Raw genomic sequence first — 113,351 nt, 5'->3', positions numbered from 1 at the left:
CGTCGGCGAACGAGTGGTGCTCGTGCGCCACGACCCAGCGCCCGTCCTCCTTGCGCAGGCCGAGAGTCAGGCGCAGGCGCCGCTCGGGGTGCGCGGCGCGCTCCTCGGGCCGGTCGCACACCATCAGGGCGTGCGCGAAGGCGACGTCGGCGCCCGCGGTGACGTCGAGCTCGAGGATGTCGAAGCAGGCGCCGGCGGCCTGGAACGCGAAGAACGGCGGCCAGGTCTGCTCGTAGGACTCGATCCCGCGCACGCCGTCGTGGGGCGGCGGGACGTCGAACATGACGATGTCGCGGGAGTGATCGGCGAGCACCGCCTCGAGGTCGCCCGTGTGCACCGCGCGCGCCCACCGCTCGATCACCTCGCGGATCTCGCCCTGGTCCTTCGAGTCAGTGCTGGCCATGGTCCCTCCTCGGATGGTCCTGCTCTCACCCGGTGGAACTCCCGCGCGGCCGCGCAGTCATCGGTCGCGAGCGAACGATTCCAGGATGGCCGCCGGTGGGAGGGCGCGCGGGTCGCCGGCGGCCCAGCCCACGGGGTCGTCGCCGAGCGGGGCGAGGGCGCGGACCTGGTCGGCGCACCAGGGCGAGATGCCCGGCCACGTCCCGGCGAGGACGTCGTCGCGGAAGGGCGCCCAGGCGACGGTGCAGACCTCGTCGACCTCGCCCGGGTCCGGGTCGCGGGGCACGGCCGCGGTGCGGGCGACGAACACCGGGCACATCTCGTTCTCGATCACTCCGCCCTGCTCGGCGCGGTAGCGGAACGCGGGCAGCACCAGGCGCAGGCCGTCGAGCTCGATCCCGAGCTCCTGGCGGGCGCGGCGGCGCAGCGCGGCGTCCATCGGCTCGCCCGGGCCCGGGTGGCCGCAGAAGCTGTTGGTCCAGACCCCCGGGAACGTGGCCTTGCCACGGGCCCGGCGTGTGATCACCAGGTCGCCGCGCCCGTCGAAAACGTAGCAGGAGAAGGCGAGGTGCAGCGGCGTGGCGTCGTGGTGCACGTCGGCCTTCGCCGCGGTGCCCGCGGCGACCCCCGCCTCGTCGAGCAGTACGACCCTTTCGGTGACCCCCACGGGACCCCAGCTTCCCCGGACCGGACGCCGGCGGCATCTCGAACCGACGAGGTCACCCCGCGGCGCGGTCCCGGACGTGCAGCAGCGCGGTCTTGTGCGGCAGGTCGACGGCGCCGACCGGTGAGAAGCCCGCCTTGGCGAGCGCACGGTGCATCGGGGCGTTGCCGTGCTCGGGCTCGAGCACGACGCGCTCGCACCGCGGGTCGGCGTCGAACAGCCCCTCGGCGAGCAGGGTCAGCAGCGTGGTGCCGAGCCCGTTGCCGGTGCGCGCCTCCTCCCCGATCGCCACGTGCAGCCCGAGGTCGTGGCGACCGGCGTCGTAGTGGTCGCTCAACGGGTCGCGGACGGCCCGGTAGATCTCGACGTAGGCGACGTCGACGCCCTCGCGCGCCACGAGGCACGGACGGCTGTGCGCGCCGGCGAGCTGCCCGGCGATCTCGGCGTCCCAGCGCTCGCGGTTCCAGGCCTGGTTCCATCGCCGCGCGACGTGCGGGCGGCACATCCAGGCCTGGACGGTGGCGACGTCGTCGGGCCCGGCGACCCGCAGCGACCACGGGGGCGCGAGCACCGGGAGCGGCGGCGGTCCGACCTCGACCGGTGGGACGGGAGCGTCGTCGTGGTCCGGCATCGCCTCCGAGTGAAGCAAGCCTCACCTCATCCCGGCAAATCGGACGCCGCTCACACCCGCACCCGAGGAGGCGGGGGTCGGGAGATCCGGAGCCCGGGCACGTCACCGCAGCTCCCGGGCAGTCGCCCGGCGCGGGCGACCGAAAGGTGGTAAGCAAGAGAGATCGGCGGGCCCGGGCTCATCCCTCGAGCCCGGGCCCGCCTCTCGCCGCTGCCGCTGGGCGCCACCACAACACCCGCGCAGCGATGAGGCAAGCCTAACCTCATCAACGATGATCGCGCCAGCCCCCCGACCGATCGATTCTCACCAGCGTCCGGGCGGGCCCCAGTGATCGCCCGGACCACGCCCGTGCCCCCGTCGCGCGCGGCCGGCGTGCCCGAGGATCACGAACAGCAGGGGCAGGACGAGCAGCCCGGCGGGCGACCCGGTCGTCGCCGCCCCGACCACCATCACCGGCAGCATCATCAGCAGGATCACGATCGCGAGGCCGGCCACCGGTGCGTGCGCCGGCGGGCGCCCGCGGCGCTCCACGGGTACCGCCGGGCGTACCTCGCGACCCTCCCGACGAGGAGCCGGCGCCTCGGGCAACGTCGGGTGCGGCGCCGGAAGGTCGGTGAAGAGCACCTCGAGGTCCGCGCGGTGCACCGCGACGGCGGCACGGGCCGACCGGTCGCCGAACTCGTCGACGTCGAGACGCCCGGCGGCGAGGTGCTCACCCAGCGCGTCGAGGGCAGCGGTGCGGTCGGCGTCGCCGACCCGGAGCCCGGCACGTCCCCGCTTCTCGGGCAGGTGACCGTCCCCGGTGTGCGGATCGTCGGTGTCCACGGCGCCTCCTCACGCCGGTCGGGACGACCCCGGTGCGCCCGGCCGGCACCTCCATCGTGCGCCTCGCGACGAGGGAGCGGTGTGAATCGTCGGCAACGACTGAGGACAGCCTCATCTTTCTGGAACCATTCCAGTCTCCGTGGGACCCTGGGGTATGGCCGGAGACATCTCGGGGGAGATCAGCAACGCCGTCCACCCCGAGCCGCACGGCGGCGAGCTGTCCCAGCGCCTCAACTGGCTGCGCGCGGGCGTGCTCGGCGCCAACGACGGCATCGTCTCGACCGCCGGCATCGTCGTCGGCGTGGCCGGCGCGACGATCGAGCGCGGTCCGATCGCCACGGCCGGGATCGCGGGGCTGGTCGCCGGCGCGGTGTCGATGGCCCTCGGCGAGTACGTGTCGGTGTCCAGCCAGCGCGACTCGGAGCGGGCCCAACTCGCCAAGGAGAAGCGCGAGCTCCGCGAGGCGCCCCGCGAGGAGCTCGAGGAGCTGACCGAGCTCTACGAGGAGAAGGGCCTGAGCCGCGAGACCGCCCGCCAGGTGGCCGTCGAGCTCACCGCCCACGACGCACTGGCCGCGCACGTCGACGTGGAGCTGAACCTCGACCCCGAGGAGCTCACCAGCCCCTGGCGCGCGGCGGCGGCCTCCGCCGTCTCGTTCGTCACCGGGGCGCTGCTCCCGCTGATCGCGATCCTGGTCACGCCGACCTCCTGGCGGGTCCCGGTCACCGTGGCGGTGGTGCTCGCGGCGCTCGGGTTCGCCGGGTGGATCAGCGCCCGCCTCGGCGGCGCCACGGCGCGCCGGGCCGTGCTGCGCGTGGTCGTCGGCGGCGCGTCGGGACTGGCCGTGACCTACGGGATCGGCTGGCTGATCGGTGGCGCGGTGGGCTGAGCAGGCCCGCCCACCGCCTGCGTGAACCGGGTCGCGACACGACGGAACTCCTCGGCCAGTGCGTCCGGCGACTCGACCGTGAAGTCGGCATCCAGGCCGGTCAGGATCAGTGCCGCCGACCGCGCGTCGTCGCTCGACAGCGTCACCCGGCACGCGTCCGGGCCCAGCTCCTCGACCCGGACCTGGTCGGTCCAGATCGTCGCGCGGACCTGCGCGGCCGGGGCCTGCACACGCACGACGCAGCGGAACGGCCGGATGTCGGCGACGCGGTCGGCGACGAACGCCGCCGGGTCCCCGCCGGGGATCTCCCGCGGGGTGAAACGGGGCCCGGTGGGCAGGCCGTCGGGCGCGAGGCGCGGGGTCATCCGGTCGACGCGCAGGGTGCGCCAGTCCTCGCGGTCGCGGTCCCACGCCACGAGGTACCAGCGCCGCCCCCACGCCACGAGGTGGATCGGCTCGAGGCGCCGGCGGGTCGGCGTGCCGTCGCGGTCGGTGTAGTCGATCTCGAGGACCCGCCGGTCGCGGCAGGCGCCGCCCACCGCGGCGAGCACCGCGGGGTCGACCGACGGCGCGACCCGGGGCGCCACGATCGCCACGGGCATCGCCGCGATCCGGTGACGCAGGCGCGCGGGCAGGATGCGCTCGAGCTTGACCAGGGCCGCCAGCGCCGTCTCCCCCGTGCCCGCCACCCCGGATCCGGCCGCCGTCCGCAGGGTCACCGCGACCGCCACGGCCTCGTCGTCGTCGAGCAGCAGCGGCGGGAGAGCGGCCCCGGCACCGAGCCGGTAGCCGCCGCCGGGACCGAGGTCGACCTCGACCGGGTAGTCGAGCCCGCGCAGCTTGTCGACGTCCCGGCGCACGGTGCGGGTGGTGACGCCCAACCGCTCGGCGAGCTCCGGGCCCGTCCACTCCGGGCGGGACTGCAGGAGCGACAACAGCCGCAGCAGGCGGGCGGAGGTCTCGAGCACGCGCTCAGTCTGCCCCGAGAGGCGGACGGGTTCGGTCCGCACCGAGTCGACGGTCGAGCTTGGACCCCGCTCCGTGCCCGCTCAGCCGAAGGCCGCCCGCACCCCGTCCAGCGTCCCGAGGATCGCCGGCACGTCGGACCACACCGTGACCAGCGCGAACCCGTCGGCCGCCCGCGCCGCGGCGTACCCGGGGAGCGTCGCGTGCACCGCCGCCCGGGTGCCCGAGGCCGCACAGGCCGCGAGGACGCGGGCGAACGCGTCGTGGATCGCGGGTTCCTCGCGGTTCTGGGCCGGCCCGATCCCGAGGGCCACGCCGAGGTCGCCGGGGCCGACGAACAGGCCGTCGAGCCCGGGCACCGCCGCGATGTCCGCCACCCGGTCGAGCGCGTCCGCCGTCTCGATCATCGCGAAGGCGAGCACGCCGTCCGCGGCGGCGATCGGGTCGTCGCCGGGGCGCAGGGCCGTGCGGACGGGGCCGAACGAGCGGCGCCCCGCCGGCGGATAGCGGCAGGCGGCGACGAGCTCGCCGGCGGTCGCCGCGTCGGAGACCATCGGCGCGATCACGCCGCGGACCCCCAGGTCGAGGACGAACCCGATGACCGACTCGTCCACGGCGGGCAGCCGCACGAGCGGGGCGAGCCCGTGCGCCGCGATCGCGCGGACGGCGTCGGCGCTGCGGGCGCGGTCGAACAGTCCGTGCTGCAGGTCGAGGGTGAGGGCGTCGAGCAGCCCCTGACCGGCCGCGTGGGCCGCGACGACCTCGACGAGGTGCGGGTCGGGCACCGTCAGCCAGCCGTTGCGGGCGGCGCGTCCGGCGGCCCAGGCCGCGCGCACGGAGTCCTGGTCGGTCACGGGTCGACACCGCCTCCCGGCCGGCGAACCGGCTCTCGACGAACTCCGACCGCGGCGGCGACGCCGGGCACGGCCCCACCGACGTGGGTGGGCACGAACTGCACGGTCGCACCGCGCGCGCACCACCGCCCGGCGAGCTCGCGGTCCTCCGCCGCCGAGATGTCGATCACCTTCTCAGGTACGACGCCGTCGGAGGGGACCGGGTCGATGTTCCGTGCCCGTACAGTCGAGGACGATGGCCGCCCCGACCCGCACTCCCGCGCCCCGGTTCACCTTCGATCGCGACACCGCCTACCGGATCACCGTGCGCGACGAATCCGGCCAGCGCCGCGACTACACGCTCGACGCCTACCAGGGCTGGCTGTCCGGTCCCGACGGCATCCGCCATCGCTTCGGCGCGCACCGGCGTACCCGCACCGAACTGCGTGACGACAGCATCCGCACCGTCGTCGGTCCCTGACTCACCGGGTTACTGGCTGGTATCGCTCGCCGAGCGAGCGATACCAGCCAGTAATCCGATTCTCCGCTCGCGGGGTCCCGCCGCCTCCGACTCGGCGGGACGAGGAGCGGGCGGTGTCCGCTCAGGAGACCAGGCCGCAGCGGAAGCCCTGGGCCACCGCCTGGGCGCGGTCGGCCGCCGACAGCTTGCGGAACAGCCGGCGCGCGTGGGTCTTCACGGTGTCCTCGGACAGGTAGAGCTCGCGGCCGATCTGGCCGTTGCTCTTGCCCTGGCTCATCCCGCGCAGGACCTGCATCTCGCGCTCGGTGAGGTTGACACCCGCGCCCGGCGACGCGCTGCGCTGCATCGGCATCGAGCCGGCCTCGGCACCGACGGCCGAGTGGGCGAGTGCGGCGACCAGCTCGGGGCGCGAGGCGTCCCAGCGCAGGTAGCCACGGGCGCCGCCCGCGATCGCCGCGGCGATGCTGCCGCCGTCGTCCGGGGCGCCGAAGACCATGACGTTGGCCTGCGGGTGCGCGGCCATGAGACGGCGCGTGGCCTCGGCGCCCGAGGCGACGGCGCGCTGGGTGCCGACGAACACGACGTCCGCGCTCTGGCGGGCGTACCGGGTGAGCAGCTCGTCCGCGGTGGACACGCAGTCGATGCGCTGGACACCGGGCACCGCGGACATGACGCGCGTCAGTCCCTCGCGGACACTGCGCCGGTCGTCGCAGATCAGAACCGTCCTCATACAGACTCCAGTCCGAGTGGGGAGACCGCCCGTGCTGGGCGCTGCTCCCCTCATCGGCCGTCCCACCCGTCCGCTTGACCCCCGAATGACAAGAGCGTGGTTATGAACCCCCGATGGAGTGGCGTGTGAACCCCCGCCGCGTACTGCTCGTCAACGGTCCCAACCTGGATCTCCTCGGCCGCCGCGAGCCCGAGATCTACGGCCCCGACACCCTCGCCGACCTGGAGGAGCGTGCCCGCCGCACCGGCGCCGACCTGGGGCTCGAGGTCGACGCGCGCCAGAGCAACCACGAGGGCGTGCTCATCGACACCGTCCACGAGGCGATGACCGGTCACGGCGGGGTGATCATCAATCCGGGCGGTTACACCCACACGTCCGTGGCCCTGCGGGACGCGCTGGCCGCACTGCCCGTCCCGGTGGTCGAGGTGCACCTGTCGAACGTGCACGCCCGTGAGTCGTTCCGGTCGCACTCGTACGTGTCACCGGTGGCCACGGCCGTGATCGCCGGGGCCGGGATCACGGGCTACGACCTCGCGCTGCGTCTGCTCGCCGAGCGGATCGTGCGTCAGGCCTGAAGCCCGGCGCGCCGGGCCAGCGCCGCGAGCTCCCCGGCCAGGGCGTCGGGGAACTGCAGGGGCAGGAAGTGCGAGCCCGGCAGACGGACGAGCCGCGCGTCGGGCAGCACGGTCGCCAGGGCCGCCATGTCCGCGGGCGGGGCGAGGGTGTCGTAGTCGCCGGAGACGACCGTCGCGGGCATCGTCAGCGTGCGCAGGACCGCGTCGTCCGGGGCCTGATCGTCGGCGGGGTGGTCGGCGGCGGCCAGCACCATGCGCGAGAACCAGGTCCAGTCGTGCCGGGCGAACTGCCGGGCCACCTCGGCCAGGGTGATCATCGGGGCGGTCGCGCCGGTCGGGTCCAGCGCGGCCGGATCGACGCCGGCCCGGTCCAGCGCGTCCCGCGAGGCGTCCATGCCGCGCGGCAGCAGGTCGATCACCCCGGAGATCGGCGGACCGACCACCCGCAGCAGCCACCCCCCGAGCCGCGCCGCCCGCCGGTGCACCCCCTCGGGGACCCCGACTCCCGAGATGGCCGCCCCCGGGAACGCGGGCAGCACGCGGAACAGGCCGGTCGCGCCGCCGCCGAGCGCGAGCAGCCCCGCCACCCGCTCCGGGGCCCGCCGGGCCGCCTCGATCGCCACCGCGACGCCCACCGACCAGCCGACCACGACCGCCCGGTCCATGCCGGCGGCGTCCATCACCGCGAGCAGGTCCTCGGCGTGGTCACCGATGCCGATGTGCGTCTCGTCCGCCGGCCGGTCCGACCCGCCCAGACCGCGGTGGTGCCAGCTGGTCGCGTGGTAGCCGCAGTCGTGGCCGTGCAGGAACGGCCACGCCGTCGGGCTCGCGCCCAGGCCGTTGGAGATGACGACCGGCACGCCCGCGGCGTCGTTGTCCCAGCGCCGCAGGCGCGTGCCGTCCCGGGCGATCACGTCCTCGACGTGACCGCTCCCGTCCTCGGGGTCGCTCACGTCCTCAGGATGCCGCCGAGGCCCGCTTCTTCATCTCCTCCTCGGAGAGGTAGTCGCGCGTCTCCTCGAACGAGGAGGTCTCGCTCTTGCGGCCGTGGAGGAAGCCGATGCGGATGAAGTCGTCGCCGCCGAACAGGTGGAGGATCCAGTTGAAGACGACCCGGGCGCGCGTCCGGGCCTGCGGCAGCGCGTAGAGGTGGTAGCCGCGGGTCACCAGTTGGGCGACCATGCCGGTCAGGCGCAGCTTCAGCGGGTGCGCGACGGCCTGGGTGCCGCCGAGGTCGACCACGAGGCCGAGGTCGTGGTGCTTGTACTCGCGCAGCGGTTGGCCGCGCAGCGAGGCGACGACGTTGTCGGCCGCGATGACCGCCTGCCGGGTCGCGTGCTGCGCGGTGGGCGGGCAGAGCGCCGATCCGGGTGGGCTCGCGGTGAGGTCCGGGACCGCCGCGGCGTCGCCGAGCACGAACACGTCGTCGTACCCCTCGAGCCGCAGGTCGGTCGTGGTCTTCACCCGACCGCGGACCAGCTCGACGCCGAGGGTCTTGACCAGCGGGCTCGCGGTGACGCCCGCGGTCCACACCAGCGTCTTGGTCGGGATGACGCTGCCGTCGGTGAGGGTGACGCTGTCGGCGGTGACCTCCTCGACGCCCGTCTGCAGCCGGATGCCGATCCCCCGGCGGCGCAGCAGGTCGAGGGCCTCCTCGCCGAGGCGCTGCCCGAGCTCGGGCATGAGGCGCGGCGCGATGTCGACCAGCGTCCACTTGACGAGCGTCGGGTCGAGACGCGGGAAGCGCTTCATCGCCGCGTCGGTGAGCAGCTCGAGCGACGCCGCCGTCTCCGTGCCGGCGTAGCCGCCGCCGACCACGACGAAGCTGCAGCGCGCCGCGCGCTCCTCGGGGTCGGTGGAGGCGTTGGCCAGCTCGAGCTGGGAGAGCACGTGGTCGCGCAGGTACGCGGCCTCGCCGAGGTTCTTCATGCCCAGGCCGTGCTCCTCGAGTCCGGGGATGTCGAACTGCCGGGTGACACTGCCGGCCGCGATGACGAGCTTGTCGTAGGGCAGGTCGACGACCGCCTCATCGATCTTGCGGACGACCGCCACCTTGCGGTCCAGGTCGAGTCCCACCACCTGGCCCGGCATGCGCTGCGCGCGCCGGATGGCCCGCGGCAGCGGCACGGTGACCGACTGTGCGGTGATCACCCCGGCGGCCACCTGGGGCAGCAGGGGGAGGTAGAGCATGTAGTCGTGGGGGTTGACCACCACGACCTCCACCTCGCCGCGTGCCAGCTCGCCCTTGAGCTCGCGTTCGAGGCGCTGGACGGCCTTGAGACCGGCGAACCCGGCGCCGACCACCACGATGCGCTGCGCGCTCATCTGAGCATGTCCTCCTCGCCCGCTGGACCTTCCGCGAAGTTCTGCCCTGGTCGGGCGTTCAGCACACCTTTCCGTGCCGACACGACCAGGCCCATGACGGTCCTCACAGGGCTACCCGGGACGGGTCGTCGGGCACGACCGTCGCCGTTCATGGTCTCCTCCCCGCACCCGACGGGCATCCCGCTGGCGGGCCCGCGCACCGAGGAGACCGCATGCCGACGACCGTGCTGTTCACCGGCTTCCCCGGTTTCCTCGGCACCGCGCTGCTGCCGCGCACGCTGAGGCGCTCGCCCGACGTCTCCGCCGTGGCCCTCGTGCAGGAGCGCTGGCTCGACCGGGCGCGCGCGACGCTGACGCGGCTCGAGGCCGCCGAGCCGGCGATCGCGGGACGCACGCGCCTCGTCGTCGGCGACATCACGCAGCCGGGTCTGGGTCTCGACGCCGACGAGGCCGCGGTGCTGCACGCGGGGCCGTTGGAGATCTTCCACCTCGCCGCCGTGTACGACCTGTCGGTGCCCGCGGACCTCGCCTGGTCGGTGAACGTCGACGGCACGCGCCACGTCGTCGACGTCGCCCACGGCGCCGACGAGCTCCTGCGGCTGCAGTACGTCAGCACCTGCTACGTCTCGGGGCGCTACGACGGGATCTTCGCCGAGGACGACCTGGCGCTCGGGCAGACGTTCTCCAACCACTACGAGCACACGAAGCACGAGGCCGAGCGCATCGTCGCCAAGGCCCGGGACGCCGGCCTGCCGGTGACGATCTACCGGCCGTCGGTGGTGGTCGGCGACAGCCGCACCGGCGAGACCCCGAAGTACGACGGGCCGTACTACGCGCTGCAGCTCATCGCCCGCCAGGGACGGATCGCGGTGATGCCGCTGCCCGGGCACCCCGAGCGCGTGCAGTTCAACCTCGTGCCCAGCGACTTCGTCGTCGACGCCATCGCCGCACTGGCCCCGCACCCCGCCGCGGAGGGCCGGACGGTCGCGCTCGCCGCCCCGCGGCCGCCCTCGGTGCTGGAGATGTGCCAGGCGTTCGCGGCGCACACCGGCAAGAAGCTGCGCGTGGTGCCGGTGTCGACGTCGCTGTCCCGTTTCGCGATCGACCACCTGCCCGGCGTCGGGAGGCTCTTCGCGCTGCCGTCGTCGACGCTGGACTACCTGACCCACCCGACCGTCTACGACGTCACGGCGAGCACCGCACTGCTCGACGAGGTGGGCGTGCGGTGCCCGCCGTTCGCCGAGCACGTCGGCGCGATGGTGGCCTTCCACCGCGAGCACCCGGACGTCGGCAGCGCGGCGATGGTGTGAGATCGCCGAGGTAATAGGCTGATCGGTGATGGTTCGGTTCCCCTGTCGGCGTGCTCCTCTGACTGCTGCGCGGTCCTAGGCGATGTCCCGTCGCGTGGCGCTCCTCGACTCCGGGTGCGGCCTGCTGCCCACCGCCGGATGGCTGCGGCACCTGCGCCCCGACCTCGCACTGGACCTCTACCTCGATCCCGCGGGCATGCCGTGGGGGTCGAAGCCGTCGGACTGGATCGTCGACCGGGTCGTCGACACGGGGCGGCTCGCGGTCGCCCGGGGCGCCGACGCGATCGTGGTGCCCTGCAACACCGCCTCGGTCACCGCCGTCGTGCCGCTGCGCGCGGCCGTGGAGCCCGACCGCCCGGTGGTGGCGACGGTGCCCGCGGTGAAGCCCGCCGGCGCCACCGGGCTGCCGTTCGCGGTCTGGGCCACCGAGCGCACCACGGTCAGCGACTACCAGGCCGACCTGCTCGAGCAGTTCGCCGCGCCCGGCCAGGCCGAGTCGGTCCCCTGCCCCGGCCTCGCCACGGCCGTCGAGCACGCCGACGCCGCGGCGGTGCGCGACGCGATCGCCCTCGCCGCCGCGCGCACGCCGGCCCGCTGCCGATCGGTGGTGCTGGGCTGCACCCACTACCCGCTGGTGGTCGACGACATCCTCGCCGCCCTCCCGCCGGGAACCGGCCTGCACGACAGCTCGCGGGCCGTCGCCGGCCAGGCCCTGCGCCGTCTGGGCATCCCCGAGGACCCCGCGGCCGAGGCCGCCGAGGTCCGCGTCCACCTCGGCGGCGAGCAGGGAACGTTGCCGGCGCCCGCGCGCGCGTACCCGATCGGCCGTGCGCTGGCCCGTGGCGGGCGCATCGCGCGCGCCGAGCTGCCGGCCACCGACGAGTCCGGGCGCGGGACGGACCCGGACACCGCGGAGCAGCCGGCGCTGCGGGGAGTGTGACCTTCCCGATCCTGCGCGAGCGGCGGGCCGACGCGCGCGTCAGCGCCCCGATCCTCGCCGGGCGTTCGGTGCGCAACGCCCTGGCGGTCCGACCCCCTAGGCTCGCCGGGTGATCCCCGCCGAGAACATCCGCGCCTGGCGCGGCCGCCCCGTCGTCGACGTCGAGGAGTCGAAGATCGGCACCCTCGAGGCCGTCTACGTCGACACCCTCGGCGACGAGGCGGTGTTCGTGACGGTGAAGCTGTCCTCGCTGTTCGGGAAGGCGCGGTTGGTGTTCGCGCCGCTCGAGGGTGCCGTCGTCACCCCGGACCACCTCAAGGTCGCCTTCGCCCGCGAGCTGGTGCGTGAGGCGCCGGGGATCGACCCGGACGGCGAACTGCTCGCGGCCGACGAGCCGGGCGTCTTCTCGCACTACGGGCTCGCGTACCGGACGGGCTCGCTGGGCGAGCGGCGTCTCGCGCGGCGCTGAGCCCTCACCCCGGGACGTCCTCCGGGCGCACCGTGCGCTCCCGTGGCCGGGCTGCGGCTACGGGCTGACCGCCGACGCCGCGCCCACCGCTTCGCGGCGCACGCGGTCGACGTAGGCCTGCGAGCGGTTGTAGGCGAGCACCGCGGCGCGCCAGTCGTCGCCGCGGCGCAGGTCGCGGTCGTCCGCGCAGAGATAGCGGGCGGCGGCGAGGGCGGCGTCGTCGAGGTCGTCGGGGTCGCTGACGCCGTCCCCGTCGCCGTCGGCGCCGTACTGCGCCCACGTGGTGGGGATGAACTGCAGCGGGCCGACGGCGCGGTCGTAGGTGGTGTCGCCGTCGAGGCGCCCGCCGTCGGTGTCCCGGATCTCGCGGTTGCCGTTCGTGCCGTCCAGCTCGGGGCCCCGGACCGGCTCGCCCGGGCGCCCGGCGTCGTCGAGGGCGGTGTTCCCGAAGCGACCGTGGTTCGACTCGACGCGCCCGAGCCCGGCGAGCGTCACCCACGACAGGCCGCAGTCGGCGAGCTCGTCGCGGGCGGCGGCCTCGGCGCCCCCGTAGGCGACGAGCGCCCGCGCCGGCACGCCCGTCCGGTCGGCCGCCTCCCGTGCCCACGTGGTCCGCGCCGCCGCGTCCGCGGACACCGGGGCCGTCGCGGGCTGGGCGTAGGCGGGCAGCGCGTCCGGGCCGCGGCGGCTGACGGCCACGACGCCCGCCACGCCCGCGCCGAGGATCAGGACGAGCACGACGGCCGCGGCGAGCAGGTTCTCGAGGCGCCGGGCCTCGTCGCGCGTCTCGGTCGGCTCGTCGGGCACATCTCGACGCTACGGAATCCCCGACCGGAGCGACCGTCCGCCGGAGGGACACGTCGTGTCGTCGACACGACACGCGCGTCACCCGCTCGTCCCCGTGCCGCGCGGGCCGGTCACCGACAGCCCCCGATCGGTAGTCCATCGGGCGGAGGTCCGGGCCGTGTCGATGGGGCACGCTGTCGTCCTCCGCCGGGCAGGGAGGACCGGTGGATCGGTGTCGCGGGGAGGGGGCGCCATGGACATCGACGTCCGGCTGCGCATGTTCACGTGGTTCGCCGACGTCTCCGGGGCGGTGGCGGTCAGCCGCATGAGCCACGAGGAGATCGCCCGCGCGCGAGCGCGGCGCCTCAGTCACAACGTCGTCACCTCCCGGGTCTTCGGCCCGATGCCGCGCGGCGTGCTCGTCACCGACCGCCTCGCCCACACCGACGTCGGGCCGCGCCCGGTGCGGCTGTACCGGCCCCACACGGCGCGCGCCCTGCCGGTCGTCGTCAACTTCCACGGCGGGGGCGGGACGCTGGGCAACCTCGACCAGTCCGACTGGCTGTGCGCGCACGTCGCGGCGCGGGTCGGGGCGCTGGTGGTGTCGCTCGACTACCGCCTGGCCCCGGAGCACCCCTACCCCGCCGGTCGCGAGGACGGGTACGCCGCGGTGAGCTGGGCGGCGCGCGAGGCGGCGACGCTCGGCGCGCGCCCCGACCGGCTCGCCGTCATGGGTGACAGCGCCGGCGGCAACCTCGCCGCCGTGGTCTGCCTGCTCGCGCGGGAGTCCGGGCCGGTGATCGACTCCCAGGTCCTGCTCTACCCCGCGCTGGACCTGACGTTCGAGCGCCCCTCGGTCGCCCGGTTCGGGAAGGGGCCGGTGCTCACGCGGGCGGACATGGAGGTCTTCCGCGACCACTACCTCGGCGACGACTCCGACCCGACCGACCCGCTGTGCTCGCCGCTGCTCGCCCCCGACGTCGGCGACCTGCCGCCGGCCCTGATCGTCACCGCGGGCGTCGACCCGCTGCACGACGACGGCGTCGACTACGCGCAGCGCCTGGAGGAGGCCGGTGTGCCGGTGCGGCACACCGACCACCCCCGGGCGGTGCACGGCTTCCTGTCCTTCCCCGGCGTCTGCCGGGCGTCGGCGACGGCGCTCGACGACGTGTGCGCCGAGCTCACCGCCAGATTGGCCTGAACCTCCGACGACGGGCCCGCGGCGCGACGGAGGAGCTCGCGGGCGCGGTCGTCTTGGAGGATCTTCCGTCACATGTGCAGGCCGCCGTTGACCGAGTAGACCTGCCCGGTGATGTATTCCGACTCGGGGTCGGCGAGGAACTCCACGACACGCGCGACCTCGTCGGGACGGCCGAGCCGCTTCATCGGGATGCCGGAGACGATCTTCTCGATGGCCTTCTCCGGGACCGCGGCGACCATGTCGGTCTCGATGTAGCCGGGCGCGACGCAGTTGACGGTCACGCCCTTGCGCGAGCCCTCCTGCGCCATCGACATCGTCATCCCGAACAGGCCCGACTTGGTCGCGGCGTAGTTGACCTGGCCGGCGTTGCCCTGCTCGCCGATCACCGAGCTGATGTTGACGATGCGACCGCTGCCCCGCTCCGCCATGTGCAGGTAGGCGAGGTGGGCCATGTAGAAGGTGCCCGAGAGGTTGACCTGGACCACGCGGTCCCAGTCGTCGACCTCCATCTTGGTCAGCATCTTGTCGGCGGTGATGCCGGCGTTGTTGACCAGCACGTCGACGCGTCCGTGGGCGTTGATGACCTCGTCGAACACGCGCTCGCAGTCGCCGCGGGCGCCGATGTTGCCCTGGTGCATCGTGATCTGGTCGCCGTACTGCGACTGGAGGTTCTCCGCCGAGGTCGGGTCCGACGAGTAGCCGACGCCGACCTTCATCCCACGCTTGGCGAGCCGCTCGCTGATCGCGCGCCCGATGCCCCGGGCACCTCCCGTCACCAGCGCGACCTGGCCGGTCATGTCTCCCATGCGTGCTCCCTCGCTCGTCGTCCGCGTCGGCACTACCAGTACCCGGAAGGTGGCCCGCACCACACGACCCGGTGACCCATCGAAGTCCGGTTCTTCGCCGACCGGAAGGCCAGGGCAGTCCCCTACTCGAGGGTAGGTCGCCGTTGCGAAACATCCCAAGCGCCCCGTACGGTCCATGCAGCGCCCAACGCCGGGTGCGATCGAGCGCCCGCCCGGGCGCGAGGAGGTGCGCCATGACGGCCCCCACCGACGAGCACGTCGCCGACACCACCGCCGGCGATCCCGTCGCCGCCCAGACCGAGGCCCCCTCACCCGATCCCGCCGCGTACCTGCGCGGCTACCACGCCACCGCCGCCGTCCGCGGCGCCGCCGAGCTGACCAAGGGCGCGGGCTACGTGCTGCGCCGGGCGCTCGAGCAGTCGGTGCGGCCGGGCACCAACACCCGCGACGCCCAGCGCTGGTGGCGCCACGTGCTCACCCGGCGCCGCCCGCAGTGGCACAACGAGCACGAGATCGTCTTCGAGACGCCGATCGCGCGCCTGCGGGACTTCTCCGGTCCCTCTCCCACCCACCCCGAGACCGACGACGTCGTCCCGACGCTCGTGCTGCCGCCGCAGGCCGGGCACGACTCGTGCATCGTCGACTTCCAGCCGCGCCAGTCCCAGATGATGGTGATCCGCGAGGCGGGGCTGACCAGGGCGTTCACGCTCGACTGGGTCGGCGCGACCCGCGAGACCTCGGGCACGACGATCTCCGACTACATCGCCGTGGTCGACCGGGCCGTCGAGCACTGCCGCCACCAAGGATCCGGGGGTGGCCGGGTCAACCTCATCGGCGACTGCCAGGGCGGCTGGCTCGCGACGATCTACGCGGCGATCCACCCGGACAAGGTCAACACGCTGACCCTGGCCGGCGCGCCCATCGACTTCCACGCCGGCGAGACGCCCATCGGCGCCTCGTCGCGGGTGATGACCCAGCGCTTCGGGCAGCTGCCCTACCGCGCCATGGTCGCCGCGGGGGGCGGGAACATGCCGGGCTCGTTCGTGCTCGGCGGGTTCATCGCCATCCGCCCCGAGGCCGAGATCGCCAAGCACGTCGACCTGTTGCGCAACCTCGACGACCCGGGCGCGATCGCGCGCTACGAGGCGTTCGAGGACTGGTTCAAGCACACGCAGGACGTGCCCGGCACGTTCTACCTGTGGCTGGTCGAGCACCTGTTCGCCGGCAACGAGCTGATCCACGGCGAGCTCGAGGTCGACGGGGAGCGCGTGAACATGCGCAACATCGCGTGCCCGCTGTTCCTGCTGGGCGGCGCGACCGACCACATCACCCCGCCGGTGCAGGTCTTCGCGGCCGCCGACCACGTGTCGACCCCGCCCGAGCAGGTCACCCGGCGCACCGCCCCGGGCGGGCACCTCGGCCTGTTCATGGGCAACCAGGCCCTGCGCCACGAATGGCCGCCGCTCATGACCGCGGTGGCCGAGCACTCTCGCCCGCACGGCGGGCGTCGCAGCGCTTGACCGATCGAGCACGGCGGTGACGGTGCCCGCGCGGGCCTGGGTTTCGCCCGGCCCGCGCGGGTACTTTCCGAACACCCGGCGCTGCGCACCGCAGCCGCCTGCCTGACGGCCACCGGCGCGGTGGCCCACGTCGTCCCGGCCCGTCCTCGGGACATCCCGCGACCAGGAGGACCTCCATGCCCGGTTCCGTCATCGTCTCCGGCGCCCGCACGCCGATCGGCAAGCTGTCCGGCGCCTTCGCCGGGCTGCCGGTCCAGACGCTGGGCACGGTGGCGATCCAGAAGGCCCTCGAGCAGTCCGGCGTGTCGCCCGAGCAGGTCGAATACCTGATCATGGGTCAGGTCATCCAGGCCGGCGCGGGCCAGAACCCGGCGCGCAAGGCCGGCACCGACGCGGGCCTGCCGATGTCGACGCCGTCGTTCACGCTCAACAAGGTCTGCCTGTCGGGCCTCGACGCGATCGCCCTCGCCGACCAGATGATCCAGGCCGGCGAATACGACGTCGTCGTCGCCGGCGGCATGGAGTCGATGACCGAGGGCCCGTACCTGCTGCCGAAGGCCCGCCGCGGCTACAAGTACGGCGCGGGCACCGTCGTCGACGCCACCGAGTACGACGCGCTGACCGACGTCTACGACCACGAGTCGATGGGCGCCTCGACCGAGCGCTTCTCGAAGTCGATCGGGCTCTCCCGCGAGGCGATGGACGAGTTCTCGGCCTCCTCGCACCAGCGCGCGGCCGACGCCGCGAAGAACGGCCGCTTCGACGCCGAGCTCGCGCCGGTGACGATCCCGCAGCGCAAGGGCGACCCGGTCGTGGTCACCGAGGACGAGGGCGTCCGCGGCGACACGACCGCCGAGGGCCTGAGCAAGCTGCGGCCGGCGTTCGACTCCGACGGCGCGATCACGGCGGGCTCCTCGTCGCAGATCTCCGACGGCGCCGCGGCCGCGGTGATCATGTCGGCGCGGAAGGCCGAGGAGCTCGGCCTCGAGGTCCTCGCGACCATCGGGCACCACGGCTGGGTCGCCGGCCCCGACAACTCGCTGCTCTCGCAGCCCTCCAACGCGATCCTCAAGGCCCTCGAGCGCGAGGGCACGAAGGCCAAGGACCTCGAGATGATCGAGATCAACGAGGCGTTCGCGGCCGTTGCGCTGCAGTCGACCACCGAGCTCGGCGTCGACCCGGAGCGCGTGAACCCCGACGGCGGCGCGATCGCGCTGGGCCACCCCGTCGGCGCCAGCGGCGCGCGCATCGCGGTCCACCTCGCCCACGAGCTCCGTCGCCGCGGCGGCGGCATCGGCGCGGCCGGCCTCTGCGGCGGCGGCGGCCAGGGTTCCGCGCTGATCCTGCACGTGTGATCCGGAGGCGCGCCGGGTGTCAGCGGTGCGCCATCGCTGCCACCCAGTGTCCGTCACGCCACACCGATCACCGCGACGCGGCGGTCACCTCGCGAGGTGGCCGCCGCGTCGTCGTGTGCGGGAACCCCGGCGCGCGCGGCTGCGTCGAACCCGGGTGCGGGGCTGCGGCCGGTGGGAGGAGCCGGCCGCGGCCCCGCGCTCCGAAATCGCCTTCCGCGAGCGTCCCGGGACGGTGACCATGCGCGGCCACGCATGCCAGAGTGGTCGTCCGGGCACAGGTGACCGGGAGCACATCGCACAGGAGACGGAGGCACACCCATGCCGCAGGAGGTCCGGGGCGTCGTGTCCCGGGAGAAGGGCAAGCCGGTGACGGTCGAGACGATCGTCATCCCCGACCCGGGTCCGGGCGAGGCCGTGGTCAAGGTCCAGGCCTGCGGGGTCTGCCACACCGACCTGCACTACCGCGAGGGGAACATCAACGACAAGTACCCCTTCCTGCTCGGCCACGAGGCCGCGGGGATCGTCGAGTCGCTCGGCGAGGGTGTCGAGGGCCTCGAGGTCGGCGACTTCGTCATCCTCAACTGGCGTGCGGTCTGCGGTGTCTGTCGCGCCTGTCGCAAGGGCAAGCACTTCCTCTGCTTCGACACCCACAACGCCGCGCAGCCGATGACGCTCAAGGACACCGGCGAGGCCCTCTCGCCGGCCCTGGGCATCGGCGCGTTCGCCGAGAAGACGCTCGTGCACTCCGGGCAGTGCACCAAGGTCAACCCCGACGTCGACCCCGCCGAGGCCGGCCTCATCGGCTGCGGCGTCATGGCCGGCACCGGCGCGGCCATCAACACCGGCCAGGTGCAGCGCGGGGAGACCGTCGCGGTCATCGGCTGCGGCGGCGTCGGCGACGCGGCGATCGCCGGAGCGGCGCTCGCCGGGGCCACGACGATCATCGCGGTCGACACCGAGGACCGGAAGCTCGAGTGGGCCAAGGGCTTCGGCGCCACCCACACGATCAACGCGAAGAACACCGACCCGGTGCAGGGCATCCGGGACCTCACCGGCGGCTTCGGCGCCGACGTCGTCGTCGACGCGGTCGGCATCCCGGCCACCTGGAAGCAGGCCTTCGAGGCCCGCGACCTCGCGGGCCGGCTCGTGCTCGTCGGCGTGCCCTCGCCGGACATGAAGCTCGAGGCCGACTTCCAGCCGTTCTTCTCCCACGGCGGGTCGCTGCGGTCGTCCTGGTACGGCGACTGCCTGCCCAGCCGCGACTTCCCCATGCTGGTCGACCTGGCCCTGCAGGGCCGTTTCCCGCTCGACAAGTTCGTCACCGAGCGGATCTCGCTCGACGACGTCGAGCAGTCCTTCGAGAAGATGCATCACGGCGACGTGCTGCGTTCGGTGGTGATCCTGTGAGCGCCGAGAAGATCGGCGAGGGCGTCGAGCACATCACGACGTCCGGCAAGTTCGAGATCGACGGCAACTCGTTCGACGTCGACAACAACGTCTGGATCATCGGGGACTCGTCGGAGGTCGTCCTCCTCGACGCCCCGCACGACCCCGAGGCGATCAAGTCCGCGATCGGCGACCGCAACGTCGTGGCCATCCTGTGCACGCACTCGCACAACGACCACGTCAACGCGGCGCCGTCGATCGCGGCCGCCTTCGACGCCCCGATCCTGCTCAACCCGGCCGACCGGGTGGTCTGGAACCTGACCTACCCGGACCGCGAGCCGGACGGTGAGATCACCGACGGCGAGACCTTCACGATCGCCGGGATCGACCTGCGGGCGATCCACACGCCGGGGCACTCGCCCGGCTCGACGGTGTTCTACGCGCCCGACATCGGCACGCTGTTCTCGGGGGACACTCTGTTCAACGGGGGCCCCGGTGCCACGGGGCCGTCGTACTCCGACTTCAACGTGCTCATCGAGCAGCTGGCCGACAAGGTGTTCACGCTGCCCGGCGACACCATCGTGCGCACCGGGCACGGCGACACCACGAAGGTCGGTGACGAGGCCGCGCGCCTCGAGGAGTACCGCGAGCGGGGCTACTGAGGCCCTGTCCCCCCACGCCGACGACGAGTACCCGGCCGACCCCTACCCCGGGGTCGCGCCGGGTTTCTCGTTCGTGCACCTCGACGCGGCGAGCCACCGCCTCGAGCCCTCGGACCGCGCCGCCGCCGGCTGGACCGTGGGCGGTGATGACCTCGATCGCTGGCTCGCCGACCGCGGGGCCGCGCCCATGACCGGCCGGGTGCCGGTGCTCGCGTTCGGCTCGAACCGGTGCCCCTCGAAGCTGACGTGGCTGCGTGAGCACCTCGGGCTCACGGGGCCGGTCGTCGTCCTGCGGGCGCGGGTCGAGGACCTCGCGGCCGTCTGGGCCGCCGGCCTGCGGCAACGCGACGGCGCGCGGCCGGCGACGCTCACTCCTGCGCCGGGCGCGGTCGAGACCCATGCGGTGTGGATGGCGACCCCGGACCAGGTCGCGGTGCTCGACCGCTGCGAAGGGCGCGGGGAGCGCTACGACCTGGTGCGCCTGCTTGCGGGGCGGGTCGTCACCGAGGACGGGGCGCGGCTCGAGGGCGTCTGGACGTACTGGCCGGGCGATCCCGTGCGGACGCCGCTGCTCGTCGACGGTGCCCCGGTGCCGATCACCGCGCTCGGCCAGGCCGCGGCGCGGGAACTGACCGGGACACCGGCGCCCCAGGTCCCGGGGGCCGTCAGCGTCGAGCACGGCACCCCCGACCCGGCGGCGTGGCCGGACCGCGTGTTCGTCTACGGGACGCTGCTGCCCGGCCGGAGCGCGTGGCCGCTGATGGCCCCGCACGTCGCAGGCGAACCCCTCGAGGCGTGGCTGCCGGGGCGCGTGCACGACACCGGGCGGGGCTACCCGGCGCTGGTGCGCGGGGGGCCGGGCAGGGCGCGGGGGGCGGTGCTGACCCTCGCCGACCCGCCCGCCGCGCTGCCGATGCTCGACGACTACGAGGGCCCCGACTACGACCGCGGGCGCGCCGTGGCGCACACCGCGGACGGGCTGCTGCCGACGTGGGTCTGGACCTGGCGCGGCACGGTGCACGGGGCGCCGCTGACCGCGGCCTGGCCGCCTACGAGCGGGCCCGGACGCTGACGGAGACCGGGCGCCGGCGGACCGGGGCGACGGGCACGAGGGGGGCGACAGGGGCCTGCTCGGCTCGGCGCTGCACCGACCGACCCAGAGCGAGGAGCGCCAGGCCCATGAGGAGCGCCACCCCCGCCAGGACGAGCACGCCGAACGCGACGAGCTGCGGGATGCCGTGCAGCCGCGGGACGCCCGGCACGGCGAGGGGCACGGCGCCGATCAGCAGGATCGTCGTCACCGCCGACACCACGAGCACGCGCACGTCACGACTCCTCTCGAACGGATCTCCACTGTGCTCCGGTCGTCGCGTCGGCCGCCAGCCCTCGTTACGTCCATCGGGGTCACGATGCGATTCCGGTGCCCGGTGGACGCACCCCGCCGGCTCCGACATCCTTGATCGCCGGCTCGGGGACGGGAGAGCGATGCTCGAGATCGACGGGATCTCCAAACGGTTCGGGTCCACGGTCGCCCTGGACGGCATGACCCTCACCGTCCGCCCCGGGGAGCTCTACGGGTTCGTCGGTGCCAACGGGGCGGGCAAGACCACGACCATGCGCATCGCGCTCGGGGTGCTCGCCGCCGACGCCGGCGAGGTCCGTCTCGGCGGCCGCCCGCTCGACGCGGCGTCGCGACGCCGGATCGGCTACATGCCCGAGGAGCGCGGGCTCTACCCGCGCATGGCCGTCGGCACCCAGCTGCGCTACCTCGCCGAGCTGCGCGGGCGCTCGGCCGCCCAGGCCCGCGAGGCCGCCGACCGCTGGACCGAGCGCCTCGGGCTCGCCGAGCGCCGCGGCGACGAGGTCCAGCGCCTGAGCCTGGGCAACCAGCAGCGCGTCCAGCTCGCCGCCGCGCTCGTCGCCGAGCCGGACGTCCTCGTGCTCGACGAGCCGTTCTCCGGCCTCGACCCGATGGCCGTCGACGTCATGAGCGGGGTCCTGCGCGAGCGCCGCGACGCGGGCGCACCGGTCGTCTTCTCCTCGCACCAGCTCGAGCTGGTCGAGCGCCTCTGCGACCGGGTCGGGATCGCCCGCGCCGGGCGGCTCGTGGCCGAGGGCACGGTCGCCGAGCTGCGCGACGCCTCGGCGGCCGAGGTCGTCGTCGACGCCCCGCACGCCCCACCGGGGTGGGCCGACGGCGTGCCCGGGGTCGCCCGGACCCGGGCTGCCGACGGCGGGACCGTGCTGACCCTCGCCGACGCCTCCGAGACGGTGCTCGGTGCCGTGCTCGACGCGGCCCGCCGCACGGGTCCGGTGCACGAGTTCCGGCGCCGCCGCCCGACGCTCGCCGAGATCTACCGCGACGCCGTCGCCGAGGAGGTCGCGGTGTGAGCCTGCGTCCCGTCCTGCTCATCGCCCGGCGGGAGTTCGCCTCGCGGGTCCGGGGCAAGGCGTTCGTCGTCGGCACGCTCGTGGTGCTGGTGCTGCTCGGCGTGTACGCGGCGGTGCTCGCCACCATCGCCTCGGACGACGACACGGCGCGGATCGGCGTCACCGGACCCGCCACGGCGCTCACCGGCCCGCTCGGACGGGCCGCGCCCGCGCAGGGCCTCACGCTCACCGTCGTGCCGGAACCCGACGTCGCGGCGGGCGAGGCCGCGGTCCGCGCCGGGGATCTCGACGCCCTGGTGGGCGGCGACCCGGCCCGTCCGCGGGTGTTCGTCGAGTCCGAGCCCGACGCGGCGCTGGAGCGGACGATCGCCGCCGCGACGACCGCGGTCGCGCGGGACGGCTTCCTCGCCGGCCGCGGGGTCGACCCGACGGCGCTGGACGCGGCGGTCTCCGAGTCCGGGCCGGTCGTGGTGGCCGCCGAGGCACCGGACCCGCAGGCCGGGCAGCGGCTGGGCCTCGGGCTCGCGGGGGCGTTCCTGCTGTTCTTCTCCATCCAGTCCTACGGCGCCATGGTCGCCCAGGGCGTCGTCGAGGAGAAGGCGAGCCGGGTCGTCGAGATCGTCCTGTCGTCGGTGCGGCCGTGGCAGCTGCTGCTCGGCAAGGTGCTCGGGCTGGGTGCGGTGGGCCTGCTGCAGCTCGTGGTCCTCGGCGGGGCCGGGCTCGCCGTCGCGGGGGCGACGGGCGTGCTCGTGGCCGACGTGGGGCTGGTGACGACGCTGGTGTCGGTACTGGTCTGGTACCTGCTCGGGTTCGCGCTCTACGCGACGGTGTTCGCGGCCGCGGGCTCGCTGGTGTCCCGCCAGGAGGACACCCAGAGCGTGCTGTCCCCTGTGACGATCTTCGTGCTGCTCGGGTTCGTCGTGGGCTTCAACCTGTTGACCTACGACGCGGGCGGCACCGCCGTCACCGTGCTGTCGCTGCTGCCGCCGTTCAGCCCGCTGTTCATGCCCGCCCGCATCGCGCTCGGCGTCGCGCCGGCGGGCCAGGTCGTGCTCGCGTTCGTCCTCACGATCGCCTTCACCGCCGGGGTCCTCGCCCTCGGCGGGCGCATCTACGCGAACTCGGTGCTGCGCACCGGGGCGCGAGTGTCCCTGCACGAGGCGCTGCGGCGTTCCCGGGGCTGACCGTGTGCTCGGGGTCAGACATCTGAGGTCGCGATGGCTGTGCGGCGGGGGTCTGTACCCCGGTCGCCGCATGGTCCGGAGAGCCTTGGGGGACCGCTGGCCATGACCGGCTGAGCGTGCGGTCCCGGTGGCTGCTCCGGGGCCGAAGCTCTCCCCTTTCCCGGGACCGGGCATCGTCGGAACGCGATTGCTCGAGGGCGTGCTTCGTCCTTATCGTCCCGATCATGGCTGTGAGCGGACCTTCAGGGCGTGACCTCGTCGAGGTCAATCGCCAGCACTGGGACGAGCGGGTCCCGATCCACCTGGCGAGCGCGTTCTATGACGTCGAAGGCCTCGTCGCCGGAGATGACGACTTCGATGACTACCAGCTCGAGGAGATCGGCGACGTGACCGGCGCCGACCTGGTCCATCTGCAATGTCACGTCGGGCACGACACCTTGTCCTGGGCCCGGCGCGGGGCTCGGCATGTGACCGGGCTCGACTTCTCGTCGTCCGCTATCGAGGCCGCCACAGATCTCGCTACCCGGATCGGCTTGGCCGAGCGTGCCGACTTCGTGACCGCCGACGTCCTTGACGCGGCCCACGTGTTGGGCACGCACCGCTTCGACGTCGTCTACACCGGTCACGGCGCCCTGATGTGGGTCCCCGACATCCGCGCCTGGGCCGCGACCGTGGCCGCGCTGCTCCGTCCCGGCGGTCGGCTCTACCTCGCCGAGTTCCATCCGCTCACCGACGTCCTCGACGACGAACACGGTACGTCCGCGCAGCGCGACTACTTCACCCGCGGCGCCAGGACCTACGACTCACCCGGCACCTACGCCGACTGGAACGCGGTCACAACCCACAACACAGCTACTGAGTGGCACCACACCCTCGGCGACATTCTTACGGCCATTGCGGCAGCCGGGCTAAGGATCGAGTTCGTCCACGAGCACGACAGCATTCCCTTCCAGCGCTATACCAGCCTGTCCGCTTATCAGGGGCGATTTCGTTACCCCGAGGAGACAGCCCGTCTTCCATTGATGTACTCACTCAGCGCCACTGCCCTCTAGCTGGCTCGGCAATCTCTCATGGGCAGGCTCGTCACACGGTCCCGCCTGAGCGACCAGAACCTGCGCGTGAGAATACCTTCGGTCCAGAGCGAACGCTTTCGCCGCGTCGAACGATTGTCCCGTGTGGAGGCAGTGGTAGAGACAGCCGAGTAGCCGATCGAACAGGTGGCGCAAAGCGGACGTGTGTCGGTCTCCGTCGGCCCGTCGTCGCTTGTAGTGCTCTCGCGGCCCGGGGGTTCGGAGTGTGGCGAAGGCCCACATGTAGCCGGTGCCGGCGAGGCGCTGGTTCTTCACGACGCGCGCGGAGACCGCGCGGCTGCGCCCGGAGGCGCGGGTGACCGGCGCCGAACCGGCGTAGGCCTTGAGCGAGCGGGCCGAGGCGAAGCGGGAGCGGTCGTCGCCGATCTCGGCGAGCACCCGGGCCCCGGAGATCGTGGACAGGCCGGGGAAGCTGGTGATGATCGCCGCGTCGGGGTGCTGGGCGAAGGCATCCTCGACGCCCTCCGAGGAGTCACCCGCCGGGCGAACGCCCGTCATCCGACCGGCCAGTCCGCCGCCGGGCCCGCAGCGACACGCCACGAGCAGCCGGCGACGGAACCGACCCGCGAGACCGACCAGTCTGAGCTCAGGGCTCCCGGCTCGTCGCCGTGGCCCGGAAAGGGGGTAGGCCTCGGTCCCAGCAGGCGCCCCAGGCTGCTGCCCGGGACGCCTGCCGAGAGCTATGAGAAGGGGCGGTCACCCGCGATCGCGACGCGTTCCGCGACCCGGCGGTGCGGGTGGTAGTCGCCGACCGCGTAGTGCTGGGTCGCGCGGTTGTCCCAGAACGCCACCGTGCCCGCCGCCCACCGGTACCGGACCTGGTACTCGGGCACGTGGGCCTGCGCGAACAGGTGCCGCAGCAGCTCGTCCGACTCCTCGCGGTCGAGGCCGTCGATGCGGGTCGTGAACGAGCTGTTCACGAACAGTGTGCGGCGCCCGGTCTCCGGGTGCGTGCGCACCACGGGGTGGCTCACGGGCGGGAAGACGTCCTCGAGGCGCGCGAGCTTCTCCGCGTCCAGGAAGCGGGCGAATCCGGGCACCATGTCGTGCACGGCGTACGCGCCGTCGATCCGGGCGAGGACGTCGGGGGCGAGGTTGTCGTACGCCGCGGCCATGTCGGCCCACATGGTGTCGCCCCCGAACGGCGGGGTGTCGATCATGCGGAGCATCGCGCCCATGGCCGGGCTCGCGCGGAACGAGGTGTCGACGTGCCAGACGTTCTCGTAGGTCTGCGGGCCGTCGCCGCCCTTGGTGAACCGCACCGTGGCGGGGTCGTCACCCTGCTCGAGCAGCGGGTTCGTCTCGAGCTCGCCCCAGTGTCGCGCGAGGTCGCGCTGGTCGGCGGGCGCGATGGCCTGGTCGGGGAAGAACAGGACCTTCCACTCCAGCAGCGCCCGGTGGATCTCCGCGCGGACCTCGGCGTCGGTGGCCGCGAGGTCGACGCCGCGGATCTCCGCCCCGAGGGTGACCCCGACCGGGGTGAGGTCGAACGCGTCGTACGAACAGCGCTCGGGCCAGTCGCCCGGCATCCGGCGCAGGAGACGCCGACCCTCGAGGAGGTCGGTGGCCGGAGTGCTGGTCGGTCGGAGCGTCCGCGATCCGAGCGTGCTGGTCACGATCGACCACGCTCAGACTGGCGCAGGCTCGTCGTCAACGCAATGTGGCCGAGATCGTTTCCCCTCTCGCCTTTACCTCCCGGTAGTGCAACGATCCCGCGATGCTCACACGTTCAGGGCGGGTGGTCGGCGCGACCATCGCCGTGCTCGCGTTCGTTCTCGCCGGCTGCGGTGGCCTCTCCGGCACCGGTCAGCCCCAGGCCCAGGGCGGCAGCCTCGCCGCCAGCGGTATCAACCTCGCCGGCCAGACCTACACGGTCGGTGGCCAGGAGTTCGACGAGCAGCTGCTGCTCTGCAAGATGAGCGTCGCCGCCCTGCAGTCGGTCGGGGCGACCGTGAACGACCGGTGCAACATCACCGGTTCCGCCGCCGCCCGCCAGGCCCTGGTGTCCGGCGAGATCGACATGGGCTGGTCGTACACCGGCACCGGGTGGATCACGAACCTCGGCAACACCACGCCGATCCCCGACTCCCAGCAGCAGTACGTCGCGGTGCGCGACCAGGACCTCCAGCGCAACCAGATCGTCTGGACCAACCCGACGCCGTTCAACAACACGTACGCGATCGCCACGACCCGCGCGTTCGCCGACGCCAACAACCTGCGCACCACCAGCGACTGGGCGAACTTCATCAACAGCGGCAACCCGCAGGCCACCACCTGCGTCGAGGCCGAGTTCGCCAGCCGCAACGACGGTCTGCCGAACCTCCTGCGGGCCTACGGGGTCACCCGGCCCTACGACGCCCCGCCGGCCCTGACGGTGCTCGACACCGGCGCGATCTACCAGGCCACCGCCAACGGCAACCCCTGCCTGTTCGGCGAGGTGTTCACCACCGACGGCCGCATCCCCGCGCTGAACCTCGTGTCGCTCGCCGACGACCGGAACTTCTTCCCGAAGTACAACGCGTCGAACACGATCCGCAAGCAGGTCGTCGACCGGAACCCGGCCATCGTCCAGGTCTTCGACCAGATCTCCCCGCGCCTGACCGACGACGTCATGCTCCAGCTCAACGGGCAGATCTCCTCGCAGGGCCGCGACGCCGGCCAGGTGGCGACCGAGTTCCTGCAGCAGCAGGGCCTGATCGGCTGACACCGACCGGGCCCGGTTCCGAGGCGAAGGGCCCTTTCGCTCGATCTACCCGAGCGAAGGGGCCCTTCGGTCGACGACCACGGGCTCGCTCAGAGCGCGTTGAAGCGTTCCAGCGCCTCCTGGCGTTCGGTCTGGTGGTCGACGATCGGGGCCGGGTAGTCCGACGGTGGCTCGCTGAGCTTCCAGGGCTGGTGGACCGTCCTGCCCTCCACGTCGGCGAGCTCCGGCACCCAGCGGCGCACGTAGTCGCCCCGGGGGTCGAAGCGCTCCCCCTGGGTCACGGGGTTGAAGACCCGGAAGTACGGCGCGGCGTCGGTGCCCGAGCCGGCGGCCCACTGCCAGCCGTGCTGGTTCGACGCGAGGTCGCCGTCGACGAGCAGTTCCATGAAGTGCCGCGCGCCCCACCACCACGGCAGGTGCAGGTCCTTGACCAGGAACGACGCGACGGCCATGCGCATGCGGTTGTGCATCCACGCCTCGCCGCGCAGTTGGCGCATGGCGGCGTCGATGGCCGGGAAGCCGGTGCGTCCCTCCTGCCAGGCGCGGAACTTCTCGTCCGCCGACGTCCCGGAGTCGAGGGTGATCCGGTCGAACTTGGTGTCGAAGTTCTCGCGGGCCGAGCGGGGGAAGAACCACAGCACCGCGGCGTAGAAGTCGCGGAAGCAGAGCTCGTTGCGGTACGAGGTCGGCCCCTTTCCCGAGCCCCCGACGTCCGCGAGCAGCGTGCGCGGGTGCACGACGCCGTACTTGAGGTAGACCGACATCCGGGACGTCGCGGGCCGGTCGGGCCGGTTGCGGAGGTCGTCGTAGTCGGCGAGGTGCTCGTCGACGAACGCCGCCCACTGGTCGAGCGCGGCCCGTTCGCCGGCCGCCGGCAGCTCGGCGTCGGGGGCCTCGTCGCCAGGGATCGTCACGGCGCGGGGCCCGCCGTCCTTCTCCCCGGGGTCCATCCAGTCGACCGTCGAGGCGTCGGTGTCGGCGGGCGCGCGCCAGCCGTGCTGCGCCCAGACGCGGCTGAACGGCGTGTAGACCTTGTACGGCTCGCCGTCGGACTTGGTGATCCGCCCCGGCGCGACGGCGTACGGCGAGCCGGTACGGACGAGCTCCACGCCGTCGAGCGCTTTCTCGACCGCCTCGTCGCGCTCGCGGCCGTAGGGGCCGAAATCGGCGGCCACGTGCACACTGCCGGCTCCCACGGCTCCCGCGAGCTTCGGGATCGCCTCGGCGGGATCTCCCTTCACGACCAGCAGGCGCCCGCCCAGGGACTCGTCGAGGTCGCGCAGGCTCCGGTGCAGGAACGTTCGGCGCGCCTTCCCGGAGGGCCCCAGCAGCCGAGGATCCAGCACGAAGACCGCCAGCGACCGGCGTGCCCGGGCGGCCGCCTCGAGGAAGATCGGCTGGTCGTGCACGCGCAGGTCGCGGCGGAACCAGACGATCGCGGTGTCGTCCCGATCGTCGGTGGAGTCGCTCATGGCTCCCGGCTACCCCCCGCGCGCCCGCCTACGCCCGCACGCCGTCGGCCTGCGGCGAGGAGGTCCAGCCAGGCGCGGACCAGCGCGCCGTCGCCGGTGTCGAGCCCGTGCACGACGGCGTAGCAGGGGCCGACGGTGCGCCAGCCGTCGGCACGCGCGGTCAGGTCCGACCCGGACGCGGCGCAGGGCGGGGTGCTCGGGGCGGTCCGGGGCGCCCTGGACGCGGTGCCACGGCGTCGCCGTCCCACCCGGATCCGAGGGGGACGCGCGTGATCAACGGGCCCTTCCGGCGCTTAGAAGCAGCGAGATACCCGTTCGCTGCGTCACGGGGCCCGCTAGCGCTGGTCCATGCTGACGTACGAGCGCTCGGTCGGACCGGTGTAGACCTGGCGCGGGCGGCCGATGCGGGTGTCCGGGTCGTCGATCATCTCGCGCCAGTGGGCGATCCAGCCCGGGAGGCGCCCGATGGCGAAGAGGACCGTGAACATCTCGGTCGGGAAGCCCATCGCCTGGTAGATCAGGCCGGTGTAGAAGTCGACGTTCGGGTAGAGCTTGCGCTCGACGAAGTAGTCGTCGTTGAGCGCGAACTCCTCGAGGCGCATGGCGATGTCGAGCATCTGGTCGCCGCCGCCCAGCTTCTCGATGATCCCGCGCGCGGTGTCGCGGACGATCGCCGCGCGGGGGTCGTAGTTCTTGTAGACCCGGTGGCCGAAGCCCATGAGCCGGACGCCCGGCTCCTTGTTCTTGACCTTGCGGACGAACTCGTCGGCGTTGCCCTCGTTGTCGCGGATGCCCTCGAGCATCGTCAGGACCGCGGCGTTGGCGCCGCCGTGCAGCGGGCCGAACAGGGCGTTGATGCCGGCCGAGATCGACGCGAAGAGGTTGGCCTGCGACGAGCCGACCATCCGGACCGTCGACGTCGAGCAGTTCTGCTCGTGGTCGGCGTGCAGGATGAACAGCATGTCGAGCGCCTTGGCGACGTCCGGGTCGACCTCGTAGGGCTCGGCGGGCAGGCCGAAGGTCAGGCGCAGGAAGTTCTCGACCAGGCCCAGCGAGTTGTCCGGGTAGAGGAACGGCTGGCCGATCGAGTTCTTGTAGGCGTAGGCCGCGATCGTCGGGACCTTGGCCAGCAGGCGGACGCTGGAGAGGTCGACGTTCGGCTCGTCGAACGGGTCGAGGGCGCGCTGGTAGAAGGTCGACAGGGCCGATACCGCGGACGACAGCACCGGCATCGGGTGCGCGTCGACGGGGAAGCCGTCGAAGAACTTCTTGAGGTCCTCGTGCAGCATCGTGTGCCGCTGGATCTGGTCGGTGAACGTGTCGAGCTGCTGCTTGTTGGGCAGCTCGCCGTACATCAGCAGGTAGCTGGTCTCGACGAAGGTCGAGTTCTTGGCCAGCTCCTCGATGGGGTAGCCGCGGTAGCGCAGGATGCCCGCGTCACCGTCGATGTAGGTGATGTCCGAGCGGCAGGCGCCGGTGTTCACGTAGCCCGGGTCGAGGGTGATCAAGCCCGTCTCGCCGAGCATCTTCCCGAGAGCGACGCCCGAGGAGCCCTCGGTCGCCTCCACGATCTCCATCGTGTGCTCGCCGCCCGGGTACGACAGCGTGGCGGTGCGCTTCTCGGAATCCTCGCTGGCCATCGGCAGTCAGTCCCTCTCGCGCTCGTCGTGAGCGGGAGGGCGGCGGCGCCGGCTCGGCGAGCGAGGTGCCGGGCCGCCCGGCCGCCGGGGGTGTCCCGCGGCGCGCTCCCGCAGCAGTGGGGGTCGTACGAGCGCGAACCGTAGCGCTCGCGAGGTCCGCCACGCAGCACGAGTGGCGGCGCTGCGTGACGTGGCCCCTGTCACTGACGTGACAACCGCGTTACGCAGCGAGCTCGCTGCGCCACGGCGGCTCCGCCCCGGCCCGCGAGACCGTCCACGCGGCGACCCGGGCGGCGAAGTCCAGCGCCGACGCCCAGTCGTCGGCGTCGAGACGGGTGACGGCGTCGCGGTCGAGCGCGTCGTGGTCGGCGAGCCAGCCCAGCAGGGCGCTGTGCACGCTGTCGCCGGCGCCGATCGTGTCGACCAGGGGTCCCACGCTCGTCGCGGGCACCGTGACGACGCCGCCGCCGCGGGTGTGGGCGGCGAGCCCCGAGGACCCGCGCGTCAGGACGACCGCGCCGGCCCCGGCGTCGAGCACGTCCTCGGGCGTGCGGCCCCAGCGCTCGGCGTCCTCGTCGGAGAGCTTGACCAGGCCCGCCACCGTCGCGATGCGGTCGAGGCGGGCGACGACGGCGTCGGGGTCGTCGACGAGCCCGGGTCGCAGGTTGGGGTCGAGGCTGACCAGTCGCCCGCGGTCGGCCTCCCGGACCGCGAGGTCGGCGTAGCGCGACGCGCCGGGCTCGAGGACCAGCGAGAGCGTGCCGACGGCGACCGCCGCCGTGTCCGCGGGCAGCTCGCCGGGGTCGGCGACGAGCCGGTCGGCGCTGCCCGCGACGTGGAACGAGTAGCGCGCGGCGCCGGCCTCGTCGAGCGTGACCACCGCGAGCGTCGTCGGCTCGGGGCCGCGCTGCACCAGGCCGGTGTCGACGGCGTTGGCCTCGAGGCGGCGGATCAGGGCGTCGCCGAAGGGGTCGGTCGACAGTCGCGTGAGCATCGTCGCCGGCACCCCGAGGCGTCCGAGGCCGACGGCGGTGTTGAAGGGGCCGCCGCCGAGACGCGGGGCGAGCGCGGTGAGGGCGGGGTCGTCCGGGCGCCCGTCACCGGTGGGGACCAGGTCGACGAGCGCTTCCCCGCCGACCACGACGCGACCGGTCATCGGTCTCCCCCCGACGGTCCGGCTCCGCCAGGCTCCGCGTCCCGGATCCCCCACGTCACGGTCCACGTCTGCCCGGGCGTGATCACGCGCAGGTCCGTGCCCGAGTTCGCCGCGTCAGCCGGGCAGGTCATCGGCTCGACGGCGACCGCGCGCCCCCGGCCGACGAGGTCGTCGGGCGTGAACACCATGACCCAGCCGAAGCTCGCGTCACCCCACAGCACGGTGGACCGCCCGTCGGGGGCGGTGAGCACGCCGAGGACCCCGTCGGGGCCCGGCGCGGCGCCGAAGCAGGTGTCGAGCGCCAGGTCGCCGACCCGGCGGCCCTCACGCAGATCCTCGTCCGCGGCCACCGGGCGCACGGCGGTCGGGATCCTGCGCTCGTCGGTGTCGACGATCCGGTCCGCCGCGAGCGTCAGGGTGCAGTCGGCGGGCGCGGTGTCCCCGACACGGAGGTAGGGGTGGGTGCCGACACCGGCCGGGACGTCGCCGTCGCCGGTGTTGGTGAGCGCGTGGGTGACGACGATCCCGGCCGGCGAGACGACGTAGGTGGTCTCGGCGTGCAGCGGGCCGGGCCAGCCCCACGAGGCCTCGACGTCGGCGGCGAGCCGCACGGAGTCCCCGGCGCGCTCGACCACCCGCCACGGGCGTCGCCGCAGCAGGCCGTGGATGGCGTGGCCGCGGGCGGCCTCGGTGGCCTCCAGGCGGTACTCCCGCCCGCGCCAGGTGTACGCGGCACCGGCGATGCGGTTGGGCCACGGCACGAGGACGCCGCCCGCGCCCATCGGCGGGGTCGCGTCGACGTCGAAGGTCTCGATGCGGGCCATCCCGTCGACGTCGAGGGCCCGCAGGCCGGCACCGACCTCGGTGACGACGGCGCGGGTCGGTCCGGCGACGAGGTCGATCTGCTCGCCGGTCGGGTGCACGGCGGCACACGCTAGCGGTGTGACGATCGGTTTGCGTCGAGCCACCAGGGGTTTCGTCCCCGGGCCGGAACGGTCACAGGCCGGACATGGGCAGCGACGAGGACACCCCGTCCGGCACGCCGAAGGTCGTCGTCGTCGGCGGCGGGTTCGCCGGCTTCCAGGCGGCGCGGTCGCTCGCGCGGCGCATGGGCAGTGCCGGTGGGGAGGTCGACATCGTGCTCGTCAGCCCCACCAACTACTTCCTCTACCTGCCCCTGCTCCCCGAGGTGGCCGCCGGCATCCTCGAGCCGCGCCGGATCTCCGTCGCGCTCGCCGCGGCCCTGCCGCGCTGCGTGCGCCACGCCCCCGGCGAGGTCGACGAGCTGGACCTCGACGCGCACCGCATCGGCTGGCTCGACCCCGAGGGCGTGCACCACGAGACGACGTTCGACCGGCTCGTCGTCGCGGCGGGCAGCGTGCACAAGGTGCTGCCGGTGCCGGGCGTCACCGAGTACGCGCAGGGCTTCCGCGGCGTGCCCGAGGCCCTGTACCTGCGCGATCACCTCATCCGCCAGGTCGAGCTCGCGGCCATGTGCGACGACCCGGAGGAGCGCGCCGAGCGCCTGACCGTGGTCGTGGTCGGGGGCGGCTACACGGGCACCGAGGTCACCGCCCAGGGCTACCGGTTCACCCGCGAGCTGGCGGCGAGCCGGGGCCTGGGGGAGGTCCCGCGCTGGGTGCTCGTCAGCCGCGGCGAGCTGCTCTCCGGGCTCGACCCGCACCTCGGGCGCACCGCCGACCGGGTGCTGCGCGAGCGCGGGGTCGACGTGCGCACCCACGAGGAGGTCGACGAGGCCACCGGGGACGGCGTCCGGCTCGCCTCGGGCGAGGACGTCCCGACGCGGACGCTGCTGTGGTGCGTCGGCGTGCGGCCGGACCCGCTGATAGACGACCTCGGGGTGGAGGTCGACCAGGGGCGGATGGTCGTCGACGCCCACCTGCGCGTGCCCGGGCACCCGCACGTCTTCGCCTGCGGCGACGCCGCCGCGGTGCCCGACCGCGCGCGTCCCGGCGAGTACACCGCGATGACCGCCCAGCACGCCGAGCGCCAGGGCCGCCTCGCCGGGCGCAACGTCGCGGCGTCGCTGGGCCACGGCCGCAGCAAGGCCTACAAGCACCGTGACCTCGGCTTCGTGGTCGACCTCGGCGGCTACGACGCGGCGGCGAACCCGCTGGGGGTCAGGCTCACCGGGAAGCCCGCGCACGTGGTCGCCCGCGGCTACCACCTGATCGCGATGCCCGGGAACCGTGCGCACCGCCGTCGACTGGCTCCTCGACGCCGCCCTGCCGCGCCAGACCGCGCAGCTCGGGCTCGTGCGCTCCCCCGCGGTGCCTCTCGACTCCGCCTCGCCCGAGGTGCCGCAGCACGGTCTCGGGTTCCCGTCGGATCAGTCCTCGCGCGGGGCCCGTCCCGGCGGGTCGGCGGAGGCGTCGTCGCCGGGGGCGTCCCGCGAGGTCTCGGAGTTCCCCACCGGCGCCCGGTAGCGCCAGAACACCGGGAAGATCGCGACCACCAGGACCGTCAGCACGATCACGCCGAGACCGCCGACGAACGTCGCGGCGCCGGTGCCCCACGCGTCGGCGGCCGGGCCGTGCCACAGGTCCCCGATCCGCGGGCCGCCGGCGACCACGACGGTGAACACGCCCTGCATGCGTCCGCGCATCTGGTCGGTCGCGACGACCTGCAGCATCGTCTGCCGGAACACCGCGCTGACGAGGTCGGCCGCACCCGCCACCGCGAGCAGCGTCACGGCCAGCCACAGCATCGAGGTGAGCCCGGACAGCGCGACGCCGAGGCCCCAGACGCACACGGCGACCGTCACGGCGACGCCCTGGCGGCGGATACCGTGCAGGCGCCCGGAGAACAGCCCGCCGAGTGTCGCCCCGATCGCGATCGAGGCGAACAGCGCGCCGAGGGCGAACCCGCCGCCGGGTGGGTCGCCGAACACCCGCTCGGCCGCCTCCGGGAACACCGCCCTCGGCATGCCGACCGCCATCGCCACGATGTCGACCAGGAACGACACGAGCAGCACCTGGCTGGTCGCGATGTAGCGGAAGCCGGCCAGGACGTCGGCGAACCCGGCGCTGCGGCGCACGGCCCGGAAGGCCCCGCGCACCCCGCCGGGGCCGTCGCCGACCGGTAGGCGCGGCAGGTTGTAGGCCGCCCAGATCGACGCGACCAGGCAGACGGTGTCCACGAGGTAGAGGACACCGACCGACGTGAACGTCAGCGCGACCCCGGCGAGCAGGGGTCCCGCGATCGCGCCGACCTGGTTGACCGTGAACAGCAGCGTGTTCGCCGCCGGCAGCTCGTCGTTCGGCAGGATCCGGGGCAGCACCGCCGCGCGGGTGGGCTGGTTGATCGCCAGGAACGCGGTCTGGACCGCGTAGAGGCTCAGGATCGTCCACGGGCCACCGAGGCCGGTGACGGAGACGACGCCGAGCAGCGCGGACGTCACGGCGATCCCGGTGCCGGTGAACACCAGCAGGCCGCGGCGGTCGACCGCGTCGGCGATCGCGCCGCCCCAGAGCCCGAAGACGATCAGCGGGACGAGTCCGAACAGGCCGGTCAGCCCGACCCACGCCGACGACCCCGTCAGCTGGTAGAGCTGCGTCGGGACCGCGACGACGGTGAGCTGCGCGCCGACGACCGTGACGATCGCGGCGATCCAGAGGCGCTTGAACGCCGGGGTACGCAGGGGCGTGGTGTCGGCGAGGACGCCTCTGCCGGGCTTCCTCGACCGGTTCGGCTCCGCTCCGCTCCGCGTCCCTGCCACCGCGGCATCGTGCGCCTCTACGGCGCGAGGCGCTCCACGACCCACCCCTGGTCGGTGCGCCGGAACCGCAGCCGGTCGTGGAGGCGGTCGCCGCGTCCCTGCCAGAACTCGACGTGCGTCGGGACGATCCGCCAGCCGCCCCAGTGCGGCGGCGGGGGGATCTCCTCCTGGTCGGCGAAGCGCTCGGTCACGGTGGCGAGGAGCTCCTCGAGGGCGGCGCGGTCGCGCAGCACCCCGGACTGCGGCGAGGCCCACGCCCCGAGCTGTGACCCGCGCGGGCGGGTGCGCCAGTAGACCGCCGTGTCCTCGCGCGAGAGCAGCTCGACGGGGCCGATGACCGTGGCCTGGCGCTGCAGCGCGAGCCACGGGAAGGTCGCCGACGCCTGGCGCGTCTGGCGAAGCTGGTGGCTCTTCTCCGAGGTGTAGTTGGTGAAGAACGTGACACCGCTCGGGTCGACGTCCTTTGCCAGCACCGTGCGGGTCGTGAGGCGGTGCTCGTCGTCGCCGGAGGCCAGCACCATCGCGTTCGCGTCGGGCAGGCCGGCGTCCCGGGCCTCGGCGATCCAGGCGAGCAGCTGCTCGTGCCAGGTCGGAGCCAGGTCGGCCGCGTCGAGCGTCGCCGACCGGTAGTTCTCGCGCATCCCCGGCAGGCCCGTGCCCCGTTCCGCCACCCGAACTCCTCGTCCCGTTCATGTCCGATTGCCCGCCGCACGGTAGGCGACGGCCTGGTGAGCGCCACGTGAGCAGGGACACAGACCTCTGCGTTGCCCGCCCGGTGTGCCGCGGAGCAGATTCCAGATGGGCTCGCAGCGCCGCCGTACCCACCGCGGAGCGCGCGCCGAGGTGGGCGACGGGGGCCCGACCGGGACCCCGCGCCGCGTCGCGAGGAGGTCGTCGGAGTGAGCACTGCCGTCCCCGTCGCTGCGCCGGGGTTCTCGCCGGGCCTGGAGGGCGTGGTCGCCTTCCGCACCGAGATCGCCGAGCCCGACCGCGACGGCGGCGCGCTGCGCTACCGGGGCGTCGACATCTCCGACCTGGTGGGCACCGTCGGGTTCGGGGACGTCTTCGGGCTGCTCGTCGACGGTGACCTCGGGCGCCCGCTGCCCCGCGAGGAGCCGGGGCTCGAGCCGCCGTTCAGCGGCGACGTCCGGGTCGACGCCCAGGCGGGGCTCGCCCTGCTCGGGGCGCGGTGGACGCTGCCGCCGCTGCTCGACGCCACCCCGGAGCGCGCCCGCGACGACCTCGCCCGCAGCGCCGCCGCCGCGCTGGCTCTCGTGGCCCGCGCGGCGCGCGGGTCGGAGCTGCCGGCGGTGCCCCGGAGCGTGCTGGACCCGGTCGACGATCCGGTGGAGCGGTTCCTGGTCCGCTGGCGCGGCGAGGCCGACCCGACGCACGTGCGGGCGCTCGACGCCTACTGGGTCTCCGCGGCCGAGCACGGGCTCAACGCCTCGACCTTCACCGCGCGGGTCGTCGCCTCGACCGGTGCCGACGCCGCCGCCTCGCTCTCGGCGGCGGTCGGCGCGATGTCCGGTCCGCTGCACGGCGGCGCACCGGCACGGGTGCTCCCGATGATCACCGAGGTCGAGCGGGGCGGGGACGCCGGCGCCGTCGTGCGCGGGATCCTGGACCGCTCCGAGCGGCTCATGGGCTTCGGGCACCGGGTCTACCGCGCCGAGGACCCCCGGGCCCGCGTGCTGCGGCGGGTGGCGCGCGACCTCGGTGCGCCCCGCTACGAGGCCGCGGCGGCGCTGGAGACCGCGGCACTGGCGGCGCTGCGCGAGCGCCGCCCGGACCGGGCGATCGAGACCAACGTCGAGTTCTGGGCCGCCGTGATGCTCGACCTCGCGGGCGTCCCGGCCCCGATGATGCCGGCGATGTTCACGTGCGCCCGCACGGCCGGCTGGGCCGCGCACGTGCTCGAACAGCGCCGCACCGGCCGCCTCGTGCGCCCGTCGGCGCAGTACGTCGGGCCCGGACCGCGCGGCGTGCACGCCGTCGCCGGCGTGGGGCCGCCGGGCTGAACCACCCGGGCAGTGGCCCACACGACAGCACTCGCCGAGCGACGCTGGGAGGATGACGCGGTGACCACGTCGACCGACACGCTGCAGATTCCCGCCGAGCTCCTGCCCAGTGACGGGCGGTTCGGGTGCGGGCCCTCGAAGGTGCGCCCCGAGCAGCTCGCCCGTCTCGCCGAGGCCGGCGACGTCATGGGGACGTCGCACCGCCAGAAGCCGGTCAAGTCGATCGTGGGGCGCGTGCGCTCCGGGCTGCGCGCCCTGTTCTCCATCCCCGAGGGCTACGAGGTCGTGCTCGGGGTGGGCGGCACCACCGCGTTCTGGGACGCCGCGGCCAGCGGCCTCGTGCGCGAGAAGAGCCTCCACCTGACCTACGGCGAGTTCTCCTCCAAGTTCGCGTCCGTCACCAGGGGCGCACCGTTCCTCGCCGACCCGATCGTCGTCTCCGCCGAGCCGGGCACCGCCCCGGAGCCGACCTCCGACCCGAGCGTCGACCTCATCGGCTGGGCCCACAACGAGACCTCCACCGGCGTCGCGGTCCCCGTCACCCGGCCCAGCGGCTCGGGCGACGCGCTGGTCGCGATCGACGCGACGTCCGGCGCGGGCGGGCTCCCGGTCCGCATCAGCGAGTCCGACGTGTACTACTTCGCCCCGCAGAAGTGCTTCGCCTCCGACGGCGGGCTCTGGGTCGCGATCATGTCCCCGGCGGCGCTCGAGCGTGTCGAGCAGATCGACGCCGACAAGCCGGGCGGGCGCTGGATCCCCGAGTTCCTGTCGCTGTCGACCGCGCTCGACAACTCCCGCAAGGACCAGACCTACAACACACCGGCCGTGGCGACGCTGCTCCTGCTCGCCGACCAGATCGAGTGGATGAACGCCGGGGGCGGGCTGGACTGGGCGACCGGGCGCACCAAGGACTCCTCGGACCGCCTGTACAGCTGGGCCGAGAAGTCGTCGTTCGCGACGCCGTTCGTCGCCGACCCGGCGCACCGCTCGCAGGTCGTGGGCACCGTCGACTTCGACGACGACGTCGACGCCGCGGCCATCGCGGCGACGCTGCGCGCCAACGGCGTGGTCGACACCGAGCCCTACCGCAAGCTCGGGCGCAACCAGCTGCGCATCGGGATGTTCCCGGCGGTCGAGCCGGACGACGTCACCGCGCTGACCCGCTGCATCGACTGGATCGTCGAGCGCCAGTCGTGACGACGCTGCTCTGAACGGGTCACCGGCCGCCGCGCCCGCGGTCATCGTCGGCGTGAACGACGAACACGGGCGCGGCGCGCCTCCCTCGTCCGAGGAGATCCGTGACCTAGCGTCGGTGGGCGAGCACCACGCCCCACCGGACCTGCGGGGCGAGGGCCGCGAGCCGACGGGGAGGCCTGATGCGTCAGCTGCGCGTCGTCGGCCTGGGTGACGACCACGAGACCGTGATCCTCGAGGACCCGATCCGCCACGAGCGCTTCGCGGTCGCCGGGGACGAGCGGCTGCGGGCCGCCGCGCGTGGGGACGTGCGTCGTCTCGGCCAGATGGAGATCGAGGTCTCGAGCCCCCTGCGCCCCCGGGACATCCAGGCGCGGGTGCGCGCCGGCGAGTCCGTCGACGAGGTCGCCTCGGCCGCGGGCGTGAGCTCCTCCCACGTCGAGCGCTTCGCCTACCCCGTCCTCCTGGAGCGTGCGCGGGTCGCGGAGATCGCCCGGCGCGCGCACCCCGTGCTGCCCACCGACCCCACGCGCACCGACGGGCGCACGCTCGGCGAGATCGTCAGCGCGACGTTCGGCGCCCGGGGGCAGGACCTCGACGACGCCCGCTGGGACGCCTACAAGGGAGACGACGCGCAGTGGGTCGTGACGCTGTCGTGGCGGGCGGGGCGCTCGGACAACGTCGCGCGGTGGTCGTTCCGCCCCGGGAGCTCCGGCGGCACCGTCGACCCCCGCGACAACCCGGCCCGCGAGCTGCTGGGCCGCGAGCCGGTCGGCGGCGGTCCGCGACGCGTCGACGCCACGGCCCCCGAACCCACGCCCGAACCCGCGGAGGCCGAGGCCTCCGAGGCCTCCGAGGCGGTCGAGGAGGCACCCGCACTGGCCGTCTCCGGCGACACCGCGCCCGCCCGGCGCGGCGCTCCCTCGGGCAAGCACGGCACGCACGGCACTCATGCCCCGGCCTCGCGCCGGCCCGAGCGCGGGACGACCCGGCGCGGCTCCTCGCGGAACGAGCGCCGGGGCACGCCCACCGTTCCCGCGCCCGCGGCCTCGGACGACCAGGTGCCGACGCCCCGCACGGAGCGCAGCGAGTCCCCGGCCGAGCAGGCCACCGTCGAGACCGCTGCCCCGGAGACCACCGAGGTGGCGCGCCGCGGCAAGCGCTCGCACCCGATCGTCCCGTCGTGGGAGGACGTCCTGCTCGGCACGCGCTCGCCGCGCAGCTGAGCTCAGAACGCCGCGACGGCCAGGAACACCAGCGCGAGCCCGGTGCCCGCGAACGTGCCGTAGACCGCCCAGCGCCAGGTCGGGACGTGGCGGTTGAGCCACAGCGCCGGCACCAGGCCCGCGACCACCGCCGCGTCGACGGCGAGCCCGATCGCGCCGAGCCCGGTGATCAGCGGCGCGGCGAGGGCGAGGTTGGCCAGCAGCACGACCCCGGCGACCAGCACGGACAGCGTCAGCCCCACGCCCCAGGGCGTCGGCTCGCCGGCCGCCGCGACCGCACTGAGCTCGGCTTCCTCGACCAGCGGCCCCGGCGCCGGGACACCGCCGGCGGCCCCGGTGCCGTTCCGGGGCAGCGGCGGCACGGGCGGCGGGTGCGGGGTGCGGGTGACGCCGCGCAGCGCCACGCGGTGGCCGGTGACGGGGTCGCAGTAGTCGACGGGCGCGGCCAGCTCGACCGAGAGGCGCGCGGCGAGCTGCCGGCCCCTGCGGCTGACCGTGTCGGCGGAGGCCCCGCGGCCCGGGCCGAACCCGTGGTCGAGCTCTCCTCGCGGCGTGCTCCCCTGAGGGCGTCGCCTCCCGACCCCGACCGTCGCCGCCACCCGCGCCCACTCCCGCAGCGCGTCGACGAGATCCGGCGGCAGGCCCCAGGTCCGCACCTCGCTGCCGTCGGCGGCCGGCTCCGCGAGCGCGACGCCGGCGACCAGCGCCTGGCCCCGCTCGGCGCGCACCTCCACGACTCTCACCGCCCGCCCCCGACCGGTGGGACAGCAGTGGCGTGGAAGGCGACCGCGGCCGCGGTGGCGACGTTGAGGGAGTCGACGTCGCCGGACATCGGGATGCGGACCCGGACGTCGACGCGCTCCAGCGCCTCGGCGGACAGCCCCGGGCCCTCGGCCCCGAGCAGCAGCGCCACCTTCTCCCGCGCCGCGAGCCCCGCCAGCGCCGCCGGGTCACCGCCGGGGGTCAGGGCCGCGAGCGCGAACCCCGCGTCCCGCAGCGCCGCCACCGCCTCGTCGAGGCCGGCGGTGCCGAACGGCACGCGCAGCACATGGCCCATCGAGACGCGCACGCTGCGCCGGTAGAGGGGGTCGGCGCACTCCGGGCCGACGATCACCGCGTCGACCCCGAGCGCCGCGGCGTTGCGGAAGAGCGCGCCGAGGTTCTCGTGGTCGTTCACGCCCTCGAGCACCGCCACCCGCCGCGCGCCGGCGAGCAGCGCGGCGAGGTCGGGCGCCGGGGCGCGGTCGGCACTCGCGAGCACCCCCCGGTTGAGGTGGAAACCGACCACGTGCGCCATGGTGTCGGCGTCCGTGACGTAGGCGGGCACGTCGATCCCGGCCAGGTCGGGCGCCAGGTCGTCGACCCGGCGGGCCACGCCGAGCAGCGCCCGCGGCGGGTACGGCGAGGCCAGCAGGCGCCGGACCACGACGGTGCCCTCGGCGAGCACGAGTCCCCGGCCGCCCGGGCGATCGGGGCGCCGGTCGGCCCGCGAGAGATCGCGGAAATCGGCGAGGCGCGGGTCCGCCGCGTCGTCGATCTCCACCACACGCGCCACGTGCGTATCGTCCCAGACCGCGATGTCGGGACCGGGACCCGCCGACGGGAGCCGGCCCCGGCGACAGGTGTCGACCGTCCACGGTGGGGCATCCGGTGGCTGGACGCCGAGCCCGGTGGCCGTGGGGGACGAGCGGAACGCAACCCTCCGGCGAGGTCCGGGAACGTGGGAGGCTGGGGCCGTGAGCGAGATGCGGGTGGTCGGTGTACTGGCCGTGGACGACGCGACGCAACAGGGCGGATCGTCGGGCTCGGGCGAGAGCCGACACCCCGTGGTGCTGCTCCAGGAGACCGACGGCAAGCGCTGCCTGCAGATCTGGATCGGCCTGGCCGAGGCCGAGGCGATCGCGCTCGAGCAGCAGGGGCGCCTGCCGGAGCGTCCGCTGACCCACGTGCTGATCTCCGACGTGGTCGTGGCGCTGGGTCGCCGGCTGGAGCGCATCGAGATCACCGAGGTGCGCGGCGGGACGTTCTACGCCGACCTGGTGTTCGACCGGGGACTGCGGGTCTCGGCGCGGCCCAGCGACTCGATCGCGATCGCGCTGCACGCGGACGTGCCGATCCACGCCACCGAGGGCGTCCTGGCCGACGCCGGGGTGGTCGTCGAGGACGACGAGAGCGACGAGACGCCGGGCGCCGGCGGCGGGTCGAGCAGCAGCGACGAGGACGAGGTCGACCGCTTCCGCGCGTTCCTCGACAACATCTCGCCCGAGGACTTCGGACGAAGCGGCTGACGGCCGGACGAAGTCGGCGGATCAGAGGTCACTGAGCATCGGCCAGCGGTCGGTCTTCCCCGTGGCCTACGCTGAACGGACGCTTTCCGCTGGCGGACGGTGCCGGTGGCTGGCGTGATCTCGCGTGCTGTGTCAGCGTGGCCGCTCGTCGGGGTTCGCGTGAGGTGCCGCGCGCCGCCCGCGGGCGGGGCGCGGTGGTTGTCGGATCGTGGACGGGAGCCGGGCGGGTAATGGGCCAGCACCTCACCGCCACCCTCTTCACCGCCTCGGACCAGGCTCGTTACCGGCATCGGATCCACCGGTGCCTCGAGGCCTTCGGGACGATGGTGAGCGAGGGTCGCTTCGCCGGTGCCGAGCCGAGCACCGGCGTCGAGATCGAGCTCGCGCTGGTCGACGAGGACATGCGGCCGGCGATGCTCAACCACGCCGTGCTCGACCGTTCCGCCTCCGACGTCCTGACCTCGGAGCTCGGCCGCTGGAACCTCGAGATCAACCTGCCGCCCCGGCTGCTGCCCGGCGCCACCGCCCGGGATCTCGAGCAGGACATGCTCGACGCGACCTGGTCGGCCGGTGACTGCGCCCGCGACCTGGGCGCCCGGGCGGTCACGATCGGCATCCTGCCGACCCTCGCCGCGGAGCACCTCGCGTCCGACCAGCTCACCGAGGACCCCCGCTACGCACTGCTGAACCGGCAGATGCTCACCGCGCGCGGCGAGCCGTTCCGCCTCGACATCACCGAGCCGCCGGCCTCCCGCCACGGCCCCGGCGACGGCGGGCCCGCCGAGCACCTCGTCCTCGACGTCGACTCGATCGCTCCCGAGGCGGCGTGCACGTCGCTGCAGCTGCACCTCCAGCTCACCCCGGACCTCTTCCCGGCGTACTGGAACGCCGCGCAGGCCATCGCCGGGCTGCAGGTGGCGCTCGCGGCGAACTCGCCGTTCCTGCTGGGCCGCCGGCTCTGGGCCGAGACCCGGATCCCGCTGTTCACCCAGGCCGTCGACACCCGCCCCGTCGAGCTGCGCAACCAGGGCGTCCGGCCGCGGGTGTGGTTCGGCGACCGGTGGGCCCAGTCGGCCTACGACCTGTTCGAGGAGAACGTCCGCTACTTCGGCGCGCTGCTGCCCCTGGCCGAGGACGAGGACCCGTTCGCCGAGCTCGACGCGGGCCGTCCCCCGAGCCTGCAGGAGCTGCGGCTGCACAACGGCACGGTGTGGCGCTGGAACCGCCCGGTGTACGACGTCGCCGGCGGCGTCGCGCACCTGCGCCTGGAGAACCGCGTGCTGCCCGCGGGCCCGACCGCGGTCGACGCGGTGGCCAACGCGATGTTCTTCTACGGCGTGATCCGGGCCCTTGCGGAGTCCGACCGCCCGCCGTGGCAGCTGATGTCGTTCGACGCGGCCGAGGCGAACTTCACCGCCGGCGCACGGCACGGCATCGAGGCCGCCCTGTACTGGCCGGGCATCGGCACCGTGCGCGCCGACGAGCTGGTGCTGCGCCGCATGCTGCCGCTGGCGCAGGAGGGCCTCGCCGCCTGGGGCGTCGACTCCGAGGCGGCGGACCGCTACCTGTCGGTGATCGAGCAGCGCTGCGTGCGCCGCTCGACGGGCGCCACGTGGCAGGTGCGCGCCGTCGCGCAGGCCGAGCGCCGCGGGCTCGACCGGGGCAACGCGGTGATGGAGATGATGAAGCGCTACCTGGAGGGCATGGAGGCCAACGTGCCCGTGCACGACTGGCCGCTGGACTGACCGCGCCGCCGCTGCAGCACCATCCACACCGCGGCGACGACCACCGCGGCGACCACCGATGCCGCCCCGCCGAGCACCAGCGGGGCGCGCCCGCCGAGCTCCTCGGCGAGCCATCCCAGCGCCGGCCCGCCCACCGGGGTGCCGCCGAGCAGGACGACCATCCACAGGCCCATGACGCGCCCGCGCACCTGCTCGTCGACGCCGAGCTGGACGGCGGCGTTCGCGGCGCTGGTGAACAGCAGCTGCGCCGCGCCCGTGGGCACGAGCAGGAGCGCGACCAGCGGGTAGCTGGGCATGAGCCCGGCCGCGACCTCGCAGGCCCCGAACACGACCGCGGCGACGACCACCGTGCGCAGGCGCGGGCGGCCTACCCGGCGAGCGGCGGTGAACGCCCCGAGCAGGCAGCCGACGGCGAGCGCGGAGGTCAGCAGGCCGTAGGACTCGGCGCCGCGCCCGAAGACGTTGCGGGCGACGATGGCCAGCGTCACGAAGAAGTTGATGCCGAGCGTCGAGACGAAGCAGACGAGCACGAGCAGCAGCACCACGTCGGGGCGCCGGCGGACCTCGCGCAGCCCGGCGCGGATCGCACCCGGCTCCCGCGGGGCGCGGGCGTAGGCGAACATCTCGGCCGGCCGCATCCGCGCGAGGCCGACGAGGACCGCGGCGAACGTGACCGCGTTGATGAGGAAGACCCAGCCGGTGCCGACCCCGGCGACGAGCAGGCCCGCGACCGCCGGCCCGAGGACGCGCGCGGTGTTGAACGTCATCGAGTTCAGCGCGACGGCGTTCGCCAGCGCGCCGGAGCCGACCATCTCGCCGGCGAACGACTGGCGCACCGGGCCGTCGAGCGCCGAGAAGCAGCCCAGCAGCACGCACAGGACATAGACCTGGGCGATCGTCACCAGGCCCGTGACGTCGAGCAGGCCGAGCACGAGCGCGCACGCGCCCATGGCGACCTGCAGACCCATGAGCAGGCGGCGCTTGTCGTAGCGGTCGGCGATCGACCCGCCCCAGAGGCTCAGCAGCAGGGTGGGCCCGAACTGCAGCGCCGCGGCGACGCCGAGGGCGACCGGGCTGCCGCCGGAGAGCTCGAGGACGAGCCAGTCCTGGGCGACCCGCTGCATCCATGTCCCGACCAGCGAGACGACCTGACCGGAGGCGAAGAGACGGTAGTTGCGGACCCTGAGGGCCGCGAAGACGCTGCCCCGCGCGCTCTCGGGGTGCGTGCTGTCGACCTCGCTCACCGGAGATCGCCATCGCACGCCATATTGATGAGCTTACCTAACGAGTTGGGGCCTTCCGCGACGTCAGCGACGTGGCGCTGCAGACGTTCAGTGTCCGTAGCGCCACGCCGCTGACATCACCACGCCCACTCAGGGCTTGGTGTCCTCGAGGGCGAAGCCGATGTTCAGGGTCACCTGGAAGTGCCCGACCTCGCCGTTCTCGACGTGCCCGCGAATCTCCGAGACCTCGAACCAGCTGACCTGGCGCAGGCTCTCCGAGGCCCGGCGCACGGCGCCGCGGATGGCCTCGTCGACGCTCTCGCTGGAGGTGCCGACGACCTCGGTCTTCCGGTAGATGTTGTCCGCCACCCGGGGCTCCTTCGCTCGTGGGGGATTCGGTGTTCCGTCGAACCGGTACCCGTTCTCCGGCGGACGACCACGTGCAGCGTTCCAGCCCGAGAAGAGGACCACCCACGGTGACGCGCACGAGCGAGCCCGCCGACGGCGTCCGGCACCCTCCCGTGCCGCCGCCGTTCTCCCCGCGCACGTGGCGCAGCCCGCTGCGCGGTCCGTGGCTGACCTCGGTGTTCGGGCTCGTGCTCCTCGTCGGGCTGCCGATCGTGATCGTCACGGGGCTGCTCTCGTACCTCGCGTACGGCCCGCAGTTCGGCCAGGCGATCCCGGCCGACGTCGGGGTGCTGCGCCTGCCGCTGGGCGACTGGCCCACCTCGCCGTCGTGGCTCTACCGCCTCACCCAGGGGCTCCACGTCGGGCTCGGGCTGGTCCTGGTGCCGGTGGTGCTGGCCAAGCTGTGGTCGGTGGTGCCGAAGCTCTTCGCCTGGCCCCCGGTGCGCTCGGTCGCCCAGCTGCTGGAGCGCGTCTCGCTGCTCGCGCTCGTCGGCGGGATCCTGTTCGAGCTGGTCACCGGCATCATGAACATCCAGTACGACTACTCGTTCGGCTTCGACTTCTACACCGCCCACTACTGGGGGGCGTGGGTGTTCATCGGCGGGTTCGTCTCCCACGTGCTGATCAAGCTGCCGACGATGGTGCGGTCGCTGCGCTCCGGGGGGCCGGGCCGGTGGCTGCACGACCCGGTCGACGACACGGTGCCCGAGCCCCGCGACGAGCACGGCCTCGTCGCCGTCGCACCCAGCCCGCCGACGATGAGCCGGCGCACGCTGCTCGGCACCGTCGCCGGGGGCAGCGCACTGGTCGGGCTGCTGACGATCGGGACGACGGTCGACGCGCTGCGCCCGCTGGCGGTCCTCTCGCCGCGCGGGCGCTCGTACGGCACCGGCCCGAACGACTTCCAGGTCAACCGCACGGCGTTCGCCGCGGGGATCGGGCCGGGGGTCGGCGACGGCTACGCCCTCGTCCTGCGCGGCGGCCCGTCCGGCGAGGTGCGCCTGGGCCGGGAGGCGCTCGCCGCGATGCCCCAGCACACGGCGACCCTGCCGATCGCCTGCGTCGAGGGGTGGTCGGTGACGCGGACGTGGAGCGGGGTGCGGCTGCGCGACCTGGCCTCCCGGGCCGGTGTCGCCGCGCCCGCGAACGCGTTCGTCCAGTCGCTCGAGCGCGCCGGCCCGTTCGCGCGGGTGACGCTGCAGGGCAACCAGGTACTCGACCCGGACTCGCTGCTGGCCCTGCGGGTGGGCGACGACTCGGGCGGCCCGATGGCGGACCTCTCGCTCGACCACGGCTTCCCGGCGCGCGTGATCGTCCCGGCGCTGCCCGGCGTCCACAACACCAAGTGGGTCGGCGCGATCGACTTCCGGGCCGCCTGATGGGGCGCCTGCCGGCCTGGTTCCGGCGCGTCTACGGCGCGAACCCGCTGCACCTGCTCGCCCTGCTCGGCTGCTTCGCGCTCACGGGCGCCGCCGTGCTGGCACTGGTGCCGAACCCGGGCGCGGTGACGATGGCGATCTGGTTCGCCGCCGCGGTGATCGGCCACGATCTCGTCCTCTACCCCCTGTACGCGCTCGCCGACCGCTCCCTCGTGCTCGCCCGGTCGGTGCGCCGGCGGGTGTCGTCGCGACCGGTGACGGTGGCCGCGACCAACCACCTGCGCCTGCCGGTGCTCGGGTCCGCGCTCGTCGGGCTGATCTGGTTCCCGACGATCTCGGGCGGCGGCGCCGAGGTGCTGGCCTTCGCCGCCGGACTGCCGCCGACCGTCGACCACGTGAGCCGATGGCTGCTCGTCACCGCCGTCCTCTTCCTCGCCAGCGCCGTCGTCTACGCGGTCCGCCTGGGCCGGTCGGCCGTTCGGCGTATGTGAGCACTTTCCGGGGCTATAGGCCCGGAAAGTGCTCACATCGGGTCGCAGTAGGGGGCGCGGCGCCCTCGCCTGGGTCGAGGGCCCGCCCGGGATCGGCAAGACGCGGCTCCCCTACTGGTCACGGCCCAGCTCGAGACGGTGCTGGAGTCGGGGGACACCGGGCCCGAGGGGGTGGCCGCGCTCGCGCCCGGCGTCGTCGGGACGTTCGTGGCGCGCGCCGGGTGCGCGACACCGGCGCGGAGGCCGTCGCGGTGGCGGAGGCGGTCGCCGTCCTCGGGGGCGCCGCGGAGCTGCGGCACAGGGTGTCGCGCCGGAAGCGGTCGATGTCGCGGTGGAACGCCCAGCCGTCGATCTCGATCGCGATCCGGTGCTCGGGGAAGGCGATGTCGAGGACCGCGCGACCGAAGCCGGGAAGGTCGATGGGCAGGTTCGCGGTCCCTCCGGTGATCCGGGCACGGGCGAGCCGACGATGCGCCGTCCGTTCCGCCTCCGACCGGGCTCCGCCTTCGGCGAGCGCGACCAGCCGGCGCGCGAGCACCACTCCGTGACGCCGTCCCATGTCTTCCAGAGCCCTGCGCAACGCCGGGAGCCCGACGCGTCCCTGCGGCAGCGCACGGTCCAGGAGACGCGTGCCCTCGAGGAGCCCGAGCGACCCGGCGGCCTCCAGCGCCGCGCCTCGGAGTGCCGCGCGCGGCGTCAACTCGTGCGAGGCCGAGCGGTAGACGCGCGGATAGACCTCGAGCCACTCCGCGGAGGCGAGGCGCCGCCCGACGGCGGCCGGGACATGCCGAGATCCCGGGCCTGGTCGTGGCGGACCAGACCGTCCTGCGTGCGCAGGAGTTCGAGGAGTTCCACACCCGCTTCGACGCAGCCGGCGGGTCCGCGGCTCCATCGTTCTCGCGCCGGGCGCCGTGTCTCGGGTTACTGGCTGGTATCGCTCGCCTGGCGAGCGATACCAGCCAGTAACCGCCCCCAGGGGAGGGCCGGGCCGGGTCAGGCCTGGGCGAGCGCCGGGGCCGGTTCGGCGTCGGGGAGCTCCGCCTCCTTCTCGCGGATGATCGGCAGGACGTCCTTGCCGAACTGCTCGATCTCCTCCTTCACGTGCAGGAAGCACAGGAGGTTGAGGTCGACTCCGAGCTTCTTGTACTCGATGATCCGGTCGGCGACCTGCTCCGCGGTGCCGATCAGCTGCGTCTTGAAGCCGTCGTTGTACTGCACGAGGTCGGAGAACGACGACTCCGCCCACATGCCCTTGCCGTCCGACGCCGACGCGCCGGCCTGCTGCACGGCCTGGCGGAAGCCCTCGACCTGCTCCTTGTTCGCCTTGTCGACGATCTCGCGCAGGGTGTCGCGGGCCTCCTTCTCCGAATCCCGGACGATCATGAAGCCGTTGAGGCCGAAGTTCACCGTGCGGTTGTTCTCGGCGGCCGCGGTGTTGACGTCGTGCAGCTGCTCGACGACGCCGTCGAAGTCCTTGCCGTTCGAGAAGTAGAAGTCCGAGACGCGGCCGGCCATCTGCCGGGCGGCCGTGGAGTTGCCGCCCTGGAAGATCTCCGGGTGCGGCCGCTCCGGGGTGTTCAGCGGCTTGGGCTTCAGCGAGTAGTCGTGGAACCGGTAGAAGTCGCCGCGGAAGGTGAAGTCGTCGGACTCCCAGATGCCCTTGAGGCAGCGGATGAACTCCTCGGTGCGCCGGTAGCGCTCGTCGTGCTCGAGCCACGGCTCGCCGAACGCGGTGAACTCGCCCTTGAACCAGCCCGAGACGATGTTCGTGGCGAAGCGCCCGCCGTGGCCGGTCGAGGCGGTGAGGTGGTCGACGGTCGCGCCCATGTTCGCGAACACGCCCGGGTGCCACAGGCCCGGGTGCACCGCGGCCATGACCTTGAGGCGCTCGGTGGCCATCATCAGCGCGGTCGAGAGCGACGTCGACTCGTGCTGGTACTCCGCGGAGTAGCTGGCCATGTAGCGGACCTGGGAGAGCGCGAACTCGAACCCGGAGTTCTCCGCCGCGATCGCGGTGTCGCGGTTGTACTCCCAGTTCCAGTCGGTGCGCTGCTCGATGTCGCTGGTGACCAGACCGCCCGAGACGTTGGGGACCCAGTAGGCGAAACGCAGCGGCTTGGTGGGGATGCCGACGGACACGGCGGGATGCCTCCTCGTCGAGGGGGTGTGAGGACGCGCGCGATCGCACGCGGAGAGGACAGGACGGGACGAACGGGGGCTCAGCGACAGATCGCGGTCGCGAGCAGCCCGAAGTCGACGTGACGCCGGCGCGTCAGCAGTGCCCAACCCATTGCTGCGCGACGCTTCCGGGACCGCCGGGCCCTGTCAACCGCAGCCCGGGGTCGGTCACAGTCGGGGAGACGGGGCCGACCCGGCACCAGCATGATCGGTCGGCGACGACCGGGGCAGGGGCACGGACCTCACAGCCCGAACAGCACCCGCAACGGTGTGACCGCGAAGTAGAGGACGAACGCGACGGCGACGACCCACATCAGCGGGTGGATCTCGCGCACGCGGCCGGTGGCGGTGCGCAGCAGCACCCAACTGATGAACCCCGCGCCGATGCCGTTGGCGATCGAGTAGGTGAACGGCATGACCACGATCGTCAGGAACACCGGCAGCGCCACCGAGAAGTCCGACCACTCGACGTCGCGGACGCCGCCGATCATCAGCGCGCCGACGATGACGAGCGCCGGCGCGGCCGCCTCGACCGGCACGATCTCGTAGAGCGGGGTGAAGAACATCGCGACCAGGAACAGCAGGCCGGTGACGACGTTGGCGAGCCCGGTGCGCGCGCCCTCCGCGATACCCGACGCCGACTCGACGAACACGGTGTTGGAGCTCGACGACGCCGCGCCGCCGGCCACCGCGCCGGCGCCCTCGACGACCAGGGCGCGCCCGATGTTGGGCAGCTGGCCCTTCTCGTCGAGCAGCCCCGCCTGGCGACCGAGGCCGGTCATGGTCCCCATCGCGTCGAAGAAGTTGGCGAGCACGAGCGTGAAGACCAGCAGCGTGACCGCCAGCGCGGGCAGCCGCGCGAACGCGCCGAGCGAGACGTCGCCGACCAGCGAGAGGTCGGGCAGCGACACGATCGAGTCCGGCAGTCCCGGGTAGCCGAGGTTCCAGCCCTCCGGGTTGGTGCCGTTCGACGGCCCGACCGCGACGATGGCCTCGACGACGATCGCGAGCACGGTCGTGCCCAGGACCCCGAGCAGGATGCCGGCGCGGATGTTGCGGGCGACGAGCACGCCGGTGAGCAGCAGCCCGATGCAGAACACCGCGGTCGGCCAGGACGCGATCGAGCCCTCGATGCCCAGGCCGACGGGCACCGTGGTGTTCGCGGCGTCGGGCAGCCGGCGCACGAACCCGGCGTCGACGAGCCCGATGAACGCGATGAACGCGCCGATCCCGGCCGCGATGGCGATCTTGAGTGGGTCGGGGATGGCGTTGAAGACGGCGGTCCGGAACCCGGTGAGACCGAGGATCACGATGATGATGCCGTTGACCACCACGAGGCCCATCGCCTCGGGCCAGGTGACCTGCGGCACGATGGTCACCGCGACCAGGGTGTTTATGCCCAGCCCCGTCGCCATCGCGAACGGGAGGTTCGCGACCAGGCCGAAGATGATCGTCATGACGCCGGCGACCAGGGCGGTCACGGCCGCGACCTGCGGCACGGTCAGCGTCGCCCCGAGGATGTCGCGCTTCGCCGACGGCGAGGCCGGGTCGATGCTGCCGAGGATCAGGGGGTTGAGGACCACGATGTAGGCCATCGTCACGAAGGTGACGACGCCGCCGCGGACCTCACGACCGACCGAGGTCCCGCGCTCGTTCAGGCGGAAGAAGCGCTGCAACACGGGCGGCAGGCTAGCCGGATCACACGTCGTTCATGTCGGTGATCTCGGCGGCGCAACGCAGAGTTTCCCTCACGTAGGGTGCACGGCGTGGCCCGACGGTTCGATCTGCACGCCGAGCCGCCGCCCCTGCCGCGCCGGCTCACCGACCCGGTCCCCGTCGTCCTCGCGGGCTCGGCGGTGTGGCTGGCGGTCGCCGTCGTCCTCGGGGTGCTCGCCGCGCTCGGCGTGCGCCCGCTCGACGTCTGGTTCGCCGCGGCGCTCATCGGGCTCGGGCTCGGCGCCCTGGGCCTCGGCGTGCTCGCCCTGCAGCGCCGTGCGCTCCGGCGCGGGGTCAAGGGCGCGCAGAAGCTCTGACGGCCAGGGCGGCGAGGAGTCCGCGCACCGGGTCGTCGGCGTGCACGACCCCGTCGTCGTCGACCCACGCCGACGGGGTGTACTCGACGGGCGCGCCGCCGCGCTCGTCGTCGACGACGAGCACGCGCAGGCGCTCGTGCAGGACGAGCGCGCCGTCGGGCAGCGGGCGGCGCAGCGCCGACGCCCAGGCGACGGCCTCGGGCAGCTCCTCCCACGGCACCGCGCGCCCGCCCTCGCGGACGGTCACCCGCACGCGCTCGGACGCGGGCGCGAGGTCGAGCAGGTCGGCGAGCAGCGCCGGGTCACCGGTGCCGGGCAGGACGAGCACCCCGTGCGGGAGGACGCCGGCGAGCTGGGCACGGTCGAGCACCGCCGGCGGGACGCCCCGGTGCGGGTCGGCGTCGTGCACCCCGCCGTCGGCGGTGCGCACGCGGTCGGGCGGCTCGACGTCGGCGACGCTGACGCGCCCGGCGGCCACCGCGTCGGCGAGCGCGGCGTGCGCGGCGGCCGCGCGCGCCGGGGGCACCACGCGGGCGGGTTCGGCGAGGCGGGCCAGCAGGTCGCCGGCGTCCTCGGTGGAGTCCACCCGCGCGCGCGTGCGGACGCCGATCGCCGCGAGGAACGCCGGGTCGAGGCGGGCGGCGACGTCGCCGGGGACCGCGTCGTAGAGCCCCTCCACCGCGCTCACGCCGGGCAGGCGCCAGGACGTGGGCGGGCGCCCGGCGAGGCGCCCGTACCGCCCGAGCCACCAGGCGGTGTACGGGCGCGGGCCGTCGCCGGCGTGCGGGGCGAGTGACTCCACCGGGCGGGCGCCGCCGAGCGCCTCGCGGACCTCCCGGTCACCGGCCAGCACGGACCAGGCCGCGTCCCAGCGGTCCGCGGCGACCAGCTCGAGATCGCGCACGGCCACCATCGGGCCCGGCGCCTCTCCGTCGGGGCCGTCGGGGCGGTCGGCCACCGGATCGATCTCCTCGGCCCACCACGTCTCCTCGTCGTCGAGGTCGTGGTCGGGCCCCGCAGGGTCGTCGTCGCGCAGGATCGCGAACCCGTCGAGCACGCCCACCGCGGTGAGCACGTGGCGCGGGTGGGCCCCGGCGACGGCGGGGTCGAGCACCCCGAGCGGCCCGTCGGGGTCGACGAGCCCGCGCAGCGCGCCGTCGGGCAGGACGAGCTCGTCGGCGCGCCGGTAGCCGCCCTCGCTGTCGCGCAGCGCGACCGCCCCGAGATCGCGGTCGGCGTCTCCCCCGGCCGCTCCCCGGGCCGCCACGAGCGCGAGCACCAGGGCACCGAGCGCGTCGACGGCATCGAGGGCGTCGAGGTCCCCTCCCGCCCGCCCGCCCGCCTCGGCGTCGTCGACGGAGCGGTCGACGGCCTCGCGCAGGGCCGGGTCGGCGAGCAGCGCGGCACCGTCCACGCGGCGGGCACCGAGGGCGACGAGCAGGTCGCGGGCTGCCGGCTCGTCGGCCAGACCCGGAGCGGCGACGCGCAGCCCGGGGATGTCGGCCGCGGCGAGGCGGGCCGCGAGCGCCGGGTCCCCGCCGGCCAGCAGAACCCCCCGAGCGCCGCCGACCAGCCTGCCGTCGGCCAGCGGGACGGGCAGGCCGGCGAGCTCGTCGCGCGTGCCGGGCGTGGCCAGCAGCGCGAGCCGCCCGTACAGCGCGCGCCACCAGTCCACGGGGCGGTCGAGCCCGGCGAGCGCCTCGGCGAGCGCGGCGGGCCCGACCCGCGGGACCCCGACCGCCGCGAGCGCCGGGGCGTGGCGAGGCGCGGCGAGCACGGTGTCGACGAGCCCGGGCAGCACGTCGGCGAGCTGCTCACCGAGACCGTCCGGCGCCACCCCCAGGTCGAGCACCTGGGCGTTCGCCGGCGCCAGGTCCTCCCCGGCGACCGCAGGGAGCCACGGCGTCGCCCGCAGCGCCTCGAGCACCGCGTCGCGCAGGGTGGCGTCGACCGCCGACGCGGGCAGCGCCGGCAGCGGCACCAGCGCCGGGCGCTCCTCGGCCGGGCGGGCGCGCACGAGATCGGGGTAGCAGGCCGCCGCGGCGCGCAAGACGTGCTCGGTGACCGCGCCGGGGCGCACGTGGCGCCGGTCGGGGTCGAGCGGCACGGTCGCCAGCAGGCGCGCGGGCAGGGTGGTCGGCTCGTCGGTCGGGGTGGGGGCATGCAGGACGTCCGGGCCGGCGGGACCGTCGGCTGCCGCCGCCCACGTCACCCGCCACCCGGTGCGGGCCCGGTCCTCGACGGCCAGGTCGGCGAGCAGTTCGACCGGGATCGTGCCCTCGGCGCGCAGCACGTGCCAGGCGCGGTCGCCGACGCGCACGAGGTCACCCTCGGCGGTGCGCGCCACCACCCCGTCCGGGAGGTCGACCGCGTGCAGCGCGGGCAGGGCGAGCAGCAGGTCGGGCGCCTGGGCCGCGGCGGCGGCGAGCAGCTCGCCCGCGTCGACGCCAGGGCGCAGTGGCAGCCGGACCTCGGTGTCGGTGCCCGGGGGCGGGCTCGGTTCGCCGGCGTCGGTGGGCCACACGAGCCGCAGCGCCGGGGCCGCGCCGTCGCGGCGGGCCAGCTCGTCGGTGAGGTCGGGGACGCCCAGGTCGGCGACCTCGGAGGCCGTGCGGGCACGGTCGAAGACCACCCCGGCGGTCCGCGTGACGACGCGCGGGGCGTCGCTGATCGCCGTGACCGCCGCGAACCCGACACCGAACCGCCCGACCCCGCCGTCGTCGCGCTTGGCCGACGCGCGCAGCGACGCGAGACCGGCGACGCCGTCGGCGTCCAGCGGGACGCCGGAGTTGGCGACGTGCACCACGCCGTCGGAGTACCGCACCCGCAGCACCGTCGTCGTCCCCGCCCGTTCCGCGGCGTCGGCGGCGTTCTGCGCGAGCTCGACGAACCAGCGGTCGCGGTACCCGCCGCGGAGCAGGTCCTCCTCGGCGTTGGCGTCCTCGCGGAAGCGGGCGGGCGACGCCGACCACGCGTCGAGAACCGCGCGGCGCAACGCCGCGGTGTCGAAGGGATCGGGGGTCACCGCTCCCCCTTTCCCGGTGCGCAGTGGTTCTCAGCCGCCCGATGCGGTGGTCTCCGGCTCCATCTCGACCCCGTCGTCGTAGACGAGATCGGCGACCGCCACGACCGCGCCGCTGTCGATCTGCAGCTCGGAGTGGCCGCCGCAGCCGTACTCGGCGTGCACCACGCGGCCGTCGGCGGGGACGTTGCCGTTGCCGCACACACCGAACGCCGCGCGCAGCGACCCGGCCACCGGCAGGTAGAACCCGCACGTCCCGCAGTGCGCGGACGCCGCGCGGGCCATGTCCGCGCCCGGGCCGAAGTCGCCGTCGGCCCAGCGCACGGCCGCGTCCAGGCGGCCCTCGCGGCTCATGACCCGCGGGCGGCCCATGCCGAGCTCGTCGCCGACCTCGCGGACGCCGGAGCCGGTCCCGTCCTCGTCGTCCTCCGGGTCCAGCGCCGCCGAGGCGGGCACGAGGCGCTCGTCGTCGTCCTCGACCGGCAGCAGGTCGCCGGGGCCGACGTCGTCGGCGGTGAGGCGGTCGGTCCACGGCACCCACGTCGGCGCCACGACCGACTCCGGCCCGGGCAGCAGCACGACCTCGCTGACCCCGACGTCGCTCTCCGGGCCCGCGACCGTGACCGCCCAGTACCAGCCCCGGTAGCCGGGCTTGTCGGCCGCGAAGTAGTGGGTCGCGGCGTCGGGGACGTCCTCGGCGCGCACGGCGACCGACGCACCGACCTGAGCGGCGTCACCGTCGGCGGTCTCCACCGCCGCGGCGCGCGCGAGGTCGGCCGCCGCGGCCAGGTGGGCGGCGACGGTGGGCGCGACGGTGGGCGCGACGTCGAGAGTCCGGTCGGCGAGCTCGGGGACCACGCCACGATTGTGCCCGTCCGTCCCGTGCGCGCGGGAGGCGGGCGCCCCGACGCTCGCGGTCGAGCGCCGGTCACTCCTCGGTCATCATGGACGGGTGAGCGGACCGTCCCCCCATCCGTACGGTCCCCGACCTCGACGCCGGCCCGAGCGCCTGCCGCCCACGGCCCGGTCGACGCGGCCGTTCCCGTCGCACGACAGCGACGGCTCGGACGACGACACCCGGTACTCCACCCGCTACGACCCCCGCGCCGAGACGCGGGACGACGCCCCGCGGCAAGAGCACGACGACGACCCCGGGCCCCGGAAGATCACCGTCACGCGCGTCGCGGCCTGGCGGGCCCGGCGCCTGACCCGGCGGGGCGCGCGGGCGTTCCACCGCGCGGCGTCGGCCGACGGTGCCGACCGCTCGGGGCTCACCGCGCTGACCTACGCCTGGATGGCCAACTACGCCTCCGACGCGACGCTGGCCGTCGCGCTCGCCAACACCCTGTTCTTCTCCGCGGCCAGCGCCGAGAGCAAGAGCCGCGTCGCGCTCTACCTGCTCATCACGGTGGCGCCGTTCGCGTTGGTCGCGCCCGTCATCGGCCCGGCGCTCGACCGCCTGCAGCAGGGTCGGCGCGCCGCCATGGCGGTGTCCACGGCCGGTCAGGGCGTGCTGGCCGTCGTGCTCGCCCTGTGGATGGACACCTGGGCGCTCTACCCCGCCGCGCTCGGGATCATGGTGCTGTCGAAGTCGTTCGGTGTGCTCAAGGCCGCGGTGACGCCGCGGGTGCTGCCGCCGGGCATCACGCTGGTGACGACGAACTCGCGGCTCACCGTGTTCGGGCTCGTCGCCTCGGGCGTCGCCGGGGGCATCGCGGCCGGCGTCGCGTGGCTGTTCGGGTCGCCCGGCGCCGCCTGGCTCACCGCCGCGATCTGCCTCGCGGCCGTGTGGCTGTGCCTGCGCATCCCCGCCTGGGTCGAGGTCACCGAGGGCGAGGAGCCGACACGGATCCTCCCGGTGCACGACGCGACCGGGCAGCGCCGCCGCACCCCGCTGAGCCGCGACGTCGTCACCGCCCTCTGGGCGAACGGCACGATCCGCAGCCTCACCGGGTTCCTCATGCTGTTCTCCGCCTTCGTCGTCAAGAACGAGACCGAGGGCGCGCCCGGCGACCAGCTGATCCTGCTCGGGGTCGTCGGGGCCGCGGCCGGGGCGGGCGGGTTCGTCGGCAACTTCATCGGTGCCCGGCAGCGGTTCGGACGGCCCCGCGTGCTGATGATCGTGTGCCTGGTGCTGGCCCTCGGCGGGGTCGTCCTCGCCGCGACGGTCACCGGTCTGACCACCGCCGCCGTGGCCGCCCTGATCGCCGCGACCACGAGCGCGCTGCTCAAGGTCTGCCTCGACGCGATGGTGCAGCGCGACCTGCCGGAGGCCAACCGCGCCTCGGCGTTCGGGCGCTCCGAGACGATCCTGCAGCTGTCCTGGGTGTTCGGCGGCGCGCTCGGGGTGCTGCTCCCGCCGACGTGGTGGATCGGGTTCACCGTCATCGGCGTCGTGATGGCGATCGGTACGGTACAGACCGTGCTGATCACGCGAGGGACCTCGATGCTGCCGCAGCGCGGGCGGAGCCGGAGGGGGAGCACGCCGACAGGGGAGCCCGACCCGGATCGCAGCCGTCGGTGAGGTCGACGTCCCGGCGCACCGTGGTCGTCGGCGCCGTGCTCCTCGTCGCCGTCGCGGCCGTGGTCGTCGTGCTCGTCGTGCGGGCGACGGCCGGCCCGTCCTCGCCCGGCGACGTCACGTTCGCCGCGGGCGGCGCCACCACGTCGGTCGGCGCGAGCCAGTTCTGCGACGTCCAGGTCACCGAGTGCGGCGACGACCCGGAGGCGAACGCCGTCCTGCGCGTCCCGCCGAACACGCCGCTGACCGTGACCGTGCCGGAGGAGGTCGTCGGCACCCCCTGGCAGCTCGCCTTCACCTTCCGCGACCCGGCCGGCGCGGTCCAGCAGGGTCGCAGCCCGGTGTTCGCGCCGGGCACGACGCCGAGCTTCACGCTGATCCTGCCCGTCGCGTCCGACCAGCTCGAGAGCGCCGAGGTCCAGCAGTACGGCGCGCGGATCAGTCAGGGTCCGAACGGGCTGGAGTTCGCCACCCGTTCCACCTGGGTGCTCAGCGTCGACGACCGGTGATACACCGGGTCGCCCACCCGGTGCAGTGACATCCCGTCGAGTGGCGTCGCGCGCGTCCACCCGTGAGGCGCTGGGTGCGGGTGGCTCCGAGGGCCACGCTGCACGAGGGCACGGGCCGCTCTCGGGGGGAGTTCACGCATGGGTACGACGCGCGTCAGATCCGCACGACGGCTCGCCGCCGGGGTGCTCGTCGCCTCCGCGCTCGCGTTCTCGACCGTCGTGGCCGCTCCGCAGGCCGAGGCCGCGACCGTCCTCGGCCAGTTCCGCAACGCCGCGGGCCGGTGCCTGGAGAACCTCAACAACGCGACGGCCGCGAACAACAAGATCCAGATCGCCGCGTGCGGCGCCGCGACCGTCGGGGCCCAGCAGTTCAGCCGGTGGGCGAACGACGAGGCGATCAAGACCCCGGCGGGACGCTGCCTGGGGACGCTGAACAACGGCACCGCGGCGGGCACCTCGGTCGTGCTCCAGACCTGCGCGTCCGCCGACAACAGCCAGCACTGGGTGGTGCGCCCCGACGGGCTCATCGTCAACCGGGCGGCCGTGCGCTGCCTCGCGCCGCTGAACAACGGCACCACCGCCGGTACCCGCATGGTCCTCGCGAACTGCACCACCGCGACCGCGATGCGCTGGACCGTCCCGGCGGCCTCGACGCCCACCGCGCCGCCGACGCGTGACCCGCTGCGCCAGCCGTTCGCGTCGACCTCCATCTGGAACATGCCGATCGGCAGCGGCGCGACCTTCGCGCCGGCGAACCTGCCCGCGCTGCCCGGCGGCAGCACCGGCGCCCGTGTCCCGCAGGTCGACGACGAGCCCCTGGTGCTCACGCCGGACGCGCCGCTGACCCCGATCCTCGCGAGCCCCGGCGGCTGGGGCGGCGACCGCTGCGTGACCACCGTGCCCGCGAGCACGCTGGCCACCGTGCCGATCCCGGCGAGCTACGTGCTGCCCAGCGACAACAAGAACCAGAGCGCCGCCTTCATCGCCGCCGACGGCCGCACCGTCGTGCAGACCCAGCCGCTGGCCCGCTGCGCCGCGGGCGGCCCGGCCACGAGCTACGTGCGCTACCCCGACCAGGACATCTACGGTCCCGGCATCCAGGGCTCCCACGGCGGGTCGGGCATGAGCGCGCTCGGCGGCTCGATCCGCATCGGCGAGCTGCGGCCGGGCCAGCAGGGCCCGCGGCACGCGCTGAAGATCAACTTGTACGCCCGGGGCGAGCTCGGCCGGTGCGCCTCACGCCCCGAGTGCTTCCGGTGGCCCGCGGTGAAGTCCGACAGCTACGCGGTCGGCTGGTACGGCTCGGTCGGCGACAACACGAACACCGCCATGCGCATGGGCTCGCTGCTCGCGATCCCGCCGTCGGTGACCATCAGCTCGCTGGGGCTGACCACCGAGCCCGGCCGCCAGATCGCGTGGACGCTGCAGAACTACGGCGCCTACGTCGTCGACGACACCTACGGCCCGTCGTTCGCCTTCAACGCCGAGAACGGGCCCGCGGGCACCATGCGCACGCAGTTCCGCGCGGACTACGGCCAGGACTTCGAGGTGTACGCCAGCTCTCCGAACGCGTGGAGCCGCGACGTGCAGAAGCTGCGCCAGGTCCTGCAGGTCGTGAACAACAACGGCCCGGACAGCGTCGGCGGCGGGGGCACGCCGCGCCAGCCGCTGCTGCCCGAGCTCGTCGAGCCGCTCGCGAGCATCCCGCCGACGATCCCGACCGCGCCGGCGACGACGGCGACGAGCCCCCCGGTGCCGGTCACGTCGACACCCGCCATCCCGGCCGGCTGAGGTATGCCTGCGCAGCAGCGCACCTACCCCTCGAGCTCCCGGGCCACGGCACGGACGACCTCGGCGAGCCGCTTGGTGTTGCGGCGGTCCGGGTAGCGGCCGCGCCGCAGGTCCGGCTGCACCTTCGCCTCGAGGAGCTTGATCATGTCATCGATGAGGCCGTGGAGCTCGTCGGGCGAGCGGCGCGCCGCCTCGGCCACCGAGGGCACGGGGTCGACGAGCTTGACCTGCAGCGCCTGCGGGCCGCGCCGTCCCTCCGCGATCCCGAACTCCACGCGCTGCCCGGACTTCAGCGACTCCACCTCGCGGGGCAGCGCGCCCTTCGGCACGTAGACGTCGGACCCGCCCTCCTGCGACAGGAAGCCGAACCCCTTCTCGGCGTCGTACCACTTGACCTTGCCGGTCGGCACCGTCGTCTCCCGGTTCACATCGTCACGACAAACGCCCCGGCGACCGCCGGAGCGCAGACGTCCAGTTTATCCCCGCGCGGCCACCGGGAATCGGCGCAGAGTTCGCCGACTTCTGGTCTGCTCGGCTCAGCCCGCGCGCAGTCCGGCGTCGTCGTCGTGACCGGCCGCAGCCAGGTCGAGCTCCTGCGCGGCGTGAGCCGCCCGGGGTCGGTCTCAGGCCGTCGGGGTGCTCGACAGCCCGAGGATCTCGACCGACTCCTCGCGCATCTGGACCTTGCGGACCTTGCCGGTGACGGTCATCGGGAACTCGTCGACGACGTGCACGTAGCGCGGGATCTTGTAGTGGGCGAGCTTGCCGGTGGCGAACTCGCGCAGCGACTCCGCGGTGAGCGCCGCGGTGCCCGCCTTCTGGCGCACCCAGGCCATGAGCTCCTCGCCGTAGCGCTCGTCGGGGACCCCGATGACCTGCGCGTCGACGATGTCCGGGTGGGTGTAGAGGAACTCCTCGATCTCGCGCGGGTAGATGTTCTCCCCGCCGCGGATGACCATGTCCTTGATCCGGCCGGTGATGTTGATGTAGCCCTCGCCGTCCATGACGCCGAGGTCGCCGGTGTGCATCCAGCGGGCGCGGTCGATCACCTCGGCGGTCTTCTCGGGCTGCTCCCAGTAGCCGAGCATCACCGAGTAGCCCCGCGTGCACAGCTCCCCCGGCGTGCCGCGCGGCACGGTCAGGCCGGTCTCCGGGTCGACGATCTTCGACTCGAGGTGGGGCAGCGTGCGACCCACGGTCGACACGCGGCGGTCGAGCGAGTCGTCGGTGCGGGTCTGGGTGGACACCGGGCTGGTCTCGGTCATGCCGTAGCAGATCGACACCTCGGCCATGCCCATCCGCTCGACGACCTGCTTCATCACCTCGATCGGGCACGGCGAGCCGGCCATGATGCCGGTGCGCAGGCTGGTCAGGTCGTAGGACTCGAAGTTGTCCAGCCCCAGCTCGGCGATGAACATCGTCGGCACCCCGTAGAGCGAGGTGCACCGCTCGGCGGTGACGGCGTCGAGGGTCAGCGTCGGGTCGAAGCCGGGCGCGGGGATGACCATCGTCGCGCCGGAGCTGGTGGCTGCGAGGTTGCCCATGACCATGCCGAAGCAGTGGTAGAAGGGCACCGGGATGCACACGCGGTCGACATCGGTGTAGCCGCAGAGCTGCCCCACGAAGAAGCCGTTGTTGAGGATGTTGTGGTGCGACAGCGTCGCGCCCTTCGGGAACCCGGTGGTCCCCGAGGTGTACTGGATGTTGATCGGGTCGTCCGTGCTCAGCGTCGCCTGCACGTCCCGCACCCGCGACACGTCGCCGTTCCGGACGAACAGCGCGTTCCACTCGTCGGAGTCGATCAGCACGACGCGCTGCAGCGCGGCGCGCTCGGGCCGGACCTCGGAGATCATCGCGGCGTAGTCGGAGGTCTTGAAGCTGCGCGCGGCGACCAGCAGCGAGACGCCGGCCTGGTCGAGCACGAAGGCCAGCTCGTGGGTCCGGTACGCCGGGTTGATGTTGACCAGGATCGCGCCGATCTTGGCGGTCGCGTACTGCAGCAGCGTCCACGGTGAGCAGTTCGGCGCCCAGATGCCCACCCGATCGCCCACCTGCACACCCAGGTCGAGCAGACCCAGCGCCAGCGCGTCGACCTCGGCCACGAACTGCGCCCACGTGTAGCGCTCGCCGCGGGCCCGGTCGACCAGCGCCTCCGCGTCCGGGCGCGCCCCCGCGGTCCGGTCCAGGTTGTCGCCGATCGTGTCCCCGAGCAGCGGGACGTCCGAGACCCCGGACGTGTAGCTGGGCACGAGGGGCTGGGCTGGCGCCGTCACGTTCGACCTCCTCCGAGCACGCGTGTGTGGTCCCGGCCACGATGTCACGTCGATCGCCCCGACGTCACCGGATGAACCGACGGCCGGGTCCCCGGAAGGGCCTGCCCGCGCCGCCACCATCGGGTCCTGCTGCGACGATGCCGCCATGGGTGACGTGGTCGAGGTGGACGGCACCGGGCTGAGCAGCGAGGACGTGGAGAAGGCGGCCGACCGGCTCGTCGACCTGCTGGTCGCCGCCGACGAGAACGGCTGGTACGGGCGGCTCGAGGTCGTCCGGCCCTGGTCGGAGCACAACCCGCACCTCGACGGCGAGTTCGCCCGGGCGGGCGCGATCCGCCGCTACCTGTGCCGCGAGCTGGCGTCGCTGCTCGCGACGGGTGCGCGGATCACCGCACGCCCGTCGCGAGCCCAGCCGCCGATCGACGACCCCGAGTTCTTCGTCGCCCTCGACGAGGACCGCGTCGACACCCGCTCGAAGAAGCTCTTCCTCTTCTCCCCCGAGCGGATGGCGCTCTCGATCGACCGGATCGGGCACTACACGGGCACGCAGGCGGTGTCGTTCCAGCGCCACGTGCTGTTCACGAACTACGCGATGCACGTCGAGGCGTTCCTCGAGCGCTTCCCGGACGCCGTGCGCCCCGACCGTCCCGGCGCGCAGATGCCCGCGTACCACCACGTCACCGCGGGCGGCGACGGCGTGAGCCTCGTGAACATCGGCGTCGGGCCGGCCAACGCGAAGACCGCCACCGACCACGTCGCCGTGCTCCGCCCCGACACGATGATCATGATCGGGCACTGCGGCGGCCTGCGGAACCACCAGCAGAAGGGCGACTTCGTGCTGGCCACGGGCTACCAGCGCGCCGACCACGTCCTCGACGAGGTGCTCCCGCTCGACGTCCCGGTGATCCCCAACCACCGGCTGAACACCTTCCTGCTCGACGCCCTGCAGGCCGCGGAGCGTCCGTACCGCCTGGGCATCGTGCACACCACCGACAACCGCGACTGGGAGTTCAACCAGCAGACGACCCTGCGCGCCATGCGCCTGAGCCGCAGCGTCGCGGTCGACATGGAGTCGGCGACGATCGCGGCCAACGGCTTCCGGTACCGCGTGCCGCACGCGACGCTGCTGTGCGTCTCGGACAAGCCCCTGCACGGCTCACCGAAGCTCGCGGCCGGCGCGCAGGAGTTCTACGAGGCCTCCAAGCGCCACCACCTCGACCTGGCCCTGGCCGCGCTGGAGTCGGTGCGCCGCGAGCACCCCGAGGGCCTGCCCGGCCAGGAGATCCGCGCGGTCGACGAGCCGCTGTTCGGCGGCCCGTCGGACCTCTAGCCGAGGCGCGCCGGAGCCGCACCGGGGCGATGCGGCGCCGGACGCCCGCCTGGTACCCCCCGAAGCCGGGCCAGACCGCCACGAAGCGGGACCACCTCGCGGCGTGCTCCGCGTCCGGGACCCGGGTGGCGACGTCGGAGCGCTCGCCGCGCAGCTCCACCGAGGCCGCGGCTCGGCCTGCAGGTTCAGCCACCACGGCGGCACGCGATCCACCCCGCCGTGCGAGGCTCCTCACCGCCGAGCGGAGCCTTACGTGAGCACTTTCCGGGCCCATAGGCCCGGAAAGTGCTCACATGGGGTCTAGCGGCGGCGCGGGTGCACGGCCACCTCGGTGGCCTTGACCGTGAACCACAGGTCGTCACCCGGCTCGACGCCCAGTTCCGCGACCGCGGCCGGGGTGACGTCGGCGGCGAGGCCGTCGACCCACGGCGGGCCCGTCGGCGACGCGGCCGCGCGCAGGCGCACGACCTCGCCCTGGGGCTCGAGCGCGGCGAGGCGCACCGGGATGACGTTGCGGGGGCTGCCGTCGGGGCGGTCGCGGTGCACGGCGACGGCGCTCGGCGCGAACACCGCGACCGCGGGCTCGCCGCCGACGATCTTCTCCGACGCGATGCCGTGCACCGTGGCGCCCTCGGGCGTCGTCAGCCCGTCGCCCGAGGCCGTACCGGTGACGAGGTCGAGCCCGGCGATCCTGGCGGCGAACGCCGAGCGCGGGCGTGAGAGCACCTCGGCGGTGGGGCCGGCCTCGACGACGGCGCCCTCGGCGAGCACGACGAGCCGGTCGGCGAGCACCACGGCGTCGACGACGTCGTGGGTGACGAGCAGCGTGGTCTGGCCGGTGTCGCGCACGAGGCGGCGCAGCACCGAGCGCACGGCGGGCGCGGCGTCGATGTCGAGGGCGGCGAACGGCTCATCGAGCAGGAGCAGGTCGGGCTCGACGGCCAGGGCGCGCGCGATCGCCACCCGCTGCGCCTGGCCTCCCGAGAGCGCCGAGGGCTTCCGGTCGGCGAGCTCCGCGATGCCCACCTCGGCGAGCCGCTCGCTCGCGGCCGCCGTCGACTCGCGGCGCCCGCGACCGGCGCAGCGCGGGCCGAAGGCGACGTTGTCCCGGGCGGTCAGATGCGGGAAGAGCAGCGCCTGCTGGCTGAGCAGACCGACCCGGCGTTGGTGGGCGGGCACGGCGACGCCGGTCTCCGTGTCGGTGAGCGTCCGCCCGCCGAGCGTGATCCGGGCGTCCTCGGGGCGGTAGAGCCCCGCGAGCGTGCCGAGCAGCGTCGACTTCCCCGACCCGTTCGGCCCGAGCACGGCGACGACCTCGCCGGGCGCGACCTCGATCTCCACGTCGAGCGTGAACCCGCCCCGCCGCGTCGTCACCCGCGCCTGGAGGCCCCCGGAGTCCGACCGAAGGGTCCCGTCGGTCGGACTACCGGTCGAGGGGTGCCCCTCGCCAGAACGGTCCGCGGCGCGCGGGCGCCGGCGGATCGGCGGCCTCACCGCACGCCCGCCACGTCGCGGGTGCGCGTGGTGACGATGATGACGACCGCGACGACCACGAGCACGAGGGACATCGCGACCGCGCCGTCGAGGTCGTTCTGCGACTGGATGTAGATCAGCAGCGGCAGGGTCTGCGTCGTGCCCTGCAGGTTGCCCGCGAACGCGATCGTCGCCCCGAACTCGCCGAGGGCCCGGGCGAACGAGAGCACCGCGCCCGACACGAGGCCGGGCAGCACCACGGGGATCGTCACCCGACGCAGCGCGGTCAACGGCGAGGCGCCGAGGGTCGCCGCGACGACCTCGTAGCGCTCGCCCGCGGTGCGCAGCGCCCCCTCGAGGCTGACGACGAGGAAGGGCATCGCGACGAAGGTCTGCGCGATGACCACGGCCTCGGTCGAGAACGGGACCGTGATCCCGAACCACGCGTCGAGCAGCTGCCCGATCGGCCCGGTGCGTCCGAGCAGGAACAGCAGGGTCAGGCCGCCCACCACCGGGGGCAGGACCAGCGGCAAGAGCACGACCGAGCGCAGCACCGGCAGACCCGGCAGGTGCGACCGGGCGAGCACGAGCGCCAGCGGCGTGCCGAGCAGCAGGCACAACGCGGTCGAGATCAGCCCCGTGACCAGGGAGAGCGAGAGGGCGTCGAGCGCGGCGGGGGTCGTGATCAGCGCGAAGAAGTTCGGCCAGTCGGTGCGGACGACCAGCCCGGCCACCGGGACCGCGATGAGACCGAAGCCCACCGACGCGGGAACCCACACCGGCCAGGGGAGCGCGAGGGTGACCGCGCCGCCCCGGGCCGACGTCCGTGGGTGAGCCCGGGTCACCTCAGCGCGAAACCGGCCTGCTGCAGCGCGGCGTCGCCCTGGGGACCGGTGACGAACTGGATCCAGCTGTTGGCGAGGTCGGTGTTCGGGCTGCCGGTGACCGCGCCGATGAGGTAGCTCTGGCCGGCGCCCTGGGCGGAGGCCTGCGGGAAGTCGATGCCCTGGACCTGCCCGTCCGACGCCTGGACGTCGGTGAGGTAGACGAGGCCGGCGTCGACGTTGCGGGTGATGACGCGCTGGAGCACGGAGCGGACGTCCTGCTCCTCGCTGACCGGGTCGAGCGTGACCCCGGCGGCGCGCTCGGCGGCCTCCGCGGCCGCGCCGCACGGGACGGCGGGGGCGCACACCGACTCGGTGACCTGCGGCCCGACCAGCGAGGTCAGGTCGACGACGCCCTTCGGGTTGCCCGGCTGCACCGCGATCTGCAGCTTGTTGGTCGCGTACGTGACCGGCTCGCCCTGGATGCGCCCGGCCTGCTGCGCGGTCTGCATCGTCCGTGTGCTCGCGGTGGCCAGGACGTCGGCGGGCGCGCCCTGCACGACCTGCTGGGCGAGCGTGTCCGAGCCGCCGAAGTTGAACACGACGGTGGTGCCCGGGTTCGCCTGCTCGAACTGCGGCTTGAGCTGGTTGTAGACGTCGGTCAGCGACGCGGCCGCGGAGACGGTGAGGGTCCGGGCGGGCGGCGCCTGTTGTTCCCCGCCGGAGGATCCACCGCAGGCGGCGACCCCCAGGGCGAGGGTGGCGGCCGCGGCCGCCAGGACGATTCTGCGGGCGCTGCTCACGCCATGCCTCCGGGGGTCTCGACGATGATGTGCGACGCCTTCACGACCGACACCGCCAGCGACCCGACCTCGAGCCCGAGCTCGTCGACGGCCTCGGTGCTCATGAGCGAGACGACGCGGTGGGGCCCGCACTGCATCTCGACCTGGGACATGACCTTGTCGCTGACGATCGCGGTGACGAGCCCGACGAAGCGGTTCCGCGCGGACCGGCCCACCCCGGAGGGGTCGGGCGTGGCGTGCGCCTGGGCCCGGGCGAACGACGCGAGGTCGGCCCCGGCGATCACCTTGCGGCCGCTGGCGTCGGCGGAGACCGGCAGCGAGCCGCTGTCGGTCCAGCGACGCACGGTGTCGTCGCTCACGCCGAGCAGCCGAGCTGCCTCGGCGATCCGGAAGTGCGTCACGGCGCGCAGTGTAGGGCCGTGAACGCGCCTGTACAGCGTCGCGCGGCCCGCATGTCCGACTCGGAGTCGATCGACCACGGCGTGTGGCACCGCCCTCGCGCGCTCGGGGCAGGCGGTGGGAAGGTGCGGGACGTGGACTTCGCCCCCAGTGCTGCGGCTCAGGACTACACCGACCGGATGCGGGCCTTCCTCGACGAGGTGGTGCTGCCCGCCGAGAAGGTCTACGAGGCCTGGCGCGAGGAGCGGCGCGGGACGCCGGCCGAGCACGACCTGCCGCCGGTCATGGAGGAGCTCAAGAGCGAGGCCCGCGAGCGCGGGCTGTGGAACCTCTTCCTGCCCGACGTCTCCGGGCTGTCCAACCTCGAGTACGCACCGATCGCCGAGGTGTCGGGCTGGTCGCCGGTGATCGCCCCGGAGGCGATCAACTGCCAGGCGCCCGACACCGGGAACATGGAGACCCTGCACCTGTTCGGCACCACCGAGCAGAAGCAGCAGTGGCTCGAACCGCTGCTCTCCGGCGAGATCCGCTCGGCGTTCGCCATGACCGAGCCTGCCGTCGCGTCCTCGGACGCCACCAACATCACGACCTCGATCCGCCGCGACGGCGACGAGTACGTCATCACCGGCCAGAAGTGGTGGATCTCCGGCGCCGCCGACCCGCGCTGCCAGGTCTTCATCGTCATGGGCAAGACCGACCTGGACGCCCCGACCCACCGCCAGCAGTCGATGATCCTCGTGCCCCGCGACGCCCCGGGTCTGACGATCACCCGCCCGCTGCCGGTGTTCGGCTACCAGGACCAGCACGGGCACTGTGAGCTCGAGCTCAACGACGTCCGTGTCCCGGTGTCGAACCTCCTCGGCGAGGAAGGCGGCGGCTTCGCGATCGCCCAGGCGCGCCTCGGTCCCGGCCGCATCCACCACTGCATGCGCCTCATCGGCATGGCCGAACGCGCGGTCGACGCGATGGTGCGCCGGGCCAACGACCGCGTGGCGTTCGGCAAGCCCCTCGGCGAGCAGGGCGTCGTGCGCGAGCAGATCGCCGAGAGCCGTATCGAGATCGAGCAGGCGCGCCTGCTCGTGCTCAAGACGGCCTGGCTGATCGACAACGTCGGCTCGCGCGGCGCGGCCACCGAGATCGCGGCGATCAAGGTCGTCTGCCCGCGGATGGCGTGCGCCGTCATCGACCGCGCGATCCAGATCCACGGCGGCGGTGGGGTCTCCGACGACTTCCCGCTCGCCTACGCCTACGCCTGGGCCCGCGCGCTGCGCCTGGCCGACGGCCCCGACGAGGTGCACCTGCGCTCCGTGGCGCGCCAGGAGCTCAAGGCCCACGCCTGAGGGGTGCGCTGACGCGCACGGGGGCACGTGCCCGGAGGGCACATCAGGCGCCGGCGCGGCGGGTCGGTGCCGGGACGAACAGGCCGAGGCGCCAGGCGTGGCTGACCGCCTGCGCGCGGTCGCTCGCGGCCAGCTTGCGGAACAGGTGCCCGGTGTGGGACTTGACCGTGTGGTCGGAGAGGTAGAGGCGCCGGCCAATGTCGGCGTTGGTCATTCCCCGGCTGACGCCGATCAGCACCTGCACCTCGCGCACCGACAGGTCGAGGCGCTTCTGGGCGTCCAGGTCGACGACGACGTCGTGCAGGCCGTCCTCGGGAGTCGAGGTGCCCTCGGCCGACCCGCGCGCCGAGGGCACCGCAGGCCGGGGCACCAGGTCGTCGCCCGCCGCCGTGGAGGCGAGGCTGCGGACCAGCGTGCGGATCATCGCGCGCGGCGCCTCCCAGCGCAGGAAGCCGGCGGCACCCTCGGCGAGCGCCTGCTGGGCGGGCGCATGCGCCTCCCCCGACCCGGCGACGAGCACCGCGGTGCCGGGCACCTCGGTGAGCACGCGGCGCACGACGTCGAGCCCGCTCGGCTCGGTCTCGGCCAGGCCGAGGACAGCGATCGCCCGCGGGGTCGCGGCGAGGCGCGCCAGCAGGTCGTCGGCGTCGCGGGCGACCGCGACCGCCTCCGGACCCGCGACCGTGTCGACCAGCATCTGCAGCCGACGCCGCGCCTGTGGCCGACCGTCGTGGACGACACACGTCTCTCCTGAGCCCCCGCTCTCGCGCACCCGATAGAGGTACCTCATCGGCATGAGTTCCGGCGTGGCGACGCGCGGAGTGGGAGATCACCCGAATCACAGCATTGTAAGTCGCCTACCCGGCTATCACCCACATGCGTCTCCCTGCTTTCGCTTGTCCACAGAGAGTGGACGACCTTGCATGGTCGCCGACGTCCTCGACTCCATCGGGGACCCGACGCGCGGGGAGCTTCGATGGCGGGAGGCCGGACCGGACACCGGACCCGGATGGCAGCCGGTACCGCCGTCGCGGTGGGCGCGGTCCTCGCGTCCGTCCTCGCCGCTCCCGTGGCCCAGGCCGTGCCCGCGAGCGAGTCGTGGGTCGCGGAGCTCGCGATCGAGGGCGGCGACGACAGCAACGTGGTCGCCGCCGACGAGGCCGTGCGCCTGCGCGACCGCGCGCCCCGGCCGACGAGCACCGGCTCGGCGCCGGCCGAGGGCCAGCTCCTGCTCGCCCCGCGCCGTCCCGCCGCGGTGACCGACCAGGTGTCCGCCGAGGTCACGGCCGACGTCCCGGCCGGTGCGCAGGTCGTCGTCTCCGTGCGCGGCATCCGCGACGACAACACGTGGAGCGAGTGGCGCGAGGCCGAGCCCGGCCGCCCCGCGCGCCTCGAGCAGCCGACGTTCCAGATCCAGGTGCGCGTCACCCTCGTCGCCGCGTCGGACGGCTCCGGGCCCGCGCTGCGCCGGCTGGGGCTGACCGCGGAGCAGGGTCCGCTGCGTGTCGCCGCACCGGAGCCCACCACCACCGTCCCGCTGACCTCCCGGGCCTTCGCCACCCGCATCGGCCTCGTCGGCAACGACACCGCCAACGGCCACGAGGTCGAGCGCGACGACCGCTTCGCCGCCCTGCCCTCGCGGCGCAGTCTGAGCCCGCGCGGCGCGGGCGACTACACCGCGCGCGTCTGCGCCTCCGAGACCCGCTGCACCTGGGTACCGGTGTGGGACGTCGGACCGTGGAACACCCGCGACGACTACTGGAGCGAGAGCACGCAGCGCCAGGAGTTCGTCGACCTGCCCCGCGGGCGCCCGCAGGCCGAGGCCGCGTTCACCGACGACCACCACGGCGGACGCGACGGCTCGGGGCGCCGCGTCGCCAACCCCGCGGGCATCGACCTCGCCGACGGCACGTTCCGCGACGACCTCGGGCTCACCGACAACGCCTGGGTCACCGTCACCTTCCTCTGGACGGGAACCGGTCCCTCGGGCACCGCGATCGACCGCGCCGCGCGCCTCGAGATCCGTGCCGCGCCCGCCGCCGACGCGGCCGTCGTCGGGGTCGTCGCCCCGCAGGCCCGCATGTCCTACGAGTGCGCGGTGGACACCGCGGGCGGTCGCACCGGGGTCGGCACCCGGTGGATCCGCCTCGGGCCCGCCCAGTTCGTCCCGGCCGACCAGGTGGAGGCGCGCGATGTCCCGTCCTGCTGACTCCCGGCGCGCCGGCGCCCTCGCCGTCGCGGCCGGTGCCGTGGGCCTGGCCCTCGCCCTGGCCGTGCCCGCAGGAGCCGAGACCGACCCTCCCCGCACCGAGAGCTGGTCGCCCGAGCTCGTGATCGACGGCGGCGACGACCGCGGCGTCGTCCTCGACGGCGGCGCCATCCGGCTCGACGACTCCGGCCCCCGCGACGGTGAGCTGGTGCTCGCGCCGCGGCGCACCACGGGCGTCGTCGACTCCGTCGCCGGCGTGCCCACCGCCGACGTCCCGTCCGGCGCCTCGCTCGTCGTCGAGGCGCGCGGGCTGCGCGGCGACGGCACCTGGGGCTCCTGGGTCACCGTGCCCCGCGACGGCCGGGCGCGTCTCGGCGGGCCGAGCACCGAGCTGTCGGTCCGCGTGCTCCTGCGCCGCGCCGAGGGTGGCGACGGCCCCGTCCTGCGCGCCCTCTGGCTGACGACCACCGCCGTGCCGGCGCCGGTGACCACCGAGACGCGCACCGAGACGCGCACCGAGACGCGCACCGAGACGCGCACCGCGACACGTACCGACACGCGGACGAAGACGGTGACGTCCGAGCCGACCACGACCACCGAGCCGACGACCGAGCCGACGACGACCACCACGACACCGCGGCCCACGACCACCACCACGACACCGCGGCCCACGACCACGACCACCACCGAGCCCACGACGGAGCCGGCCACCACCACGACGACCGCCGTGTCGCAGCCGTCGCAGCCGTCGCAGCCCAGTCAGCCGTCCCGGCCCAGCCGTCCCTCGCGCCCGGCGCAGCCCCCGGCCGACACGTCGACGCCGACGAGCACGACGACGAGCACGACGACGAGCACGACGACCTCCACCACGCCCACGACCACCACGCCGGTCACGCCGCCGCCGGGCCTGGTGCCCGATCTCGGGATCCCGCAGCTCCTTCCGGCCACGCTCCCCCCCGCGCTCCCGGTGAGCGACGCCGGCACGGGCACGTGGTGGGGCCAGGACGTCCTGGACTGGCTCGAGCGCGCCTTCTGATCACCGACCGCCGGCCGGTACCCCCACGGTGTCGGCGGTGACGACCCCGTCGGCGTCGGGCACCCCCAGCACGCTCACCCGGGTGCCGCGCACGAGACCGGCGACCGGCTCGGGACGACGCTCCTCGCCGACGACACGGGTGGCGGGCGAGGTCCGGACGGGCACGAGCCTGCCCTCCGGGGTCCGCACGGCGATCAGCCCGCCGCCGGTGCTCTCGAGCGTGCCGACGAGCGGGACGCCGACCCCCGCGGGCGGCACGCAGGAGCGGCAGCCGACCGCGAACCAGCGGTCGGCGATCACCCCGCCGACGATGCCGAGCACGAACACGGTCAGCATCGCCAGGGCCGTCACCCAGCGCCGCGGGCGGGGCCGCTCCCGGCTCGCCGCAGGCTCGTCCGACGCGGCCGGCCGGCGCTCCCCGGGGTCGGTCGCGTACTCCCGAGCCCGGTAGTACTCGTCCTCCCAGTCGTCGTCGCGGTCGTCGTCACGGTCGTCGTCGCGGTGGTCGCCGAACTCGTCGCGATACGTCACGGCCGCGGCCCCGGCCCGGCGTCGCGCGGGACGAGGACGCGGTCACCTTCCCGCAGCCCGGCGCGGATCTCGATCGACGTGGCGTCCGCGATCCCGGTGGTGACCGCCAGCACCCGGTCGGGACCACGGCCGTCCGCGGGGCGCACGAGCACCGTGCCCCGTCCCGGGCCGGTGGGCCGCACCGCGGGAGGCGGTACGACGAGCGCCCCGACCGCGCGGTCGACGACCACGCGCACGTCGGCGACCTGACCGACCCGCAGCGTCGGCGGAGGGAGCGCAGGCGCGACGGAGACGCCGTAGGCGCCGTCCGCGCCCGGCGCCGGCTCGACGCCGACGACCTCGCCGAGCACCGGGTCGTCGACGCCGTCGACCACCGCCGACGCCGACTGGCCGGTCGCCATCCGCGGCACGTCGCGCGGCGCCACCGCGGCGCGGACGACGAGCGCGCTGAGGTCCACGAGACGCACGAAGGGACGGCGGCTCGGAGCGTCGTCGGGGGTCGGGGCGCCGGCGACGACGCGGTCGCCGACCTGCCCGGCGACGGCCGTCACCGTGCCGCCGCGCGGGGCGCGCAGCACCGTGCCCTCGAGCTGGCGGTTCGCCTCGGCCAGCTCCGCGCGGTCACGGGCGGCGTCGGCCTCGAACCGCCCGACCGCCACCAGGTCGACGGGGACGGCGGCGCGCGCGGCCGTGATGTTGCGGGTGTCGGCCGCGAGGGCGGTCTGGGCGGCGGTGATCCGCGCCCTGACCGCACTGTCGTCGAGGGTCGCCAGCACGTCCCCGGGCGCGACGACGGCACCCGGCGCGACGTCGACCGTCCGCACGACGCCGCTGGTCGTGAACGAGACGTCCGCGTCGCCGGCGCTGCGGACCGTGCCCGACGCACGGATCTCGGTGACCACGTCGGCGCGCACCACGGGCACCGCCGATGCCCCCGGGCCGGGCAGCAGCTGCGGCGCCCGGAGCAGGACCACCGCCGCCCCGGCCCCGGCGAGCAGGACGACCACCAGCACCGTCGGCAGCAGCCAGCCCAGGCGGCGCCGACCGGTGGACATGGCTGCCGACCGTAGTGCGGGTCGACTCCCGCTCCGGGGACCCGCGGACCCGGCGTGTCACCCGTCCGAGCGAGGTCTCAGTCCGCGACCGCCACGAGGTGGCCCACCGCGTCACCCTCCCGAGCGAGCCGGAGCAGCTCCTCGGCGAGGTCGGCGCGGGCCACGCGGTGCCCCTTCGCGAGGTGGCGGTCGAGGGTGCGGCGGTAGCTCCCGGTGCGCGGACCGTCGGTGAGCTGGGGCGGGCGCACGATCGTCCAGTCGCGGTCGCTCGCGCGGACGATCTCCTCCATGCGGGCCATGTCGGCGTAGGGGTGGCGGAACACCCGCTGCAGGACCGGTTTGACGAACAGGCGCGCGGCGAGGTCGTCGCCCTCGCCGGGCAGCCCGGCCGCGCTGACCACGACGAGCCGACGCACCCCGGTCCGCGTCATCGCCGCGAGAACCGCCGTCACGCCGTCGGCGCACACCGTCGTCGGGCCGCGGCCGCGCGCGCCCAGCGCGGAGACCACCGCGTCGGCGCCGCGGACCGCGCCGTCCAGGGCGTCGGGATCGTCGAACCCGGCCCGCACGACGGTCACGCCGGCCGGGACGTCCGACCCCGCGCGGGCGACCGCCACCACGTCGTTCCCCTCCGTGACGGCTTGCGTCACGACCTCGCGCCCGGTCCGGCCGGACGCCCCCAGCACCACGATCCGCACGACCCCTCCTGTGGTGAGTGAGTACTCACCAACCTAGGATGACGGCGTGCCGAGGGACGCGTCAAGCCGGTCGACGCGGGACCGCATGCTCGACGCCGCCCTCACCGTGATGCGCGACCGCGGGGTCGCACGCGCCACGACGAAGGAGATCGCGCGCGAGGCCGGCTTCTCCGAGGCCGCGCTGTACAAGCACTTCGAGGACAAGACCGCGCTGTTCGTCGCCGTGCTCGTCGAGCGGGTGCCCTCGCGGTTCACCGACGTCCTCGACGGTCTGCCCGCGCGCGTCGGCACGGCGGACGTCGAGGAGATCCTCGTCGAGGTGGCGACCGAGGCGGTCGCCTTCTACCGCGAGACGTTCCCGATGGGCGCCTCGCTGTTCTCGGAGCCGGCGATCCTCGCCGCCCACCGCGCGGCCCTGGCGCGGCTCGGCACGGGCCCGCACGTGGCCGTCGACGCGCTGGCGGACTACCTCGCGGCCGAGGCCCGGCTCGGTCGGGTCGACCGCGGGACCGACGCGCGCGCGGCGGCGCTGCTCCTGCTCGGTGCGTGCCAGATGACGACGTTCCTGGCCGCCTTCGGCGGGACGGACGCGACCGCGGACACCCGCGGCCTCGCCCGCACCGCCGTGCGGGGGCTGCTCCCCGGCTGACCGGGACGGTCGCCGGGCATGCGCGGCTCCAGCGACGTGTGAACGCTCGCGGCGGCGGGCACTCCGCGACCCACGGAAGGCCGCGGGCACGTGAAGCGCCTCTCCGATCAGACCGTTTCCCCGCACCGGCCGCCGCACGTGCGATCTTCTCCTACCGCGGCTCGCCGCATCTGCGGAATGAGCCTCCGACCTGCGGAGATGTGGCTCACCGCTGGTGCCCGACACGGTTAGGGTGGATCGTGATGACCGTTCTCGACCTCGGCGTACCGGCCGTCCCCGGGGCCGCCACCACCACCGACACCACCGGGCGTCCCGCCGACGCGCGCCTGGTCGATTCGTGGGGACGTGTCGCCACCGACCTGCGGGTGTCGCTGACCGACCGCTGCAACCTGCGCTGCACCTACTGCATGCCCGCCGAGGGCCTGGAGTGGATGCCGACCGAGCAGGCGCTCACCGACGACGAGATCGTGCGGCTGGTGCGCGTCGCCGTCGAGCAGCTGGGTGTGCAGGAGATCCGCTTCACCGGGGGCGAGCCGCTCCTGCGCAAGGGGCTCGAGGACATCGTCGCGGCCACCGCGGCGCTGGCCCCGCGCCCCGAGATGTCGGTGACCACCAACGCGCTCGGCCTGACGCGCCGCGCCGCGCGCCTCGCCGCCGCGGGCCTCGACCGCGTCAACGTCTCGCTGGACACCCTGCGTCCCGAGCGGTTCGCCGAGATCACCCGGCGCGACCGGCTCGACGACGTCTTCTCCGGTCTGCGCGCCGCCCGCGAGCACGGGCTCGACCCGATCAAGATCAATACGGTCCTGATGCCCGGGCTCAACGACGACGAGGCGCCGGACCTGCTCGCGTGGGCGCTCGAGGAGGGCTACGAGCTGCGCATCATCGAGCAGATGCCGCTGGACGCCGGCCACTCCTGGCAGCGCGATCGCATGATCACCGCCGAGCAGGTGCTGGCGTCGCTGCGCACCCGGTTCACCCTCACCGAGGACACCGCCGAGCGCGGCGGGGCGCCCGCGGAGCGGTTCCTCGTCGACGGATGGACCGGCCCCGACGGCCGGCCGGCGAAGGTCGGGGTCATCGCCTCGGTGACCCGCCCGTTCTGCGGGAACTGCGACCGCACGCGCCTGACCGCCGACGGCCAGGTGCGCAACTGCCTGTTCTCCACCACCGAGAACGACCTGCGTAGCCTGCTGCGCGGCGGCGGCACCGACGACGAGATCGCCGACGCCTGGCGGGTGGCCATGTGGGGCAAGAAGCCCGGCCACGGCATCGACGACCCGGGGTTCCTGCAGCCCGAGCGGCCCATGAGCGCGATCGGAGGATGATGACCACGTCGACCGACGCCCGCGTCTCGACCGTCACGGTGACGGTGCGCTACTTCGCCGGCGCCAAGGCCGCCGCCGGCACGCGCAGCGAGCTCCTCGAGGTCCCCACCGGCGCCACCGTCGCCGACCTCGTCACGGCGCTGGCCGCCGACCACGGCGAGGCCCTGGCCCGGGTCCTCGGCGCCGCGAGCTTCCTGCTCGACGAGACCGCCGTGCACGACCGCACGACGGTCCTGGCCGACGACGCGGTGTTCGACGTCCTCCCACCGTTCGCGGGCGGCTGAGCGCCACGCCCGGCACCGGGACGGTGTTCTGTCGAGTATGAGCGTCGTCCACGAGACCACCATCGGCCCGCTGCACCTCGAGGCCTCCGCGCGGGGGCTCACGCTGCTCGGTTTCTCGTCCGTCGACGGTGACGCCGACCGTGACGAGGCCGCCGAGCGGATCCTCGACCTCGCCCGCCGCGAGATCGACGCCTACCTCGACGGCTCGCTGCGGGAGTTCACCGTGCCCGTCGACCTGTCCGCGCACCCCGCCTGGGACCGCCGCGTCCTGGAGGAGCTGCGCTCGGTCGGCTACGGCGAGACGGTCAGCTACGGCACGCTCGCCGCCGCGGTCGGGCTCGGGCCGGTCGACGCGCGGCGCGTCGGTGGCGCGATGGCCCGCAACCCCGTCGCCATCGTCGTGCCGTGCCACCGCGTCGTCGGGTCCGACGGCAGCCTGACCGGCTACGCCGGCGGTCTGGACCGCAAGCGCGCTCTGCTCGACCTCGAGGCGCGCGACACCCTGCTGTTCTGACTCCCGCCCACATCCAGGGCCGTGTCCGGACGTCGAGAGCCCGTCAGGCTCGCCGGCGCAGCCCGGCCAGCTCCTCGAGCAGCTCGGCGACGTCGTCGACGTCCTCGACCTCGTAGGGCGCCCCGGGCCCGAGGTCCTCGCCGACGCCCACGATCACGTCGCCGGACGACCCGTCGACCGCGACCCCGACGCCGACGAGGGCGGTGGCCCCGACCTCGTCGCGCAGGGCGGGGAGCCCCTCGGGCAGGACCACCCGCGCCCCGCCCTTGGCGCCGGACAGGAACATCAGCTCGGCGACCTCGTCGGACGGCCGGTCCGACACGATCGCCACCGTGGTGTCGGGCAGGGCCATGAGGACGTTGAGCGCCTCGGACGACACCTGCTCGGCGCGCGCCTGGTCCGGATCGCCCTCGTCCGGCGCGAGCGCCCCGTCGAAGGCGCAGGCCACGAGCAGCGTCGACGTCTCCGCCACCCGGTCGAGCGCGCCCCACAGTGCGTCGTCGGTGTCCACGTGATCAGCCTGGCATGACGTTCACGGCGTGGTCCAGCGCGGCCCAGAGGTGCTGGGTGGCGTACGCGCGGTAGGGCCGCCAGGGCTCGGCGCGGGCGACGAGGTCGCGGTCGCGGGCCGGCAGGCCGAGGCGCTCGGCGGCCACGCGGACGCCGAGGTCGGAGGGCAGGAACGCGTCGGGGTCGCCGAGCGCCCGCATGGCGACCGTGTCGACCGTCCACGGACCGATCCCGGGCAGCCCGCCGAGCGCGGCCCGCGCGGCGGGGACGTCGGCCGGGTCGAGCACCACCTCGCCGTCGGCCAGCGCCCGCACGAGCGTGAGCAGCGTGCGCTTGCGGGTGCGGGGCATCCCGAGCTCGTCGGGGTCGACGGCGGTCAGGGCGGGCGCGTCCGGGAAGAGGTGGGTCAGCGTGCTGCCGGTTCCGGCGAGCCCGGCGAGCTCGGCGAGCTCGGCGGGCAGCGGCGTGCCACGGCCACGCACGAGGCGCCCGGCGTGGGTGCGGGCGGCGGCGGTCGACACCTGCTGGCCGAGGACGGCGCGCACGGCGAACTCGTCGGGATCCGGCGAGCCGGGGACCCGCCGGCCGGGGGCGTCGTCGACGAGCCGTTCCAGCGCGGGGTCGGCCCGCAGGACGGCGTCGACGGCGACCGGGTCGGCGTCGAGGTCGAGGATGCGGCGCGACAGGCGCGCGGCCTCGTCGGCATCGGCGGGGTCGGTGACCGACAGCGTCGCCGCGACCGCCGTCGGTCCCGGCCGGAGGGCGACGACGCCCGGCCCGCCCGGCAGCGCGAGACTGCGCCGGTAGGCGCCGTCGTGCCACTCCTCGACACCGGGGACCGCCGTCGCGACGAGGTGGCCGAAGAGGTTGTCGGGACACAGCGGCGGGGTGAAGGGCAGCGCGCGGTCCTCGACGTGCACCACCGGACCATCCTGTCCGATCGCTCCAAGCCCTCCCGCAGGGACGGTGCCTACGGTGAGCGCCATGGCCCCCCGACTCTCCGTCGTCGAGCTGGTGGTCGCCGACATGGCCACCACGCTCGCGTTCTACCGCCGCCTCGGCATCGACGCCCCGCCCGAGGCCGACACGCAGCCACACGTCGAGGTCGATCTCGGCGGCGGGCTGCGCCTCGCCTTCGACACCGAGGACACCATCCGCTCGTTCGACCCGTCCTGGTCCCCGCCGACCGGCGGTCCCCGTAGCGCTCTCGCGTTCGCGTGCGACTCGCCCGCGGAGGTCGACACGACCTTCGCCGCCCTGGTCGAGGCCGGGCACCACGGCGAGCTCGAGCCCTGGGACGCGTTCTGGGGCCAGCGCTTCGCGACCGTGCAGGACCCCGACGGCGGGACGGTGGACCTGTTCGCGGCGCTACCGGCCGAGTAGCCGGGTGGGCGTCGTCCCGGCCAGCGCCCGCACCTCGCGCGCCAGGTGGGGCTGGTCGGCGAAGCCCTCGGCGGCGGCGACGTCGGCCCACGGCGTGCCCTCGCGGGCGCGGGCCAGCGCGCGTTGCAGGCGCAGGATGCGCCCGAGGTGCTGGGGCCCGTAGCCGAACACCGGCAGGCAGCGCCGGTGCAGCGTGCGCGGGGTGGTGCCGAGGTCGTCGGCGAGCCCGGCCACGTCGGCGCCCCGGGCGAGCGCCCCGAACACGCGCGCGCCGAAGCGCTCGTCGGCACCCGGTGGCGTGGCGGTGGCGACGCCGCGCAGGACGCCGGCCGGGTCGTCGGCCGCCCGCTCGGAGAGCTCGCGCGCGGCCGCCTCGCTCCACAGCACGTCGAGCGCGACGGTGGTGTCGCGCAGCTCGTCGGCGCGCAGCCCGAGCAGGGCGGGGCCGCGGCCGTGCGAGAACCGCAGGCCCACGTGGCGCCGCCCGCCGCCGTCGTCGAACCGCGCACCCCCGTCGGGCCCGGCGACGACCAGACCGCGGCCGTTCCAGATCAGGTCGAGGCAGCCGTCGGGCAGGATCGTCCCGGGCGCCCCGGCGGCGCTCCAGAGCACGACGCCCGGCGCCACCCGGCGCTCGCGGTAGCCGTCCACACCCCCATGGTGCCCCGCGGTGGGCGCGCGAGGGTCAGCCGAGGAGGTCGCGGTAGCTGCGCCAGTGCCCGGCGGGGGTCTCGACGCTGTGCGCGGCGAGCACGGCGTGCACGACGGCGCGGGTCACGCAGTCGGCGCCCGCGGTGAGGATCTCCTGCACACCGGCCAGGTCGGGCGCCGGGCGCGCGGCCGTCGCGAGCCCGAAGAACGTGTCGCCGTCGGTCATCCCGTGGGCGGGGCGCACGGACCGGGCGAGACCGCTCTGGCCGACGGCGGCGAGCTTCGCGCACTGCGCCACCGTGAGCCCGGCGTCGGTGGCGACGACGCCGATCGTGGTGTTGAGCGTGGGCGGAGCGGCGGCCGCGCGCAGCGACCGGAGCAGCGCCGCCCGGTCCTCGGGCAGCGCGGGGGGCTCGGCGTCGCCGTCCCGGCGGTGGCGGGCGCCCCACAGCTCGCCGGTGGCGGGGTCCACCGCGGACCCGGCGGCGTTGGCGACGACGAGCGCGGCGACGACCGTGCCGTCGGCGAGCACCCACGACGCCGAACCGACCCCGCCCTTGAGCCCGCCGACCAGGGTCCCGGTGCCCGCCCCCACCACGCCCTGGGCGGGCGGTGCGTCGGTGCAGGCCCCCAGCGCCGCCGCGCCCGTCTGCGCACCGGGGCGGGCGGTGAAGCGCCCGCCGCGCCCGAGGTCGAAGACCACCGCCGCGGGCACCACCGGCACCACCTCGCCGGGCCCGCCGACCGGGAAGCCCCGGCCCTGGGCGCCGAGGGCGTCGGCGACGCCCGAGGCGGCGGCGAGCCCGTAGGCGCTGCCGCCGGTGAGTACGACGGCGTGCACGCGCTCGACGAGCGTGCGCGGGTCGAGAGCGTCGGTCTCGCGGGTGCCGGGCCCGCCGCCGCGCACGTCGACACCCGCCACCGCGCCCTCGGAGCCGGGCAGCACGACCGTCGTGCCCGACAGCGCCCCCTCCCCCACCAGCTCCGCGTGCCCGACCTGCAGGCCGGGGACGTCGACGATCGTGTTGGTGGCGCCGGGGTGCACGGCGGTCAGCCTGTCACGCACCTGTCGATCACGGTGCGCAGCGCGCGGGCCGCCGCCCCGGGGTCGGGCGCCGCGGCGATCGCCGAGCTCACGGCGAGCCCGTCGACGCCGGTGGCGAGCACCTCGGCGGCGTTGCCGGCGTCGATCCCGCCGATCGCGACGGTCGGTACACCGAGCTCGGCGGCGTCGGCGACGTGCCGGCGCAGGCCGTCGAGACCGGTGGCGGGCGCGGCATCGGGCTTCGTCGCCGTGGTGAACACCGGGCCGATGCCCAGCAGGCCGACGACGTCCGGAGCCACGTCGGCCAGGTCGTCCGGGCCGGTGACCGACCAGCCGATCGCGAGGTCGTCCCCGGCCACCCGGAAGGCGGCGACGGGCGGGAGGTCGTGACGGCCGAGGTGCACGCCGTCGGCGCCGGCGGCCAGGGCGACGTCGAGGCGGTCGTCGACGACCACCGCGACACCCGTGCCCCGCAGCGTCATGACGACGCCGAGGGCCGCCTCGTACAGCGCGAGCCCCGTCGCCCGCGGCGAGCGGACCTGCACGGCGGTCACCCCGCCGTCGACGGCGGCCCGCACGACGGCGAACGGGTCGGCCGGCCCGTGCACCGGGTCGACGAGGAGGTAGAGGCGCGGGTCGAGAGCGGTCATCGCACCAGGCTGCCCGTTCCGGAACGACCGAAGGGCACCGTCGATCGAACGAGCCGATCGACGGTGCCCTTCGGTCAGGAACCGCTACGACTTCGAGCCGCCGCGCGCGATCAGGATGATCGCGATGATCGCGGCGAGCACGCCGGCGCCGATGCCCACGGGCACGAGGCGCTTGAGGACGGCCTCCCGCGAGCTGTCGAGCAGGTCGATCGCCTCGGCCTGCGGGCGGCGCGCCGTCGACGCGGCGGCACCGGCCGCGGCACCGGCGGTGCTACCGACCGTGCTGCCGACCGTGCTGCCGACCGAGCCGCCGGGCTTGGCGCCCTGGTCGGCCTGGGCGGCCGCCGCGACCGTGGTCGGCATCGCCGCGGCCGCGGGGGCCCCCGAGCCGGACGAGACCGGCGTCGGCGCGGCGGGCGCGCCGACCGGGGCCTCGCCGGCCGAGCCCGCGGAGCCGGACGCGGCGGACGCCGCCGCCGGGGTCGTGCCGTTGCCGCCGCTCGCCGGGGCCTCCGACGTGGCAGCCGGGGCGGCCGCTCCGGCGGAGCTGGCGCCGAACTCGTCGGCGAGGCAGGACGCGAACTGGCCCAGGATCTTGTCGCCGACGTCGGACATGACGCCGCGGCCGAACTGGGCGGGCTTGCCGGTCACCTGCATCTCGGTGAGGACGGTGACCTTGGTCTTGCCCCCGCCGGCGTCGGCCATCGTCAGCGTCGCCTTGGCCGACGCGGTGCCGTTGCCGCGGGAGTCGCGGCCCTGGGCGTCGACGACGACCTTGTGGTTGGACTTGTCGCGCTCGACGAAGGTGCCCTTACCCTTGTAGGTCATCGAGATCGGGCCGAGCTTCACCTTCACGGTGCCGGTGAAGTCGTCACCGTCGTGCGAGTCGAGGGTGGCACCCGGGAAGCAGGGAGTGACCTTCTCGGGGTCGTTCAGGGCGTCGAACACGGTGTCGATGTCCACCGGGACGGTGAACTCGTTCTCCAGCTTCACGTGCTCCTCCTCGAAGAGGGTGCGGATCACGACGGCGGCCCGCCCCCGCGGTGCGGGGGCGGGCCGGGGCGTCGTGACGATCGGGTCGTCAGCGAGTGGTCGACGTGGTCAGCCCACGGCCGCGAGGACGGCCCGGCCCGTGAGCACCCGGGCGAGGTGCTCGCGGTAGTCCGAACCGGCGTCCGCGTCCGCGGTCGGGCTGGTGCCCTCGGCGGCGGCCTGGGCGGCCTGACGGACATTCTCCTCGGTTGCCGACTGCCCGACCAGCGCTGCCTCCACACCACGGGCACGCACCGGCGTGCCCGCCATGTTGGTGAGACCGATGCGCGCGTCGGTGATCGAGCCGCCGTCGACCTTGACGGTGGCCGCAACCGCGACGATCGACCAGGCCTGGGCGACCCGGTTGAACTTCTCGTACCGCGCGCCCCACCCGGTGTACTTCGGGAAGCGGATCTCCGTGAGGAGCTCGCCCTCGCCGATGGCGGTGGTGAAGTAGTCCTCGAAGAAGTCCGCGGCCGCGACCGTGCGGGTCGCGGCCCCGGATCCGTTCGGGCCGGGGCCGGCGATGACGAACTGCGCGTCGAGGGCCAGCGCCGGCGCCGCGAGGTCGCCGGCCGGGTCGGCGTGGGCCAGGGCCCCGCCGAGCGTGCCCCGGTGGCGGACCTGCGGGTCCGCCACCGTCTTCGTCGCCTCCTGGATGAGGGCGACGTGCTGGCGCAGGGTGTCGTCACGGGCGACGTCGTAGTGCGAGGTCATCGCCCCGACCACGACGGAGTCGCCGTCCTCGCGGACGCCCTTGAGCTCCGCGATCCCGCCGAGATCGATGATCAGCGACGGGTCGGCCATCCGGAGCCGGAGCACCGGCAGCAGGCTCTGACCGCCGGCCAGGAGCTTGGCGTCGTCGCCGCCGTCACGCAGGGCCTGCACCGCCTCCTCGACGGTGGTGGGCCGGACGTAGTCGAACTGGGCCGGGATCACAGGTTGCCTCCCTCGGGCATGTCACGGGCGGTGGAGCCGAGGCCCGCGCCCGGCGAGGCGACGTTCGCCTCGTCCGCGCGGCTCGCGGTGCCCTTGGCGTCCCTATCGGCGTGCTGTCCTCTCTGTATGGCCGTCCAGACCCGGTACGGGGTCGTGGGCATCTCGACGTCGGAGACACCGAGGTGGCGGATCGCGTCGAGCACCGAGTTCACGACCGCCGGGGTGGAGGCGATCGTCCCGGCCTCGCCGACCCCCTTGACCCCGAGCGGGTTGGTGGTCGACGCGGTCGTGGTGTTCGCGGTGTCGAAGTGGATCAGGTCCGCCGCGGTGGGCAGCGTGTAGTCGACCAGCGTGCCCGAGAGCAGCGTGCCCTGGTCGTCGTACGCGGCCTCCTCGTAGAGGGCCTGGGCGATGCCCTGCGCCAGGCCGCCGTGGACCTGGCCCTCCACGATCAGCGGGTTGATGACGTTGCCGACGTCGTCGACGCAGACGTACTTGTACATCTCGACGAAGCCGGTCTCGGTGTCGACCTCGACGGCGCACAGGTGTGTGCCGTGCGGGAACGAGAAGTTCTCGGGGTCGAACGTCGCGTGGGCGTCGATGTCGGGCTCGATGCCCTCGGGGTAGTCGTGGGCCGCGAACACCGCGAGCGCGATGTCCTGGATGCCCACACCCTTGTCGGTGCCCTTGACCGTGAACCTGCCGCCCGAGAACTCGAGGTCGCCCTCGGAGGCCTCGAGCATGTGCGCCGCGATCGGCTTGGCCTTCTCGATCACCTTCTCGGCCGCCTTGACCACGGCGACGCCGCCGACGGCGAGCGAGCGCGAGCCGTAGGTGTCGAGGCCCTTGTACGACGACTGGGTGTCGCCGTGGAGGATCTCGACGTCGTCGAACGGGACGCCGAGCTGGTCGGCGACGATCTGCGAGAACGCCGTCTCGTGGCCCTGCCCGTGCGGGCTGACGCCGACGACGACCTCGACCTTGCCGGTGGGCTGCATCCGGATGGACGCGGTCTCCCAGCCGCCGGCGCCGTAGTCGAGCGAGCCGAGCACGCGGGACGGGGCCAGGCCGCACATCTCGGTGAAGGTCGAGATGCCGATGCCGAGCTGCTTGACGTCGCCGCGCCGGCGCCGCTCGGCCTGCTCACGGCGCAGCCCGTCGTAGTCGAACATCTGCTTGGCCTGCTCGGTGGCGGCCTCGTAGTTGCCCGTGTCGTAGGTCAGCGTGCTGACCGTGGTGAACGGGAACTCCTCGTGGGAGATCCAGTTCTTCTCGCGGAACTCGAGGGGCTCCATACCCAGCTCGAGGGCCGCCTCGTCCATCAGGCGCTCGATGCCGAAGGTGGCCTCCGGGCGGCCGGCGCCGCGGTAGGCGTCGGTGAGCGTCTTGGTGGTGAAGACGTTGGTGCAGTCGAAGCGGTAGGCCGGGATCTTGTAGATCGCGTTGAACATGAACGCGCCGAGGATCGGCACGCCCGGCCCGACGAGGCCGAGGTAGGCGCCCATGTCGGCGATCAGCTTGACGTCCAGGCCGGTGATCTTGCCGTCCTTGGTGACCGACATGGCCAGCTCCTGGACCTGGTCACGGCCGTGGTGGGCGGTGAGCAGCGACTCGGAGCGGGTCTCGGTCCACTTCACCGGCTTGCCCAGCTTGCGGGCCACCAGCAGCGTGAGGACCTCCTCGGGCGCAACGGCGATCTTGCCGCCGAACCCGCCGCCGACGTCCGGGGCGATGACGCGGATCTTGTGCTCGGGCAGGCCGAGCGTCAGCGCGAGCATCGTCTTGAGGATGTGCGGCACCTGGGTGGACGACCACATCGTCAGCTGCTCGCTGTTGGGGTCGACCACCGTGGAGCGCGGCTCCATGAACACCGGCACGAGGCGCTGCTGGCGGAAGCGGCGCCGCACGATGATCTGGTCGTCGTCCGACTCGGCCTTGCGCAGGGCCTCGGCGACGCTGCCGCCGGAGCCCGCCTCGCCGGAGTCGAACACCCACTGCGCGTTGGCGTTCGTGCCGATCTCCGGGTGCACGAGGGGGGCGCCGTCCTCGAGCGCCTTCTCCATGTCGAGGACCGGCTCGAGCTCGGAGTAGTCGACCTCGACGAGCTCGGCGGCGTCCTTGGCGATCGCCGCGCTGCGGGCGACCACCACGGCGACGCCCTCGCCGGCGAAGTTGACCCGGCTGCCGGCCAGGGCCGGGCGCTGCGGGGCCTTCATGTCCTTGGTGATCGGCCAGGCGCAGGGCAGCTGCACCTGGTCGGCGCCGATGTCGGCCGCCGAGTACACCGCGACGACGCCGGGGACCTGCTGGGCCGCCGAGGTGTCGATGCCCTTGATGTTCGCGTGCGCGAACGGGCTGCGGACGATCGAGAGGTGCAGCAGGCCGGTGAGGGCCTGGTTGTCGGTCCACCGGGTGCGCCCGGTGATGAGCCGACGATCCTCCTTGCGCCGCCGGTCCCGGCCGATCTCCGGGGCCGGCTGCTCCGTCGTCGTCATCAGGCGCCACCCCCGGCGACCGTCTGCTTGGCGCCGGCCTCGGCGGAGGGCGCACTGCCCGGCTTCATCTTCGACGACGCGTCCTGGACGGCGCGCACGATGTTCTGGTAGCCGGTGCAACGGCAGAGGTTGCCCTCGATGCCCTCGCGGATCTCCTGCTCCGACGGGTCCGGGTTGTCCCCGAGCAGGTCGATCGACTGCATGATCATGCCGGGCGTGCAGTAGCCGCACTGCAGGGCGTGGTTGTCGTGGAAGGCCTGCTGCATCGGGTGCAGCTGCCCGTCACGCTCGAGACCCTCGATGGTGAGGACCTCGGCGCCGTTCGCCTGCACCGCCAGCACCGAGCAGGACTTCACGCTCAGGCCGTCCAGGTGGACGGTGCACGCGCCGCAGTTGCTCGTGTCGCAGCCGATCACCGTGCCCGTCTTGCCGAGCCGTTCCCGCAGGTACTGGACGAGCAGCATGCGGGGCTCGACGTCGTCCTCGTAGACGAGGCCGTCGACGGTGGTCCGGATGCGTGCCATGGACCTCTCCTCACTCGGCTCGCCCGACGAGGTACCGGAGACCGACCGTCGTGCGCCGAGGACGTGGTGGTAGTGAGAACCGCGCCCGACCGGGCGGGGACGAGCGCAGGTTGCCGACCACCTCCGGCGTGGTGGCGGACACATCACACCCCCCTCGCGAGGGCAGCGCAACATCCACTGCGGGCCCGGCCGGTGCGATCGAACTCCGAGGTGGGAGCCCTTTTCAGCCCTGATTCCGCAAGCGCGGAACGATCGGTGACGCGGGGCCGATTCTGCGGCGTCGCGACCCCTCCGCGCCGGATGTCGGCGCCCGAAAGAGACCGGTACGGACAGTCGTGCCCCCCTCCGTTCGGAGGGGGGCCTCCGTCACGCGGAGCACACGTGACGCGACGACCCGAGATCGTCCGTCAGCCTCCCGACGCCGTCGCCGCGCGCCCGGCCTCGAGACGCGCCACCGGCACGCGGAACGGCGAGCAGGACACGTAGTCGAGGCCCGCGCGGTGGAAGAAGTGCACCGAGTCCGGGTCGCCGCCGTGCTCGCCGCAGATGCCGAGCTTGAGGTCGTGGCGGACCTCGCGGCCGCGCCACGACGCGATCTCGACGAGCTCACCGACGCCCTCGGTGTCGAGGGACTCGAACGGCGAGACCCCGAAGATCCCCGACTCCAGGTAGTCGGAGAAGAACGAGCTCTCCACGTCGTCGCGGGAGAAGCCCCACGTCGTCTGGGTCAGGTCGTTGGTGCCGAACGAGAAGAACTGCGCGGTCTCGGCGATCTGGGCCGCGACGAGCGCCGCGCGCGGCAGCTCGATCATGGTCCCGATCTGGTGCTCGACGGGCCGCCCGTCCACGGCCGACTCCGGCTCGGCCACCACCTCGGCGATCTCCGCCGCGACCGCCTGCAGCTCCTGCACGGTGCCGACCAGCGGCACCATGATCTCCGGGAGCACCGTGACGCCCTCGGCGGCCAGCGTCGCCGCCGCCCGTGTGATCGCGCGGATCTGCATGGCGAACAGCCCGGGCACCGCGATGCCCAGGCGCACGCCGCGCAGGCCGAGCATCGGGTTCTGTTCGTGCAGGCGCCGGACGTTGGCGAGCAGTTCCTCCTTCTCCTCGGTGAGCTCGCCGCGCTCGCGGTCGAGGGCCACCTCGACCGACAGGTCGGTGTAGTCGGGCAGGAACTCGTGCAGCGGCGGGTCGAGCAGCCGGATCGTGACGGGCAGGCCCGCCATCGCCCGGTAGATCGCGGTGAAGTCCTCGATCTGCAGCGGCAGGAGCGCCTGGAGCTGCTTCTCGCGGTCCTCGCGGGTCTCGGCCAGCACGAGCTTCTCGACGAGCTCGCGGCGCTCGCCGAGGAACATGTGCTCCGTGCGGCACAGGCCGATGCCCTCGGCGCCGAAGGTGCGGGCGAGCGCGGAGTCCTCGCCGGTGTCCGCGTTGGCCCGCACGCGCAGCCGCCGGGCGCCGTCGGCGTGGCGCATGATCCGGTCGACGGCGTCCACGAGCTCGCCGCGCTCGGTGGACGTGCCCTCGAAGTAGGCCATGACCGGGCTGGAGACCACCGGCACCTCGCCGAGATAGACCTCCCCGTTGGTGCCGTCGATGGAGATCGTGTCGCCTTCGACGATCTCGCGCCCGTCGGGCATCGTCATCTTCTTCGCGCGGACGTCGACCTCGAGCTCCTCGGCGCCGCAGACCGCGGTCTTGCCCATCCCGCGGGCGACGACCGCGGCGTGCGAGGTCCGCCCGCCCCGGCTGGTCAGCACGCCCTCGGCGGCGATCATGCCGTCGAGGTCGTCGGGGTTGGTCTCGCGGCGGACGAGGACGACCTTCTCGCCCTTCGCGCGGCGGACCGCGGTCGGCGAGTCGAACACCGCGATCCCGCTGGCCGCGCCCGGCGAGGCGTTCATCCCCGTCGTCAGCCGCTCCTTCACGGCGTCCTGGTCGAAGCGGGGGAACATCAGCTGGGCGAGCTGGTGGCCGGTGACGCGCTGCAGCGCCTCGTCCATGTCGATGAGGCCCTCGTCGACGAGCTGGACCGCGACGGTGAACGCCGCCGCAGCGGTGCGCTTGCCGACGCGGGTCTGCAACATCCAGAGCTTGCCGCGCTCGATCGTGAACTCGATGTCGCACAGGTCGCGGTAGTGACGCTCGAGGGTCGTCATGATCCCCCGGAGCTCGTCGTAGGCGGCCTTGTCGATCCGCTCGAGCTCGGTGAGGTGCAGGGTGTTGCGGATGCCGGCGACGACGTCCTCGCCCTGGGCGTTCTGCAGGTAGTCGCCGTAGATGCCCTGCTCGCCCGACGCCGGGTCGCGGGTGAAGGCGACGCCGGTGCCGGAGTCCATGCCGAGGTTGCCGAAGACCATCGAGCAGACGCTGACCGCGGTGCCGAGATCGGCGGGGATGCGCTCCTGGCGACGGTATATCGCGGCTCGTGCCGAGTTCCACGAGTCGAAGACCGCGCGGATCGCGAGGTCCATCTGCTCGCGCGGGTCCTGCGGGAAGTCGCGCCCGGCGTGCTCGCGGACGACACCCTTGAACGTCTCGACGAGCGCGCTGAAGTCGCCGGCGTCGAGGTCGAGGTCGTTGCTGGTGCCCTTGGCCTTCTTGGCGTCCTCGAGGGCGTCGTGGAAGTGCTCGGCGTCGATGTCGAGCACCGTCGCGCCGAACATCTGGATGAGGCGCCGGTAGGAGTCCCAGGCGAAGCGATCGTCCCCGGCCTGGGCGGCGAGCCCGTGCACCGAGCTGTCGTTGAGACCGACGTTGAGGACGGTCTCCATCATCCCGGGCATCGAGAACTTCGCGCCGGAGCGCACCGAGACGAGCAGCGGGTCGTCGGCCTGGCCGAGCTGCTTGCCCATCGCCTTCTCGAGTGCGACGAGGTGCTCGGTGACCTCGTCGGCCAGCCCGGGCGGCTCGCTGCCCTCGGCGAGATAGACCCGGCAGGCCTCCGTCGTGATCGTGAACCCGGGCGGTACCGGCAGACCGAGATTGGTCATCTCGGCCAGGTTGGCGCCCTTGCCGCCGAGCAGGTCCTTCTGGTCGCGGTCACCCTCGGCGAAGTCGTACACGAACTTGGTCATGTGCTGCGTCCTCGTCCCCCGGTAGTCCGACCGAGAAACCTTGGCACGCGCCGCCGCCGCCGGACACGTCCGAGCGGCCCGGCCTGACCGGTCCAGTGGGCGACCTCAGTCTCTTGACATCAGCCGCTTCCGTGCCCACTCGTGGTACCAGGACGGCAGACCGGGGGCGTCGAGCAGTCGCGCCGCGCGGTCGCGGTGGTGGTGGTAGATGGCGAAGACGTCGGCGACGCCGAGGCCGTGATCGGGCCGGTGGCTCACGGTGAGCGGGTCGCCGGGGGTGATGGTGCCGGTGGTTCTCACCCTGAGATACACGCCTGGTCGGTTCGCGGCGACGAACCTGCGCGGCATGGTGGGGTCGCCGGCGCGCAGGCCGAGCTTGAAGCAGGGGATGCGCGGCTGGACGACCTCGAGCTCGGCGGTGCCGATCCGCCAGCGTTCCCCGATCGTCGCGCCGCGCAGGTCGTAGCCGACGGTGGTCAGGTTCTGGCCGAAGACGAGGTCGTCGAGTCCCGGGAGCTCCGCGCGCCACCACGCGAGGTCCTCCTCGGCGTAGGCGTAGACCGACTTCTCCGGGCCGCCGTGGTTGACGCGGTCGGCCTGCTCGTCGCCGGCGAGGTTCTCCGGGCCGACCTCGACGGGCCCGTCGACCGGTTGCTTCCAGATGGCGGTGCTGGTGGTCTCGCCCGGTCTCGGCCCGGCGACCGCGCGCGGGCGGCCGACGGCGACGGTGCGGACGATCACTGCGGCGCCTTCCCGCTGAGGTCCGGGCGCAGCGGCGCGACCGTGCGATGGCGCCACGCGCCCCACCAGAGCCCGGCGCCGTAGGCGAGATCGTCGAGCCGGTGGGCGACGACGTGCCCGAGGGCGTCGCCCGGCCCCGTGCCGGGCTCGCGGAACCGGACCCAGTCGGCGAGGCCTTCGACGACGGCGGCGGCGAGGAGCGCCCGGCGGACTCTCTGCGAGAAGAGTGCACCGACGACGGCCGCGGGCCACCAGTGCCGCGTCAGCGCCCCGGCCGCCTGCCAGAGCGCGCCGCCGAGACCCCACGGCGCGAGCACCGCGGCGAGGCGGACTGCTCGCGCCGTGTCAGCGGCGTGGCGCTGCAGACGTTGAGTGTCCGTATCGCCACGCGCTCGATCCTCGCCTCGGCGCGTGGTGTCCAGGCCGCGCGCGAGACGGACGGTGGCGAGGACCGTGACGCCGCCCGCCGCGGCCGTGCTCCACCCCCGCTGGACGCCGAGGAGCGTGACGGCGGCGGAGGTCCACGGGGCGAGCGCCACCGGCGGCACGCGGCGCGGGTGGCGCAGGGCGAGCGGGGCGGCGCCGGTGCCGTAGAAGGCCTTGCGCGCGAGCCACGGACCGACGGTGTCGCGGTGCTCGTGGGCCACCCGCGAGGTGGGCTCGTAGCGCAGCCGCCAGCCCTCGCTCGCGATACGCCAGACGAGGTCGACGTCCTCGGCGACCGGCATCTCCTCCGAGAACCCCCCACCGAGGGCCTCGCGGCGCACGACCAGGGCGGCGCTGGGCACGTAGGCCACCCGCGAGCGGGCGGTGACCGGGGCAGGACGCGCGCCGAGGTCGAGGCTGGAGCGCCGGTGCTCGTAGCGCGCGACGACCCGGCGCACGATCGAGCGGGGGGCTTTCCTGACGGTGGACGTCAGCGTGGCCGCCACGCCGACACCACCCTCGCCCGGCGTGTCGCGCGGCGAGGATGTGGCGAGCCTGGCGTCGGACGCCAGCGATGCCGCATCGCTGGTAGCTCCGGACCACGCGACGATCCGGGGGGCGACGAGGGCGACGGCGGGGTCGGCGAGGTGGCCCAGGAGCGGAGCGAGCCAGCCGGGTTCGGGGACGACGTCGGAGTCGAGGAACGCGACGAGCGCGCCGGTCGACGCCGCGGCGCCCGTGTTGCGCGCGGCGGCGGGCCCGCGGGAGACGTCGTGGCGCACGACGCGCGCTCGCCCGGCGGCAGCGACGCGCTCGGTGGCGGCGGGGTCGGCGGAGCCGTCGTCGACGACCACGATCTCGCCCACCCCGGACAGTGCCCCGAGCAGCCGCGCCAGCTCCCGGGGCCGGTCGCGCACGGGCACGACGACCGACACGGCCGCGGCGTCCGGGGCGTCGGGGTGGCCGGGCTCCGGGTGCGCGACGCCGGCGTCGGTGAGCAGGCGCGCGAGGGCTGCGGACGTCGCGTCGGTGACGGTCAGCCGCGCGTCGGCGGGAATCCCCGACGGGCCCGCGAGCCGCCGGTGGGCGGCCGCCGACAGGCGCAGCACGCGCGGCGGCGACCCGCCGACCAGCGTGCGCCCGCCGTCGACGCGCAGCACGCGGCGGTCGAGGACGACGGTCCAGCCCGAGGGCGGGCGCGACGCTCGGGCGGGGGCGGCGACGGGTGCGGTGGCGATGGCGGGCGAGTCTAGGCAGCGCCGTCACGCCGGTCAGCGACCGAGGACACGTCTCACGTCGTCGTCGGTGAGCTGGTCGAAGTCGTCGTAGAGGTCGCCCACGGCACGGAAGTCGTCCGGCACGAGCACCGCGACCAGGGCGTCGCGCCACCCCGCCAGTCGCTCCAGGGAGGGCGGCGACGCCACGGGCACCCCGAGCAGCAGGCGCGCGGGCCCGGCGGCGGCGATCGCCCCGAGGGCCGCCAGCACCGTCATCCCGGTCGCGATCCCGTCGTCGACGAGCACGACGTCGCGCCCCGGGACCCGGTCGCGCCACCCCGCGCCGTAGGCCTCCTCCCGGCGGGCGGCCTCGGCGCGTTCGGTGTCGACGACGTCGGCGAGCGCGTCCGGGATGAGGCCGGCGGTGCGCAGCGCCCGGTCGAACCACACCGGCTCGCCGTCGACCGCCACGGCGCCGAGCCCCGCCTCGGGACGCCCGGGTGCGGTGATCTTGCGAGCGACGCCCACGTCGACCTCGGCCCCGGGCAGGACCGCCGCGGCGGCGACGGCGACCGGCACCCCGCCCCGTGCCAGCCCGACGACCAGCGGGCGCTCGAGGCCCGCGCTCGCCATCCGCTCGCCCACGGCGCGGCCGGCGGCGGCGCGGTCGGCGAACGGACGCATCGCGGCAGCCTAGGTCGCGCCCACGATCGACTTGGTGATCTGGCTCAGCGCGACGGGCCGGTCGGGCCCGTCCTCGATGCTCGCGGTGACGCTGACGAAGGCGAGCTCGCGGGCCCGCTTGGCCAGCTTCCCGACCACGCGGACCCGTCGGCCCACCGCCGCGGGGCGCAGGTACTGCGTCGCGATCTGGTGGGTGACCGCGTGCTGTGCCGGCGTCAGCGTGGGCAACACGGCGAGGTACCCGGCGAGCTCGATCGCGGCACCGAGCGCGGCGGAGTGGGCGGTGGCGGCAGGGGTGGCGGCGATCCCCGCCACGGGGAGCACGACGCCGTCGAGCGGGGCGTACGGGTCGACGAACTCGACGCCCAGCGCGTCGGGGAGCGCCACCGCGAGCGCGGCCTCGGCGCGGGCCAGGAGATCGTCGCCGGCGAGCAGTCCGGTCATGCCACCCGAGTGTCCGCCGGGCCCGTGAACGACGTGAGGACGGCCGTCGTCGTCGGGCCGAACCCGTCGGCTCCTTCGGGGACGATCAGGACATGTCGCCGCCGTCGCTGTTCCTCGACCACGCGACCGGCGCGGTCGACCGGCTCGCCGAGGCGGTGGTGCACCGGCTCAGGTGAGGCGACCCGTCGTCTCGTCGACGGCCCAACGCTCCACCGCCGTCACCAGCCCGGCGACCATCACCGACACCGTCTCCGCGCCCTCGGCCCCGCTCGCGCCTGCGGGGTCACCGAGCACGCCGTTCGGGCTCACGTCGCGCACCGAGCCGGCCGCGATGACGGGCATGAGATCGCGCAGCGGCGCGGTGTTGCCGGGCTCCGCGAGATCGTCGCGGACGGCGTCCGGGGCGAGCGCGAGCATCACCGACGTCTCGTGGCGCCCGGCGTGGGCGTCGGCGCCGGGGAGCCCGCACGGGAACCAGGCGACGTCGCGGCCCTCCGAGCGCACCATCGGCACCGCGACGCGCAGCGCAGCGACGTTGCCGCCGTGCCCGTTGACGAGCACGAGCCGGCGCGCGAAGCGGCACGCCGAGCGGCCGAGCTCGACGATCACGGCAGCGAGGGTCTCGGTGCCGATGGAGACGGTGCCGGGGAAGCCCTCGTGCTCCCCGGAGGCGCCGTAGGGCAGGGCGGGCGCGGACGGGAGGCCGCTCCGCGCGGCGACGGTGGCGGCGACGGTGGTGTCGGTGCCCAGCGGCAGGTGCGGGCCGTGCTGCTCGGTGGCCCCGAGCGGCACGAGCAGCACCGGCACATCCTCGCACTCCACCCACCGCGCGTCCCCGAGCTGCACGCGCCCGAGCCTAGGTGCACGCCACTCCCACACCGTGTCCGGCTGCCGTGCCCTCGCGGACGGCGGCGTCGATGCCGCGGGGGGCGACGCAGTCGCCGACCCGGACGACGGGGACGTCCGTGACCAGCGACGGGACCACCGGCGTCGGCGGGCCCGCGGACACCACCCAGTCGGCGGGCCACGGGGTCACGACCCCCCTGAGGTGCTCGAGCACGTCCACCACCAGCCCCTCACGCGCCGCGAGCACCACGCGGTCGGTGTGCTCGGCGATCCCCACCTCGGCGGCCCGGCGGCGCCAGCGCTCGCGGTCGAGGGTCGCGGTGAGGTCGCCGGCCGCGACGAGCGCCGGGGTCAGCGTCGCCACGTCGGCACCCCGGCGCGCCAGCAGCTCCGCGGTCGACGTCGCCGCGTGCCCGCGCCCGGCGTCGACGACGAGCACGCGCCCGCTCGGCGCCGCCCGGCCGGCGAGGACGTCGGTGACGTCGACGACCCGCTCGAGCCCGCCCGCCCAGGACGGGAGCGCCGGGGTGGCCCCGGTCGCGAGCACCACGGCGTCGACACCCTCGACCGACGTGATCTCCGTGCGCAGCGCGACGCGGACCCCGAGATCGCGCGCCTCGTGCGCCAGGTCCGCGACGAGGTTCGCCAGCTCCCGGCGCTCGGGTGCCCGGGACGCGAGCGCGAGCTGCCCGCCGAGGACGTCGCTGCGCTCGGCGAGCGTGACCGCGTGCCCGGAGCGTGCCGCCGCGACCGCCGCCGCCAGCCCTGCGGGCCCGCCGCCGACCACCAGGACGCGCGCGAACGGGGACGTGGCGCGCGGAGAAGCAGCGAAACGAGGGGAGCACGCCGAGAGGACGTTCGCTGCCTCGAAGCCCGCACCAGGGTTCACCGCGCACCCCAGACGCTGGTTGAGCCCCACGCGCGCGATGCACTCCTGGTTGCAGCCGATGCACCGGCGCACGCGCTCACCGCGCAACGCCTTGCCGGCGAACCCCGGGTCGGCGATCTGTCCGCGCACGACGCCGACGAGGTCGCACGCCCCCGACGCGACGGCCGCACGGGCGTGCGACGGCGTCGTGAAGCGCCCGACGCCGATCACCGGCAGCGACACGGCCGCCCGCACCGCCGCCGGCACGTGCGCGGCGTAGCCCGCGGGGACGCCCATCGGCGGTTCGATCAGCGGCAGGGTCCGGGTGGCGACGCCGACGGCGGTGTTCACGTAGTCGACGTGCGGCTCCACCGCCACGGCCACCCGCACCGCGTCCTCCGTGCCCAGCCCGCCGGGCAGACCCTCGTCGCCCTGCACCCGCACGCCGAGCACGCGGTCCGGTCCGAGCGCGGCGCGCACGGCCTCGAGCACCGCGAGCAGGAACGGCAGCGCCCGCGGCGACCGTGACGAGAACAGCTGCCGGATCAGCGACGCCTGCGAGCACTGGATCTCGACGCCGTCGAGCCCGCCCGCCGCCACGTGCGCGCCCACCCGTCCGAAGCCCTCGACCAGCCGCGACCAGTCGGCGACGGGCCGCGGCACCTCCCGGAACATCGGGTCGGGCTGGTCGTCCGCGCCGTCCACCGGCGCCCGGGAGTAGATCGACGACGACTGCCCACCGTTGTGCCCGACCTGCGCGAGCACCAGCGCGCCGTGCTCGTGCACCGCGTCCGCGATCGCCCGGTACCCCGGGACGACCGCGGGGTCGGTGCCGTCGACGAGCTTCTCGTAGGGCCGGTCGGCGGGGTCCGCGGACTGCTCCTCGGTGATCACCAGCCCGGCACCGCCCGCGGCCCGCGCGCCGTAGTACGCCGCGTGCTGGGCGGTCGGGCGCCGCGCCACCGCCGCGTTCGTCAGGTGCGCGGGGAAGACGATCCGGTTCCGCGCGACGAGGGGTCCGAGCCGGACGGGGTCGCCGAGATCGCTCACGCCAGCAGCTCCCGCGCCGCCGCACGGCCTTCACGGATCGCTTCGGCCACGGTCCGCGGCGCCACCGCGTCCCCGACGACCACCAGCCCGGACCGAGCCGGCACCGACGGCGCCCGCCGCGGTCCGGCGTCGACGAGCACGGCGGCGGGCAGCGTCGACACCGCGCCGGTCACAGCGTCCTCGACGGTCACGACACCGCCGGCGAAGGACCTCACCGACGCCTCGGTCACCCGCCGCACGCCGGCCCGCGCGAGACGCGCCTGGGCGTCGACGAGGTCACCGGTGCGCGCCAGCCCCGGCCCGACGAGCAGGCCCGGCGCCACGATCGCCACCTCGCGTCCCTCGGCCGCGAGCCGCTCCGCGAACGCGACCGCCGCCCCGTCACCCGGCGGGTCGTCGACGACCACCGGCCCGGCCGGCAGGCCGTCGCGCAGCGCCGCGACGATCGGCGTCCCGAGGCCCGGCCGGTCGACACCCCCGCACGCCAGGACGACCCGCCCCGCCGCCGCGACGAGATCCCGGGGGCTTTCCTGGCGTCCACCGTCGGCGTGGCCCCTCTCGGCGTGCTCGTCTGATCGCAGGAACGCCCCGCGCCCCGCGAGCCCCGACATCGGGCCGGCGGCGACGCCCAGGGAGATCGGCACGCCCAGGGAGATCGGCACGCCCAGCGCCTCGAGCTGGGAGACGTACCAGTCGACCAGCCGCGCGAACCGCTCCCGTCCGGGCAGGCCGGCCACCAGGGGCAACAGTCCGCCCGGTGCCGAGGAACTCTCCACCACCCGCACCGGGCAGCCCGCCCGCGCCAGCGTCCGCGCCGCCTCCAGACCCGCCGGCCCCGCCCCGATCACGAGCACGGGCTCCACGGACCGCCCGATCACCCGCTCGGGCACCTCGGGCACCTCGGGCACCTCGGGTGCCGCGACCGTGCACGAGATCCGCGGGTTGCGGACGTCGCGCACCCGGCACTGCTGGTTGGTGAGCACGCACGGCCGCGGCGCGACACCGGCGCGGACCTGCGCCACGAGATCGGCGTCCGCGAGCTGGGCGCGGGTCATCTCGACGAGGTCGGCGTCCCCGGACGCCACAGCGTCCGAAGCGCGATCCACGTCCACGACACTCCCCGCCAGCACCGTCGCCACCCCCGCCACGCGGACGGCAGCGCACGCACCACGCAGGAACCCGGACGACGTGTGCGCGTCCGGCCGCGTCGCGCCGACCGTCAGCGCCGAACCCCGCACGGGCACGACGAGGTCGACGAAGGAGCTCACCCGCGACAGCGCGGACCGCGCGGACGCCGGTGTGATCCCCGCCCACGGCGCCATCTCGTCCACCGTCAGCCGCAGGCCCACCACGGCGTCCGGCCCGACCGCCTCGCGCACCGTGGCGAGCACCTCGACCAGCAGCAACGCCCGGTCCGCGCCGTAGGCGTCGTCGCGGTGGTTCGTCAGCCCGGACAGGAACTGCCGCAGCAGCGCGTGCTGGCCCGCCTGGATCTCCACCCCGTCGCACCCGGCGTCGACCGCGGCCGCGGCAGCCGACGCGAACCCGGCCGCGACCGCAGCGATCCCGGCCGACGACAGGACCGCCGGCACCTCCCCGCTCGCCGGGTCCGGCACCGCCGACGGCGCCCACAGCGGCCCGCGCGTGTAGCCCGACGAGCCCTGCCCGCCCGTGTGGCCCAGCCCGGCGAGCACGAGCGTCCCGTACGGCCGGCAGGCCTCGGTGACCGCGGACCAGCCGACGGAGCAGAGGGACGCCAACGGCGCGTCCTCGTACGGATGGTCCTCGGCGACGACGGAGGCGACCTCGGTGACGACGACGCCCGCGCCGCCGCCCGCGCGGGCCCGGTAGTGGGCGACGTGGTCGTCACTCAGGGCGCGGGGGTGGTGCGGATCCGCGAGGTGCGTGACGTGCGGACCGAACAGCACCCGGCTCGGCGCCGTGCGCCGGCCGAGCACGATCTCCTCGCCCAGCACCCGCGGCACGGTAGTCGCGGCCCCGGACGGCGGGGCGCCAGGCGTCTAGATTGTCCGGTATGAACGGAGGCGACACCACCGGTCGGCGATCCGACGATCGCGCGACGGAGGAGAGCGGGCGTCCGTCGCCTCGACCGGAGAACCTGAGGGCGGGCGACTCCGACCGCGAGGCCGTCGCCGAGATACTCCGCACCGCGCTGGGCGAGGGCCGCCTGGAGCTCTCCGAGGTCGACGAGCGCCTCGCCCAGGTCTACGCCGCCAAGACCTACGCCGAGCTCGAGCCCCTCGTCGCCGACCTGCCGGCCACACTGCCGTGGCAACACCACCCGGCGAGAAGGCCCGCCGACGACCAGCCGCTGCACATCACCGCCGGCTGGTCGAGCGAGAAGCGCACCGGCGCCTGGCGGGTGCCGTCACGGATCATCGCCGAGGCCTCGATGTCGGACGTCAAGCTGGACTTCCGCGAGGTCACCACGTCGCCGCCGCGCATCGATCTCGAGATCAAGGGCGGGATGGGCAGCGTCGTGCTCGTGCTGCCCGAGGGCTGGTCGGTCGACACCGACGAGCTGCGATCGGCCTGGGGCACGGTGAAGAACCGCCACCACGCCGAGGCCGCACCGGGCCGTCCGACGATCCTCGTGACCGGGTCGATCGGGATGGGCACGTTCAAGACGCGCGGGCCGTACTTCTACGAGTAGATCCCCGACGTGAGCAGCGCCGTGGTGGCTGGAGACGCTCGCGGCGGCGGCGGGTGCGCGGGCGGCCGGGTGGGGGTCCCGCGCCTGAATCGGCGGGTCCGCCCCGCGCCGGGTCGGGTCTTCCCTACTCCTCCTCCGGCTCCCGGCGAGCACGCTGATCATCACCACAGCAGGAGCCCGCCGGAGGAGACGACGATGACCTACCAGCTCGGTGTCGACCTCGGCGCCACCATCACCACCGCCGCCGTCCACCGCGCCCCCTGGGCCGGGGTCGTCCCCCTCGGCGAGCACAGCGCCGCGATGCCGTCGGTCCTGCTGTGGCCGGCCGAGGGCGCGCCGCTGGTCGGCGACGCCGCCGTCGCGCGGGCCGATGCCGAGCCCGGCCGGGTCGCCCGGGGCATCCGCCCGCGGCTGACCGACCCGCACCCGTTCCTCCTCGACGGCTCCCCGTTCGCGGCGGGCGCGCTGCTCGGCGTCCTGTTGCGGCGGGTCGTCGACGTCGTCGCCGAGCGCGAGGGCGGCGCGCCCGAGGGCGTCGTGCTCACGCACCCCGCCACCTGGGGTCCCGCGGAGCTCGAGGCGTTCGGCGCCGTCGCCGCGTCCCTCGGGCTGGGGCAGGTCGGGTTCGTGTCCACCGCCGAGGCGGCCGCGACCGAGCACGCCGCCGGGCGCAGGCTCGCCGACGGCGTGACCGTCGCCGTCGTCGAGCTCGGCGTCGGCGGCGTCGACGCCGCCGTGCTGCGACACCGGGCGGGGAGGTTCACCGTCATCGGCACGCCCGAGGCCAGGTCGCACGAGGGGGACGCGGAGCCGGACGACCGGGTGACCGCCGACCTCCTGCGGCGCACCCTCGTGAGCGCGCAGGTCGCGCCCGCCGACCTCCACAGCGTGCTGCTCGTGGGTCGCTCGACCCGGCTGGGGTCGGCCGCCGCGGCCCTCGGCGGCGAGATCGGGCGCGCCGTCACGACCGGCGTGGAGCCCGAGCACGCCGTCGCCGTCGGCGCGGCGATGGTCGCCGGGCAGCGCACCGTCACCGACGTCATGACCGGCATGGCGTCCTTCACACCGAGCCCGGCGACCCCCCGACCGTCCCGCCCTGCCCCGTCCGCTGCGCACGACCCCGCCACCGGCCCCGTGGGTCCGCCGGTGTCCGGGCCGGTCTCCGGGCCGGTGTCCGTCCCGCTCGCCGCCCCGTCGCTCGCCCCCCGCCCGGCTCCCTCGGCCCCCTCGGCCCGGCGGTCCCGACGGTCCCGGCGCCACGGCCTGGCGATCGCCCTCGCCGTCGGCGCGATCGCGCTCGGCGCGCTGGGGGGCGGCGCGATCGCGCTGTTCGGGGCCGTGGCCCCGGCGGCAGCCGAGTCGCCCGCGGTCGCCCCGCCGGCCCCGCCCGTCGCCGTCGCCGTCGCGGCGACCACCACGACCGCGCCCGCGGCCCCGTCGACCGCCGCCGTCACCAGCCCGTCCACCCGATCCGCCGCCACCGAGCGGGCCACCCCGCGCACCCGCGAGACCACCCGCGCCGCGCGCCCGAGCTCGGGCTCGGGCTCGGCGGGCTCCTCGGACCGCCGGCCGGACAGCTCGAGCAGCAGCGGCTCGCACCACGACGACGACACCGGCCACGACGACCCGGACCACGACGGCGACACCGGCACCACCCCCGGCGGCGACACCGGCCAGACCCCCGGCGGCACCGACACCACGCCCGGGACCAACCACACCTGGTGAGGCCGGCGGTGTCCGGTGGGCCGTCACTGTCTGATGACCCGTCAGAAGGCGCGGACGCGGGGGGTGCGGACGAGGGCGGTGCCCAGTTCGGCCGCGGTCAGCGGGGTCGGCGCATCGAAGGCCTCGCGCACGATCGCCGCGCCGGTGAGGTCGTGGTCGGCGGTGTAGCCGTTGGTCACGACGACCGTCGCGAGCCCGGCCGCCAGCGCCGCCGCGAGCCCCGGGCCCGAGTCCTCGACCGCGACGGTCCGCGCGGCGTCCGCGTCGAGGCGGGCGAGCGCGAGCCGGTAGGCCTCCGGATCGGGCTTGAGCGCCGCCACGTCGTCCCCGCACACGACGACCTCGGCCGTGCCCTCCCCGAGCAGGTGCCCGAGCAGCGGCTCCACCCACGCCCGGCGGCCCGTCGTCGCCACCGCGATCCGGACGCCGTGGGCACGCAGCTCGTCGACGAGCGCCGGCAGCCCCGGACGCGGACCGATCTCGCCGCGGCGCACGACGTCGAGGAACAGGGAGGTCTTCGTCCGGTGCACCTCGCCGGCGATCTCGTCGGCGTCGTCGAGACCCCGCTCCCGCAACGCGGCCGCCACCCGCCGCCGCCCGCCCGTGATCGCGAGCAGCTCGCCGTAGCGCTCGACGTCCCAGCACAGGTCGAGACGGTGCACCGCGAACGCGTCGTTGAACGCGATCCGGTGCCCGTCGCGCTCGGTGTCGGCGAGGGTGCCGTCGACGTCGAAGACCACGGCGTCCGGGAGACGCGTCACCGCGCGGCGTCCGTCAGGTGGTAGAGCAGCAGGAGCTGGGCGATCGCGAGCGGTTCGCTGCGCGCGTCGCCGAGGCGTCCGAGACCGTCGGGGGTCTCGGTGTCGGGCGTGCCCAGCGAGGTCCAGATCGCCTTCTCCACCGCGAGGCTCTCCTCACGCGGCACGTAGCCGTGGACGTGCAGCGACTCCACGGGCCGCCCGTCGGGGTCGCGCTCGAGCTTGAGGTGCATCGCCCGCGACAGCCCGGGCTGCAGCGCCTCGGTGAGGTCGGGGTGGTCGATCGTCGGGCGCATCATCATCGTCGCCGACAGCGGCGTGTCCGGCGGGTCGTCGCGCCCGGCGATCGGCGCGAACCGCACGACGAGGTCGGCGTTGGCGCGCTGGGGGCGGATGTAGGCCTCGGACTCGGGCTCGCGACGCTGCAGCTCGGCGAGCACCTTCTCCTCGGTGTAGCCGCGCTTGCTCGTGTCGCGCGCGACCTTCCACCCGCGGCGGATCTCCTCGGGCGGGTCGAGGAAGACGGTGACGTCGAAGCAGGCCCGCGAGAGCTTGCTCCACAGCGGGAAGAGGCCCTCGACGATGACGAACTCGGCGGGCTCGACCAGCTCGGGGCGCACGAGCTGCCCGGAGCCGTGGTCGTAGACCGGCTTGAGCACCGGCGAACCCGTCGCGAGCAGCTGCAGGTGCTGCTCCATGATCTCGAGGTGGTTGCAGTCGGGGTGGAGCGCGGTGAACGGCAGCTCCTTGCGCTCCTCCCGGTCGTAGGCGTGGTAGTCGTCGGTGCACAGCGACACGCACCGTTCGGGCCCGAGGGCCTCCACCAACCCCTTGGTCATCGTCGTCTTGCCGGCGGCGCTGTCCCCGGCGATCGCGAGCATCACCGGACGGCGCGACGGCGGCGAGCCGCCGGCGCGCCGGATACGCAGGGACTTGTCGGGCACGAGGTCTCCCTTCCTCGACGGCGACGCTAGGCAGCGCGCAGCGGTCGCGACTCCCCCGTCACGGGGGGTGTCGCGGGGGAGACGGAGCCTGCGGGCTCGACCGCGGAGACGGGGGACGGCTCTAGGGTGGGCGGAATGACCGGGGTCACTCCGCTGCGCGTGGTCCTCGTCGACGACCACGAGATGGTGGTGGCCGGGCTCAAGGCGATGCTCGCGCCGTTCGCCGGCCGGGTCCGGGTCGTGGGCAGCGCCCACAGCGCCCGCGAGGCCCTCGACGTCGCCGTGTCGCTGGCCCCCGACATCGTGCTCTGCGATGTGCGCCTGCGCGGCGACAGCGGCCTCGACCTGTGCCGCAGCCTCGCCGAGCGCGCCCCCGGCCAGAAGGTCGTGCTGCTCTCGGTCTACGACGACGAGCAGTACCTCTACCAGGCGTTACGCGCCGGCGCGGCCGGCTACCTACTCAAGCACATCGGCGGCGAGGAGCTCGTGCGCCACCTGGAGCTCGCGGCGTCGGGCACCACGGTCGTCGACGCGACGATGGCCGGCCGCGCGGCGGCGTCGGCGGCCCGCCTCGAGCGCGACGAGTTCTGGCCGGGCGCGCACCTCGGGCTGACCCAGCGTGAGAGCGAGGTGCTCGCGCTGCTCGTCGCCGGGCACAGCAACCGGGCGATCGCGAGCCAGCTCGTCATCGGCGACGAGACCGTGAAGAGCCACGTGCGGGCGCTGCTGCGCAAGCTCGACGTGCCCGACCGGACGGCCGCCGTGGCCGCCGCGCTGCGGGAGGGGGTCTTCCGATGACGCCGGGACACGGAGCGACGCGGGAGCTGGACCCGTGACGAGGGGTCTCGGGCTCGCCGACCCGGAACGCGAGAACGCCGTCCTGCTCGCGATCATCGAGGCCGCCACGAGCGGTCCGGGCGTCGAGCCGCTCGCCGCCGCCGTCGCGCGCGTGATCACCGAGGCGACGGCCACCGATGTCTGTTTCGTGCACGTCCTCGACGACACCGAGCCCTCGCTGACCCTCGCGGGCGCGACGCCGCCGTTCGACGCCCAGGTCGGCGCGGTGCGGCTGCCGCTCGGCACGGGCGTGACGGGCTGGGTCGCGAGCCACCGCGAGCCCGTCGTGATCCCCGCCCAGAAGCAGGACGACCCGCGCTACGTCGCGATCCCCGAGCTGCGCGGCGAGCAGTACACGTCGATGGTGTCGGTGCCGATGGAGAGCGAGCCGGCCGGTCTGGTCGGGGTGCTCAACGTGCACACCGTCGCGCGCCGGGAGTTCGACGACCGCGACGTCCGGGTGCTGCGCACGATCGGGCGGCTGGTCGCGGGCGCGGTCCACCAGGCCCGGATGCACCGGCGGCTCGCGGCCCGCGAGGAGGCGCACGGGCGGTTCGCGGAGCAGATGGTGGCCGCGCAGGAGGTCGAGCGGCGGCGGCTGGCGCGGGATATCCACGACGGCATCTCCCAGCGCCTGGTGACGCTGTCGTTCCACCTCGACGCCGTGCGCACGTTCCTGGACCGGGCCGAGGCGGCGGCCGCGCGGACGGACCTCACCACCGCCTGCGACCTCGTCCTCACCACGCTCGACGAGGCCCGCGCGGCGATCGGGGCGCTGCGCCCGCCAGTCCTCGACGACCTCGGGCTCGCCGGCGCCCTCGCCGCCCTCGCGCGCGGGCTGCCCGACGTGCACGTCGTGCTCGACCTCGACGACCGCCGGCTGCCCGAGCACGTCGAGGTGGCGCTGTACCGGATCGCCCAGGAGACCCTGCAGAACGTCCTCAAGCACGCCGGGGCCGACGAGGTCGAGGTGCGCCTCGGCGTCGCCGAGGACGGTGCGCACCTGGTGCTCGCCGACGACGGTGTCGGGTTCGACCCGGCGACCGGGAGCCGCGGCTACGGCCTGGCCTCGGTGCGCGAGCGCGCGGAGCTGGTCGGCGGCACGGTGCGGGTGACCTCGCGGCCGGGCACCGGGACCACGGTCACCGTCACCGTCCCCCTCGACACCGCGCCGAACAACGAAGGGTCCGCCGAGAACACGTGAGTGTCCTGCGCACGGCCGGCCCGCACCCCCTCGGACCTCGGGATCAGGCGGCGACGGCGCGCTCCACCTCGCGGCGCAGGGCGGCCCGCCCCGCGTCCTGCGCGGCCGGGTCGCCGCGCCACGCGAGCAGCGCCGGCGACACGAGCGCCCGGCCGAACGAGAACGTCAGTGGCCACGGTCCGCCGCGGCGGCGGATCGCGGCGAGGTTCGCCGCGGCGATCGCCGAGGGCTGGCCGCCGGAGAGGAACGCGACGCCCGCGAGCTCGTCGGGCATCGTGGCGCGCAGGGTGTCGACGGTGGCGCGCGCGACCTCGTCGGGGCCCGCCGTCTGCCGCGCGCCCTCGCCCGCGGTGACCATGTTCGGCTTGAGCACCATCGCCGCCGGGTCGACGCCGGCGCGGTCCAGGGCGCGGGACAGTGTCGCGAGCATCCGGGCGGTCGCGGCCGCGCAGACCTCGATGCGGTGCCCGCCGGCGCTGAGGATCTCGGGCTCGACGACGGGCACCAGGCCGCCGGCCTGGCAGGTGCGCGCGTAGGACGCGAGGGCGTCGGCACCTGCCTCGAGGGCGCGGCTCGACGGGCGGCCGGCGCCGAGCGGCAGCACCGCGCGCCACTTCGCGAACGTCGCGCCGAGCGCGACGTACTCCGCGACCCGGGCGGCGAGGCCGTCGAGTCCCTCGGTCAGCGTCTCGCCGTCCTCGCCACCGTCCAGCGGCACGGTGCCGGTGTCGACCTTGATGCCGGTCCGGATCCCGGCCTCGGTGAGCGCGGCGGGGAACGGGCGCCCGTCGGCGAGGTGCTGGCGCAGCGTCTCGTCGCAGAGGATGACCCCGCTGATTCCGTCGGCGAGACCCTCCCCGCTCAGGAGCAGCTCGCGGTAGGCGCGGCGGTGCTCCTCGCTCGGCGCGACGCCGACGTCCTCGAGGCGCCGCGACATCGTCCGCGGGCTCTCGTCGGCGGCGAGGATCCCGCGCCCGCCGGAGACGAGGCGCGTCGCGGTGGCGCGGAGATCGTCGGTGGTGGTCTCGGTGCTCGTGCTCGTCGTCGTGGCGGTCGTGATCACGGCGGTCTCCTCGGCGTTCGGGTGACCCCGACGCTAGGTACCCGGTGGCGCCCCGGCGTCCCCTGCGCGGTGGAGCGGGCGGGGGACCTGTCAGCGGCGTGCCGCCGCTGACGCCGAGTGTCCGTAACGCCACGCGCTCGATCCGGAAGCTTCGGCGGTCCGTGGGTCGGCGGCGGGCCCGGACCGTGGCCCGACCCGACGTGGGGAGTACGCCCCGGGCCACCACCACGGCAGCCGCCACCACCACGGCAGGTGGTCGGGCTCCGGGTCGTGGAGGCCGCGACTCCGGGTCTCCGGCTCCTCGACCGGTTCGTCGGACTGTCTCAGCCCTCGCGGAGCACCCGCAACGTCGGCCGCGACACCGGCGCGTCCTCGACCCGGTCGACGTCGTGGACCAGCCGCAGCACCGGTCCGCGCGAGTCCACGGGCGCGGCGCCCTCCTCGATCACCGTCAGGGCCTCGACGAGACAGTGCAGCAGCGCTTCCCGCGGCACGGAGCGGGAGATCCACACCTGCCGGGAGTCCACGTCGGCGACCCACGCCGTCCTCCCGTCGAGCGGGACCCAGTAGACGCTGACGCCCGCGTCCGCGAGCAGCGGCAGGGCGGCGAGGGCTTCGGGCTCGGGCGCGGACGGTGAGGACCCGGTCATGCTCGGCCCAACGAGCAGATCATGGAACCGGATCGGAAGTGGGTACGTCCGGCCTGATCTGTCTGCGCAGGCGACCGAACGTCTTCCGCGAATCGGAGTCAGGTCGCGACCGGGGACGCCGCCGGGAGCGGCGCGAGGATCGGGCGCACGATCCCCGCGTACTCGTGCAGGTGCGTGGCCCGCGGGAGGTGCGTCCCCGGGCGGCTCGACCAGCGGCGCGCCCAGCCCCTCGGCGACCCACCGCGCCGCCCCGGCCATGCAGTGCAGGTTCGCGACCGGCGGGAACTGCGTACGGGCCGAGGTCACCCCGGTACCGCGAGGATCGCCCGCGGCACCGGGGGAGAATTCAGCCGACGCGAATACCGGCGGGCAGGCGCGTGCCCTCACCGGCGAGCGGGTCGGAGTCGCAGGCGCGGTCCGGACGCCGCACCGACAGGGTCAGCGGCACCGGTCCGGTTCCACCGGTCGAACCCCGCTGCGCCCCGCCTCCCGCGCTCTTGCGCGGACCCCGCGTCGTCCTGTGCGAGTGGTCGAGCGACGGCTTGGGGACGACCCGCTGAAGATCACTGCCCATCTCCAGCTTCGCCAGCTCGCGCTCGCCGTTGCCGAGCACGCACTCGGGGTCGGGACCGTCGAGCGGCAGGCCGGTGAAGAACTTGGCCGCCATGCAGCCGCCCTGGCAGGCGTCGTAGTGCGAGCACTGGGTGCACGCCCCACCCGACTGCGGCCCGCGCAGCTCGGCGAACAGCTCGCTGTCCTGCCACACCGTCCTGAACCCGCCCTCGGACCGGACGTTGCCGGCGAGGAACTGGTCGTGGATGGCGAACGGGCAGGCGTAGACGTCGCCGACCGGGTCGATCAGGCACACCACGCGCCCGGCACCGCACAGGTTGAGCCCGGGCAGCTCCTCGCCGAACGCGGAGAGGTGGAAGAACGAGTCACCGGTGAGGACGTCCTCGCCACGCGCGACGAGCCAGTCGTAGAGCTGGCGCTGCTGCTCGCGGGTCGGGTGCAGCTCGTCCCACGAGTCCGCGCCGCGGCCGCTGGGACGGAAGCGGGTGATGCGCAGCTGGGCGCCGTACCTGTCGGCGATCGCCTTGAAGTCGTCGAGCTGGTCGACGTTGTGGCGGGTCACGACGACGCTGATCTTGAACTGGCCGAAACCCGCCTCGTGCAGGTTCTCCATCGCCCGGATCGCGGTGTCGTACGAGCCGGGGCCGCGGACGTGGTCGTTGACCTCGGCCGTCGCGCCGTCGAGGGAGATCTGGACGTCGACGTAGTCGGTCGCCGCCAGCTGCTGCGCGCGCGCCTTGTCGAGCTTGACGCCGTTCGTGGAGAACTTGACGCCGACGTCGTGGGCGATCGCGTAGTCCAGCAGCTCCCAGAAGTCGCTGCGGACCGTCGGCTCGCCGCCGCCGATGTTGACGTAGAAGACCTGCATGCGCTGCAGCTCGTCGATGACCGCCTTGCACTCCTCGGTGGAGAGCTCATCGGGGTCGCGGCGCCCGGAGCTGGACAGGCAGTGGACGCACGACAGGTTGCAGGCGTAGGTGAGCTCCCAGGTCAGACAGATCGGGGAGTTCAGGCCTTCGACGAAGTGGTCGACGAGCTTCATGAGGTGGCGTCCCCCTCGGTGGTGGCGCGGGGCTGGATCGTGCCCGCCTGCGCGAGGCCGGCGAGGGCCTTCAGGTACTGGTCCCGCTGGTGTGCTGGAACCCCGGCCGCCTCGAGGGCGCCGTGGACGTCGGGGTGGTCGGCGAGCGACTCGACGACCTCGACCAGGAGCCGGGTCTTGAGGAACGAGAGCCGCCGGGTGTGGAAGTCGTACACGAGGGCGCCGAAGGTCTCCGGGCGCACCGACACCGATCCGGAGATCCGGTAGGGCGCGTCGGGCGAGAACCCGTCGACGCCGGCGGGGATGGCACCGCGGTGCATGCCCTGCGGTCCCGCCCCCGCCGCCGTCGTCGGCATCAGTAGACGCCGCACATACCGTCGATCGAGACCTCTTCGACGAGGGTCTCCTCGACCAGCTCCTGCTCCTCCATCGCGTCCTCCTCACCAGTGGCGCCTCGGGCCGGGGGGAACGCTAAGCGGCACTCGGTGCCACCACCAGGCCCGGACCGGGTGGGAAACACCCCTCCGGACAGGGGGGACGACGCGCCCCTCCCCGTGGTAGAGGATGGGCACGTGGTGACGACGAGGAGCGCGCGCCGGGTGCCGGTCGCCCAGCGCCTCGAGCACGTCGCCCTGGAGTTGTTCGCGTCGCAGGGGTTCGACGAGACGACCGTCGACGAGCTCGCCGTGGCCGGTGGCGTCGGCCGGCGGACGTTCTTCCGGTACTTCCCCACCAAGCTCGACGTCGTGCTCGGCGAGCTGGACGACGGACTCGCCGCGCTGGTCGCGGTGCTCGCCGACGAGCCGGGCGACGACCCGGTGGCCGCCGCGCGCGCCGCCTTCCTCGCCGTGAACCGCTACGCCGACGCCGAGCTGCCCGCACTGCGCCGACGCCTCGGGCTCATCGAGGAGGTGCCCGAGCTCGCCGCGCGGGCTGCGGTCCGCTACCGCGACTGGGAGCAGGCCCTCGCCGCCGACGCCGCGCGCCGGTGGGGCACCCACGCGTCGTCGTTGGGCGCGCAGGTGTTCGGGCGATCGGTCGTGGCGTCGATGCGCGCGGTCTTCAGCGCCTGGCACGTGCGGCCCGAGGCGAATGCCGAGGCGCTCGGCGCTCTGGTCGAGGAGGCGTTCGACGCCCTGTCGCGGGGGTTCGCGCCGCGGTGAGCCGAGCTGCCGACGACCTCATCGACCTCGACCCCGCCTCGACCGACCCGCCCTACGAGCAGCTGCGCGCCCGGGTCACCGAGCTCGCCCGCACCGGCGCGCTGGCCCCGCACACCCGCCTGCCCGCCGTGCGGCGCCTCGCCGGCGACCTGAACCTCGCGCCCGGCACCGTCGCCCGCGCCTACCGCGAGCTCGAGGCCGCCGGCGTCGTCGAGACCCGTGGGCGCCTCGGCACGTTCGTCGTCGGCGCCGGCACCGCCGCCGACCCGGCCCGCGAGCTCGCCGCCGAGTACGCCCGCCGCGTCACGGCGCTCGGCGTCTCCCGTGAACGCGCCCTCGACCTCGCCCGCGCGGCCCTCGCCGACACCTAGCAAGCCATGGTCGCGATCCCGGTGACGAGACGTCGCTGATCCGCGTGCGTTCGTCACCGAATCGGCGATCTTGCTCCGTGCGCCCGGCCCGGCACGAGCGAGGGACGCCCTCGCTGCGCCCCACGCACCCAGGGACGCCCTCGCTCCACCACCCCGCCACCAGTGCGCCCCGACAGGTCCTCCGTCCCCTCCCACCCCGCGCTCCTTATCGCGCAGGAATGGCAACAACACGCATAGCACAACGCCGCACGGTGGGCAGGCACGCAACCTGCCCGAAGGTCCAGGACGGGCACCGTCGCCGTGGTCGGGATCACCGCGGGGCCCTGTCCCGGTGACCGGGGCCACCCTTAGCGTCGCGCCGGATCGCGAGGGGCCCGCCCGCTGGGCCGGGCTCCCGGACCGACCCCGGACGAGAGGACTGCCATGCAGGTTGACGAGCTGCTCAAGCCCTTCCCGATCAAGGAGTTCCACCCGTTCCCCCGGGCGCTCCTCGGGCCCGGCTCGCACGAGATGATCGGGCCGGAGGCGTTGAAGCTCGGATTCAAGAAGACGCTGATCATGACGTCCGGCCTGCGCGGCACGGACATCGTCCACAAGATCAGCGAGTCCATGAAGTACCACGGGATCGACACCGTCATCTACGACAAGGTGGAGTCGAACCCCAAGGACTACAACACGATGGACGCCGTGAAGCTGTACCAGGAGAACTCCTGTGACAGCTTCGTCTCCATCGGCGGCGGTTCCTCGCACGACGCCTGCAAGGGCGCGCGCGTCTCGGTGGCGCACGACGGCCGCAACGTCAACGAGTTCGAGGGCTTCAACAAGTCCGAGAACCCGAAGAACCCGCCGCACATCGCGGTGTCGACCACGGCCGGGACGGGCTCGGAGACCTCCTGGGCCTACGTCATCACCGACACCACGACGGACCCGAACAACCCGCACAAGTACGTCGCGTTCGACGACGCGTCGGTGACCACCCTGGCCATCGACGACCCGGTGCTCTACTACGACTGCCCGATCGACTTCACCGCCCAGTGCGGTTTCGACGTCCTCGCACACGCCTCGGAGCCCTACGTCTCGCGGCTGAACTTCGAGCCGAGCCTGGGCAACGCGATCCGCGCCATCGAGCTCACCGCCGAGCACCTCCGGGAGGCGGTCTGGAACGGCCAGGACCTCCCCGGCCGCCAGGGCATGATGTACGCGCAGTACATCGCCGCCCAGGCGTTCAACTCCGGTGGCCTCGGCATCATCCACTCGATCTCGCACGCGGTGTCGGCCTTCTACGACACCCACCACGGCCTGAACAACGCCGTCGCGCTCCCCCGCGTCTGGGCGTTCAACATGCCGGTCGCCTACAAGCGCTTCGCGCGGATCGCGGAGGCCATGGGTGTGGACACCACGCACATGACCGACGTCCAGGCCGCGGAGGCCGCTCTCGCCGCGTCGATCCGTCTGCTGCGCGACGTGGGCATCCCGGAGAAGTTCACCGACGTCACCCAGGACTCGTACTCGAAGAACCGTCTGGGCCAGGGCCCGACGAAGTTCTACGAGAACGAGAAGACCATCACGGGTAACGACGCCGACGTGGACCGCATCACCAACCACGTCCTCGGCGACGCCTGCACCCCGGGCAACCCCAAGGAGTGCACGTTCACGACCGTGCGCCCCGTGGTCGACCACTGCCTCAACGGCGACCTGGACGACCTGCTCAGCTGATCGCCGCACCGGTGCCCGGTGAGGCCCGCCTCTGCGCTGGCCCGCCGGGCACCGGTGTGTTTCCCTCGATCTGCCTCTTTCCCAGGAAGGACCCCGCGTGACCAGCACGACCGAGCAGCCGGGAGACGAAGCGCAGCGGAGCTCGACCGTCGGGAGCAGCTCTCCCTTCGGTTCGGTCGACGAGGTCGTCGACGCGCTCGCGCAGCAGGGCTACATCGCCGACCGGCGCCTCGCCACGACGGTGTTCCTGCTGACCCGGCTCGAGAAGCCGCTGCTGCTCGAGGGCCCCGCGGGGGTCGGCAAGACCGAGCTGGCCAAGATGCTGGCGCTCGCGACGGGCCGGCGCTTCCTGCGCCTGCAGTGCTACGAGGGCCAGGACGAGACCAAGGCCCTCTACGAGTGGGACTACGGCAAGCAACTGCTCTACACGCAGATGCTGCGCGAGAAGATCGCCGAGATCGTCCAGGACGCTCCCGACATCAAGACGTCCGTCGAGCGCATCGCGGCCCAGGACAGCGTCTTCTTCTCCGAGGAGTTCCTCGCCGAGCGGCCCCTCATGGAGGCCATCCGCTCCGACGAGCCCGTCGTGCTGCTGATCGACGAGGTCGACCGCGCCGACGAGGCCCTCGAGGCCGTGCTGCTCGAGACGCTCGGCGAGTTCCAGATCTCCGTGCCCGAGGTCGGCACGTTCCAGGCGGATAACGCGCCCTACGTCATCCTGACCAGCAACAACACGCGTGACCTGGCCGCCGCCCTCAAGCGCCGCTGTCTGCACCTGTTCCTCGACTACCCGAGCGCCGAGCGCGAGCTGGAGATCGTCCGGTCGAAGGACACCGGGCTGCCCGAGGCCACGGCGCGCGAGCTCGTCGAGGTCGTGCGCGGGCTGCGCGAGCTCGAGCTGCGCAAGGCGCCCAGCATCTCCGAGACCATCGACTGGGCGCGCACGCTCGCCGTCCTCGGCGTCGAGGAGCTGAACAGCTCGATCCTGTCCGACACGGTCTCCGTGGTCGTCAAGTACGACAAGGACGTCACCAAGGCCCTGGGCGCGCTGCCGAAGCTGGTCGATCCGAACGCCGAGATCGACGACCACGGCCACGGCCACGGGCACGGGCACGGGCACGAGGACAACGGCCACTCCGGCGGTCCCGCCCCCACCACGTCGCGGCGCGTCCACGACGACGACTCGGACGACGGTCCCGACGGCCGGTCGGTGCGGGCGTCGAAGGACCAGGAGGGGCGCCACGTCGGGCACTACGCGGCCGGCGTGGAGCAGAAGGAGAAGGCCCGCAGCGGCGAGCTCGAGCCGACCAGGCCCCGGAACGTGAGCTCCGGACAGGGCAGCCGCTCGTTCGGGCTGGGCAAGAAGCGGGCGCTCTAGAGGCGGCGAGCACGTCAGAGGAGGCACCGCATGGAGGCCAGCATCCACCGGTTCGTCCGCCTGCTGCGCATCCGCCAGGTCCGGGTCTCGACCTCGGAGGTCGTGGACGCGATGCGCTGCGCGCGCGAGCCGGGTGTCCTCGCCGACCGCGAGACGCTCAAGGCGGGGCTGCGCGTCGCACTGATCAAGGACATCCGCGACGACGCGACCTACGACGAGATCTTCGACGCCTTCTTCGCCCTGGTGAGGATCGGCGACGAGGAGCGCGGGCACGGCCACGGACACGGGCACGAGGACCTCTCGGACGAGGGCGGCCTCGAGAACTTCACGCTCTCCGACGAGCCGGGCGAGACCCCGCAGCAGGGTCACGACCACGGCAAGCCGGTCGACATCAAGGAGTTCTTCGACCCCGACGACCTGGCGCAGCAGTACAACCTGCACCAGGAGGCCAACAAGATCGACCTCGCGTCGATGACCGACGAGATCGTCTTCTCGAAGGACGGCGCCACCGACCAGACGAGCACCGGCGAGAAGGTCCAGATCGAGACCGACCGGCTCCACGGTGGCGGCCTGCCCGGCGAGATCTCCGACGCGGCCGGGACGAAGGTCGACGCCGACCTCGACGTCGCCCAGCAGGAGGCGCTGCTCGGCTGGCTGCAGGGCGTCGAAGAAGACACGGCCGGCTCGGAAGGCGACGAGACCGACGCGATGGCCCTGCGCCGGCGTCTCGCGGGGATGCTCGAGAACCTCCCGGAGGCGATCAAGCGTCACCTCGAGCGGCTCATGGAGATCGAGCAGCGGGTGATCGACGGCGGGCACGCCGACGAGGCCAGCAAGGCCGAGGTCGACCGCGCCGAGGAGCACGAGCGCCAGCAGCTCGAGGACTCCCTGCGCCGGCTGGCCAAGACGCTGCACGGCGCGCTGACCCACAAGCGCCGCGAGTCGCCGCGCGGGCGCATCGACCCGGGCCGCACGATGCGCCGCAACATGCGCTTCGACGGGGTGCCGTTCCGCCCGGTGACCGTGGCGCGCGCCGAGGACAAGCCGCGGCTGGTGATCCTCGCCGACGTGTCGCTGTCGGTCCGGGCCACCGCGCGCTTCACGCTGCACCTCGTGCACGGACTGCAGGACATGTTCGGCCAGGTGCGCTCGTTCGCGTTCGTCTCCGACCTCGTCGAGGTCACCGACCTGTTCGCCGACCACACCGTCGAGGACGCCCTCGGGCTGATCTTCGGCGGGGACCTGATCGACGTCGACGCCAACTCCGACTACGGCACGGCCTTCGGGACCTTCCTCTCCGACCACGGGTCGGCGGTGAACCGGCGCTCGACGGTGATCGTGCTGGGCGACGGCCGGGGCAACGGCAACGACCCGAACACCGACGCGTTCGCCGAGATCACCCGCCGGGCGCGCGAGACGATCTGGCTGACCCCGGAGCCGCGCTACTCCTGGGGGCTCGGGGCGTGCGACCTGCCGCAGTACGCGGAGTTCGTCGACCGCATCCGTGTCGTCCGCGACCTCACCGGGCTCTCCGAGGTCAGCCACGACATGGCGGCCGAGATGATCGGGCGGTGACGGGGCTGGCCGAACCCGGCGCGGCGGCCACCGGGGTCGTGCGCATCGACCCGCTGGCCGCGTCGCACCCCGGGCGCTGGGAGGACGCGGACGTCGTCGTGTGCCACGTCGACCGGGCGGCGGTGCCGGTGCGTCTCGTCGCCGCGCGCCCGCCCGAGCGGGTCACCGAGCACTTCGAGGTGCACCACCCCGGCGGGCGTCTGCTCGTCCTGCACCGCCTGCGCCCCGACGAGCTCGACGACGACATCGCCGGGCTCGTGGCGAGCGAGCTCGCCGGGCTCGTGACCTCGGCCGCCGACTTCGAGCGAGTGTTCACGGGGATCGTCCGCTCGACGATCAACGACCCGCTCACGGCGTGGTCGACGTTCTACGCCAACAGCCTCGCCGTCCTGCGCGACGCTGCCCCGCCGGGTCGAGCTCCCCTCTCGGCGCGCTCTCCTGACCGCCCCGTGTCCCGGGCGCCCGTCGACCCGGACGCGCCCCCGGAGTCCTCGCTGGCTGCCTTCGCGCCCGTGCACGAGCGCGCGCTCGCCGAGATCCGGGGACGCACGGTGCTCGACGTGGGCTCGTGCTTCGGTTTCCTGCCGCTGCGCCTGGCGCAGGAGGGCTTCGACGTCGTCGCCACCGACCACACCCCCGGCACCATGGGCCTGCTCGGCGCCGTGGCGGCGCGCCGGGGCGAGACCGTGCGCCCCGTCGTCGCCGATGCCCGCACCCTGCCCGCGGCCGCGCGCTCGGTCGACACCGTGACCGCGGTGCACCTGCTCGAGCACCTGCCGGTCGCCGACACCGTCACCGTGCTCGACGAGATGCTCCGCGTGGCCCGCCGGCGCGTCGTCGTCGCCGTGCCCTACGAGGACGTCCCCGAGCCCGTCTACGGGCACCTGCGGACGTTCGACCACGCCGCCCTGCACGCCCTCGGCGAGCGCACCGGCCGGCCCTTCGCGGTCGCCGACGACCACGGCGGCTGGCTGGTCGTCGAGGTCTGAGAGGTGTCAGCGGCGTGGCGTCGCAGACACTGAGTGTCCGTAACGCCACGCGCTCGCATGCTCGTGGAGCCGGTCAGACCGGGCAGCCGCTCGCGCGTGCCGCGGCCTGGTCGTCGAGGCGGAACATCGGGCCGGTGTCGGTGGGCGCGTCGTAGTACCGGTGGAACACCGGGGTGAGGCCACCGGAGATCGGCGG

The 113,351-nt window shown here is 74.3% G+C and carries 108 protein-coding genes and 2 pseudogenes (1 of these 110 running past the window's edge); 47 read left to right on the top strand and 63 right to left on the bottom strand.

Annotation, left to right across the window (positions count from 1 at the left end; genetic code table 11):
- The 4 genes from AC2A1K_RS17470 to AC2A1K_RS17455 form a co-directional block, all read right to left on the bottom strand.
- Window positions 1-403, bottom strand: partial view of a YybH family protein gene (locus tag AC2A1K_RS17470; RefSeq protein ID WP_483897570.1) — the 5' portion only. 395 nt of this gene lie to the left of the window's left edge; 403 of the gene's 798 nt are visible here — the first part of the coding sequence; its start codon is at window positions 401-403; the stop codon falls past the left edge of the window.
- 57 nt (window positions 404-460) lie between these two features.
- Complete coding sequence (gene idi / locus AC2A1K_RS17465; RefSeq protein ID WP_483897569.1) at window positions 461-1,069, bottom strand: isopentenyl-diphosphate Delta-isomerase; 609 nt, start codon at window positions 1,067-1,069, stop codon at window positions 461-463.
- Window positions 1,070-1,121: 52 nt separating this feature from the next.
- Window positions 1,122-1,697: a GNAT family N-acetyltransferase gene (locus AC2A1K_RS17460; protein ID WP_483897568.1), complete on the bottom strand. Its 576-nt coding sequence runs from the start codon at window positions 1,695-1,697 to the stop codon at window positions 1,122-1,124.
- Window positions 1,698-2,000: 303 nt separating this feature from the next.
- Entirely contained in the window at window positions 2,001-2,522 is a 522-nt protein-coding gene (locus AC2A1K_RS17455) for a DUF1707 SHOCT-like domain-containing protein (protein WP_483897567.1), read from the bottom strand.
- Between the two features lie 154 nt (window positions 2,523-2,676).
- Between AC2A1K_RS17455 and AC2A1K_RS17450 the strand changes: the two genes are divergently transcribed.
- Window positions 2,677-3,411: a VIT1/CCC1 transporter family protein gene (locus AC2A1K_RS17450; protein WP_483897566.1), complete on the top strand. Its 735-nt coding sequence runs from the start codon at window positions 2,677-2,679 to the stop codon at window positions 3,409-3,411.
- Here AC2A1K_RS17450 and AC2A1K_RS17445 read toward each other — a convergent pair.
- The 3 genes from AC2A1K_RS17445 to AC2A1K_RS17435 form a co-directional block, all read right to left on the bottom strand.
- Window positions 3,372-4,379, bottom strand: a complete 1,008-nt coding sequence (locus tag AC2A1K_RS17445; RefSeq protein ID WP_483897565.1) for a helix-turn-helix transcriptional regulator — start codon at window positions 4,377-4,379, stop codon at window positions 3,372-3,374. The two genes, AC2A1K_RS17450 and AC2A1K_RS17445, sit on opposite strands and share 40 nt — an antisense overlap.
- 81 nt (window positions 4,380-4,460) lie before the next feature.
- Window positions 4,461-5,231 carry an HpcH/HpaI aldolase family protein gene (locus tag AC2A1K_RS17440; protein WP_483897564.1) on the bottom strand — a complete coding sequence of 257 codons (771 nt, stop codon included), beginning with the start codon at window positions 5,229-5,231 and terminating at the stop codon, window positions 4,461-4,463.
- Window positions 5,228-5,401 carry a hypothetical protein gene (locus AC2A1K_RS17435; protein WP_483897563.1) on the bottom strand — a complete coding sequence of 58 codons (174 nt, stop codon included), beginning with the start codon at window positions 5,399-5,401 and terminating at the stop codon, window positions 5,228-5,230. Before AC2A1K_RS17435 ends, AC2A1K_RS17440 begins: the two co-directional genes overlap by 4 nt.
- A 65-nt stretch (window positions 5,402-5,466) precedes the next feature.
- Between AC2A1K_RS17435 and AC2A1K_RS17430 the strand changes: the two genes are divergently transcribed.
- A complete protein-coding gene (locus AC2A1K_RS17430; protein WP_483897562.1) occupies window positions 5,467-5,691 on the top strand; it encodes a hypothetical protein in 225 nt (74 codons plus the stop codon).
- Between the two features lie 121 nt (window positions 5,692-5,812).
- On the opposite strand, the gene AC2A1K_RS17425 is transcribed toward AC2A1K_RS17430, so the two are convergent.
- Window positions 5,813-6,421: a response regulator transcription factor gene (locus tag AC2A1K_RS17425; protein ID WP_133825664.1), complete on the bottom strand. Its 609-nt coding sequence runs from the start codon at window positions 6,419-6,421 to the stop codon at window positions 5,813-5,815.
- Window positions 6,422-6,534: 113 nt separating this feature from the next.
- Here AC2A1K_RS17425 and aroQ point away from each other — a divergent pair, with 113 nt between their 5' ends.
- Complete coding sequence (aroQ, locus tag AC2A1K_RS17420) at window positions 6,535-6,996, top strand: type II 3-dehydroquinate dehydratase (protein WP_483897561.1); 462 nt, start codon at window positions 6,535-6,537, stop codon at window positions 6,994-6,996.
- Here the strand turns inward: aroQ and AC2A1K_RS17415 are convergent.
- Window positions 6,987-7,949 (bottom strand): alpha/beta fold hydrolase, encoded by a 963-nt coding sequence (locus AC2A1K_RS17415; RefSeq protein ID WP_483897560.1) that lies wholly within the window; start codon window positions 7,947-7,949, stop codon window positions 6,987-6,989. The genes aroQ and AC2A1K_RS17415 overlap by 10 nt on opposite strands.
- A 4-nt stretch (window positions 7,950-7,953) precedes the next feature.
- Window positions 7,954-9,321, bottom strand: a complete 1,368-nt coding sequence (locus AC2A1K_RS17410; protein WP_483897559.1) for an NAD(P)/FAD-dependent oxidoreductase — start codon at window positions 9,319-9,321, stop codon at window positions 7,954-7,956.
- Between the two features lie 212 nt (window positions 9,322-9,533).
- On the opposite strand from AC2A1K_RS17410, the gene AC2A1K_RS17405 reads away from it, so the two are divergent.
- The 3 genes from AC2A1K_RS17405 to AC2A1K_RS17395 all read left to right on the top strand — a co-directional run bounded on the left by AC2A1K_RS17405 (window position 9,534) and on the right by AC2A1K_RS17395 (window position 12,040).
- Window positions 9,534-10,631, top strand: coding sequence for an SDR family oxidoreductase (locus AC2A1K_RS17405; RefSeq protein WP_483897558.1), 1,098 nt, complete (start codon window positions 9,534-9,536; stop codon window positions 10,629-10,631).
- 82 nt (window positions 10,632-10,713) lie between these two features.
- Window positions 10,714-11,571: a glutamate racemase gene (locus AC2A1K_RS17400; RefSeq protein WP_483897557.1), complete on the top strand. Its 858-nt coding sequence runs from the start codon at window positions 10,714-10,716 to the stop codon at window positions 11,569-11,571.
- Between the two features lie 109 nt (window positions 11,572-11,680).
- Complete coding sequence (locus AC2A1K_RS17395; protein WP_483897556.1) at window positions 11,681-12,040, top strand: PRC-barrel domain-containing protein; 360 nt, start codon at window positions 11,681-11,683, stop codon at window positions 12,038-12,040.
- A 57-nt stretch (window positions 12,041-12,097) separates the two neighbouring features.
- On the opposite strand, the gene AC2A1K_RS17390 is transcribed toward AC2A1K_RS17395, so the two are convergent.
- Window positions 12,098-12,847 (bottom strand): lytic murein transglycosylase, encoded by a 750-nt coding sequence (locus AC2A1K_RS17390; RefSeq protein ID WP_483897555.1) that lies wholly within the window; start codon window positions 12,845-12,847, stop codon window positions 12,098-12,100.
- 232 nt (window positions 12,848-13,079) lie between these two features.
- Here AC2A1K_RS17390 and AC2A1K_RS17385 point away from each other — a divergent pair, with 232 nt between their 5' ends.
- The gene (locus AC2A1K_RS17385; protein ID WP_483897554.1) at window positions 13,080-14,027 is read left to right on the top strand and encodes an alpha/beta hydrolase; all 948 of its coding nucleotides are present in this window, start codon (window positions 13,080-13,082) and stop codon (window positions 14,025-14,027) included.
- Between the two features lie 68 nt (window positions 14,028-14,095).
- Here the strand turns inward: AC2A1K_RS17385 and AC2A1K_RS17380 are convergent, their stop codons facing one another.
- Entirely contained in the window at window positions 14,096-14,833 is a 738-nt protein-coding gene (locus AC2A1K_RS17380; protein WP_483897553.1) for a beta-ketoacyl-ACP reductase, read from the bottom strand.
- 233 nt (window positions 14,834-15,066) lie between these two features.
- Between AC2A1K_RS17380 and AC2A1K_RS17375 the strand changes: the two genes are divergently transcribed.
- The 5 genes from AC2A1K_RS17375 to AC2A1K_RS17355 all read left to right on the top strand — a co-directional run bounded on the left by AC2A1K_RS17375 (window position 15,067) and on the right by AC2A1K_RS17355 (window position 20,828).
- A complete protein-coding gene (locus AC2A1K_RS17375; protein WP_483897552.1) occupies window positions 15,067-16,353 on the top strand; it encodes an alpha/beta fold hydrolase in 1,287 nt (428 codons plus the stop codon).
- A 176-nt stretch (window positions 16,354-16,529) separates the two neighbouring features.
- Window positions 16,530-17,708 (top strand): acetyl-CoA C-acetyltransferase, encoded by a 1,179-nt coding sequence (locus AC2A1K_RS17370; protein ID WP_483897551.1) that lies wholly within the window; start codon window positions 16,530-16,532, stop codon window positions 17,706-17,708.
- Between the two features lie 318 nt (window positions 17,709-18,026).
- A complete protein-coding gene (locus AC2A1K_RS17365) occupies window positions 18,027-19,115 on the top strand; it encodes an S-(hydroxymethyl)mycothiol dehydrogenase (protein WP_483897550.1) in 1,089 nt (362 codons plus the stop codon).
- The gene (locus AC2A1K_RS17360; RefSeq protein ID WP_483897549.1) at window positions 19,112-19,756 is read left to right on the top strand and encodes an MBL fold metallo-hydrolase; all 645 of its coding nucleotides are present in this window, start codon (window positions 19,112-19,114) and stop codon (window positions 19,754-19,756) included. The genes AC2A1K_RS17365 and AC2A1K_RS17360 overlap by 4 nt, the downstream gene beginning before the upstream one ends.
- A complete protein-coding gene (locus AC2A1K_RS17355) occupies window positions 19,710-20,828 on the top strand; it encodes a gamma-glutamylcyclotransferase (protein ID WP_483897548.1) in 1,119 nt (372 codons plus the stop codon). Before AC2A1K_RS17360 ends, AC2A1K_RS17355 begins: the two co-directional genes overlap by 47 nt.
- Here the strand turns inward: AC2A1K_RS17355 and AC2A1K_RS17350 are convergent.
- Complete coding sequence (locus AC2A1K_RS17350) at window positions 20,806-21,081, bottom strand: hypothetical protein (RefSeq protein WP_483897547.1); 276 nt, start codon at window positions 21,079-21,081, stop codon at window positions 20,806-20,808. The two genes, AC2A1K_RS17355 and AC2A1K_RS17350, sit on opposite strands and share 23 nt — an antisense overlap.
- A 160-nt stretch (window positions 21,082-21,241) precedes the next feature.
- On the opposite strand from AC2A1K_RS17350, the gene AC2A1K_RS17345 reads away from it, so the two are divergent.
- The 3 genes from AC2A1K_RS17345 to AC2A1K_RS17335 all read left to right on the top strand — a co-directional run bounded on the left by AC2A1K_RS17345 (window position 21,242) and on the right by AC2A1K_RS17335 (window position 24,383).
- Complete coding sequence (locus AC2A1K_RS17345; RefSeq protein ID WP_483897546.1) at window positions 21,242-22,147, top strand: ABC transporter ATP-binding protein; 906 nt, start codon at window positions 21,242-21,244, stop codon at window positions 22,145-22,147.
- On the top strand, window positions 22,144-23,331 hold the full coding sequence (locus AC2A1K_RS17340) for an ABC transporter permease (protein WP_483897545.1): 1,188 nt from the start codon (window positions 22,144-22,146) through the stop codon (window positions 23,329-23,331). Before AC2A1K_RS17345 ends, AC2A1K_RS17340 begins: the two co-directional genes overlap by 4 nt.
- Before the next feature lie 224 nt (window positions 23,332-23,555).
- Entirely contained in the window at window positions 23,556-24,383 is an 828-nt protein-coding gene (locus tag AC2A1K_RS17335; protein ID WP_483897544.1) for a class I SAM-dependent methyltransferase, read from the top strand.
- 87 nt (window positions 24,384-24,470) lie between these two features.
- Here the strand turns inward: AC2A1K_RS17335 and AC2A1K_RS17330 are convergent.
- Window positions 24,471-24,902, bottom strand: a pseudogene (locus AC2A1K_RS17330) (transposase); the annotation flags it as partial.
- A gap of 200 nt (window positions 24,903-25,102) precedes the next feature.
- A complete protein-coding gene (locus AC2A1K_RS17325; RefSeq protein WP_483897593.1) occupies window positions 25,103-25,951 on the bottom strand; it encodes a TauD/TfdA dioxygenase family protein in 849 nt (282 codons plus the stop codon).
- Window positions 25,952-26,139: 188 nt separating this feature from the next.
- On the opposite strand from AC2A1K_RS17325, the gene AC2A1K_RS17320 reads away from it, so the two are divergent.
- Entirely contained in the window at window positions 26,140-27,126 is a 987-nt protein-coding gene (locus AC2A1K_RS17320; RefSeq protein ID WP_483897543.1) for a glycine betaine ABC transporter substrate-binding protein, read from the top strand.
- 89 nt (window positions 27,127-27,215) lie between these two features.
- Here AC2A1K_RS17320 and AC2A1K_RS17315 read toward each other — a convergent pair whose 3' ends face one another.
- From AC2A1K_RS17315 to AC2A1K_RS17300, 4 genes are all read right to left on the bottom strand, one after another.
- On the bottom strand, window positions 27,216-28,598 hold the full coding sequence (locus AC2A1K_RS17315; protein ID WP_483897542.1) for a cryptochrome/photolyase family protein: 1,383 nt from the start codon (window positions 28,596-28,598) through the stop codon (window positions 27,216-27,218).
- A 335-nt stretch (window positions 28,599-28,933) separates the two neighbouring features.
- Entirely contained in the window at window positions 28,934-30,238 is a 1,305-nt protein-coding gene (locus AC2A1K_RS17310) for a citrate synthase (protein ID WP_483897541.1), read from the bottom strand.
- 220 nt (window positions 30,239-30,458) lie between these two features.
- Entirely contained in the window at window positions 30,459-31,394 is a 936-nt protein-coding gene (locus AC2A1K_RS17305) for a carbohydrate kinase family protein (RefSeq protein ID WP_483897540.1), read from the bottom strand.
- Complete coding sequence (locus AC2A1K_RS17300) at window positions 31,391-32,317, bottom strand: aldose 1-epimerase family protein (RefSeq protein ID WP_483897539.1); 927 nt, start codon at window positions 32,315-32,317, stop codon at window positions 31,391-31,393. The genes AC2A1K_RS17305 and AC2A1K_RS17300 overlap by 4 nt, the downstream gene beginning before the upstream one ends.
- 86 nt (window positions 32,318-32,403) lie before the next feature.
- Between AC2A1K_RS17300 and AC2A1K_RS17295 the strand changes: the two are divergent.
- A pseudogene (locus AC2A1K_RS17295) lies at window positions 32,404-33,721 on the top strand (NAD(P)/FAD-dependent oxidoreductase); the annotation flags it as partial.
- Between the two features lie 23 nt (window positions 33,722-33,744).
- Here the strand turns inward: AC2A1K_RS17295 and AC2A1K_RS17290 are convergent.
- Entirely contained in the window at window positions 33,745-35,133 is a 1,389-nt protein-coding gene (locus tag AC2A1K_RS17290) for an MFS transporter (RefSeq protein ID WP_483897538.1), read from the bottom strand.
- Window positions 35,134-35,150: 17 nt separating this feature from the next.
- Window positions 35,151-35,774, bottom strand: a complete 624-nt coding sequence (pdxH, locus tag AC2A1K_RS17285) for a pyridoxamine 5'-phosphate oxidase (protein ID WP_483897592.1) — start codon at window positions 35,772-35,774, stop codon at window positions 35,151-35,153.
- Window positions 35,775-36,032: 258 nt separating this feature from the next.
- On the opposite strand from pdxH, the gene AC2A1K_RS17280 reads away from it, so the two are divergent.
- The 3 genes from AC2A1K_RS17280 (at window position 36,033) to sepH (ending at window position 39,574) form a co-directional block, all read left to right on the top strand.
- Complete coding sequence (locus tag AC2A1K_RS17280; RefSeq protein WP_483897537.1) at window positions 36,033-37,154, top strand: citrate synthase 2; 1,122 nt, start codon at window positions 36,033-36,035, stop codon at window positions 37,152-37,154.
- 60 nt (window positions 37,155-37,214) lie between these two features.
- Complete coding sequence (serC, locus tag AC2A1K_RS17275; RefSeq protein WP_483897536.1) at window positions 37,215-38,351, top strand: phosphoserine transaminase; 1,137 nt, start codon at window positions 37,215-37,217, stop codon at window positions 38,349-38,351.
- Window positions 38,352-38,530: 179 nt separating this feature from the next.
- The gene (gene sepH / locus AC2A1K_RS17270) at window positions 38,531-39,574 is read left to right on the top strand and encodes a septation protein SepH (RefSeq protein ID WP_483897535.1); all 1,044 of its coding nucleotides are present in this window, start codon (window positions 38,531-38,533) and stop codon (window positions 39,572-39,574) included.
- Between the two features lie 2 nt (window positions 39,575-39,576).
- On the opposite strand, the gene AC2A1K_RS17265 is transcribed toward sepH, so the two are convergent.
- Window positions 39,577-40,317 carry a DUF2537 domain-containing protein gene (locus tag AC2A1K_RS17265; protein WP_483897534.1) on the bottom strand — a complete coding sequence of 247 codons (741 nt, stop codon included), beginning with the start codon at window positions 40,315-40,317 and terminating at the stop codon, window positions 39,577-39,579.
- Entirely contained in the window at window positions 40,314-41,129 is an 816-nt protein-coding gene (locus tag AC2A1K_RS17260; RefSeq protein ID WP_483897533.1) for a TrmH family RNA methyltransferase, read from the bottom strand. The genes AC2A1K_RS17265 and AC2A1K_RS17260 overlap by 4 nt, the downstream gene beginning before the upstream one ends.
- Before the next feature lie 181 nt (window positions 41,130-41,310).
- On the opposite strand from AC2A1K_RS17260, the gene AC2A1K_RS17255 reads away from it, so the two are divergent.
- On the top strand, window positions 41,311-41,862 hold the full coding sequence (locus AC2A1K_RS17255) for a bifunctional nuclease family protein (protein WP_483897532.1): 552 nt from the start codon (window positions 41,311-41,313) through the stop codon (window positions 41,860-41,862).
- Window positions 41,863-42,092: 230 nt separating this feature from the next.
- Window positions 42,093-43,607, top strand: a complete 1,515-nt coding sequence (locus AC2A1K_RS17250) for a glutamate-cysteine ligase family protein (protein WP_483897531.1) — start codon at window positions 42,093-42,095, stop codon at window positions 43,605-43,607.
- Here the strand turns inward: AC2A1K_RS17250 and AC2A1K_RS17245 are convergent.
- Complete coding sequence (locus AC2A1K_RS17245; protein WP_483897530.1) at window positions 43,553-44,851, bottom strand: MFS transporter; 1,299 nt, start codon at window positions 44,849-44,851, stop codon at window positions 43,553-43,555. The two genes, AC2A1K_RS17250 and AC2A1K_RS17245, sit on opposite strands and share 55 nt — an antisense overlap.
- 129 nt (window positions 44,852-44,980) lie before the next feature.
- A complete protein-coding gene (locus tag AC2A1K_RS17240; RefSeq protein ID WP_285650546.1) occupies window positions 44,981-45,199 on the bottom strand; it encodes a dodecin in 219 nt (72 codons plus the stop codon).
- A 107-nt stretch (window positions 45,200-45,306) separates the two neighbouring features.
- Here AC2A1K_RS17240 and AC2A1K_RS17235 point away from each other — a divergent pair, with 107 nt between their 5' ends.
- Both AC2A1K_RS17235 and AC2A1K_RS17230 read left to right on the top strand, forming a co-directional pair.
- Window positions 45,307-46,617, top strand: a complete 1,311-nt coding sequence (locus AC2A1K_RS17235) for a molybdopterin-dependent oxidoreductase (RefSeq protein ID WP_483897529.1) — start codon at window positions 45,307-45,309, stop codon at window positions 46,615-46,617.
- The gene (locus tag AC2A1K_RS17230) at window positions 46,617-47,108 is read left to right on the top strand and encodes a hypothetical protein (protein ID WP_483897528.1); all 492 of its coding nucleotides are present in this window, start codon (window positions 46,617-46,619) and stop codon (window positions 47,106-47,108) included. Before AC2A1K_RS17235 ends, AC2A1K_RS17230 begins: the two co-directional genes overlap by 1 nt.
- 993 nt (window positions 47,109-48,101) lie before the next feature.
- On the opposite strand, the gene sfnG is transcribed toward AC2A1K_RS17230, so the two are convergent.
- Both sfnG and AC2A1K_RS17220 read right to left on the bottom strand, forming a co-directional pair.
- Window positions 48,102-49,247 carry a dimethylsulfone monooxygenase SfnG gene (gene sfnG, locus AC2A1K_RS17225; RefSeq protein ID WP_483897527.1) on the bottom strand — a complete coding sequence of 382 codons (1,146 nt, stop codon included), beginning with the start codon at window positions 49,245-49,247 and terminating at the stop codon, window positions 48,102-48,104.
- A 281-nt stretch (window positions 49,248-49,528) separates the two neighbouring features.
- On the bottom strand, window positions 49,529-50,974 hold the full coding sequence (locus AC2A1K_RS17220) for an NCS2 family permease (protein ID WP_483897591.1): 1,446 nt from the start codon (window positions 50,972-50,974) through the stop codon (window positions 49,529-49,531).
- A gap of 78 nt (window positions 50,975-51,052) precedes the next feature.
- Between AC2A1K_RS17220 and AC2A1K_RS17215 the strand changes: the two genes are divergently transcribed.
- Window positions 51,053-51,319: a DUF2530 domain-containing protein gene (locus AC2A1K_RS17215; protein ID WP_483897526.1), complete on the top strand. Its 267-nt coding sequence runs from the start codon at window positions 51,053-51,055 to the stop codon at window positions 51,317-51,319.
- Here the strand turns inward: AC2A1K_RS17215 and AC2A1K_RS17210 are convergent.
- Window positions 51,297-54,344, bottom strand: a complete 3,048-nt coding sequence (locus AC2A1K_RS17210) for a sacsin N-terminal ATP-binding-like domain-containing protein (protein WP_483897525.1) — start codon at window positions 54,342-54,344, stop codon at window positions 51,297-51,299. The genes AC2A1K_RS17215 and AC2A1K_RS17210 overlap by 23 nt on opposite strands.
- A 30-nt stretch (window positions 54,345-54,374) precedes the next feature.
- Window positions 54,375-55,199, bottom strand: a complete 825-nt coding sequence (locus tag AC2A1K_RS17205; protein ID WP_483897524.1) for a DUF3027 domain-containing protein — start codon at window positions 55,197-55,199, stop codon at window positions 54,375-54,377.
- A gap of 94 nt (window positions 55,200-55,293) precedes the next feature.
- Here AC2A1K_RS17205 and AC2A1K_RS17200 point away from each other — a divergent pair, with 94 nt between their 5' ends.
- The 3 genes from AC2A1K_RS17200 to AC2A1K_RS17190 all read left to right on the top strand — a co-directional run bounded on the left by AC2A1K_RS17200 (window position 55,294) and on the right by AC2A1K_RS17190 (window position 59,162).
- Complete coding sequence (locus tag AC2A1K_RS17200) at window positions 55,294-56,865, top strand: MFS transporter (RefSeq protein WP_483897523.1); 1,572 nt, start codon at window positions 55,294-55,296, stop codon at window positions 56,863-56,865.
- Window positions 56,862-57,371, top strand: coding sequence for a DUF2771 family protein (locus AC2A1K_RS17195; protein WP_483897522.1), 510 nt, complete (start codon window positions 56,862-56,864; stop codon window positions 57,369-57,371). The genes AC2A1K_RS17200 and AC2A1K_RS17195 overlap by 4 nt, the downstream gene beginning before the upstream one ends.
- A 138-nt stretch (window positions 57,372-57,509) precedes the next feature.
- Window positions 57,510-59,162, top strand: a complete 1,653-nt coding sequence (locus AC2A1K_RS17190) for a ricin-type beta-trefoil lectin domain protein (protein WP_483897521.1) — start codon at window positions 57,510-57,512, stop codon at window positions 59,160-59,162.
- Between the two features lie 23 nt (window positions 59,163-59,185).
- Here AC2A1K_RS17190 and AC2A1K_RS17185 read toward each other — a convergent pair whose 3' ends face one another.
- Both AC2A1K_RS17185 and AC2A1K_RS17180 read right to left on the bottom strand, forming a co-directional pair.
- Window positions 59,186-59,572, bottom strand: a complete 387-nt coding sequence (locus AC2A1K_RS17185; RefSeq protein WP_483897590.1) for a cold-shock protein — start codon at window positions 59,570-59,572, stop codon at window positions 59,186-59,188.
- A 213-nt stretch (window positions 59,573-59,785) separates the two neighbouring features.
- Window positions 59,786-61,435, bottom strand: coding sequence for an AMP-binding protein (locus tag AC2A1K_RS17180; protein ID WP_483897520.1), 1,650 nt, complete (start codon window positions 61,433-61,435; stop codon window positions 59,786-59,788).
- A 145-nt stretch (window positions 61,436-61,580) separates the two neighbouring features.
- Between AC2A1K_RS17180 and AC2A1K_RS17175 the strand changes: the two genes are divergently transcribed.
- Window positions 61,581-62,765 (top strand): phosphorylase family protein, encoded by a 1,185-nt coding sequence (locus AC2A1K_RS17175; RefSeq protein ID WP_483897519.1) that lies wholly within the window; start codon window positions 61,581-61,583, stop codon window positions 62,763-62,765.
- 300 nt (window positions 62,766-63,065) lie between these two features.
- Here the strand turns inward: AC2A1K_RS17175 and AC2A1K_RS17170 are convergent, their stop codons facing one another.
- The 4 genes from AC2A1K_RS17170 to AC2A1K_RS17155 form a co-directional block, all read right to left on the bottom strand.
- Entirely contained in the window at window positions 63,066-64,139 is a 1,074-nt protein-coding gene (locus AC2A1K_RS17170; protein WP_483897518.1) for a sulfate/molybdate ABC transporter ATP-binding protein, read from the bottom strand.
- Window positions 64,140-64,255: 116 nt separating this feature from the next.
- Entirely contained in the window at window positions 64,256-64,999 is a 744-nt protein-coding gene (locus tag AC2A1K_RS17165) for an ABC transporter permease (RefSeq protein ID WP_483897517.1), read from the bottom strand.
- Window positions 65,000-65,079: 80 nt separating this feature from the next.
- Window positions 65,080-65,865, bottom strand: coding sequence for a molybdate ABC transporter substrate-binding protein (gene modA / locus AC2A1K_RS17160; RefSeq protein ID WP_483897516.1), 786 nt, complete (start codon window positions 65,863-65,865; stop codon window positions 65,080-65,082).
- A complete protein-coding gene (locus AC2A1K_RS17155; RefSeq protein ID WP_483897515.1) occupies window positions 65,862-66,266 on the bottom strand; it encodes a TOBE domain-containing protein in 405 nt (134 codons plus the stop codon). The genes modA and AC2A1K_RS17155 overlap by 4 nt, the downstream gene beginning before the upstream one ends.
- 132 nt (window positions 66,267-66,398) lie before the next feature.
- Here AC2A1K_RS17155 and AC2A1K_RS17150 point away from each other — a divergent pair, with 132 nt between their 5' ends.
- Entirely contained in the window at window positions 66,399-67,604 is a 1,206-nt protein-coding gene (locus AC2A1K_RS17150) for an acyl-CoA dehydrogenase family protein (protein WP_483897514.1), read from the top strand.
- Between the two features lie 43 nt (window positions 67,605-67,647).
- Here the strand turns inward: AC2A1K_RS17150 and AC2A1K_RS17145 are convergent, their stop codons facing one another.
- Window positions 67,648-68,301 (bottom strand): response regulator transcription factor, encoded by a 654-nt coding sequence (locus tag AC2A1K_RS17145; RefSeq protein ID WP_483897513.1) that lies wholly within the window; start codon window positions 68,299-68,301, stop codon window positions 67,648-67,650.
- Window positions 68,302-68,613: 312 nt separating this feature from the next.
- On the opposite strand from AC2A1K_RS17145, the gene AC2A1K_RS17140 reads away from it, so the two are divergent.
- Window positions 68,614-69,813 (top strand): hypothetical protein, encoded by a 1,200-nt coding sequence (locus AC2A1K_RS17140; protein WP_483897512.1) that lies wholly within the window; start codon window positions 68,614-68,616, stop codon window positions 69,811-69,813.
- The gene (locus AC2A1K_RS17135) at window positions 69,797-70,849 is read left to right on the top strand and encodes a hypothetical protein (protein ID WP_483897511.1); all 1,053 of its coding nucleotides are present in this window, start codon (window positions 69,797-69,799) and stop codon (window positions 70,847-70,849) included. The genes AC2A1K_RS17140 and AC2A1K_RS17135 overlap by 17 nt, the downstream gene beginning before the upstream one ends.
- Here the strand turns inward: AC2A1K_RS17135 and AC2A1K_RS17130 are convergent, their stop codons facing one another.
- The 3 genes from AC2A1K_RS17130 to AC2A1K_RS17120 all read right to left on the bottom strand — a co-directional run bounded on the left by AC2A1K_RS17130 (window position 70,850) and on the right by AC2A1K_RS17120 (window position 73,133).
- A complete protein-coding gene (locus AC2A1K_RS17130) occupies window positions 70,850-71,380 on the bottom strand; it encodes a hypothetical protein (protein WP_483897510.1) in 531 nt (176 codons plus the stop codon).
- Entirely contained in the window at window positions 71,377-72,435 is a 1,059-nt protein-coding gene (locus tag AC2A1K_RS17125; protein ID WP_483897509.1) for an efflux RND transporter periplasmic adaptor subunit, read from the bottom strand. Before AC2A1K_RS17125 ends, AC2A1K_RS17130 begins: the two co-directional genes overlap by 4 nt.
- A gap of 77 nt (window positions 72,436-72,512) precedes the next feature.
- Window positions 72,513-73,133, bottom strand: a complete 621-nt coding sequence (locus AC2A1K_RS17120) for an NAD(P)-dependent oxidoreductase (RefSeq protein ID WP_483897508.1) — start codon at window positions 73,131-73,133, stop codon at window positions 72,513-72,515.
- Between the two features lie 85 nt (window positions 73,134-73,218).
- On the opposite strand from AC2A1K_RS17120, the gene AC2A1K_RS17115 reads away from it, so the two are divergent.
- The 4 genes from AC2A1K_RS17115 (at window position 73,219) to AC2A1K_RS17100 (ending at window position 75,908) form a co-directional block, all read left to right on the top strand.
- The gene (locus AC2A1K_RS17115) at window positions 73,219-73,782 is read left to right on the top strand and encodes a TetR/AcrR family transcriptional regulator (RefSeq protein WP_483897507.1); all 564 of its coding nucleotides are present in this window, start codon (window positions 73,219-73,221) and stop codon (window positions 73,780-73,782) included.
- 242 nt (window positions 73,783-74,024) lie between these two features.
- On the top strand, window positions 74,025-75,110 hold the full coding sequence (gene moaA / locus AC2A1K_RS17110) for a GTP 3',8-cyclase MoaA (RefSeq protein WP_483897506.1): 1,086 nt from the start codon (window positions 74,025-74,027) through the stop codon (window positions 75,108-75,110).
- The gene (locus AC2A1K_RS17105; RefSeq protein WP_483897589.1) at window positions 75,110-75,394 is read left to right on the top strand and encodes a MoaD/ThiS family protein; all 285 of its coding nucleotides are present in this window, start codon (window positions 75,110-75,112) and stop codon (window positions 75,392-75,394) included. Before moaA ends, AC2A1K_RS17105 begins: the two co-directional genes overlap by 1 nt.
- A gap of 37 nt (window positions 75,395-75,431) precedes the next feature.
- The gene (locus tag AC2A1K_RS17100) at window positions 75,432-75,908 is read left to right on the top strand and encodes a methylated-DNA--[protein]-cysteine S-methyltransferase (protein ID WP_483897505.1); all 477 of its coding nucleotides are present in this window, start codon (window positions 75,432-75,434) and stop codon (window positions 75,906-75,908) included.
- Window positions 75,909-75,951: 43 nt separating this feature from the next.
- On the opposite strand, the gene AC2A1K_RS17095 is transcribed toward AC2A1K_RS17100, so the two are convergent.
- Both AC2A1K_RS17095 and AC2A1K_RS17090 read right to left on the bottom strand, forming a co-directional pair.
- A complete protein-coding gene (locus tag AC2A1K_RS17095; RefSeq protein WP_483897504.1) occupies window positions 75,952-76,419 on the bottom strand; it encodes a hypothetical protein in 468 nt (155 codons plus the stop codon).
- Window positions 76,420-76,423: 4 nt separating this feature from the next.
- A complete protein-coding gene (locus AC2A1K_RS17090; protein WP_483897503.1) occupies window positions 76,424-77,341 on the bottom strand; it encodes a DNA-3-methyladenine glycosylase family protein in 918 nt (305 codons plus the stop codon).
- A gap of 61 nt (window positions 77,342-77,402) precedes the next feature.
- Here AC2A1K_RS17090 and AC2A1K_RS17085 point away from each other — a divergent pair, with 61 nt between their 5' ends.
- On the top strand, window positions 77,403-77,801 hold the full coding sequence (locus AC2A1K_RS17085) for a VOC family protein (RefSeq protein WP_483897502.1): 399 nt from the start codon (window positions 77,403-77,405) through the stop codon (window positions 77,799-77,801).
- Here AC2A1K_RS17085 and AC2A1K_RS17080 read toward each other — a convergent pair.
- The 15 genes from AC2A1K_RS17080 to AC2A1K_RS17010 all read right to left on the bottom strand — a co-directional run bounded on the left by AC2A1K_RS17080 (window position 77,787) and on the right by AC2A1K_RS17010 (window position 96,469).
- Window positions 77,787-78,452 carry a helix-turn-helix domain-containing protein gene (locus AC2A1K_RS17080; protein WP_483897501.1) on the bottom strand — a complete coding sequence of 222 codons (666 nt, stop codon included), beginning with the start codon at window positions 78,450-78,452 and terminating at the stop codon, window positions 77,787-77,789. The genes AC2A1K_RS17085 and AC2A1K_RS17080 overlap by 15 nt on opposite strands.
- Window positions 78,453-78,486: 34 nt before the next feature.
- Window positions 78,487-79,518 (bottom strand): P1 family peptidase, encoded by a 1,032-nt coding sequence (locus AC2A1K_RS17075; protein ID WP_483897500.1) that lies wholly within the window; start codon window positions 79,516-79,518, stop codon window positions 78,487-78,489.
- Window positions 79,503-80,147 carry a thiamine phosphate synthase gene (gene thiE / locus AC2A1K_RS17070; protein WP_483897499.1) on the bottom strand — a complete coding sequence of 215 codons (645 nt, stop codon included), beginning with the start codon at window positions 80,145-80,147 and terminating at the stop codon, window positions 79,503-79,505. The genes AC2A1K_RS17075 and thiE overlap by 16 nt, the downstream gene beginning before the upstream one ends.
- Window positions 80,148-80,231: 84 nt before the next feature.
- Window positions 80,232-81,140 (bottom strand): SRPBCC family protein, encoded by a 909-nt coding sequence (locus AC2A1K_RS17065; protein WP_483897498.1) that lies wholly within the window; start codon window positions 81,138-81,140, stop codon window positions 80,232-80,234.
- A 108-nt stretch (window positions 81,141-81,248) separates the two neighbouring features.
- Entirely contained in the window at window positions 81,249-82,118 is an 870-nt protein-coding gene (locus AC2A1K_RS17060; protein ID WP_483897497.1) for an FAD binding domain-containing protein, read from the bottom strand.
- Window positions 82,115-84,613, bottom strand: coding sequence for a xanthine dehydrogenase family protein molybdopterin-binding subunit (locus AC2A1K_RS17055; protein WP_483897496.1), 2,499 nt, complete (start codon window positions 84,611-84,613; stop codon window positions 82,115-82,117). The genes AC2A1K_RS17060 and AC2A1K_RS17055 overlap by 4 nt, the downstream gene beginning before the upstream one ends.
- The gene (locus AC2A1K_RS17050; protein WP_483897495.1) at window positions 84,613-85,137 is read right to left on the bottom strand and encodes a (2Fe-2S)-binding protein; all 525 of its coding nucleotides are present in this window, start codon (window positions 85,135-85,137) and stop codon (window positions 84,613-84,615) included. The genes AC2A1K_RS17055 and AC2A1K_RS17050 overlap by 1 nt, the downstream gene beginning before the upstream one ends.
- Window positions 85,138-85,544: 407 nt before the next feature.
- Complete coding sequence (gene ppdK, locus AC2A1K_RS17045) at window positions 85,545-88,217, bottom strand: pyruvate, phosphate dikinase (protein WP_483897494.1); 2,673 nt, start codon at window positions 88,215-88,217, stop codon at window positions 85,545-85,547.
- 105 nt (window positions 88,218-88,322) lie between these two features.
- Window positions 88,323-88,958, bottom strand: coding sequence for an MOSC domain-containing protein (locus AC2A1K_RS17040; RefSeq protein WP_483897493.1), 636 nt, complete (start codon window positions 88,956-88,958; stop codon window positions 88,323-88,325).
- Window positions 88,955-90,544, bottom strand: a complete 1,590-nt coding sequence (locus AC2A1K_RS17035; RefSeq protein WP_483897492.1) for a glycosyltransferase — start codon at window positions 90,542-90,544, stop codon at window positions 88,955-88,957. Before AC2A1K_RS17035 ends, AC2A1K_RS17040 begins: the two co-directional genes overlap by 4 nt.
- A 111-nt stretch (window positions 90,545-90,655) precedes the next feature.
- Window positions 90,656-91,285: a phosphoribosyltransferase gene (locus AC2A1K_RS17030; RefSeq protein WP_483897491.1), complete on the bottom strand. Its 630-nt coding sequence runs from the start codon at window positions 91,283-91,285 to the stop codon at window positions 90,656-90,658.
- A 9-nt stretch (window positions 91,286-91,294) separates the two neighbouring features.
- Entirely contained in the window at window positions 91,295-91,729 is a 435-nt protein-coding gene (locus AC2A1K_RS17025; RefSeq protein WP_483897490.1) for a PaaI family thioesterase, read from the bottom strand.
- A gap of 168 nt (window positions 91,730-91,897) precedes the next feature.
- Window positions 91,898-92,575: a mycofactocin biosynthesis peptidyl-dipeptidase MftE gene (mftE, locus tag AC2A1K_RS17020; protein ID WP_483897489.1), complete on the bottom strand. Its 678-nt coding sequence runs from the start codon at window positions 92,573-92,575 to the stop codon at window positions 91,898-91,900.
- A 10-nt stretch (window positions 92,576-92,585) separates the two neighbouring features.
- On the bottom strand, window positions 92,586-94,493 hold the full coding sequence (locus tag AC2A1K_RS17015; protein WP_483897488.1) for an oxidoreductase: 1,908 nt from the start codon (window positions 94,491-94,493) through the stop codon (window positions 92,586-92,588).
- Window positions 94,490-96,469, bottom strand: a complete 1,980-nt coding sequence (locus AC2A1K_RS17010) for an oxidoreductase (RefSeq protein WP_483897487.1) — start codon at window positions 96,467-96,469, stop codon at window positions 94,490-94,492. Before AC2A1K_RS17010 ends, AC2A1K_RS17015 begins: the two co-directional genes overlap by 4 nt.
- 59 nt (window positions 96,470-96,528) lie before the next feature.
- Between AC2A1K_RS17010 and AC2A1K_RS17005 the strand changes: the two genes are divergently transcribed.
- On the top strand, window positions 96,529-97,167 hold the full coding sequence (locus tag AC2A1K_RS17005) for a DUF1707 SHOCT-like domain-containing protein (RefSeq protein WP_483897486.1): 639 nt from the start codon (window positions 96,529-96,531) through the stop codon (window positions 97,165-97,167).
- Window positions 97,168-97,362: 195 nt separating this feature from the next.
- Complete coding sequence (locus AC2A1K_RS17000; protein WP_483897485.1) at window positions 97,363-98,892, top strand: Hsp70 family protein; 1,530 nt, start codon at window positions 97,363-97,365, stop codon at window positions 98,890-98,892.
- Between the two features lie 41 nt (window positions 98,893-98,933).
- Here AC2A1K_RS17000 and AC2A1K_RS16995 read toward each other — a convergent pair whose 3' ends face one another.
- Both AC2A1K_RS16995 and AC2A1K_RS16990 read right to left on the bottom strand, forming a co-directional pair.
- Entirely contained in the window at window positions 98,934-99,653 is a 720-nt protein-coding gene (locus AC2A1K_RS16995; RefSeq protein ID WP_483897484.1) for an HAD-IA family hydrolase, read from the bottom strand.
- Entirely contained in the window at window positions 99,650-100,594 is a 945-nt protein-coding gene (locus tag AC2A1K_RS16990; protein ID WP_483897483.1) for a phosphoribulokinase, read from the bottom strand. The genes AC2A1K_RS16995 and AC2A1K_RS16990 overlap by 4 nt, the downstream gene beginning before the upstream one ends.
- A gap of 135 nt (window positions 100,595-100,729) precedes the next feature.
- Here AC2A1K_RS16990 and AC2A1K_RS16985 point away from each other — a divergent pair, with 135 nt between their 5' ends.
- Both AC2A1K_RS16985 and AC2A1K_RS16980 read left to right on the top strand, forming a co-directional pair.
- Entirely contained in the window at window positions 100,730-101,392 is a 663-nt protein-coding gene (locus tag AC2A1K_RS16985) for a response regulator (protein WP_483897482.1), read from the top strand.
- A 34-nt stretch (window positions 101,393-101,426) separates the two neighbouring features.
- Complete coding sequence (locus AC2A1K_RS16980; RefSeq protein WP_483897481.1) at window positions 101,427-102,635, top strand: GAF domain-containing sensor histidine kinase; 1,209 nt, start codon at window positions 101,427-101,429, stop codon at window positions 102,633-102,635.
- Between the two features lie 43 nt (window positions 102,636-102,678).
- On the opposite strand, the gene AC2A1K_RS16975 is transcribed toward AC2A1K_RS16980, so the two are convergent.
- The 5 genes from AC2A1K_RS16975 to mftA form a co-directional block, all read right to left on the bottom strand.
- Window positions 102,679-103,698 (bottom strand): class I fructose-bisphosphate aldolase, encoded by a 1,020-nt coding sequence (locus AC2A1K_RS16975; protein ID WP_483897480.1) that lies wholly within the window; start codon window positions 103,696-103,698, stop codon window positions 102,679-102,681.
- A 323-nt stretch (window positions 103,699-104,021) separates the two neighbouring features.
- On the bottom strand, window positions 104,022-104,348 hold the full coding sequence (locus AC2A1K_RS16970; protein WP_483897479.1) for a hypothetical protein: 327 nt from the start codon (window positions 104,346-104,348) through the stop codon (window positions 104,022-104,024).
- Window positions 104,349-104,694: 346 nt separating this feature from the next.
- Window positions 104,695-105,963 (bottom strand): mycofactocin radical SAM maturase, encoded by a 1,269-nt coding sequence (gene mftC, locus AC2A1K_RS16965; protein WP_483897478.1) that lies wholly within the window; start codon window positions 105,961-105,963, stop codon window positions 104,695-104,697.
- Window positions 105,960-106,283: a mycofactocin biosynthesis chaperone MftB gene (gene mftB / locus AC2A1K_RS16960; RefSeq protein WP_483897588.1), complete on the bottom strand. Its 324-nt coding sequence runs from the start codon at window positions 106,281-106,283 to the stop codon at window positions 105,960-105,962. The genes mftC and mftB overlap by 4 nt, the downstream gene beginning before the upstream one ends.
- A gap of 35 nt (window positions 106,284-106,318) precedes the next feature.
- The gene (gene mftA / locus AC2A1K_RS16955) at window positions 106,319-106,393 is read right to left on the bottom strand and encodes a mycofactocin precursor MftA (protein WP_274283867.1); all 75 of its coding nucleotides are present in this window, start codon (window positions 106,391-106,393) and stop codon (window positions 106,319-106,321) included.
- Window positions 106,394-106,538: 145 nt separating this feature from the next.
- Between mftA and AC2A1K_RS16950 the strand changes: the two genes are divergently transcribed.
- The 6 genes from AC2A1K_RS16950 to mftM all read left to right on the top strand — a co-directional run bounded on the left by AC2A1K_RS16950 (window position 106,539) and on the right by mftM (window position 113,155).
- Window positions 106,539-107,126, top strand: coding sequence for an acyl-CoA-like ligand-binding transcription factor (locus tag AC2A1K_RS16950; protein ID WP_483897477.1), 588 nt, complete (start codon window positions 106,539-106,541; stop codon window positions 107,124-107,126).
- Entirely contained in the window at window positions 107,123-107,497 is a 375-nt protein-coding gene (locus AC2A1K_RS16945) for a GntR family transcriptional regulator (RefSeq protein ID WP_483897476.1), read from the top strand. The genes AC2A1K_RS16950 and AC2A1K_RS16945 overlap by 4 nt, the downstream gene beginning before the upstream one ends.
- Before the next feature lie 423 nt (window positions 107,498-107,920).
- Window positions 107,921-109,213, top strand: coding sequence for an NDMA-dependent methanol dehydrogenase (mdo, locus tag AC2A1K_RS16940; protein ID WP_483897475.1), 1,293 nt, complete (start codon window positions 107,921-107,923; stop codon window positions 109,211-109,213).
- A gap of 97 nt (window positions 109,214-109,310) precedes the next feature.
- Window positions 109,311-110,591: an AAA family ATPase gene (locus tag AC2A1K_RS16935; RefSeq protein WP_483897474.1), complete on the top strand. Its 1,281-nt coding sequence runs from the start codon at window positions 109,311-109,313 to the stop codon at window positions 110,589-110,591.
- Between the two features lie 30 nt (window positions 110,592-110,621).
- Window positions 110,622-112,166: a VWA domain-containing protein gene (locus AC2A1K_RS16930; RefSeq protein ID WP_483897473.1), complete on the top strand. Its 1,545-nt coding sequence runs from the start codon at window positions 110,622-110,624 to the stop codon at window positions 112,164-112,166.
- The gene (gene mftM, locus AC2A1K_RS16925) at window positions 112,163-113,155 is read left to right on the top strand and encodes a mycofactocin oligosaccharide methyltransferase MftM (protein WP_483897472.1); all 993 of its coding nucleotides are present in this window, start codon (window positions 112,163-112,165) and stop codon (window positions 113,153-113,155) included. Before AC2A1K_RS16930 ends, mftM begins: the two co-directional genes overlap by 4 nt.
- The last annotated feature ends 196 nt before the right edge of the window (window positions 113,156-113,351 follow it).

The organism is Actinomycetospora sp. 2LY8.5 (genome assembly GCF_057180585.1).
This window is presented reverse-complemented; position numbering and strand designations above follow the sequence as displayed.

Excerpts from the sequence above, each read along its gene's own strand:
- AC2A1K_RS17050 (WP_483897495.1), bottom strand. The coding sequence starts at position 85,137 with ATGGCACGCATCCGGACCACCGTCGACGGCCTCGTCTACGAGGACGAC.
- AC2A1K_RS17310 (WP_483897541.1), bottom strand. The coding sequence starts at position 30,238 with ATGGCCAGCGAGGATTCCGAGAAGCGCACCGCCACGCTGTCGTACCCG.
- AC2A1K_RS17250 (WP_483897531.1), top strand. The coding sequence starts at position 42,093 with ATGGGCCAGCACCTCACCGCCACCCTCTTCACCGCCTCGGACCAGGCT.
- AC2A1K_RS17370 (WP_483897551.1), top strand. The coding sequence starts at position 16,530 with ATGCCCGGTTCCGTCATCGTCTCCGGCGCCCGCACGCCGATCGGCAAG.
- AC2A1K_RS17450 (WP_483897566.1), top strand. The coding sequence starts at position 2,677 with ATGGCCGGAGACATCTCGGGGGAGATCAGCAACGCCGTCCACCCCGAG.
- AC2A1K_RS17405 (WP_483897558.1), top strand. The coding sequence starts at position 9,534 with ATGCCGACGACCGTGCTGTTCACCGGCTTCCCCGGTTTCCTCGGCACC.
- AC2A1K_RS17030 (WP_483897491.1), bottom strand. The coding sequence starts at position 91,285 with ATGCGTCCGTTCGCCGACCGCGCCGCCGCCGGCCGCGCCGTGGGCGAG.
- AC2A1K_RS17305 (WP_483897540.1), bottom strand. The coding sequence starts at position 31,394 with ATGACCGGTCGCGTCGTGGTCGGCGGGGAAGCGCTCGTCGACCTGGTC.
- ppdK (WP_483897494.1), bottom strand. The coding sequence starts at position 88,217 with ATGACCAAGTTCGTGTACGACTTCGCCGAGGGTGACCGCGACCAGAAG.
- mdo (WP_483897475.1), top strand. The coding sequence starts at position 107,921 with ATGCAGGTTGACGAGCTGCTCAAGCCCTTCCCGATCAAGGAGTTCCAC.
- AC2A1K_RS16970 (WP_483897479.1), bottom strand. The coding sequence starts at position 104,348 with ATGACCGGGTCCTCACCGTCCGCGCCCGAGCCCGAAGCCCTCGCCGCC.
- AC2A1K_RS17055 (WP_483897496.1), bottom strand. The coding sequence starts at position 84,613 with ATGACGACGACGGAGCAGCCGGCCCCGGAGATCGGCCGGGACCGGCGG.
- AC2A1K_RS16930 (WP_483897473.1), top strand. The coding sequence starts at position 110,622 with ATGGAGGCCAGCATCCACCGGTTCGTCCGCCTGCTGCGCATCCGCCAG.
- AC2A1K_RS17125 (WP_483897509.1), bottom strand. The coding sequence starts at position 72,435 with ATGTCCACCGGTCGGCGCCGCCTGGGCTGGCTGCTGCCGACGGTGCTG.
- AC2A1K_RS17400 (WP_483897557.1), top strand. The coding sequence starts at position 10,714 with ATGTCCCGTCGCGTGGCGCTCCTCGACTCCGGGTGCGGCCTGCTGCCC.
- AC2A1K_RS17320 (WP_483897543.1), top strand. The coding sequence starts at position 26,140 with ATGCTCACACGTTCAGGGCGGGTGGTCGGCGCGACCATCGCCGTGCTC.
- AC2A1K_RS17460 (WP_483897568.1), bottom strand. The coding sequence starts at position 1,697 with ATGCCGGACCACGACGACGCTCCCGTCCCACCGGTCGAGGTCGGACCG.
- AC2A1K_RS17025 (WP_483897490.1), bottom strand. The coding sequence starts at position 91,729 with ATGACCGGACTGCTCGCCGGCGACGATCTCCTGGCCCGCGCCGAGGCC.
- AC2A1K_RS17375 (WP_483897552.1), top strand. The coding sequence starts at position 15,067 with ATGACGGCCCCCACCGACGAGCACGTCGCCGACACCACCGCCGGCGAT.
- AC2A1K_RS17410 (WP_483897559.1), bottom strand. The coding sequence starts at position 9,321 with ATGAGCGCGCAGCGCATCGTGGTGGTCGGCGCCGGGTTCGCCGGTCTC.
- sepH (WP_483897535.1), top strand. The coding sequence starts at position 38,531 with ATGCGTCAGCTGCGCGTCGTCGGCCTGGGTGACGACCACGAGACCGTG.
- AC2A1K_RS17005 (WP_483897486.1), top strand. The coding sequence starts at position 96,529 with ATGAACGGAGGCGACACCACCGGTCGGCGATCCGACGATCGCGCGACG.
- pdxH (WP_483897592.1), bottom strand. The coding sequence starts at position 35,774 with ATGCGCGAGAACTACCGGTCGGCGACGCTCGACGCGGCCGACCTGGCT.
- AC2A1K_RS17135 (WP_483897511.1), top strand. The coding sequence starts at position 69,797 with ATGTCCCGTCCTGCTGACTCCCGGCGCGCCGGCGCCCTCGCCGTCGCG.
- AC2A1K_RS17175 (WP_483897519.1), top strand. The coding sequence starts at position 61,581 with ATGGGTGACGTGGTCGAGGTGGACGGCACCGGGCTGAGCAGCGAGGAC.
- AC2A1K_RS17115 (WP_483897507.1), top strand. The coding sequence starts at position 73,219 with ATGCTCGACGCCGCCCTCACCGTGATGCGCGACCGCGGGGTCGCACGC.
- aroQ (WP_483897561.1), top strand. The coding sequence starts at position 6,535 with ATGGAGTGGCGTGTGAACCCCCGCCGCGTACTGCTCGTCAACGGTCCC.
- moaA (WP_483897506.1), top strand. The coding sequence starts at position 74,025 with ATGACCGTTCTCGACCTCGGCGTACCGGCCGTCCCCGGGGCCGCCACC.
- thiE (WP_483897499.1), bottom strand. The coding sequence starts at position 80,147 with ATGACCGCTCTCGACCCGCGCCTCTACCTCCTCGTCGACCCGGTGCAC.
- AC2A1K_RS17385 (WP_483897554.1), top strand. The coding sequence starts at position 13,080 with ATGGACATCGACGTCCGGCTGCGCATGTTCACGTGGTTCGCCGACGTC.
- AC2A1K_RS17335 (WP_483897544.1), top strand. The coding sequence starts at position 23,556 with ATGGCTGTGAGCGGACCTTCAGGGCGTGACCTCGTCGAGGTCAATCGC.
- AC2A1K_RS17085 (WP_483897502.1), top strand. The coding sequence starts at position 77,403 with ATGGCCCCCCGACTCTCCGTCGTCGAGCTGGTGGTCGCCGACATGGCC.
- AC2A1K_RS17190 (WP_483897521.1), top strand. The coding sequence starts at position 57,510 with ATGGGTACGACGCGCGTCAGATCCGCACGACGGCTCGCCGCCGGGGTG.
- AC2A1K_RS17230 (WP_483897528.1), top strand. The coding sequence starts at position 46,617 with ATGGGGCGCCTGCCGGCCTGGTTCCGGCGCGTCTACGGCGCGAACCCG.
- AC2A1K_RS17000 (WP_483897485.1), top strand. The coding sequence starts at position 97,363 with ATGACCTACCAGCTCGGTGTCGACCTCGGCGCCACCATCACCACCGCC.
- AC2A1K_RS17100 (WP_483897505.1), top strand. The coding sequence starts at position 75,432 with ATGAGCGTCGTCCACGAGACCACCATCGGCCCGCTGCACCTCGAGGCC.
- AC2A1K_RS17145 (WP_483897513.1), bottom strand. The coding sequence starts at position 68,301 with ATGCTGGTCGACACGGTCGCGGGTCCGGAGGCGGTCGCGGTCGCCCGC.
- mftC (WP_483897478.1), bottom strand. The coding sequence starts at position 105,963 with ATGAAGCTCGTCGACCACTTCGTCGAAGGCCTGAACTCCCCGATCTGT.
- AC2A1K_RS17430 (WP_483897562.1), top strand. The coding sequence starts at position 5,467 with ATGGCCGCCCCGACCCGCACTCCCGCGCCCCGGTTCACCTTCGATCGC.
- AC2A1K_RS17140 (WP_483897512.1), top strand. The coding sequence starts at position 68,614 with ATGGCAGCCGGTACCGCCGTCGCGGTGGGCGCGGTCCTCGCGTCCGTC.
- AC2A1K_RS16985 (WP_483897482.1), top strand. The coding sequence starts at position 100,730 with ATGACCGGGGTCACTCCGCTGCGCGTGGTCCTCGTCGACGACCACGAG.
- AC2A1K_RS17315 (WP_483897542.1), bottom strand. The coding sequence starts at position 28,598 with ATGAGCGACTCCACCGACGATCGGGACGACACCGCGATCGTCTGGTTC.
- mftB (WP_483897588.1), bottom strand. The coding sequence starts at position 106,283 with ATGCACCGCGGTGCCATCCCCGCCGGCGTCGACGGGTTCTCGCCCGAC.
- AC2A1K_RS17105 (WP_483897589.1), top strand. The coding sequence starts at position 75,110 with ATGACCACGTCGACCGACGCCCGCGTCTCGACCGTCACGGTGACGGTG.
- AC2A1K_RS17325 (WP_483897593.1), bottom strand. The coding sequence starts at position 25,951 with ATGCCGGGCGACTGGCCCGAGCGCTGTTCGTACGACGCGTTCGACCTC.
- AC2A1K_RS17345 (WP_483897546.1), top strand. The coding sequence starts at position 21,242 with ATGCTCGAGATCGACGGGATCTCCAAACGGTTCGGGTCCACGGTCGCC.
- AC2A1K_RS17425 (WP_133825664.1), bottom strand. The coding sequence starts at position 6,421 with ATGAGGACGGTTCTGATCTGCGACGACCGGCGCAGTGTCCGCGAGGGA.
- AC2A1K_RS17380 (WP_483897553.1), bottom strand. The coding sequence starts at position 14,833 with ATGGGAGACATGACCGGCCAGGTCGCGCTGGTGACGGGAGGTGCCCGG.
- AC2A1K_RS17365 (WP_483897550.1), top strand. The coding sequence starts at position 18,027 with ATGCCGCAGGAGGTCCGGGGCGTCGTGTCCCGGGAGAAGGGCAAGCCG.